The organism is Pantoea sp. BRR-3P, assembly GCF_039621635.1.
GTDB lineage: Bacteria > Pseudomonadota > Gammaproteobacteria > Enterobacterales > Enterobacteriaceae > Pantoea > Pantoea floridensis.
Genome location: NZ_CP155067.1, coordinates 288,357 through 403,699, shown reverse-complemented (window position 1 = coordinate 403,699; position 115,343 = coordinate 288,357). Strand labels below are relative to the sequence as shown.

The following is a 115,343-nucleotide window of genomic DNA, read 5'->3' as shown; positions in this document are numbered from 1 at the left end:
TGATGAGCGGTTTAGCCGACGAAAGACTGGCGGCGGCGATACGGGCTATCCACGCTAATCCGGCACACAGCTGGACGGTGGCCGAACTGGCGAAAGCTGCTGCGCTATCGCGTTCAGCTTTCTTTGTGCGTTTCCGGGAGGCAGTTGGCGTAGCGCCGATGGTTTATTTACTCACGTGGCGCATGGCGCTGGCGAAAAACCTGCTGCGCGGCAAAAGCATGGCGGTGGCCGAAGTGGCGGAGCGCGTCGGTTATCGTTCCGCAAGCGCTTTCAGCGTGGCATTCAATCGTTACGTTGGCCAGCCACCCGCGTGGTTTGCGGCAGCTGAAGAGGATGTTTAGCGACGAAGCTGCAAATTGCCGCTTAAACGGGTAATTTTTTTCTTCGGCCTAATTAAACCCATCGCCACCTATTATTGCCATCCTTTTTTAATCTTTTTATTAACTTTTAGGTCCGATGATAATTATTCTATTTTTAGCTAATTTCCTAAATCTTCTCTCCCACCTCACAAATACTTAACTCAAACTAGACGATTCCCATACATAGCGTAGATACTCATTTCACCCGATTTCAAACGTTAAAAAGCTGAAACAAAATAATTCAATCACTTAAATAAACCTCAAGCGTAACGGCGTAAGGTTATGCGCGTTTTGTCTTTTCTCAATTGAGGAAAACAATGTGTTTAAATTAAATCCGGTGTTACTCAGCCTTGTGGCAGCACAAGGCATGATATTTCCTGCTTTGCCCACCATGGCGGCGGTATTAAAGCCTTATACGCCCGAAATTAATGACAATAAGGTAGGCGCGTACTGCTTATGTAATGGCAGCACGCAAACGCTAAGCGGATTGCCGCAGTTCACGCCGGGAGAAAACGGAACGGGAAGCGTAACGATAGGTGAATTGCGCACCATCGGCCGAATTATTAATGACAATGTGATTGGCGAAGCGCGATTGCAAATCGGGCCGCAGAATTATGCCATCGGCATCCCTAACTATGAGGAAAATACCTATAAAACCTATCAGGTCTTTAATACTGCTGACATTGTGGATTTGCCGTCAGTAGGCCTGGATACCGTAGTGCCAGATTATTTTGATGTAAACGACAAACAATATATCAATGCGCGCGTCGCTTCTGTTAGCAATGGCACGTTAAATATTGATATTGGCCAGCATAACGCAGCGGCCAATTCCACAACCAATCGCTGGTCGATGGCCGCTAAACAAAGCCAGTTATTTACCGCCAGTAATAAAGGGCATTTGAACTGGAATGGCAATAACCGCATTACCTTCACCGCGGGCACCACGCCTTACGGCGGCGATCGGCTGGCTTATGATGTGGGTAACGTGGTGGAATATGCCGGTGTGTTTACCGTCAATACCCTGGATGGCGGCACCAGCACTTTCAACGTCACCAACCTCAGTGAATTACGCAATTATAATGACTGGTTGATCGATCAACTCTCTAACGCCAATCTCAGCACCGACAGTTATAACAGCGAATTTAATAAAGCCTATACGCTGCGCGATGGCCGCGTGGTGTACCGCATGAGTACTAACAATTTTGATGATGAAGTGGCACTACCGATATTTGATCAAGTGGTACTCAGCGCTGACGGACCGAAAGCGTCTGTTAAAATCAATCGCGGTAAAACCCTTGAAGTGGTGAACAGTAATAGCGCAGTGATGCGCGCCAGCAATGGTGCGAAAGCCATTATCAATGGCAAGCTTGCCAGCACCGGCTCCGGTTTGGAGTTACTTAATAACAGTCGTGGCTTCAATAACGGGGTAATTAATAGCGGCTTTCTTAATAACGCCAACGGTAAAGGCGTTGATAGGTCAACCCTCGGCGGCGGCGGGATGGCGATTTTTGCCACCAATGGCAGCCGATTTAGCAATTATGGCGTCATCAATTTTCAACCCGGCGGCGGTAACACGCAGGGAATATGGCTCGGTGATGCCAGCGCTATCAACCATGGCAATATCAATATTGGGGTAACCGATACCGTAGGCAGCGGTTCGGCCATTGGTGTGATTGCCAGCGGTACCGGTGGTTTTACTAACGCTAAAGACGGCACAATCTACATTGGGCGCACCCCGCAAAACAGTAAAAACGATAAAACCCAAGACGTTGCCGTCAATCTCAGCGGCGGCGTCACTGCGGTTGAAGGTTTTCTGGATTCCACCACCATCAACAATGGCCGCATCGTCATTGGCTCGAAAGTGCAGAATGCGGTGGGCATGAAAGTTGAATATGGGCCCAATGCCCTGGCGCGCAACAACGGCATCATTGAGGTAAACGGTAAGGCGCAGTATCAGCCGGCAGAGAATATCGGCATGTTGGTATTGGATTCCGGCAGCGGCGGCAAGGTGGGAAATGCGGGAAGCATCAATCTTAATGGTGATAACAGCACCGCCCTCAAAGTTATTGCGCGTGATGGTAACAGCGCCAGCGCGTACTCCAGCGGCACCATTAACGTCCGCGGTGATGCCGATCGTTTCAGCGGTACCAACAATACCGCTGTTTGGGTGATTGGCGAGCCGGGCAGCAGCGCAACGGCGAATCTCACCGGGAAAATCAATTTGCGCGGTACCGCAGGCATTGGCATCCGCGCCGAAGGTAATGCGACGGTAAACGTCAGCGCCAACGCCGTGCCATCATCGGTGGGAAATGGAGACTTTCTCGGTCAACGGCAAATCAGTTTTTATACCATCGGGCCGAACGCCAAAATAAATTTGCCTGCAAATGGGCATTACGCCACATCAAGCAACGGCGGCACGCTTTTCCGCGTTGAGCAGGGCGCGGATTTTGATGGTCGAGGCATGACGCTTGCAATGAATGCTCCCTTTGCGCTTGGGGTCTATGCGGCTGGCGACGGCAGCGAGATCGCTACTCTCGGTGCCACCTTCAATCTGAACAGTCGCTACGCATCCGGGCTGTGGATTACCGACGGAGCACACGCTACCGTTGATGCGGCAACCCAAGTCCACCTCAGCGGCGAGGATGCTGGTTGGGCTGCAGCGGATGGTTATCGCTATTTGCTGCAAGGCTCATTGGTCAATCCAGATACGCAATTTAATAACAATACCTTGTTGATTAACCACGCAGCGGTTAGCGGTAGCGACAACTTCCAGCGCGGGTTGATTGCGCGTAATCATGCCCAGGTGATCAATACCGGCAACATTAACTTGAGTGGTTTGGCGCCGCAGGCAATCTATGCGACCAACGGCGGAAAGGTGACCAATAGTGGCGAGATTAGCGTCGCCAACAACGGTGTGGCGCTTTATGCCGATGGTTATGAGTTTGTTGGCGATAAGGTGACGACGTCTGACATCAACAACACCGGTACGCTGAATATTTACTCAGGTGCCTACGGTTTTATTGCCTATGACCGACTGTCACGCATCAATCAAAACAGCACCATGAATCTGTTTGGCGATTATACCGTCGGTGGGATTGTCACCGCCGGGGGACAGGCAAATCTTGGCCCACAGAGCCGCGTGGTGTTCCACGCACCGAATCAGGTGGGCTATCAGGTTCAGGATTATGGATCAGGGCTGATCGCGAATGGCAGCAACATCAATGTCAGTACTGAGGGTTCCACCCTGTATGAGGTGACCTTTGAGGGTGCGCTCTATTCCCTGGTTGCGGGTACGGTAACGCTGAGCGGCAAAAATAGCACCGGGATCGATGTGTCCCAGCCGGGATCTTATGTCTCCGGTACCGATAATTACCTGGTCACGGGTAAAGGCGCGACGGTAATGCGCGCCAGCAGCAGCGCTTCCGGCGTGCTGAGCAACACCATTACGTTGAATGGCCGCAACAATATCGCCGGACAAGCGAGCACCAACAATACGGAAATTTACGCAGCGGGTTACATCACCGGCAATGGTCGTAATGCCACCGCATTTGATGTCAGCGACGGGGCGCGCATATTCAATCAGTATCAAGGTGTGGTCGATCTTAAGGGGCCCAACAGTACCGGCGCACGCGTGCATGACGGTGGTAACTTTATCAACCGGGGCAGCATCCACATTGCTTCGGGTACGGGTGTGGATGTCAGCAGCGGCTACGGCCAATACGTGCCGGTTGATAGCGCATTGCGCGTCGATGACGGTATTGCGGCGCTGCGCGTTGGCGACGGCGGCTGGCTGAAAGTCTATGGCGATGGCCAGGGAGCGAGCGCCCTGCAGGCGATGGGTAAAGCGGATGGCTTATTACTCGACACCGGCGCCCAAGGCTTTGAAGCCAACGACATCATCCTGGGATCTTACGGCAGCGGCAGCGTGATCAATAACCGCGCTGAAACTGCCAACATCTCGCTGGATAACGTGATGCTGGATGTGAGCGGCGGCAACGGCGTGCGTTCAGCCACCTCGTTCGATCCGAACGGCCGGGCCTTAATCAACGTCAGCGGCGGCGGTACCGGTTATCGCTTTGAAAATGCCGATGGTTCAACCACGCGCAACGATCTGGTGATCGGGAAGGATTATGCCATTCTCGTTTCCGGCGCAGGCACCGGCATTCGCGCCAATACCAGCGGCAAAGTCATCTCGCAGGGTTCAATCGGTATCCGTGATTTCAACGGCGGCTCGGCGATTGTCACCAGTACCGCAAGTCAGGTCATTAACCAGGGTTCCATTACTTCTCTGAGCCGCGTGTCTCCGCTGATCGATCTGCGCGGCGGCCAAACGGTGTTTATTAACGAAGGCATTATCAACGCACCGTTCCCGGACCAGGTGGTTGTCGCCGGCGGTGCGGGTAATGATGTTATCGCCTTACTTAAAGGCGGTGTGGTGGGGGATGTGAACAGCGGTAGCGGCAGCGATGAACTGATCGTCAGCGGCGGCACGCTCAACGGTAGCCTGACAATGGGCAGCGGCGCGGCGAATCAGGCGACGGTACAAAACGTGAGTTTGGCGGATACTCGCCACATCACCACCGATCATGGCGCGGGCAGCACGCTCACTCTCAGCGAACTGACGGCGCGCGGTGGTTCCTTTGCCAGCGATGACCTGAGCAAAGGGACTAACCTCGGTGCAGGCTGGAGCACGCTTAACTTCTTCGGCAGCCAGTGGACGTTAACAGACAGCATTAAGTTGGCGCACAGCACCATCAATATCGATGCCGGCAGTACGCTGTTCGCCGGGGATAACGTCAACCCACGGCTACAAGGTGCGAGCAACGATTCGCTGGTGGTGAATAACGCCGGTACGCTGGATCTCACCAACGGCGGCAACACGGCGGCGAACATCTTAACCATCGACGGCGAGTTGGCCTCTGCGGGCGGCAGCCTGAAACTCAATTCTACGGCGACGCAAAGCGATGTGTTGCGGGTTAACGGCAACGCAACCGGCACTACCCTGATCGACGATACGCTGGTGGGCGGCCCCCTAATGGATCGCGATCGCGATGGCGCAATTGCCGCCAGTGAAGGCGTCTCGCTGGCGCAGGTTTCTGGCAATGCCAATGCCGAAAGCTTTGTGCTAAAGGACGGTTATGTCGCATCCGGGCCGTGGCAATATGGTTTAGCCAGCTTTACGCCGGATAGCTCAGCAAGCGGTTTGTGGGATTATCGTCTCGCCAACAACTTTGTTTGCGAAGATGGCGCATTGTGTCAGCCGCGCACCGGCAGTAATCAGCGCGCCGTGCGTTTGGCCGTAACGCCACAGGTGCCATCCTATATCTCGGCACCCGTTGGTCTGGCTTATTACTCGCTGGCGGTCACCGACGATCTGCATAAACGTTTGGGTGAATTACGTCAGCAGCAAGGCGATGCCGACGCGCTGGGCGGCGAGATGTTTATCCGCTATCTCGGCTCCAATCTGAAATACCAAAGCAATCGCGGCTTGGCCGATTACGGCTATGACTTTGATCTCGATTACAGCGCGGTACAGTTGGGCGGTAATCTGCTGCGCGCGGAAGGTGCTGAAGACAGTCTGCGCGGCGGCGTGGCCTACACGCGCGGTAACACGCGCATTCGGCCACACGCGGCAGACGGTTACAGTTCCACCAGCTTCGATAGCGACAGCATTTCGCTCTATGGAACCTGGCTGCGTGATAGCGGGTTCTATCTTGATGGCTCGCTGAGCTGGGGCTGGTATCGCGGCGAAACTGACATCGCACGGCAAAAAGAGGTGTCATCACCGAAAGGCAATGGCTGGACGGCCTCGGTGGAATCGGGTTATCCGTTTGCTTTCGCCAACGGCATCCGGCTAGAACCGCAGGCGCAAATTACCTGGCTGCAGATGAAGATGGATAGTTTCACCGACCGCGACCGCACGCGTGTGTCCTATGACGATTATGATCAAACTATCGGTCGGCTCGGCGCGCGGCTTGATCGCACCTGGCAAGATGCTAGTCAGAACGCCTATACGCCCTATATCCGCGCCAATTACTACAAAGGCTGGGGCGGCACTGCAAAAACGAACATTGGATCTGCCGATGCGGATGGCAGCCAAACGTTTGAAAGCGGGAAGTTTGGCCAGATGTGGGATGTTGGCCTGGGCGGCAGCGCAACGCTGAAAAAAGACGTAGCGCTGTATGCCGAAGCGGATTATCGCAAAGAGATCGACGGCAACGGCGCGAAAGGTTGGCGTTATAATGCCGGCGTCAGATGGTCGTTTTAAGCCGGATTGTAAGGTAAACGGATGGCTCCAACGGGCCGTCCGGGTTTATTTCCCGGACGGCGGTTAAACGTGTCGCTGCTGGGTGCGGTGGTCTCTTAGCGTGGCAAAAAGAAATGCCAGTACGAACAGCAGCGCGTAAATCACCACAATGGTTGGACCCGGTGCGCTATCGAGGAAGAATGAGGCATAAACGCCGCTGAAACCGGTCACCATCGCAATGCCTACTGCCAGCAGCATCACCTGCACGAAACGACGCGCCAGCAGCAAAGCAATGGCGCCGGGCGCAATTAACATGGAAATCGATAAAATCACGCCCACGGATTTCAGCGCGGCGACGATGGTTAACGAGATCAAACACAGCAGGCCATAATGCAGCACTTTGCCATTGATACCGCAGGCGCGCGCCTGATTGGCATCGAAAGCATGCAGCAGCAAATCACGCCACTTAATGCCAATCAACACGCTGACAATGATAGCGATAACGGCGGTCTGGATGATATCAGCGAGACTGATGCCTAACATATCCCCGAACAAAATATGGTCGAGATGGACTTCAGGCTGTAGTTTCAGGTACAGCACCAAACCTGCGCCAAACATACCGGAGAAAACAATGCCCATTACCGTATCAGGTTTTATGCGGCTATTTTCGGTGATATAGCCGGTAGCGACGGCACACAGCATGCCGGCGATGAACGCACCGATGGCGTAAGGCAGGCCAATCAGCCAGGCGATCACTACGCCGGGGAATACCGCGTGACTCATGGCATCGCCCAACAGCGACCAACCTTTTAGCACCAAAAAAGCAGACAGCATCGCGCACGGCAATGACAGCAGCAGCGTGGTGATCAGCGCCATATTCATGAATGCAAACTGGAAGGGGCTCAGCAAAAGTTCACTCATCAAAGCCATTCTCCCTCGTCAAACGGGCACGACGGCGCGCGGCGAGCACCCCATGTTTAGGCGCAAACACGAAAGCCACCAAAAACACCAGCGTCTGGGCCACCACAATGACGCCGCCCGTGGCACCGTCGAGAAAATAACTGCTCCACGCGCCGAGAAAGCTGGTGACGCTGCCAATGGTTACGGCGATCAGCAACAGACGCGGAAAGCGATCCGTCAACAGGTAGGCGGTTGCGCCCGGCGTAACCACCAGGCAAATCACCATGAATGCGCCAACCGTTTGCAGCGCGGCAACCGTCGAGGCGGAGAGGAGGGTGAAGAATAAGATTTTCAGCCGCAGCGTATTCAGACCCAGCGAGCGGGCATGGCTTTCATCAAAGAAGGTGACCATCAAATCTTTCCACTTCAACAGCAAAATGGTGAGCGTAATAACGCCAATCGCACCGAGCTGCCAGATATCGGCGGGCGCAACGGCAAGAATATTTCCCAGCACGATGGTCTGAATATTGACTGCCGTGGGATTGAGGGACACCAGAAACAGACCGATACCGAAAAACGAAGAAAAAATCAGGCCAATGATGGCATCTTCTTTCAGCCGCGTGCGCTGATTGAGAAACAGCATGCTGCCTGCCGCCAATCCCCCGGAGAGAAAGGCGCCTAACGCAAAGGGCAATCCCAGCATATAGGCACCGGCCACGCCGGGCACAATTGAGTGCGACAGCGCATCACCAATCAATGACCAGCCTTTCAGCATCAGGAAGCAGGACAGAAAGGCGCAAATCGCGCCGACCAGCGCCGCAATCCACATTGCATTCAGCATGTATTGATAACCAAACGGCTCAATAATCCACGACATGGCTTGCTCCCCGGTCGTGATCCCTGGTCAAAACTCGCTGTAGCAATACCGTATTACGCTGATGCAGTACGCCATCGAACGCCTTTGCCAGGTTTTCGGCGGTGAAGGTCTCCTCCAGTAAGCCGCTGGCGATAACCGTATTTTTGACGAATACGCAGCGGTCGCAGAACTCAGGAATGGCATTGAGATCGTGGGTGGAAACCAGCATGGTGCGCCCTTCATTGCGCAGCTCCCTGAGCAGGGCGATGATGGCCGCTTCCGTTTTTACATCTACGCCGGTGAAGGGTTCATCTAGCAGGATGAGTTGACCACTTTGCGCCAGCGCGCGTGCCAGAAATACGCGTTTTTTCTGCCCGCCCGAGAGTTCGCCAATCTGACGGTGGCGATAGGCGCTCATCCCCACGCGCTCCAGCGCCTGCTCTACGCTCTGTTTATCGGCCGGGCGCGGAATCCGCAGCATGCCCATGTAGCCGTAGCGACCCATCATCACCACATCTTCCACCAGCACCGGAAAGCTCCAGTCAACGTCCTCCGATTGCGGTACATAAGAGACGATATTGTGTTTCAACGCCTTGTTAGCCGGTAAACCTGCCAGCGTAACCGCGCCGGAAGAGAGCGGCACAAACCCCATGATGGCTTTAAACAATGTGGATTTACCGGAACCATTCACACCAATCAGTGCGGTGATGCTGCTTGCCGGCACGCTAAAGCTTGCCTTGCGCAGCGCGGTGTGGCCATTGCGATAGGTAACACCGACATTTTCCACGCTTAAGCCCGCCGCGGCATTCATCTCGACCTTGCTCATTTCTGGCTTCCTTCTGTGATGCCTTTCACCACGGTTTCGGTGGTGACGCGCAGGAGATCAAGATACGTTGGAACCGGGCCCGCGCTGTTGCTCAGCGAATCCACATACAACACGCCGCCATAATGGATTTTGGCTTCACGCGCCACCTGCTGCGCCGGTTTAGCCGAAATGGTGCTTTCACTGAAAATCACCGGAATGTTATGGGTGCGTACCGTATCGATCACTTTGCGCACCTGCTGCGGCGTACCTTGCTGATCGGCGTTGATTGGCCATAAATAGCGTTCTTTCAGGCCGAAGTCTCGCGCAAGATAGGAGAACGCGCCTTCGCTGGTGACCAGCCAACGTTTATCCACCGGCAGCTTTTCGATAGCAGCGCGCATAGGTGCGATGGTTTGCTGGATCTGTGCTTTGTAACGCTCGGCATTGGCCTGATAAATCGCAGCATTGTGCGGATCGTATTTTTGCAAAGCATTACGAATGTTATCGACGTAAATCAGCGCGTTATCCGGCGACATCCAGGCATGCGGATTGGGTTTGCCGTTATAGGGACCTTCGGTGATGCCCATGGGTTCGATACCCGCCGTTACGGTGACTTGCGGCACATCGTTTAAGCGTTGATAAAAGCGGCTAAACCACATTTCAAGATTAAAGCCGTTCACCAGAATCAGATTCGCCCCCTGCGCGCGACGAATGTCACCGGGCGTGGGCTGATATTCATGAATTTCGGCACCGGTTTTGGTAATTGAGGTCACCTCCGCCGCATCGCCCGCTACATTCTTCGCCATATCTGCAATCACCGTAAACGTGGTGACAACTTTCAGTTTCTCTGCTGCCGCGGCGCGACAAGGCAACAGCGCACTAAGCGTGAGCAGCGTGATAACAAGGGGCAAAAAGCGTTGGGTGAACATCGTCGTCTCCAGAGTAATATAGCCAATGCTATAAAATATAGCAGGTGCTATTTATATGAAGCAATTTTGTTCACAATGCCAGTACAAAGACAAAAATTTACCGAAAGGTGAAGTGGGAGGTTGCGGGGATGAATGCTGAATATCGAGTGAAATTGGTACGCATTGATGCGTTAATGCCGACTATATTGCGGTTATATGCGAGTGCGCATGAATGCGCACCTTACAAAAACCCGGCTATATCCACGCAGGGTCGCCATTCATGGCGACCAAGACGCAAAGCTGCGTACCTGGCGCAGCATCACACATCCAACCGATGAATCACATTCACAAACTCATGTACGCCGCTGTTTATTTCTCTCAGGCTGCGTGACAGGACGCTGATTTTATCCTGCTCTGTAACCACAAACTGCTTCACTTCATGCAACTGCTGTTGCATTTGCGCAATCAGACTGGCGTTGTGTTCCACCACTTGGGTGATCTGTTTGGTGGCGCTGGAGGTCGATGCTGCCAGGCGACGCACTTCGCCCGCCACCACGCTGAATCCTCGTCCCGCTTCACCGGCTCGCGCGGATTCAATCGCCGCATTCAAGGCCAGAATATTGGTTTGTGAGGCGATCAGGTTGATGGTCTCAACCACTTCGCTGATGCTTTTAGCCGACGCGTTAAGCTCAGCACCAATCGCGGTGGCCGCGTTGACCTGAACCGCCACCAGGCCGGAGTTGCGGATAGTTTCATCCAGCACCTCATTGGCATTGTCGGTAATTTGCGAGGTCTCTTCAGAGGTGGTGAGCGCAATGTCCGCCACACGCTTGGCGGCCTCAACGCGCGCGGTGATGTCAGAAGCGATTTTAATCACCTTGTACACCTTGCCATCGGCGTCATAGACCGGGTTGTAGCTGGCTTCGAGCCAGATGCGATCGCCGCTGGCGGTTTTGCGCTCGAAGCGGCCGACAAAGTGTTGGCCTTTAGCGATTTTGCGCCAGAAGTCGGGGTTTTCGCGATAGAAATCATCGAAACAGAACAGGCGATGATGTTGGCCTACAATTGCCGCCAGCTCATAGCCCATATGCGTCAGGAAGTTGCTATTGGCACCCAGTATCTGACCTTCCGGAGAGAATTCAATCACCGCCATGGAGAGGTCGAGCGCCGTGATCACGGCTTCTTTATGCTCCAGCTCCTGGTGACGTTCGGTAATATCAGACGCCACCTTGATGACTTTGTACACATGGCCCTTCTCATCGCTAACCGGAAAATAGGTGGCGCTGAGATAGAAACGCTGACGCTGCTTGTTAAAACGCTCGAAAATTCCCGTTACCGATTCTCCGGCCGCCAGCGTTTGCCAGAACGAGAGATAGCGGGATGATTGGCTGTAATGTGCGCTACAGAAGATGCGGTGATGCTTACCCTGAATTTCATCCAGCTGGTAGCCGGTGGTTTCAAGGAAGAGTGGGTTGGCGGTAAGGATTTCGCCATTGGGCGAAAACTCAATCCATGCAACATGCTGTTTGATCGCATTGATATCTTTAAGCACATCGCCGCTCTTTGAAAACGGCAATGTAAGACTCGACTTTTTCACACCAAACATGGGAAGCCTCAGGCGATTGCTGTTGAACGAAATGCGTGCAGCTTCAGTTGGGTCACGACTACGATGCGTAACCTCGACTGCTCCGCAAGATTCCCCTTCGCCGGACACTTCAAAAGGTGTCTCTCTGCGCATCAGCGCCGCATGGGGTCATTAAGTAACCTACCTGATGTTTTAAACGAACCGATTGGCGGTTCACCTTTGGTTATCGGCGCGAAGAACTAAAGGTTTAATTTGAATGCATGTCATAACAGCGCCAGAAATGCCGCCCGCATTTTTGCGGTATCGAACTGGTAATAAATCCGCTTCCTGACTAGATGTTTAACGTCCTTGTTATCACTTTGCTTATCCTGGATGCGACTTTGCTAGCCCACGATGCTGCGGCATGACGCGTGGGCGTTACCTTTTTGGAGTTGATGATGAAAAACCACAAATGGGCACTTTCCGCCGTCGCCATCGCGACGCTCAGCAGCTTGCTGATGCCTGCTTCCGCATTGGCGTGGGATAGTTTGACGGTATTTGGCGATAGCTTAAGCGATGGCGGCAACGTGGGCCGCTTCACCTATGATGGCGCGCAACATCCGCTGTACGATGAGATTCTCGCGGCCCATCTCGGGCAAAATCTGCAGGCTTCTTCACGCGGTGGCAGCAATTATGCCCAGGGTAATGGCGTAACGATTCCCGCCATCAACCCTGATTTGAACACGCAAGATCAGCTGGCGAGCTATCTGCAATCCACCGGCGGGCACGCTGACGGTAACGGCCTCTATATTCATTGGGTTGGCGCTAATGATATTGCTGCGGCCGTCACTAATCCGCTGACCGCGCGTGAAACCATCAGCACCAGCGCCACGGCGGCGGTGGCACAGGTAAAAACGCTGCTTGATGCCGGTGCGGGCGCGGTGATTGTCCCCAACGTGCCGCAGCTGGGATCGACGCCCTATATGGTGGAAGCTGTGCTGAGTGTCCTGGGGTCAGCCGCGACGCCCGCACTGGCGGCGGCATTTCAGTCGCTGGATGACGTGGCAACACCCAATACGGCGGCGCGTCAGCAGGCGGTGCAGGATGCTTTTACCCAGGCGGCAGGGCAGATTTCAACCATCCCGGTGGTGCGTGATGCGCTGGCTAAACAGCTTTATGCGGCCTGGCAGGCGCTGAGTGAGCAGGTTACCGCACTGTCAGATGGCTACAATCAGCAAGAAGAAGCGGGGTTAGCGCAGCTGAATGGCAACATTGTGCGTGTTGATATCGCCAGTTTGTTCAATGAAGTGATTGCTAATCCCACGCAATATGGCTTATCCAATACCATCGGCATGGCGTGCCCGTTAGGCACATCGGCGGCAGAATGTTCCTCGGCCGCACCAGGATTCTCCAGCGCACAGGCGTATCTATTTGCCGATCATCTGCATCCCAGCCCGGCCGTGCATGCGATGATCGCGGATTACATCCAATCAGTTCTTGATGCACCCGCGCAAGTGGCAGCGCTGTCGCAGTCCCCGCTGATGATGGCGCGTGACATGCACAATACGCTGGATGGGCATTTGCAGCAGCAGCGCCAGCAACCGGCCAGCGCCGGGCAATTCACGGTATTCGGCGGTTATGCCGGGCAGCACAGAGATTATCAGGGTGACAGCTGGAACAACGGCGATGCTAACACCACCAATCTGACGCTGGGTATCGGCTATCAGCTTACCGATAACTGGCAAACCGGCGTGCTGTTCTCCAACGCAAACCAGCGTCAGGAACCCTCATCAAACTTTGATTACAAGCTGCGCGGTAATCTAGTGGCCATTTACAGTCAGCTTACGCTGTTCGATCAGGGCTGGATCAACGCTGATTTGCACTATGCCGATCTCGATTTCGACAGCATAGAGCGTGACATTCATATCGGCCCGGCTACGCGCACCGAACAGGGCAACAGCAGCGGTAAATTACTGGGTATGCGAGTACAAACCGGCTGGTCGTTACCTTTGGGCGAACACCTAAATACCGGGCCCGTAGCGAGTTACGCGCTGGATTATGGTCGGGTTGGCGGCTACAGCGAAAACGGTGACAGCAGTATCTCAATGCGTTACTCCGATCAAACCACTCATTCTCAGATTGGCGCAGTGGGATGGCGAATTGATAGCAAACAGTGGCTGATTAATCCCTGGGCGCAGGTCAGTTATAACCACCAATTTGGCGATACTGATTCCACGGTACGGGCCGGATTGAAGTCAACCAGCACATCCTTCGCGCGCAGCATTGAGGCGGGCGATAAAAATTGGCTGGATATGTCCGTTGGTGCCAACGTGCCGCTTGGGCAAACTGTCAATGCGTTTGCGGGGGTTTCTACGGTGGGCGGTAACAGTGACTACCATCAGGTGACGTGGAATGTCGGCGTAAACGCCACGTTTTAATCATGTGGCCAGCAGCGAGGAGCGCTGGCCACCCTGCATCGGTTCAACAGGCTTTTTAATTGATTGCTGAAATAAACAGTCATGTCATTAAGGTATGACGCTTTAAATGTGATGTTCGCCCGCGTTTATCGTACCGATGATAACAACATGGCGCCTGCGATTAATCTGTAAAGCAGCGAGTGAGCCGCTGCGCTTTTTATCAAAAATCATAGCGTTGCTCTCAAGAGATTAATGGGCATATTTTAAAAGACTTTAATTAGCATGGCACTCAGTAACATATTAAATTTCAATTAGTTATACTCCATGGTGCAGTCACTTCTCTTATTATTTCAGGGGTAGACCATGGCGAATACGTCCAGCAATACCAATATCACTCCACAAAATGCCCTCACCGGTGCCGCAAGCGTTATACAGCTACGCGACATTGCAGAATTAAAAGCCACCGAACCTTCAGCGCCTGGCGAAATTGCGTCAGTGCTTGAATATACCCGCGGCACCAAAAATGGCGGCGGTGTATTTATTTACGATGCTACCGACACCAAAAGTATTGACGATGGAGGTTTGATTTTCGTCACGCCAGGCAATAAGCGCTGGAAACGGGTACTTTTTGATTATAACGCGGTAACCGTGCTGGATTTTGGCGCCGTAGCCGATGGCAAAACCGACTGTATTGATGCGGTAAAGCGGATGTTCGCCTGGTCACAGCGCGTGCTGCCTTCGGCGGGTATTCGCTTTACGGCTGGCGTATTTAGCATGTCGACCTTTGATATCTCAGACACTGAAATTAATCGCTTCAAGGTCACCGGCGCGTCGGTTAATTTTGGCTATTTCCCGACGACGACACTGTTGTTTAACTGGAATACTCAACCGCGCGGACTGCATTTCTTTAAAGTTAACGCGCGTTACGTTGAAATCTCTGGATTCGTCGTCAAAGGGATGAGTTCGAACAGCGGTGAAGATGGCGGGTCCGCATTCAATAAAGTGGGGTTCTTTGCCAATACCATTACTGGCGGCCAATTTCTGCGCGTGAGCAGCATGGAGTTCCGCTATCTTGGTGGACGCGCCCTGGATTTAATCGACACGTTAGATTGTAAAATCGATCAGTTCTATTCACGCGGCTGTCAGGACAGCATTGTCTACGCACGCTGGTCCGATCAAGAGCGGGGCGCATGGGATCACTCAACGGCCATTGAGCTATCAAATTTCAATTTGCAGGGCAGCACAATTAAACCCACGCTGGATCTGCCGCGCTGTACGCAATCCTTTATTCGTAACGGCTGGATTGAGCACGCAGAATACGCGGGGGATCTCACCAATGGGCAATGGGTGATAGAAGGTCTGGCGATTGAATCTACGCAGTATCCACTGAAGCTGGGCTATTGTCGCGCCACAATCATTCAAAAAAGTATTCATAATCAAAGTGCTGGTTTTGATTACAGCACCGAGGGAATTGAACCCTGGACGTTAATTTCAGAGGGCGATCGCGGCGTGCTGGAAATTTCCGACTGGGGCGCGGTGATTCAGGGATCGCTTAATTACGATGTGATTACCTCACAGCACCACATGGATAACCGTAAAGATGCCGATCAATGGTTCTATGTCGGTGAATTCAACTTCTCCGGTTCATCAACGCAGATCCACGTGCGCATTGTCGGTACGGCGCAATATCTTTCGCAAAGCGAAACGCAAACCGATTTTAGTAACCGAACCCCAGAAGGCTCCGCCAATATTTATTTGCAGGCGCGTGATAATGCCGATTCCATTGGCAGTTGGCACAGCGAAGGTTCCAGTCCGGTGGTGAAAGTGCATATTTCCGGGCCGGGAACGCGGACTAAGCTGTACGTTAAAATTGCGGCGTATACCGGTTTCTCAATTGCGCTGGTGGAAACTAACGGTAAAGATCGTTATCAGGCTGGTTTGTGCTTTATCTTCCGCAAAACTTATACCGCCTGCAGTGCGGAAGAGAGTAAAACCCTGGATGCCGAGAAGGTGGTGGCATTTGAGCAGCACTGGATTGGAAATAAAAATGTGGGTTTTGGTTACAACGATAATAAAGAACTTCTGCTGCATGGCCCAACCTTCGAAAAAGCCGTACAAGATGCGGACGGCAAATGGCGCACGCGTCGTTTTCTCAAGGTTCGAGTGAATGGTACTGAACGCAGTATAGAGTTGCTGAGTGCCACCGATCCTTATTAACAAATAAAGCCAGCAACATCACGTTGCTGGCGTGATTATTCGTTAGAAATCGTACTGCAAACTTAAACGGTTCTGCCAGAATTTCGCATCATACAGCGGCGAGGTTTGTACACCGGCAAAATCGGTGAGACTCAATCCTTTGAGCACGCCGCTGAAGGCCCAGGTAAAATAAACCAGATATTCAGACTGATTAATACTGTCTGAAGAGGCTGACGGTTTGAGATCCATAAACGAATACTGCGTACCAAGCGACAGGTTTTCATTCAGCACATAATTGAGATTGGTGGAATAGGCATTTCCGCTCCCCAAATCCTGAGTACTGGTGAAGAACGGTTGTGCGAAGTAGGGACCCGAAGCGCTATTGTGCGCATACGGCACCACCAGCGATCCGTTGCCCCAACTGTTAGCGCTGGCAGCAATGTGATCGTAACCCAGCTTCCAGCTCAGCGCAGGCGTGAAAGCGAGCGCCAGCTGAGCACCGTAGGACGTGCTGTTCACTTCACCTGCTAACGCTTTGCCGTCGCTGGTGCCGCGCATGAATTGTAGTCCGACATCCGGCTGGAATAACGTCTGCTGCCACTGGATGTGGCTTTCGCCATACACCAGGCGTGAATAGTCGGCGTACTCTTCATACCATAACTGACCGGTTAGTTTTTTATCGTCCCACTGCGATCCTCGTCCACCGCCAATGGCCCACATACCATTGGTGCGTTCATCAATATCCGTATAGGCGGTGGTGTTCAGGAACTGATCGTCACCCCACGGCTTATAGCGCCAGACTTTGGTGGCATGTAGATAATTGGTGCTGTCACCGTAATTGGCATCGACACCACGAAACAAAATAGGGGTAATACGCCAGTCGTAGTCGCCCACGAACGGAATATTGATACGCTGATCGCCCGCGGTAATTTTAAAGTCATCCTGTTGCCAGCTTAAATAGGCTTCGCCGACATTGGTTTGGTTAGTGCCAATATCACTAATGGTATGTGCTTCATCGGGATGATCGATACCGCGTAAAAATATTGCACTGACGCCCGCGCGAAAACCATATACCGGGGCGGTTTCATATTTCAGGCTACCACCGTAGCTGGTGGTGTCTTGATTAAAGCCTTTAGAAAAATACGCATTGTGCGTGGAGTAATAAAGCGTACGCAGACTGCCACTAACCGTACCGCAGGTGAAAATATCGGTGAAACTCTTTACGCCGCTGGCGTCGTACTGACAATCACTGATATTGCTCTGCGAGGCCGCCATCGCTGCCGGAGCCAGAGGGAAAAACAGCGCAGCCAGTCCGACACTTTTCAGTGTTTTCATTTGCACATCCCTAATTGAGAAAAAAAGAGGATTAATTCACCCCCGGAATAGAGACATCCGGTAAAGTTTCACGGACTTCCCAGCCGCGTAATTTGCCGGGATTTAATAAATTATGCGGATCGCATGCCCGTTTCATTGCCACTACATCGGCGCGCACCGTGCCTTGCTTGCCGTCTTCAATATGAATGACGTGCGGGTTATTTATTTTTATGCCGTTGGCCCGATAAATATCCATAATGTCGTTGAGACGATCTTCATCGCGATAACGCACCAGCGGTAATCCGCTACAGGTAAGCATTCCGTTCATGTCGCGCAGGAATTCAATGTGCGACATCACTTCATCAGAGAGTTGTGCTTCCAGCGCCAGCGCCTGCTGATAATAGTTTTCCGCCGCGTAAGCGGTTTGCAGGTAGGTCAGGGTTTTGTCGATCTTCAGCGCCTGCAGGGTAGTGTGGTTCCAGCAGTATTCAATTAGCGAGTGGCCGCGGTTTTCCCCTGCGGCAAAATGCAGCGCGTTATGGCCTGCGTGCTGTGCCAGCAGCGAAGGCAGCAGCGCATCGCTTTCGCTGCCCACCACGGATATGACGCCGTGCTTACCCACCACATCGGCATTGGTCAGGTCGGTGAAGTAATCCAGCACCGGAGCGGCAAATACCGCAACCTGGCGTTTTACTAATCCCGGCGAGCGTGCCAGCGCATCGGCAAATGCCATCGCTGTTGGGAAATCGGCAAAGGTATCGAGGCGTTCTATCCAGTCATGGCAGGGCGCCAGCGCCAACTCGATCTCTAGCACAATGCCGTTGCTGCCGTAGGCGTGATGCAGCAGCAGCGCGTCTGGCGCCTGTAACGTTATAATGCGCGGCGTCTCTTCCATGGTCATCATCCGCACTGACAACACGTTGCCCGGCGCGGCCAGCGGACCGTAATTGATTGAGCCTACGCCGCCAAAGCCACCGCCAAACAGGCCGCCAAGCGTGGCCAGTTTCCACGTGGAGGGCATGCAGCGCAGTTCCCAGCCGAGCGGACGCGTGTGTGCCTCAAGCTCGCCAAGACGGATCCCCGCCTGCGCGCGCACCGTGCCGTGTCCCATGGCGGTAACGGCGTTGAGGCGTGTCATATCGACCATGACGCCGCCGTTCAGCGGGATGAGTTGACCATAATTGCCGGTGCCGCCGCCGCGCAGATTGAGCGGAACACGCCCTTTGGCGCAGGCTGCGACGATATGCGTGAGTTCGCGTTCATCACGTGGGCGCACCGCCAGTTCAGCAAATTTCTCTTCCAGTTGGGGTTTCAGCACCGGGCTGAACCAGTGGAAATCACGCGACAGGCGCTTGACCTTCGGCGCTTCTTTGATCCAGTCAAGTTCAGGCAACGCCGCGACCAGCGCCGCCAGTGCAGACTGGCGATCGGAATCAGACATGTTTTATTCCTGTGTAAAAAGGTTTTCCGTAGGGTCGCCATTTATGGCGACCCTACGATGTTAACTGGGGCTCATTTCACTCTCATGCCAAGCCGCCAGCACGCGGCGCGTCAGCCACGACATCAGGGCGAACAGCAGGAAGCCGGCCAGTGAAATCAGCAACAGCGCGGCAAACATCAGCGGGATATTCAGCTGATAACCGGCCTGGAGAATCTGGTATGCCAGGCCGGTATCGGTGCCGCCGGTGCCGGCAACGAACTCGGCTACCACCGCACCAATCAGCGACAAGCCGCTGGAGATGCGCAGCGCGCCGAAGAAGTACGGCAGCGCCGAAGGAATGCGTAAACGCAGTAGAATCTGCATCCGCGAGGCGTGATTGAGACGGAAATAGCTCAGCAATCCGGGCGATACGCTACGTAAACCCTGGGTGGTGTTGGAAATGATCGGGAACACCGCCATCAGCGTGGCGCACACCACCAGCGACAGCGTGGTGTCCTTCACCCAAATGATGATCAGCGGGGCGATGGCGACAATTGGCGTCACCTGTAAAAACACGATGTAAGGGAACAGCGCGGTTTCAATAAAGCGGTTCTGCACCAGCAAAAACGCCACAATCGAGCCGATCACAATCGCCAGGGCAAAAGAGATTACGGTGATTTTCAGGGTGTAAAGTAGCGACATAAACAGCGTGGAAAAGTTTTGCACCAGGCTTTCCGCCACCACCAGCGGTGACGGCACCAGAAATGCCGGCACCTTAAAGGTGGTGACCAGAAACTGCCACAGCAGCAGCATGGCGATGGCGACGATGGCCGGGAACAGCCACTGCTGAAATTGACGATGGGCCGCTAACGGTTTCATCATTGACTCTCCTGGCTGGCTGCCAACAGACCGCGCTGCAGCAGTTGGGCATAGTGAGTGAAGGTCTGGCTGACGCGGAATTCATCATCACGCGGCGAGGTGGCGTCAATGCGGATATCATCCACCACGCGCCCGGGACGCGCCGCCATCATGATCACCCGCTGCGACAGGAAAACGGCTTCCTGAATCGAGTGCGTGACAAATATCACCGTCAGCTTCTGCTCCTGCCACAAATCGAGCAGATCGCTATCCAGCTTGTTGCGCGTGATCTCGTCCAGCGCGCCAAATGGCTCATCCATCAACAACACTTTAGGCCGCGTTACCAGCCCCCGTGCAATGGATACGCGCATCTGCATACCGCCCGAAAGCTCGCGCGGCAGCACGTGACCAAACTGGCCGAGACCAACCAGTTCGAGAATCTCGCGTACGCGGGTATCGGCTTCAGCACGTGGTACGCCGGCCAAATCGAGCGGCAGACGCACATTTTTGTGCACGTTGCTCCACGGCATTAGCGTGGCTTCCTGAAACACGAACGACAGTGGCAAATCGCGCTGGTTCTCACGTCGATCGCGGCGAAACAGCATCAGCTTGCCATCCGTCGGTTCAATCAACCCGGCGATCATCTTCAATAGGGTGCTTTTGCCGCAGCCAGACGGACCCAGCAGCGAAACAAATTCGCCCTGACGAATGGTGAGATCGACCGGCAGCAGCGCGCGCGTGCCGTTGGGATAGATTTTCTCTGCCGACAGCACCTCAATCGCCGGTGCCGCCGCCGAACGCGGCACCGCCTGCGCATCCTGGTTGAGCAGCGTTAGATGACTGGCGCTATTCATGGCAGTACCTTAACGTCTTGGATGAATTTCAGCGTGTAGCTGCCGTCAAACGGCACTTTGGCGGGATCGATCAGCTTGGTATCGACCAGCAGTTGCCAGGTTTGTTTGAGACGCGCTTCGGTCATGATGCCGATGCCGCCGGTTTGCGCATCGCCGCCGGTCAGCATCTGGTATTTCTTCATCTGCGCGATGCCGAACGCAATCTGATCATCGCTCATCTGTGGGTTCTCTTTTTTGATCAGCACGTTGCCGGCACTGGGATCGTGCAGATAGTTTTTCCAGCCCTGCATTGATGCTTTGACAAATGCCGCGACCGCGGCCGGACGTTTCTCAATGGTTGATTTCATGCACACGATGCTGTTGCCGTACGGCGGATAACCCCAATCGCTGATGGGATACACATTGGCCTGCGCGTTAGCTTTCTGCACCGCATAAGGTTCCGAGGTGATATAGCCTTGCTGCACCAGCGTTTTATCGGCAAGGAATGGCTGAATGCTGAAGGTGTAAGGCCGTACGCGAGCATTTTTCAGCTTCAGCGCGCTCTGCGCCCAGGGCCAGTACGAGGTGTAGGCTTCGGCGGCCAGCAGGAAGGTTTTACCCTGCAGATCGGCTTGGTTTTTCACATCCGGATGGGTAAGAAAGGCAATCGCCGAGTGTTGGAAGGTGGTCGCCACCGGCATCGCTTCCACGCCTTGCTGCCAGATTTCCAGCGCCTGCATGTTATCGCTGATGATGCAGTCCGCCTGGCCTGCGGCCATCAACTGCATGGTGTGCACCTGCGGGCCGCCCATTTTGATGGTGACGTCGAGACCCGCATCACGATACAGATTCTGCGCCTGCGCCTGATAGAAGCCGCCGTGTTCGGCCTGCGCGTACCAGTTGGTCATAAAGGTGAATTTTTCTGCCGCCATGCCCGGGGCCGAGAGGGCCAGCGCAAGTGCGGCAACAATGCTCAATGTTTTTTTCATCAATAGTCCCTAGCGCGGTTGTAAAAAGGCGGCTGCGTCGTTGTGATCTAATACTTTGCCTTGCCACTGGCCGGTGCCCCACGCCGGTTCGGCGCGTGTCACCCACGTCATCTGATGCACTTCGGTAATGACCTGCGCCCAGCTTTCCGCCAGCGACTCAAGGATCGCCGCACCCTGCTCAGGCGTGGAGGGTAAGGGATCGCCAATCACGCCGCTCGGGCCGAAATCATAGGAAGCCCAGGCCGCCATTGGTTTGTTGGTTGAAAGCGTCGGACAGGGGAATGCCGGCGGATAGTTGGCTACCGCTTTATCCATCTGCACGGTATCCGGTGCCAGCGCCAGCATCAGCGCGGTTTCGGCGTGACCGGCGTGCATCGCCATTTGCCGCTCTTTGTCGTCCATAAAGCTTTCAGCGCAGTTCGGCACTTTGAAGGTGTCTTGCATGATGATGATCATGTCGCCGTGGCGCAGGCGCAGCTCGCGTGCCGCCATCTGTAGCGGCTGCGGCTGGCCACCGTGACCATTAACCATCAGAAATTTGCGGAAACCGGCGCGATAAAGCGATTCGCCAATCTCCAGAATGGTGTGCAGCAGGGTTTCGCCGGTCAGCGTCAGCGTACCGGGAAAATGCAGATGCTCATCTGATTTGCCGTAGGTAATCGGCGGGATGGCGTAAGCCGGAATGTCAGCGGGTAAACGCGCCAATGCATGACCGACCACCCCCGATGAGATCACGCTATCCACCGCGCACGGCAGATGCGGACCATGCTGCTCAATCGCGCCGGTCGGCAACACGATAACGGTATTGGCTTTATCGTCCAGCGTGGCGATGTCAGTCCAGCTCAGATACGGCAAAAAGCGGTTTGCCGGAATATAACCATGCAACATTTGAACTCCTCGTGTTATTGCGGCAACCACGCCGTGGCTTCAACTTCGATTAAAACGTCCGCACTCGGCAGCATTTCACTCACCTGCACCACGGTAGAAACCGGCGGCGCATCGGGGAAAAATTGCTTCCGTACCCGGCTGTAGTGGGGGAAGTGATCGAGATTGCGGAAATATTGCACCAGCTTGAAGACATCGCTCATCTGACCGCCCGCGCTTTCGATGGTGGCGCGAATGCTTTCCAGCACGTACCAGCTCTGCGCCAGAATCGGCCCCTCTTTGATGTCGGTAGAGAATTCACCCGTACGACCCAGCAGGCGCTGCGCTGCTTGTGGAATGTCGTCGTAACCGCGCACGATAGTGGCAGTTTGCGGATTCACCGGAATAATGCCGGAGAGGAAAATAAAGTCGCCCGCGCGTCGCCACGCAGCATATTTCGCCAGCGGTTTTCCCGCTCCTTCATCAAGCGCCATTTGTTGTTTCTCCATAACGCACACCGTTTTTTAGCCGATAGCGCTGGCGTTGACGTAACGGCCAGCTCGCCACATCGGCATCAGGAAATATCACCAAGTCGTTGCCCTGTAGCGCGCGGCGCTGGCAAATCAGCGCCGAGGCTTCATCAAACGCCGCGCCCAGTTGCAGGCTGAGCAAGCCGCTAAACAGCGTATCGAGCGGGTCATAACTACCGAACGGGCAGAACGCATCTTGTACGTTGTCGGCACCGAGCAGCAGCGGAATGCCTAACGCCTGTGCCTCTTTCACCAACGTCAAACCGCGCTGACGTGGAGTGCGGCCCGGCACCGCGTCCTGTAACAGCAGGTTGGTGAGCGGCAGCGCAATCAGCCTGACCTTGTGTTGTGCCAGCACCGCAAGGATCTGCTCTGCGTCATCCTGCTGTGACAGCGCACAGCTGTGGCTACAGGTGATTTGCCCGCTAAACGGATGCTGCTGCAAATAGTGCGCCAGCCAGCGTAATCCCTGCGCTTGCGGGTTAAGTTCTTCATCAATATGCAGATCGACATCCAGCTGCCACCGCTCTGCAGCATCCAGCAGACGCTGAAACGCCTGTGCATCCCAGTTGCTGCTGTGAATAAAGCCGCCCAACAGCGCGCCTGGACCGCTGGTCGCCACCTGTGCGGCAATGTGCTGCGCATCGCTGGCATCGGTGAAGAAGGGCAACGGAGCCAATGCTACGCGTTCGATGCTGCACAGCGGATGGTGCAGATCGCCCATAACTTGCCACGCTAATGGTGCATCAACCGAGAACCAGTCAATGTGCGTGCGCAGCAAACCGACGCCGGCTTCCGCCGCCCAGTGCAGCGCCTGCGTGGCGCGCTGCTGCAAATCTTCGGCGTTCCAGTGCACGCGATCCTGATGCATCGCCGCAATCGCCGCCAGCAGCCCTGGCTGTTGCGCCGGGCTCCGTTCGATGGTGAAGGTTTTATCCAGATGCGCATGCGGCTCGACAAAGGCAGGTAACACCAGCGCACCGTGGAGCGCCAGATAACCCGCAGGTTGTGATGCGTTGGTCGGTTCAAATTGCAGGCCTGAGGCGTGGAAATGCAAGGTCGCCAGCTGCGGTTGGTTGTTTACTAACGGCCAGTTTTCAGGCAATAGCCAGCGCGGCAAACGTGCGCCTGTTGCACCTAAAAAGCGGCTCATAAATCCAGCACCAGCAGAGGAGAATGGGCGCGTGAACAGCACAGCACGATGCAATCATTGGCAGCACGTTCGTGCTGGCTCAGCACATCATCGCGGTGATCGGGTTCGCCCGCTAATACGCCGGTGATGCAGGCGCCGCACATGCCTTGTTCGCAGGAGAGTGCGATCGCAATGCCCGCGTCCTCGAGCACCTCGGCGATGCTTTGATCGGCGCTAACGGCGAAGCGCGCACCGGAAGAGGCAATTTCGATTTCAAAAGCGCTATCAGCAACAAGCCGCGGTGCGTCGCTGGGCCTGAAGCGCTCGCTGTGTAGCTGGTCGAGTTTCCAGCCCTGTTGCTGCGCCAGCTGCTGTAGATGATCCATAAAACCTGCGGGACCGCAGTAGATCAATGCGCTGTTATGCGGCTGTTTGAGATCGTCCGGGATGCGCTGACGCAGGCTGTCGCTTTCGCTGCTGTAGTGAATGACCGCGTGCGGCCCCAACGTTGCCAGACGTTCACAAAAGGCCAGTTCATCGGCGCGTTTCAGATAGAGATGCAACGTGAAATCCGCCTGGCGTGCGGCTAATGCTTCGGCCATAACCAGCAGCGGTGTTAAACCGATACCGGCCGCAAACAGCAGCGTGCGCGGCGCCTGCGGCAGCGGAAAATGGTTGCGCGGAGAGGAGATCTGCAAGCCATCGCCCGCTGCCAGCTGCTGATGCAGCCAGCGCGAACCGCCGGTTGAGCGCGCATCCAAACGCACGCAGATTTGGTAATGATTGGCTGCCGTGGAGCAGAGCGAATACTGGCGTTTACCGCAGCCGGGAATCTCCACATCAATATGCGCGCCGGGCGCAAAAGCCGGCAGCGGCTGGCCGTCTTCACTCGCCAATGTGAGTAATACATTGCCTGCACCGTTGGACTGCTTTGCGATGACGGTGACAGCCAGGGAATCTGTCTGCTTCATAGTTTGTCTGCCTGAACAGGGATGTCATCAGCCGCAAAGCCGCGCAAACCCTTGTTTTTATCATGGCAGCGATTATTATTTTGCCATGTGTAAGCGTCCATCTGTTTAATTCGCATGATGCGTTGCAAAAAAGAGAGCACCCGTTATGTTCGCCTTCTCCCGATTTCTGCTCTATTTCACGGAAGTAGCCCGCCAGGGTTCACTGCGCAAGGCTTCTGAGGTATTGCACGTCTCCGCTTCGTCAATTGATCGACAGATACTCCGCGTGGAAGAACAGCTGGATATGCCGCTGTTTGAACGTCATCCATCAGGATTACGTATGACCGCAGCGGGCGAAATTTTGCTGAATGCCGCGAAAAACTGGCAGCGTGAGTTTGGCCGCGTCTGCACTCAGCTGGACGATCTGCGCGGACTACGCCATGGGCATGTGCATATCGCCACGATTGACGCCATCAACCGCGGCTTCTTTTCCTCGATCTTGCAACGGATCCGAGGAGAATATCCCGGCATCTCGTTTACGTTGACCACCATGAGCAATATCCATATCGCCAATGCGTTAACCTCTGGCGATGCGGATTTCGGCATCATGCTCAATCCACAAAGCTCGCGCGAGCTGCTGGTGAAATCCTTTGCGGATTTACGCCTGGGGATTGTGGTGAGTAGCCAGCATCCGCTGGCGAACCGGGAGTCGATCCGCTTTAGCCACTGCGAATCCTGGCCGTTTATCGTACCTGCAGCCCCGCTGATGCTAGCCGATCCGCTGGAGGCGCTGATAAACAGTTCAGGGATTAAAATTCAGGAAGTGGCGCGCACCAACAACATTCATATGCTGCGTTCGCTGGTACGCGATGACGTGGGAATTAGCCTGATGTGCTGGCTGGATATCGTGGATGAATATCGACGCGGTGAACTGAAGTTTATTCCGCTGATTGATAGCGTGCTGAAGCCATTTACGCTGTCGCTGTGCGTGGCGCCACAGCGGCAACTTTCGATTGCCGCTTCGATGATGCTGCGCGAACTGGAGTCATTTTTTGCGTTGATGCAGAGTGAGGAGTTGCTGGCTTAACCCGCATATCGCGCGGTTTGTGGCCACGTGCGCATCAATGCGCACCCCACGTGTAGGGGAGCCATTTATGGCGACCGGCCCCAGCGGGTGCGCAAATAATTCACCGCATCCTGGGTTTGCGGTTGATTAAGGTAATTCTCGCGGAACAAAATCGTACCGTTAATTTGCGGCACCGACTCATTGAGATCGAGCTGTTTTTTCAGCTCAGGCACACCGCCATTTACCGTCCAGTCTGGCTCGCTTTTCGAGGCCTCGCCGATTTTATACAGCGCCACGCCAATATATAGCCGCGTGTGCGTCGGTTTCACCACGTCCGCCCACCAGTGTGCCAATACGTCATAGCGGGCAGCCTGGCGCGCAAACGGCCAGTAAAGCTGCGGTGCAATGTAATCAAGCAGGCCCATTTGTACCCAGCGGCGCGTGTCGGCATAGGCTTCGTCATACGCTGCAGCACCGCGCGTGTCGGAACCGGCGGCATCATGTGACACATTGCGCCACACGCCCGCCGGGCTGACGCCAAATTCAACATTCGGCTTGAGCTGCTTAATGGTGCGCGATACCTGCTCAATCAGCAGTAACGTATTATTGCGGCGCCAGTCGGCCTTTGAGGCAAACCCCTGACCATATTGACGGAAGGTAGCGTTATCGTTGAGGGTGGAACCCGGCGTTTCGGTATAGAAATAGTCATCGAACTGCACGCCATCGATAGCGTAGTGCGATACCACTTCCGCAACGATGCTGGTGATCCAGTCGCGGGCTTCAGGGATGCCGGGATCGAGCACAAAGCGGTCGCTGGCGGTGCGGATCCAATCGCGATGCAGCACAAATACGCTGGCGGGCTGCAGCGCTAAGGTATTATTCAGCGCGTTAACGGTAGAGGGTTTGACGTTGGTTGAGATGCGATAGGGATTGAACCACGCGTGCACCTTCATGCCCCGTTTATGCGCCTCATCCAGCATGAATTTCAGCGGATCGTAGCCGGGATCCTCGCCAATTTTGCCGGTCAGCATATCTGACCACGGTAGAATGCGCGATCGCCACAGCGCGGTACCATCCGGTTTCACCTGAAAGAAAACGGTATTGATGCCGAGGCTTTTCAGCTTATCCAGTTTGCTGGTTAGCGCTTGCTGCTGCTGGCTGATGCGGATGGCTGGACTGGCATTAACTGAATTCATCGGCGGCCAGTCGAGGCGTGAAACCGTCGTCAGCCACACGCCGCGCACCGGCTCGTTATGCTGCAATGGTTGGCTCGGCATCGGGGGTTTGGGCACCGACGGCAAAGGGGTGACCAGTGATTTCGGCGGCGGCGATGAGCAGCTGGCGAGGAGCAGGGCAACGGTAATGGCCGCTAGCGCGGTGGATTTCCTGACGCGAAGAAAACGATGTGAACAGGCTATGATAAACTCCCTTTCTTACAACTTTCTGTTCGAAGAGCCTCATTCTCTTATCATGCGAACTAAAGTCAATATAATCGCACCATCACAAATACTGGTCGCCATGAATGGCGACCCTACATTCGAACGCTGCATTTACATAGCATCGTCATTGATTGCGACCGCCAAGCATACTTATTGAGGAACCCAAAACCTATGCAATACGAAGACCTTTATCGCCGTATCGGCCAGATCATCTTTAGCTGTGGCCCAGAAGGTGCGCGGGAATTGATCGTCCAGGCCGAATTATTTGCGGACGATGATGGCGGGCAATTCCAGTTCGATTACCTTGATGAAAACGGTGAGCCGGATTGGTTTGAACCGGATGCGCGCGCGATTGGCGATCTCTCCGAGGCGCTGAAGGAATTTCAGCAGTACTTCGTCGATAACAAGATGACCAATGGTTTGCCGGTATGGAGAAAGTGCGTGGTAAACCTTAACGTGCCGGAAGAGGCGATCAGTATCGACGTGCAGTACGATTAAGTTCCGCGGCATCCTTGCCCGGAATCAACCCGTTAGGAACGTAACGCCACCATCTTCTCGCTTTTACGCGCCACACGTTTGCGTTGCACAATGCGGCTGGCGGCGACCACTGCCAGCGTTAACAGGCCAGTGGCGATGATCTCTGGGCGATGCTGTTGATTAAACAACATGGCAATCAACACGCCGACGATGAACACCATGGTCGCCCACGTCAAACCTGGGAATAGCCACATGCGATAGCTGAGCGTTTCGCCGCGCGCTTCGCGCTTTTTGCGCAGTACCAGATGTGAAGCAGCGATCACCAGATACACCAGCAGCGCAATGGCACCCGAGCTGGCCAGCAAAAATTCAAACACCGCGCTTGGTGCCAGATAATTGGCGATGACGGCGAGGAAGGCGGCTGCCGTAGAGAACAGCACGGCAACCCATGGCGTACCGCTGCGGGTGGTGCGTGACACCATGGCCGGTGCATCCTGACGGCGTGACAGCGAGTAGATCATGCGCGATGCGGTATACAGCGCCGAGTTAAGACAGCTACACACCGCGATTAAGACCACAACATCCACGATCTGTTTGGCGTACGGCACGTTCATCATCTGCATTGCCGTCTGGTAAGAACCGGCTTTCATGAGTGACGGCGTATTCCACGGCACCAGCGCGACAACAATAAAAATCGACAGTAAATAGAACAACGCGATACGCCAGATCACTGAATTGGTGGCTTGGGTGATCTGCTTCTTCGGTTCGCGTGATTCCGCAGCGGCAATAGTGACGATTTCTGTCCCCATAAACGAGAACATGGTAGTGAGAATGGCTGCCAGTACCGCGCTAATACCGTTGGGCATAAAGCCTTGCGTATCGTACAGATGTGAGATGCCTTGCGTGCTGCTACCCGGCATCAAACCAAATACCGCCAGGCTTCCTGCACACAAGAACGCGACAATCGCCACCACTTTCAGCAGAGCAAACCAGAATTCGAATTCGCCATAGTTTTTCACGCTAAACAGGTTGCTGATGGTCAGGAACGAGGTGATCGCCAGCGTGTATTCCCATACTGCAACCTGTGGAAACCACGAATGCAGAATGGTGCCCGCCGCGTTGGCCTCCAGCGGAATCACCAGCACCCAAAACCACCAGTAAAGCCAGCCGATAGTGAACCCGGCCCAGCGACCGAGTGACTTGTCGGCATAGGTTGAGAAGGAGCCCGAATCAGGGGACGCCACGGCCATTTCCGCCAGCATACGCATAATCAGCACCACCAGCGCGCCCGCCGCTATATAGGCCAGCAGCACCGCAGGACCGGCTTCGGCAATGGCATGACCTGAACCGACAAACAGTCCGGCACCGATGACGCCACCAATTGACAACATGCGGACGTGACGCGGTTTCAGGCCTTGAGCCAGTACATCGGCATTCTGTGAACTCATCTATATTTCTCCAAAGCGTCTCTCAGGCAGCACGCAGCACTGCCGGGTTACAACAGGTGAGAAGCCCAGCCCGCAGTGCGAGCTGGGAAGAGCGGCGAAAGCCTAAGAATCGTAATGTTGACTCAGCACGCTGCCGAGGATGTCCAGAGCCTGGCTGAACTGCGCATCAGGGATGGTGAGCGGATAGAGGAAACGAATGACATTGCCCTGTGGACCACATGTCAGCAGCAGCAGGCCTTGTGCCATCGCCTGTTGCTGAATGGTCTGTGCCGTTTGTGCCGAGGCAAATTCCACTGCCACCATAGAGCCCAGGCCACGGATATCAATGATGGAAGAACAGCTGCTGCGCGCGCCGTGCAAGAAATCAATCAACTGGGCGCCGAGTTGTTCTGAACGTTCACACAGTTTCTCGTCGGCAATCACGTCAAGTACCGCGTGGGCTGCAGCAATCGCCAGCGGATTACCGGCGTAGGTGCCGCCTAAGCCACCCGGTCCCGGCGCATCCATAATCTCGGCACGGCCGCTGACTGCCGAAAGCGGCATCCCGCCCGCGAGGCTTTTCGCCATGGTGATGAGATCCGGTTTTACGGCGTAGTGATCCATGGCAAACAGCTTGCCAGTGCGAGCAAAGCCGCTTTGCACTTCATCCGCAATCAGCAGGATGCCGTGTTCATCCGCCAATGTGCGCAAGCGGTTGAAGAACGCCGGCGGCGCGACGTGGAATCCGCCTTCACCCTGAATGGGCTCCAGCACGATGGCGGCAACATCCTGCGGCGCGATGTCCTGAGTAAAAATGTCCTGCAGGCTAGCTAACGCATCCTCCACGCTGATGCCGGTTACGCTGTTGGGATAGCGTGCGTGCCATACCGAAGCCGGCATTGGGCCAAAGTCGCGTTTGTATGGCGCCACTTTGCCGGTCATTGCCATGGTCATAAAAGTGCGGCCATGGAAGGCGTTACCAAAGGTGATGATGCCGTGACGACGCGTGGCCGCTCGCGCCACTTTCACCGCGTTTTCGACCGCTTCTGCGCCAGTCGAGAAAAAGGCGGTTTTCGCTTTGCCAGCAATTGGCACCACGCGGTTTAGGCGTTCGGCCAACGCGACATAACTCTCATAGGGCGTGACCTGAAACGCGGTATGGGTAAATTTCTCTAACTGATCGGCAATCGCCTGCACGATGCGGGGATGGCGATGACCGGTATTCAATACCGCAATGCCGCCGGCGAAATCGATCCAGCTATTGCCCTCACCGTCGCGCAGCGTGGCGTTTTCTGCGTGCTCGACATACCACTGACAAAGATTGCCGGTGCCGCGTGGCAGGGCATCATCTTTGCGTTGCTGCAACCGGCTGTTTTTACCTTCCATAACATTTCCTTAGCGATATGCGTCTTTACAAATTATCAACAAACACGCTTATTTATCCCTGCGCTGAGGTATCATGCCAGAGCCACTTTTACAGAAAAGGAGGGAGCCAATTGCGGAGTTTGTACGCAGATCATGTATTGGAGCGCATGCAGTTTATGCAGGAGGGGACGCTGCAGCAGCGTTTGCTGAGCTGTATGCAACTGGCTATCGCCGAGGGCATTTTCCCGCGGGCTACGCGTTTGCCCGCCACGCGTGATTTAGCGCGCGAACTGTCGGTGTCGCGTAATACCGTGCTTAACGTCTATGAAAATCTGATGGCGCAAGGTTATGTCACGGCGCGCACGGGCAGCGGCACCTGGATTGCGGAAAACTTGCCGGAAGGATCGCTGCATACGCCGCGCAACGCTGCCGTAATCGACTCAATGACGGCAAAACCGGCGGCGCTCTCAAAACGCGGGGCTTCGCTGCTGGGTCACGCCAATGCCTCACCTTATCAGTGGGGCGCGTTCGTGCCCGGAGCGCCGGATGTTACGCAGTTCCCGCATAAATTATTCAGCCAGATCCAGGCGCGGTTAAACCGCGAGCCGGATGTCGAACGGCTCATTTACAGCAGCCAGGGCGGCTGCATGCATCTGCGTGAAGCATTGGCGGAATACCTCAGCGTTGCGCGATCGGTGCATGCCAATGCCGATCAAATCATCATTACCGAAGGTATTCATCAGGCGGTGGATTTGGTCTCCCGCGTACTGTGCGATCCTGGCGATCAGGTTTGGATCGAAGAGCCAGGTTACTGGGGCACGCGCAATTTGCTGCGCATCAATGGGCTGAAAATACATGCCGTTGCCGTGGATGAGCAGGGACTAATCCCCGATTTACCGGCGCGTAGCCGTGCCCCAAAAATGATTTTTGTGACACCGTCACATCAATACCCGCTTGGCGTGCACCTGAGCCTTGAGCGCCGTAAGCAGCTGCTGGACCTGGCGCGCAAGCATAAGACCTGGCTGGTGGAGGATGATTACGACAGTGAGTTCCGTTTTTCGGGCCAGCCGTTTCCGTCGCTGCAGGGGTTCGAGCCAGATGCACCCGTGATTTATATGGGCACCTTTAGCAAAACGCTCTATCCCGCGCTGCGGCTCGGCTATCTGGTGGTGCCGAAAGCGTTAGCGCAGCCGCTGCGGGTAGCGGCGGCAGAGCTCTATCGTGGCGGTCATCTGCTGGTACAGCGCGCGCTGGCAGAATTTATTCAGAAAGGCCATTACATGGCGCACATCCGCCGTATGCGTAAGCTTTACAGCCAGCGCCGACGCTTTATGGTCAGCCTGATTGAACGCTATCTCGGCGCGGCCTTTTTACCGCTGGTGAATCACGAAGCAGGTTTACATCTGGTGATGAACTTACCGATGGGATGCGACGATGTCGCCGTCGCCGCGCTGGCACTGCGGCGCGGCGTAAAGGTACGTCCGCTGTCGCAATATTACATGCATCCGCAGGAGCGACGCGGCCTACTGCTGGGTTTTGCCTGTGTCGATGAGCGGCAGTGCCAGGATGCATTTGGTACGTTGAAAGGGTGCCTGGCGGAGATGGGAATTATTTGATGGAGTGGTCGTCATGAATGACGACCCTACAGCGCATATTACCTTCGTAGGGGCGTCATTCATGACGACCCGGTGTGCAAAGCGATGGTTAGGCGATGCTGTCCAAACGACTGACGATTTCAGGCGTGAGTTTCACGTCAGCACTCGCCAGGTTCTGCTTCAGGTGCGCTGGCGATGAGGTACCTGGAATCAGCAGAATGTTCGGTGAACGCTGCAGCAGCCAGGCCAGCGCCACCTGTAACGGCGTGGCGTTCAGCTCGTTCGCTACGTCGGTTAGCCGATCGGACTGCAGCGGAGAAAAGCCACCCAGTGGGAAGAAAGGCACGTACGGAATGCCCTGCGCCGCCAGCTGATCGAGTAGCGCCTCGTCCTGACGATTGGCCAGATTGTAGAGGTTCTGCACGCAGGCAATCGGCGTCATTGCTTGTGCATCGGCCACCTGTTTGGCGGTGACATTGCTTAAGCCGATATGACGAATCAGGCCGCGCTCTTTCAGTTTGATCATCGCCTCAACCTGCGGCTCCAGTGAACCTTCTTTTGGACCATGCACGTCCAACATCGAACGCAGATTCACCACTTCAATCACATCGAGTCCAAGATGACGCAGGTTATCTTCAACCGCCTGTGTCAGCGCCTCCGGGGTGAACGCCGGCAGCCAGCCGCCTTTCTCATCACGACGCGCGCCCACTTTGGTGACGATAACCAGATCGTCCGCGTAGGGATGCAACGCTTTTTTAATCAGCTGGTTGGTAATATGCGGGCCATAAAAATCACTGGTATCAATATGGTTAACACCCGCGCTGATAGCCTCACGCAGTACCTGCAAAGCCCGCGCTTCGTCTTTGGGCGGGCCAAAGACGCCCGGTCCTGCCAACTGCATGGCGCCGTAACCAAGGCGCGCTACCTGGCGATCGCCAAGGGTATAAGTTAATGCTGGATGAGACATGGGAAGCTCCTTTGTCAGTGTGTAGAGTGATTGTAATCGCACCAACGCTGTGCAACTATCCGTGCAAATCGGGACACAGTGTACGAGGTGGCGAACAATGGCAGTAGATATCGCACTGCTGCACGCGGTAGTCGCGGTGGCAAAAGCCGGGGGCTTTCGCGAGGCGGCGCGCATGACGGGGAGTAATCCGTCGCGCCTGAGTGATGCAGTACGGCGGGCAGAAGAGCAGCTTGGCGTGCGCTTGTTTAATCGCACCACGCGCACCGTGGCGTTAACTGAAGCTGGCAGGGCGCTGATGTCGCGCTTACTGCCTGCGATGAACGAAGTGGATGCGGCACTGGATGCGCTAAATACCTTCCGTGATACTCCGGGCGGCACGTTGCGTTTGAATGTCCCGGTCAGCGCCGCGCGCATTGTGCTACCCGCGATTGTGCCGGGCTTTCTCCAGCGCTACCCGGATATCCAGCTGGAAGTGGTGGCGGAGAGCAATGTTCAGGATGTGTTCCGCGACAGCTGTGATGCTGGCGTGCGTTATGACGATCATCTGGAACTGGATATGGTGGCGCTGCCGATTGGCCCTCGCACCCAGCGCTTTGCGTTAGCGGCGGCCCCCGCTTATCTGGCCCAGTTCGGCACGCCGCAGCATCCGCGGGATCTCATGCAGCACCGGTGTTTATACGGACGCTACGCGACCGGCGTGGTAGCCGAATGGGAATTTACGCGCGGTGAAGAAACCGTGCGCCTGCAGCCAAAAGGCCCGCTGATTTGCAGTATCGGCGCGGCCATGGATCTCACGGTTCAGGCCGCAATTGCCGGTTCCGGCGTGGTGTATCTGTTCGAGGATTGGCTGAAACAGGCGCTTGACAGCGGTAGTCTGCAACCGATTTTGCCCGAATGGTGGCAAAGCTTCACCGGCCTGTGGCTGTATTACAACGATCGCCGTTTAATCCCGGCGCCGCTGCAGGCCTTTCTGGATTATGTGCGTGAGCTTAATGCCGCGTGACTGGCTGATAAATTAACGCAACCTAATAAATAAAGCGGATTTTCATCCGCTTATTCACACTAAAACTCGCGCTTAGAGTTGTAGTGTGCCTCTTCAGCAGGCACACCTTTAGCTACCGTATCGCGCAAATCATTCTTCGTTACGTTAAACATTTCAGGCGCATCTTTCATCAATGCCTGTTTATGCGCCTGTAACTGCTGTTGTAACCCAACAAAGGTGCTGCCCATTTGTTCCATCATGGATTTACATGCGCCATTACTCTGCATAGCAACCGCAGCGGAAGAATCCATACCGGATAAACTCATTGATGCGCATGACTGCGTAAAATTTTCCTGAAGAGAACGGTGTACGCTATCGGCGGTTGAATTGCCGCTTTGCGCTGCTGCAAGAATATCTTCTTTATTAATCATGAATAACTCCTTGTCATTACTGGGATTAAGGACATTTAAAATTGCGCAACGCGCGGGACCATAATGGGAAGTTTTGTTGCGCTGAGCGGATAGTAAACGCGAAGCTTCCTGGCATACCGTTCAGCATCATCAACAGCTCTCGCGTATCACTACTCATGTTGCTGACCGTCGCGCGATCATAAAGTCGGAATAGGGCCCAGGGACCTTCGAACATCGCGGTCTGCAAGCTGCCGTCATTGGCTTTGAAAGTGAGGCGAATATAGGTGCCACCTTTTGGCCCTGGCCATTCCACCCGCTCCGGTTGACTTTGACCATGGCTATAACGGATAACCTGTCCATCAATATCCAGTACGGCTTCAGAGATGTTGCTGCTGAGCGTCATTGGCGTGAGGAAAAAGGTTAATGCCATATTTCCGCTGCTGTTAAGCCAGCTTTCACGAATTTTCGCCGCACTTTCAAAAGATCGGACGGTACCTGCAGAAATTAAGCTTGGATCCTTAGCGCGCCAGGGTCGCTGGTTAACATCAACCAGCGATGCGAGGTTTTGGTCGAAAAAGCGCTGTAAGCTGCCATCTTTTGCAAACAGGCGAGAGAAATCGTTAATGCCAATTTCGTTTTTGGCCGTGGTGGAAAACGGATAACGATTGGCGATGATATTTTTACATTCACCGGTGGTCAGTGACGCCGTATTGCTTGAGAGTTTCTGCCGAATCTGCGCCAGGGTCTGGCTTTGGCCGCGTTCAATCAGATCCATCATGACGCTCCTGACCGGATCGGGATAACGCGCGGCATCAATGCGGGCGCGCTTTAAGCCATCATCCGGCGACTGGGCATTACTCTCGCTGCTATTAAGACGAACCGATGCCGCCGCCAGCAGATTATAAAGCTCGTTAAAAGTGCGCTGGAGGCTGTCATTGCCAACATTGCTTTTCGCTAACTCAAGTCCCAGCCGCCGCAGTGGCTGAAAACGATCCTCAACGGCCTGTTCTGGCGTGAGTTTAAAGCGTGAACGATCGCCGGAGATCTCATCGACAATGTCCCGCTTTTGCTTCTGCAAGCTGTAACGCTGTCGGTCAAACCAACTGGTTGCACCGGCATCATCGCGTCCGGTAAGGCTGGTTTCACGGGTAATGAAGCGGATTAAATTGGCTAACGATGAAGAGGGGTCCGCTAACTGGCGCGCAAGTGCTGCCGCATCATCAATGCTTTGCACCGGTCTGGCGCGGATATCTTTAATAAAGTCGGCCCAGTGATTGGCATATTCCAGCAGATAGAGTTTGCGCGTTTCATCCATCAGACGTTGGGTTGCGGTGACCATTTCAAGGTTCGAGGCGCTGTCCTTGTCCGCCATCACCCAGGATTCCTCCTCGAGTACCGCTTTGGACATGTTTTCTACTTCCGGCAACACCACATCGCGATAGCTGGATCGAGTGTAGAAGCCGGGTACCGCAACATCGTTAACCGTGGCGTCGCTTTTACGTCTCAGTGTTAGCATGACGTCACTGCCTGCCGCATTCGCCAGCGTTACATCTGGCATCGCCAGCGCATGTGAACTCTCCCTCAAACGGTTAATCACCCGCATCTGCTGCGGGATTTCCGCCGCTCTCACACGCGCCAGCCGCACCAGATTTACATCAGGTTTTAGCGCCGGCGTTGCCGCTAATGAGAACAACGCCTTCAGATGATAACCAAACAAGGTTTTATTATTGCTGGCGTATCCCGGTGGCGCGAACCGATCCCAGCGCGCCATAAACCAATTATTTAAGGCAACCGGATCGCGATGTGCCGGATCAACCAGCATCATATAAACTTTTAGCGTGCCGTAGACATCATCTTTATGGGTATTGGCGTCCTGCTGGAGCGCATCGATAATATAGGCTTGCACCGCCGGCCAGAATATTTTGAGCAAATGACGATGCCAGGTAGCGGTCGCGGCATCGTTGAGCGCCAGATGTTCGACATAAGGATTCAGGGGCAGGGTATCGACGCTTTCCAGCTGGGCGTTCATATAGCCAAGCTGCTCATAGGCGGCGATCAGATTTTCACCCGGACGCTGCGTCGCCGGGACCTCGCGCACTAAGCGGCGGGTTTCATCGAAGGTGGCATTCACGTAGCCGATATAATCCTTCTCCCATTGGTAATAACGCAACAGCCCCCAACCTGCACCACTCAGAAAAAGTAGCACCAATATAGAGCCGACTAATCGCCGAATCGTTACGGCAGCGGAACGCTGGCCCCCCGAGGTGAGAATATGGCGCTCGGTAATGGCATGGTCGAATCCCGATTGCCACAGTTCCGTGGTGGGATGTGTAGTGGATGATGATCCCCATGATGTTGCGACGTTGAGCGGATCCAGCGCTATCTGGCGAGCGCTGCCCAACCAGATGTGCCGTAGCTGAACTTCGTAGCCTACGGGCGAGGAGGGAAAGATCTGATTGATCAAGCTGAACAGCGGCCTGCTCAGCGTGCCAAGGCTCTCTATGAGTTGCAGAAGCTGGTGTCGCTCGGTTTCTGAATTCACGTCGTGGATCAGTTCCAGTACGTACTGGCTAATGCGCACCAGTAGTGCTGCAAATGCCTGCTCGGCATGTTTTTGGCCCGCCTCAATACTGAATCCAATACCCTGCCTGCGTAAATTGTCGCTCATCATGGCGAGCAAAGAGGCACCTCCGGGCAGTTGATCGAGGTGTGAAAGCATCAGGTAAACCGGAAGATCGCAGCGCGCATCATTGGCGCAGCCGAGCAGGCGAGCACGCAGGGTGTCCGCCAGCGCTTTATGCTCGGATAAGGAAGCCTGGAGCAGCCAGTGCGCATCCAGACAGAGGAAGATGCCATCGATCGGTGGAAACCCGCGCTTGCGTCGCAGCAGGCGAAGTAATGAGGTGCGGGCTTTATCGGCTCTGACGCTGTCTTCACTCTGTGCCCAGCTGCCGGGGGTATCTATCCAGATGGCGTCCCGTGTCAACCACCAGTTGCACTCTTGCGTTGGCCCGGTGCCGGTTGTCGCATGTAATCCATACTGTTCTGCCAACAGGAACGTTTGTTGGCTTTCACTCAGCAGTGAAGTCTTACCGCTGTCCTGTGGCCCCATAACCAAAAACCACGGGCGATCGCGCAGCCAGGGCTGATAAAGCCGATAACACATGCGCCGCCAGTATGTCCGCTGTTCACTTAATCCGACGTAGCGCAGGGTTGATACTGCATCATAGAAGCGGTGATTGCTCACCGCAGAAACGGGCGCCCGGCGGGCAAACGGCGTGAAGAGTTTGCCAGACATCCAGCTGAAGACGCGCGCGATCCACGGCCACACGGCCCAGAACAGCAGCAGGCCGACTAAGATGGCGCGAGGCCACTGGCTTGCAAGGGGAAACCAACGACCAATCGCAATCAGCGGACCAATCCACCAGATCACTGCGCTGACCACAAGAGCAAATATAAGTATAAAAAGATGACGAAACATGAACTGTCCTTAGTTACGGATTCCTGGCTGCCGCGCGAACGTCCTCAACGGCCTGCTGTGTCGCTTCATCCTGGCGCTGGCCAATCTTCCACAAAATATCAACGCGTCGGTTGCGCTTACGTCCTGCTTCCGTGGTGTTTTCCGCCAGCGGATCGGTATCACCTTTGCCCGTAGCATCAATGTTGCGTTGATATTTACTGTTGGTTTGCATGACAGAACGGAGCTTGTTGGCCACCGTATCCGCGCGCTCTTTTGACAGGATCAAGTTGGACTGCGTCGGATTTTTGCGGAACGGTTCGCTATCGGTATGGCCAATCACTTCCAGATCGCCCGGCCATGGCGCGAGAGCCGCTCCCAGGCGCTCGATGTTGCGCTTATTCACGAAGTCGGGCAGCAAGGTTGCTTTTCCGGTTGCGAACGCACCATCTGAAGTAAAAATTAACAGCCAGCCCTGAGGATCTTTTCTCACTTCAAGCCAGCCCTCCTGCAGAATTTCTGGCAGCGGCTGCGGCAAGGTCGACATGATGTTAATCCGCCGCGGTTCTGGTGGCGTCCAGGCAAGGATTGCATTACGTAATGTGCGGGCATCGTCATGCAGTCGCCAGCTGGCGTAAGCGTAAATAGCGCTCAGCGCCAGTACACCGAACATCAGCAGGCGTAGGGGCGTAATCACGCGCTTTTTAGGCACCACGCGGTGGGACTGTGCATCCGCTAGCGTTTGGGTTGGATGGTTTAAGTAGAGCAGTACGTCCAGCTGGTGGCGCAGATCGGCCAACAGCAGCGGACCCCGCTCAATCATGGCGTATTTACCATAAAAGCCCAGCGACAAAATCAGGTCATAGAATTGCAGAACATCCTGATGCGTCTGCGGAGATTGCCAGTACTGATTGAGGTGATCGAAACATTTCTCGCCGCCCCATGCATCCTGGTAATACTCCACCAGCAGCGAGAGCGGCGCGCTGGTGTTATTGCGGTTTAGCGTTTCATCAATCCAGGTGAAGAGGAGGTAAGTAAGATGATTAATGATCTCACTGGTATAGCCTTGCTGGAGTAAAACCTGTTGAAAATATTGGGCTTCACGTACCCACTGCGCGCGTTGAATGTCATCGTGACGTTGTCCGCTTTTTTTATACTGCTCGACCATCAGAATGAGCGGAAAGGCAGCTTTAATCAGCGGATTTGCCCATTCGCTGTAAGTTTGCCCAGGACGCGATAAGACGTTGCGCGCGGCTAGCAGCGTACTCTCCGTTTGAAACGGCGAGGTGATATCGGCGTTGGCGCTCTCCTTGGAGGGTTCTGCAGCAAGCGCGTGAGTTGGCGTATGGGCATGCGCATTGCCGCTGCTTTCGGTTTTTTTCAGACCCGCCATCGTGGCACCCACCAGCGAAGTGGTAGCCAGCAGGGAAGCCTGGTGCGACAGATTTAGCGCGTTGTTCTGCTGACGCGTGTCATCGTTTTCACGCTGCAGGTTAAGCGCCTCACGTATTTTGCGTTCGAAGTCGTTCATGCGATCCTCCCTTGTCGCAGCCCCCAGACGTCAAATCTCAACCCCGGGAAGTCGCCGACAATACTGACGGCCATCGCCGAGGCGTTGTACATCTCACGACAAAGCGAGTCATTGTTATCAACTTCGAAGTAAACGCTGTTGGGATACCAGGGGATGTGACGCGGGGCGGAAACCATAGGCAGCAAACGAGCGCCCGGTAGCTGCAGATCGATGAGATGACTGATTCTTTCCACTGCGCCCATTTTAGTCTGCGCCGGAAACGCCAGTCGCAGCTGGTCGGCTGGTAGATCGCAGCTGATGGCAAATACAATTTTCTCCAGCCTGAGCTGCGCGTCAGTAGGGCAAATCCAGATGCCATCTTCGCGTTGTTTGAACAGCAGCGCGACCGCAGGAGCTTCGATAACCAACGAGAGCGCGCGGCGGATGGCGGTAAACAGCGGGAAAAACCCCATGTGCGGCTCATCATGCTGATATTGCAAATCCTGCCGTTCCCATAATCGTTCCCCATCTGGAATGATGCTGAGTTGACCAAGCAGAGTAAGTAGCTGCTGATAAAGTTGCTCAGGATGGACCGGATATTGTTGGCTAAGATGCGCTAAATGCAGATGCGCGTGGCTGAGCGTTTGCAGCAGCAGCAGCTCAAGCAGCTCGGAAAGTCCACCGACGGCCGAGTGAACATCATTTCGGAACACACTCTCCAGCCGTAAGCGAATCAAGCTCATCAATTCGTTAAGGGCATCTTTGAGCCAGCCACAGGCGCGATAGTCCAACAAAGGCGGTAGCATCGTGCTGTCGATAACCAGCGCACCGTTGGCACTACGTTCACGGATTGTCAGCAACGGCAGCGCAGTTTCGGCGCCGGTAACGCTATTTTTGAGCTGCAGGCGACAGTTAAGACGTGCAATTTGCAGCGTGACCATGTCCGGATTCCCGGGTGAGGAAATACCCGCATAGCGATTTTTGATTTGTGCATCTTCCAATGCCAGTCGGCTGCCCTGGCGTGCGTTTGCCACGCTGGCAAGTTCGGTATCCGGAAGATCGAGGGTGAGCGTGAGGCAAACTTGCTGGCCCTCCATCGCCTCCTCTAATGCTAAGGGCAGCGGCAGTGGGCCATCGCCAGGCAAGCTGAAGGGCGTTCCATCGGGAAAAATACCTTTCGCCTGAGTGAGGGCGATCTTGCCTTGATCCAATAAAGCACGATTGATTTCAATCTGGCTGAAGCCCCAATTCCAGCGCTGAACGGCTCTGAGACGACCATCAATATGGTGTTCAAAAAAACGCTCCTGCTGCTGAAAATGCTGTGGTTCCATCAGCATGCCTTCAATCCATGCGGTACGACTGGTAGGAAACATGAGGTTAATCCTTGTTGTAAATTTTGGACGCAAGTGTCTGATCGTTAATTGAAACAATAATTTTTTCGGCATCAGCATTAGCCACGCGAATTTCAATCAGGCTCTGTGACGAGCCGTATTGTTGAAACTCAGCACCAATCACCAACCAAAACGGTGTAGTCACCGTGTCAGGCAAATGCAGGCTGCGCTGCATGCCCGGCGCGATAATGTCGTTAAACAAAGGCGCGTTAGCGTCCGATTGCAGCTGGCAAGTCGCGCCACTAAATACGCCATCGGGTATGAAACCAGGCTGCGCGCGTTGCCAGACGCACACTCTGGTCGGTTGTGCGATGCCGCCTGGCGACAGGTTGCTGTTCAACGCAGCCGTAAGAGAAAGCGCGGGTGGTTGCGGCACGGCGTGATCCGATGCGGAATCTGCGGCAAACAGGCTACAACCTGAGAGCAGCAGCGCTCCGATGACGAGACATCCTGGTAAATGCATCCCTGCTCCTGAGGCGTTAAACGTTGATGAAATACTTCATCTGGCTCGGCACGGTCTGTGTCGTCACCATGTTGTTATTGTTGGTCATGCTCATATCGCCTAATCGCGTCGCGGGCATGCCTTGAATAAAGTATTTCGACGATCCCTGTATCGGTAGCATTTGCGCCGAATGGGTTCCGGAAACCACACCTACCTCGTTGCCTGCGTCGATGGTAGTCGTGCGGATCGTCGCCATGTTTTGCTCATTACTGCCGCAGCAAAAGTAGTTAGGCACATTTGGAATGCCCATCATGTTTGGCGCGGTATTTGGGCCGGGAGAAGGGATCATGGGATCGGCTCCGACAAAACTCATTCCACCCAGATTATTATTTGCTGCTGTCATATCTCACCCTACATGCACCTGTCCGCCATCGATTTTCAACACCGTTCTGCCATTCAACGATGTCAGCTCGCCGTCAATGCGATAGCTGGTTTTGGCGGTGTGGCTGATATGGCCAGCTTCGATCGACTCGATCTCGCTGACCAGACGTTCGGAGGATTTACAGCGAACCTGCACTTTTTCCGCAATCTGATTCAGCCGCTCGGCGATCCAGTTACCCGTACGGCTGATGAGCGACAGCGCCGGCGCTTCCAGCGTCATTGTCTGTTGAGCACGCAGCGTTAACGTTGAGGCATCGATATGCAGGGAATCGTGAGCGGTCTGGATCGCCAATGCGCGCCCCGGATCAGCGCACAACAACAGATCCAGTACCCAATACGCATTCCCATCAGCAATGACGCGAACCCGATCGCCTGCTGCTGGCTGTACCAGGCAGCTCACCGCAATATGCAGGCTAACGGTGGGCTCTTCAGCAACGTATAAGTGCCCATCAGGCATGGCAGCCAGTGTGACTAGCCGGGTTTCGCCCTGCGGCAGAACACAACTGACCGGGGTGAGTTGCAAGAGATTAGACATATTTGCTGGTTCCTTTGATGGCTAGTGAGGTGTGCAGGTGATCGGGTCCGGGACGACATGTTTGATGCCAATCGGCGATGGCCTTCAGCGCAGGCTCGTTCTCCACGCTCGCAGCGGGCGTTGCACCAAACCGGCGAGCATCAGTGAGCAGGGTATTGTCGGGTAAACCGCTGAGGTGGGCCGCGCGCAAATCGCTGTAGGAGAAATCGCTACGTTCACCCACGCAGTGATGAAATTCAGACTGCTGCAACCAGCAGTGAGACCAGCGGCTGGCGTCCAGGGAGCAGGCGCTAAGCTGTAGTTTTTCACCCTGAATCGCCTCGGCGTAAAAACCCGCCAGGCAACACTGGCTGAACTGGGATTCCACAAGTACCGTGTGACGAAAATGGGAGGCAGCGAAATTGCATGCATCAAATTGGTTACGGTGAAAACTTCCGCCTTCTAATGTCAGCTCATTTAGTTGGCACTGCAGCCACTGGCACTGATACCACGTCTGGCCGGGGCCATGTCGATGGCCCAGCACAACATGTTTGAACCGGCATTCGCTGGCTACTTGTCGCTGTATTTCAATATCTTGCCAGCAACCATTTTGAAATTCACACTGGCATATATTCCAGTCATGCGCGCTGCCATGCAGTAGTTGCAACTGCGTGATGGGAATCTGAATGAGATTCCAGTGCTCGCTTAGGCAGGTGTTGAGGATAATTGACTGCCACTGTCCACCCTGGAATGTCATTGCCTTACTGTGATGATAATGAAACTCGCATTGTCGCCATACCGACTGCTGGCTGGTGCAGCGTTGGCAACGGCCTGCATGCCAATGGCAATCCACCAGTTCACATTGAGCAAAATGACAATCGTTGAGTTCACAGCCCGCAAAATTCACCGACTGAAACCGGCAGCGTTCAAATTTCAATCCTGACCAGTTCGCCTGCTGCAACGTGATTGAGCCGAAATGGCAATTGATAAACTCGCAGTCCTGTAGGTTTTGCAGCGCGGCACTTTCGGTAAATGCCGTGTCTCGGAAGACCTTTCGTGGCATGGGTATCGCGGCGGTGAGTGCGGCAGCGGGATGAATTTTGCTCATCATGCCACCTCTCTTTGACAAGTATCGCGGCGCGGCAACCAGCAGACATCCTGCAACAAGCACGCTGCAAATGCGGTCTGAGCATCACGTTCAACGCGCGCAAGATTAGCACCGCTCAGATTACAGTGATGAAAGGTTGTGCCATTGAGTGTTGCGCCGTACAGGCACGCTTGCTGCAGGCTGCTCATCTGCCACTGGCTCTCATTTAACTGCGCCTGTTGCAGCTGAACGCCGGTTAAATCGCAGCGCACAAACACGGTGCCATTCAACTGGCTGCGTTCGAAGGAGCTCTCCTCAATGGCGCAGGCCGTGAACTGGGTGAAACGTAAATTTGATTGAGCCAGACCCACCTTTTTCCATTGGCACCCATCGAGGATTGCCGATGAAAAATCACAGCGCTGACCAAAGGTGACACTGTTGAAGGTGGAATGTGAAAAATGACTGCCGACGAAAGAGGACGCCAGCGCAGAGCTTTTTTCCATCACCAGGCGGGTGGCTTGCAACTGCTCAAGCGTAGAGTTAACGAACATCGCCTGCTGAATGATCACGTCTTCAAAGCAGCTGTGCATCAGTGCTGATTGATGTATTGTCACGGCGCTCAGCGCGTCCTGAGAAAAATGCGCATCACACAGGCGGCAATCGTCAAAGGTCAACGCCTCCCACTTACCTTTATGTGAATGCCAATGGTCCAGCTGACAGGCTTTGAACCGCAGGTTGTGGCCCGAAATGTTCGTCAGCTGCAGGTTTTTCTGCCGGCAATCATAAAAGTGGCACTGCGAGAAGCGACTGTCGTGAATAGTCAGGTTTTGCCAGCGACAGGACTCAAACGTGCAGTTTTCAAACTGCATGTGCTGCCACGTCCCTGCGGAAAACCGGCAGTTGACGAACTGACAGTGACTGAAAGTTCGCCCCGTAAGATTGCCAATCACTGGCTGGCTTAGGCGCTTACCCGTCACGATATCTGCAGCGTCAAGATCGACTATCGGTTCCGGCGGGAACAGCGTGGCGAGTTTCTTCACGTCGAAAATCGCCGGCTCAGGCGCCGTGGTTTTTTCGCTGTCGATTAGCGCCCGCAGCTGAACATAGTGCTGCTGGGTTACAGCAGGATCACAAGGAAAGGCATGGACGTGCTTTTCATCATCGGGAACGAAGGCGTCTAAGGCACCCTTTTCTGGCATGAGATCAGGGTCATACATAAATTCGAAAGGTGATGCGCTGGCGGCACAACGACGTTCCATCACCTGTAAAAAATGGGCATCGGGACGTAAAGCCGCACGATCCTCAAGGCCGACCAGCAGCGCAGTAATGCTGTTATCCAGCATATGGGGCACCGCAACCGAACCGGTGAAGACCAAAAGGATGACGTTTTGATCGGGCAGTAACCATATCGTTTTCAACGGCATTTCTACTGCAGCCGGTTGCGACTTGTCACGCTGTATCCACGCGCGCGCCTCGACATTTGGCAGGGTAAAGCTCAGGTGGCTATCGTCGTCACTGAAGCCATGAAGTACACCAGTAGCCTGCGCTGGCCAGGCTGGCGTGGCGAGTTGCTGCGCAGCGGACGCGAGCTGGTAGTAGCGCGTGTCAAAGGAGGCTGGCATGCCGGGGAAAATATTTTCGCGGTAATCCTCATCCTGCATGGCGGTGTGAATCGCCTTGATCCAGCGATTTCTCAGCGGGAAATCGGCGGGTATCGGACCCGGTGCGACCATTAAATCTTCATCATGATCTGCCATGAACAACGTGGGCTGACGGCTTCCCCAGGGATTCGCAGACGTATTTGCGGCCACGGAGTGATTTAATGGCATTTTATTGAAGGCAACGAACTCACCGTTATCGTCCCTTGCCGCTTTCAGGTGCCAGCGTCGGGTTATCTGATTAAGCGTTACTGCAGCCTCAGCCGTTTGCACCGGGTGAGGGCGATGAACGTGCCCCGCCAGCAGAAATTCGGCAAAAGGTTTGGGTGTTGCATCATCCAGATAAGGGAACTGATGTGGCGCCTGCTGCCAGGCCTGCCAGATTTGGGATTCAGTCGTGAACTGTGGCTTGCGCTGTAGCCAACATCCGGCCACCACACTGAAACCCAAATAACTCTGGCGACCAAGTTGATAGCCACTTTTAATCACCGCGAGTTGTTGAGGTTTGATAATGCGCATCTGGCTTCCTTAGTTTTTGCTCTGCATGCCGGCGGTTTTAAGGTCAACACCCACTTGCGAATAGGCTGCGCTGGTATTGCTGATTGATAATCCGGTTGTGCTGTTACTGGATCCGACCATTGAGGTGGAGACACCCGTTGTCGACGTCGACACGCCGGTGGTTGAGGTGGCAACCCCGGTGAAGCTGGTATCGACGCCCGTAAAACCGGTACTGACGCCAGTGAAACTGGTACCGATCCCGGTAAAGCTGGTACTGACGCCGGTCATGCTGGTGCTCACCCCCGTCATGCTGGTGCTTATTCCTGTCATGCCGGTGCTGATACCCACCATGCTGGTGGAGATACCGGTTCGTGAGGTCGAGATTCCGGTAGTTGAATGACTGATCCCGGTGACGGAACTGCTCTTCGCGGTAAAGGTCGTGCTGGTTCCTTTGGTCGCGGTTTCATCTTCTGTAGAGGTGACGCTGGTTTTAGTACTGGTGAAGCTGGTATCTGTTTCCATTACCTGGGTTTTAGTGGTGCTGAAGTAGTTATCGCGGTTAACGATGTGATCCTGGTAATCTTCAATTTTGGTGCGATTGATGCGTTCATAAGCATCATTTCCCACATCACGGATGTCATTTCGTCCCGAAGATGTCTGCATATCCCGCTCGGCGTGCAGCATCAGGCGTTCATTGCCGCGTTTATCGTCAAAGGTGATCTGGCTGGCATGCTGAGGCTGACCCTGTTTAAGCGAGCGCGACACCAGCCCGGTGTAGTTAATCTGTTCTGGCAAGCGATACGGCGGCGGGTTGTCGCCGTTATAAACGATGCCGCTAACCAGCGGGCGATCGAGATCGCCATCGATATAACTCACCAGCACTTCCTGCCCAACACGCGGCATGGCAATCACACCCCAGCCTTTGCCCGCCCAGGCCTGCACCACACGGATCCAGCATGAGCTATCTTCTTCGCTGGTTTTATAGCGATCCCAATGAAAGTGAACGCGAATACGCCCATAACTGTCGGTATGCACTTCGCTCTCTGGCGCGCCGACTACGGTGGCACTTTGGATACCGGGAAGCTGCGGTTTGGGCGTAATGCGGGCCGGACGCCAGGTCACATCATCGTTAATAGCGGTAAAACGACAGGTAACGTTACGTCCCTGCGCGCTGCTATCTGGACCATCCTGGATATAGCGGTAGGCGCAGCTGATGAGTTTGAATCTGCGGTTGCGGTTTTGATCGGGATGCAAGCTGAGACTAAAAGCATGACCGACTTTCAAGCCGGTAGCATTGCTTTCGCCACTGAGCATTTGCCCTTGAGCGCTGAACTGCTGCAAACGCAGGCGCGCGATAGTTTCTCCGCGCGTTCGGTCGCTGTAGCCGCTGGCATAGTCGTACCACTCAAGCGGCATATCAGGCAGGCTTTCGCTACTGTTTGTCGCGTGGGTTTGCAGGTTATTACGCGGGTTAAGATAATCATAATCGCGCAATACCACGTCGCTTGAGTGCACCTGGCGCGCCCGCTGAAGACGTTGTATCCCTTCGCGGATGGCACGTTGCTCTTCACCATCTGGGCTATAAAGCAGTTGATCGTAGGTGAGCGACAGCGGCTGGAAGGTCTGATTATCGGTAATCACCAGCGTGTGCTGCTCATCTTCCTGCGCGAAAAACCAGATGATGCCTTCATCTTCCATTAACCGGCTGATGAAATTGAAATCGCTTTCGGCGAATTGAACGCAGTATTCGCGACCTGGGTAGCTTTCACTGAGATCGAGGCGGTAACGAGCTACGCCGTAGCGCGCAAATACCTCCTCAATGATGGTCGGCACATTTTTGTTCTGAAAGATTTTACAGTTGCGGTTCTGCTGTAAAAACCACAGCCAACAGCTCAGCGTCAGACGATAGACCGATTTCGTTCCCTGTTGCCCGGCATCTTCCCCACCAACGATATAGAGATGGAAGGGGCGAGGAAGATCCTGTTTTTGCTCAATTAATACCGTGAGCTGTTTACCTAACAGCTCGCTATAGTCCAGATCGGGCTCTGCAGAGGCGATCTCCAGTTGGAAAAGCGGAGTGCGTGATAGCTCTTCCTGCGTCTGAAAACTTAAGGGAAAAGCGCGATGTGCAGGCAATTCCTCACTGACTAATTGAATTAAAGGCATGTTTAGTTCCCTATGAGTGAATGTCATTCAACGCTGAGAAAAGCGCACCATCCTCAATCTGACGCAGCGCCTTCTTTCTGCCGCTAACGCGATCGATTCCATCTGTCAGGTTGGGGATTGCCAGACGCGTTGCGAGACCACGCCGTGACGCGGCTTAAGCCAACTGTTACTTCCCAATCTTGTGGGAAATGCCTGGGCCAGCTCAGGAGTGGAAAGTAGCAATAAATCAATAGTTAACTGCATCTGATGGCGAACAAAGGTCTGACAGACCGATGCCAGCAGTTGCAATTTCTTCTCTCCGCGCTGCCAGGATTGATAATCCGGAAATCCGAGCGGGCCGATCTCGATGTGCAGGCTATGTTGTGCGTCAAAAATGCGGCTGCCCAGCCGCGTGGCACCAAGATGTCCCATCTTGTGCTGCGCACGCTTTTCCTGCGGTTTTATCCACTCTCCCTTCGTGGTATCCAGGCGGCAGGGAATGGAAAAAAAATGACTCAGCATCCGCTGTAAATCGCGTAAAGAAGCGCGGCCCGCCAGCCAGGCAGCAGGCCAGACCTGCCGCAGTTGCGTTTGCAGCAGCGGATAACCGCGCACGGGAGGAATCCCGGCTATCTGACCAAGGCGAGCCAGGAAACGGTTGTCCTCACCCGGGCGATCGTGACTCACCATCGGTTGCAATTGGCTCCAGCTGCGATACCAGAAAATGGCCTGGCGTTGGCTGAGCAGTGAGAGAAAGTCACCAAACGCATCGCTGGAATGATTCAGCTTTTCGGCGCGGGTATGTTCAGTCACGCTGAGAGGCATCGGGCCGTAGGGCGCCAGCAGGCCAAAATGGCGTAACGTAATGGTGATACGCTCACCGGCTGGCAGTACATGCGCCACTTCGCGCGAGGCAAATGCCAGGTCTGCCTTTTGCAAAATTCTGAGCTGCCGATCGCTATTGTCGTTTAGCGTACCGAGCCGGGAAGCAGCGGTATTGCGGCGCTCAATCTCACGTAGCAGCGCAAAGTAATCCATGCTGCTCAAATACGTTAAATCAGCCACCCGATGCCCCCTGTTCCATAAAGCGTTCGCCATCCAACGTGAGAGTGAAGCTGAGCCGCTGATTGAGCTCGCAATAATCTGTCAAGGCATGAAAAACCATGTAGGCAAACATAAAGGCGCCCTGGTCGGCGTGATCCTGAGGTGCGATGTCGAGGGAAAGTCGGGTGCCGCGCGTCCAGCTCAGCGGACCCGCTCCCTGCCAGCGTTCGAAATGATGGGTAATGGTCGCCCGGCGAATGCTGGAAAGCTGTTTTGTCTGCGCGGCATTTTGCTCATTCACAAACAGGCTCAGCCATTCACGAAGCAAGTCGGCGCAGTTTTCAACTTCACTCTCGGCATAATGCAAAGGGTTTACATTGAGCATCTGTAGCGCATGCCAACTTTTAATTTTTGCCGGCGGAGCCTGCGGCGCGCTGGGATGCCGGGTGAGAATGACGCCTTTAATCGGCATTGACCGCTCAAGTTCAACGTGGGGACGTTGAAGATGTTCAGGCCGCAAATGTCGCTCGCAGACCAAAGCTTCAACGGCGAAAGCCTTTATCTCCTGGGGCTCAAGCTGAGCAGGGCCGGTTGAAAAGGACAAAAAGAGTTGCTCAAGCGGCAGGCGATGGTGACTGGCTTGCGTGGTACGTGGATCGCTACGACGCCGTAATGACCAACGTGCCGGTGCGTCAGTGACGGTTTCGTAATGCGCATCGCCGGTCAGTGCAGAAAAGGGGCGTTTTTCGCCATCCTGCAAAATAGCTTTCACCTCCGTCAGGCTGTGAATACAAAAATGACGGGCGTTTAATCGATCGACGATCAGCGGGTATTCCGTGTGCTGCTGATTAATCAGCACCGGGCTGCATACTCGGGGAAAAAGGTTTATGGCCGGTGTGGCAAACAGATAAAAGTGACGGGCATGAATACTCTCTGCCAGTGCAAAGCTGGATTTGTTAAACAGGAAAAAGAGATCAAACGTATGGCTGTGCGTCCCGCGTGCTAAAAAGTCATGCAGACCGGTTACCAAAAGCGTAGAGAAACGTCCCGGCGCGGCAAAATATTCACGTAACAGACGACAGCCCGGTAATTCGCCAATCGCCTGCGGTAATAGCGACTCCTCCGGCGTTAATCCGGCAAGAGAGATAGCGTCAGAATCGAGAATAGTGTATATCGGCCCCTCCGGCTGGTGGGCGTGCAGTACTATACGCAGCGTGTTGGTCAGTAATAACGTTAGAAGTTGGTTGAGCAGAACAATTTCACAGCTCATCGTTAGACGAAGCGGCGAAAAACTCAGCTCGCACAGCGGGGTAATCCCGCGCGTGCTTATAGTGAGGTGCAAATAGCTCTGCGAATCCTGAAATTGCTGGCGTACGTTTTCCGGCAGTTCAAGTGGTGGATGCACCTTGAGTTCAGCTCGCTCGATTTCAACCGGTTGAACATGTACGTCATTGCCGGTAACGAAAACAGCAGGGCGCTCTTTGAGTGAAGGATCATTCAGCATGACTCTGCTGCCCTTCGGTAAACAGGTTCTGGCGCTCCACTGCGGGTGTGTGAGATCGGGTTGTAGCGCCACCGTCATCATCGATGGCACCGGCGTTTGCCAGTTCGGTGCTAAATGAGTCAGCATATTTAACGCGAATTCTGCCTGCTCGTTATTGAGGCGCTCATGAACCCGACTCGCAAGAAAAGCGGTGCCTTCCAGTAATCGTTCTACGAAGGGATCCTGTACGCCATTACGATGTATACCCAATTGGCTGGCAACTTGCGGATGTTGTTTTGCAAAAGCATCACCCGCTTCACGGAGATAGCGTAATTCTTCGTTATAGAGCGTGAGAAAATCGGGTGTCATGGCAATATCTCTATTAAATTATGCTGACTGCGCCACAGGAATAATCCAGCGCGATGCGTAAACTAATGGGCGCCTGAAGTTCGGGAATAACGCTCCAGCCGTTAATATCAAATAACAGTGTTAAAACTAATGCCTGCCTTTTTTCTACCACCGGCGTCACTTTAATAGAGCGCGGGTCGATGCGCGGTTCAAACAGCACAATAATTGAATGAATGTGATGCGCAATGGTTAATGCATCAGCATTGACCGGTAACTGTCGGCTTAACGAGGGTAAGCCAAAGTTTAAAACTGAATTTTTACACCATGGATAGTTATCTAAATGTAATTGTCCACTGCGTGCCGCATCATTTAGCAATAACTCTACATCGCGAACTAATGCGCCTCGCCAGAAAGAACGGCTCGTTTTACTACTTAACTTATCAAATAAAAAGGGTTGTGAAACTTTCATATGATGCTCGTTAAGGAAATAGCTACCCATAGCTACTGAGTAGCCATTATATTATTAAGCGATATGATTACACTCTGGCGTTTCTTTTCAGATCGTAGCCTGTTTTAATTGCCGCACCCATTGAGCCATCATTATTTTGCTCTCTATATTCAACTTCAATACGGGCAAAGTTCAATTTAATGACATCCGTAGGCAGCACCGTTTCAGAGGCTTCGATCCCCATATTATTCAGCGGCATATTACCCACCGTTTGGAAACGAGACACTAAGCAGTTGCTGAAGGTAATGGTCAGGAAGTCTTTTTGACCTTGTCCTGATTTGCGGCACACCAGCGTAGCCTGGGTAATATGCTCACCCATTGCACACATTAAAAATAATTTCGGCGAGGCTTTATTGGTGCGCATACGAAATTCGAAATCTTTCATTTCGACTTTGCCCGATCCGCCACCGCTACCTGCTGAGAAATGCCCCGCATTTTCCTCTGCCCACTGCCACGCATCTAACTGAATCCATCCCGGATAATTCTGGTCAGGGGATTCTCCATCTACTCCATCGATTTTTAAGAAATAGTCAACTAATGCCGCCATATTTCATACTCCTTGAGTGAGGATGCGACTACTGTCGCAGGGTGTTTTAAACGCCATATTTACAAAGGTTAATTACAGTGCAAAATAGTGGCGCTGTTTATTCTCCACCTTTTTTTGCGGATGGAAGTTTAGAAACTAAGCGAAGCGAAACTGTCATTCCCTCTAGCTGATAGTGAGGGCGTAAATAAAAATGGGCGCGGTAATAACCGGGATCATCAGCCACCTCTTCAACATTCACTTCGGCGGCAGCTAACGGACGTCGTGCTTTGGTAGCCTCCGTTGATACCGAAGGATCGCCGTCGACATAGTTCATTAGCCAGTCATTTAACCAAACCTGCATATCATTACGAGAGCGGAATGAACCAATTTTGTCGCGTACAATGCATTTTAAATAATGCGCGAAACGACAGGTGGCAAAAATATAAGGCAAGCGTGCGGATAGACGAGCATTAGCCGTAGCATCAGGATCTTCATAGAGCTTGGGGGTGTGCAGCGTGCACGACCCAATAAAGGCGGCGAAGTCAGAATGCTTGCGATAAACCAGCGGTAAAAAACCTGCATCTGACAACTCTTGCTCTCGTCTGTCAGATATAGCGACCTCGGTTGGGCAGGTTATTTCATAACCGCCTTCCTCAGAAGGAAATGCATAGGCTGGCAATTCTTCAACCGAACCACCGGACTCAATGCCGCGAATACGTGAGCACCAGCCATATTCATGGAATGCGCGGTTAATATTAACACCCATGGCATAAGCTGAGTTCGCCCAGACAAAATCATTATCATTGAGCGGATTGACCTCTTCTTCAAAGGCAAACTCATCGACCGGCGCAGTTTTGGCGCCATAGGGGAGACGAGCCATAAAGCGCGGCATCGTCATTACCAGATAGCGAGCATCATTACTTTCCCGCAGTCTGCGCCAGGACGCATATTCGGGCGTACTAAAGATCTTGCCGATATCACGTGGATTGCCAAGCTCAGACCAGCTCTTCATCTGCAGTAGAGCAGGTGAGGCGGAGGCAATAAACGGGCAGTGGGCAGCAGCGGATATCCGGGATATTTCAGTCAACAGCATGACGCTCGTTGGACTGTGATCGAACTGGTAATCGCCAATCAGACAGCCAAAAGGTTCACCGCCAAACTGGCCATATTCAGTTTCATATATTTGTTTGAATATGGGGCTTTGATCCCACGCACTTCCACGGAAACGCCGCAGGCTATTCATTAATTCGCTTTGTGTAATGTTCAGGACGCGGATTTTTAACGTTTCATTGACGTTAGTATTATCAACCAGATAACTCAGGCCGCGCCAGGAAGCTTCCAGGTCCTGAAATTTCTTGTTGTGAATAACAGCATTGAGTTGAGAAGATAATTTCTCATCTATTTCCGTAATCAACGATTGGATAGTAAATAATACATCCTGATTCACTTTCACCTGGCTACTATTGATTTGACTTGCCAGTGTGCCAATCGCCTGGCGAACCGCGCTCGACGCTTCCTGCGTCATGGGACGAAACCCTTTTTTGAGCAACCGACCTAATTCGTCATTTTCGCCCAGCATGGGTTGATTAGCATATTCCGTCGTGTGGGCATTCGTGTGTTGTTGCGTCAGTGGCATGCTCAAACCTCCTTATTCTCTGATGCGCTATCTTCATTGAAAGACTGCACGGCTTGTTTTGCATCATTGACCAGTCGCTGCAGAAAATCAGGTTGTTCAAGTAGATTTTTGACCACTTCTTCAGCGCTACTTTTTCCATCCATATAGGTGATGAGCTGTGTCAAATGTTCACGTGCTTCCAGCAGTGCGGCCATTTGTGGAATGCGTCGGGCGATTTGCGCTGGGGAAAAGTCATCCATTGATTCAAATTCCAGATCCACATCAAGGAGTTCGTCACCGTCAGTCAGCGTATTTTTGACGTAGTATTGCAGGTGAGGGCGGATTGCCCGCATCCGGTCATTAAAGTTATCCTGATCAAAGGTTAAAAATTTACGTTCTTCCACGGGAAGCAACGCTTTTTTTCGATCGCCAGAAAGATCGGACATCACGCCTGTCACAAAAGGTAATTCAATTTTCTTATGTGAACCATATAGCTCAACGTCATATTCAATCTGTACGCGCGGAGCATTATTCTTCCCAATAAACTTTTGCGAGCTTGAATCTTTGGCCATGAGATTCTCCTGAGTAAGAGGTTAAGACTTTCCTGCAAATTGCTGTAACGTACTAAGCGCATCGGGTAGCATTTCTTCGACAATCGCCATGAAATCCATGCCAATCATTTTCTTTGAACGTCGAATAAAAACGGGCGCGGGATGACTAGGTTCATACTGTTCAAAATAGGTCAGGATATGATCGAGCATAATAATTACCTCGCGCCTATTTTGCGGGATATCTGGTATCTGTTGTTCTGATGCTGGTAAGTAAGGCTCTACATGTGTATTAAGCTCTTCATCACTGTTAGAGGCTGGATTAGCCGACAATCCAGACAAGTTTTTCTGCGCAGAGAGTAAATAGCTGCTCAGATTTGTGGCATTAAACTGATAGCCATCAGACGAAAAATTGACGTTTTCACTGATGTAATTCAGCATTCGCTGACAATCAATCAACTGACTATGCAGTGCTGGAATATGTTGTTCCCTGTACCACCGGTCGGCCGTCTCAACAGCAGAAATAATTTCCGGGTAGGGTAAGGAAGATCGATCCTCATTTGACTCTCGAACCTGGCAACGTTCGAGGCTCAAGGTCATTCCAGGTGTCAGCTGAGCATTTTTAAATAACGTAAAACATTGATTTCCCGCGAGCCAAATTAGCCCGGTTGCGGCATCTCTTCTAACCTCACTATCGGCAGGCAATTGTTCTAACGCTTGTTCTAAAATCTGTAGCGTTATCCACAACGCAGAAATTCCCTGCAGCATTAATTTTGCACGAAGTTGCCAGAGCAGAACCCGCCAGTTAAATCCCTTTTCAAGTAATTTCTCGCACTGATCATTGATAAGAGACCATGAAATAATATCTGACGAAATCTCCTCTAATGGATCGTTATTGGAATCCAGCCGTGATATAGCGAAATCTATTTCACTGTAGAGCGGGTCAAACTCAAGATCAGAATAGAGAAAAAAGTTAGAGCTCATACGGTTGTTACCTATTAAGCGAAAACATTAAATGAACCTCTATTCGAACAATTTAAATCCAAGGCAAATAAAATAGCTAAATGATTGTGAATATTAATAAGCTCCAAACGATAGTTTTAGCCTATTGAAATTATGATTGATGATCGAGCAAACCTATTAGTTGATTTTACCAATCAAGAAATTTCTTACGGTTAAGGTTATTATCTGGGATTTTATTTCATGGAGAGAAAATATAGCGGGCCATCATTTCTTTTAACGTTAATTAAATTAGCAGTAAAAAATACCTTTACCAGACATTTCCGGGAAGTTTGATTTTCATTGTTACTTCTTATTATTCAATGAGTTATTTAGAGTCCGTTTTTTATTTTACTCGTGTTAATGAAATGTTGTTTTTTTGAATGATAAAAGTGAATGAATAATCTATTATTTGAAGGCGATTTTATTACTTTAATCTATTATTTTTTGCTGCCGGCAAGCATTAGATAATTCTCTGTATATGTGCTTTAATTTGAGCGGGGAAATGATCAAAATAACTTATCAATTCTCTAGCGAATTGATGCTTTATTGGACGCTGAGTCAACTGCTTACTCTGATAATAAAGAAGGTTTACTATTTTTAAGCGGTATTATTAGTCTGTCAGTAATGTATCGGTATGGGAAAAGCGAGAGGTTTTCAGGCAGGAATTTTTACTTTAATGCCGATGTGCTGTAGCCAATCTGCTTACATTGCGTCGCGGCGCAATTTATCACGCAATAAAGTGTGCCGCTATGATGCCTGCGTTTGTGGTCAGTTTCATCTCTCAACTGACAAGCATCAGTGAGCGATGCAGCCAATAAAAAAGCCGATAACCGTTGCCAGTTATCGGCTTTATCACATCGCGCAAGATTAGGCGTTCAGCAACTGATTCGCGGTTTTCTCAACCAAGGCCAGCAGGACTTTGACATCTTCCAGCGTTACGGTTGGGTTCAGCAGCGTCAACTTCAGGCAGGTTACGCCTTGATTCTCGGTCACGCCGACGTTAGCGCGGCCTGAATCCAGCAGCGCATCGCCGATTCGTTGATTGAACAGCGCAATCTGTGAGACGTCCGACAGCTGCTCTGGACGGTAGCGGAACAGTACGCTGGCCAGCTGTGGCTGCATTACCAGTTCCAGACGCGGTTCAGAGGCGACAAACTTCGCCACTTCCTGCGCCAGAGTCACGCCGTGATCGATGATCGCCGCATACTGTTTCTGACCCAGCGCTTCGAGGCCCATCCACAGTTTCAACGCATCAAAGCGACGCGTTGTTTGCAGAGACTTGGAGACCAGGTTTGGCACGCCTGCCTCTTCATCAAACTCAGAGTTCAGGTAAGCCGCCTGATAGCGCATCAGCTCGTAATGACGCTCATCTTTCAGCAGGAATGCACCACAGCTAATGGTCTGGAAATACTGTTTGTGGAAGTCCAGCGTAACGGAATCCACAAGTTCCAGCCCATCAAGGTAGTCGCGATACTTCTCGGACAGCAGCAGCGCGCCGCCCCAGGCTGCATCAACGTGCACCCAGATATTGTGCTCTGCCGCGATGCCGGCAATTTCACGCAATGGATCGATAGCGCCCGCATCGGTAGTACCGGCGGTTGCGACGATAGCCAGGATCTGCTCACCGTTGGCCTCGGCCTGTGCCAGTTTGGCTTTCAGGTCTGACACATCCATACGAGCGAATTGGTCAGACTTCACCTGCACCACAGACTGATAGCCGTGACCGAGCAGCGCTATGTTTTTCTGCACTGAGAAGTGCGCATTTTCAGAGCACAGCACTTTGATCTTCCGCAGATCGCCGGTGATACCGTGCTGCTGCACTGAGTGACCCTGGCGCTGATAGAACGCATCGCGCGCCAGCATCAGACCCATCAGGTTACTTTGGGTGCCGCCGCTGGTGAAAACACCCGCGTCGCCAGCCGAATAACCCACTTGCGCACGCAACCATTCGATCAGTTTGATCTCAATGATGGTGGCAGAAGGGCTCTGGTCCCACGAATCCATACTCTGGTTGGTGGCATTAATCAGCACTTCTGCTGCCTGGCTCACCACCAGACTAGGGCAGTGCAGGTGTGCCACACATTGTGGGTGATGTACTGAAAGACTGTCTTTCAGGAAATATTCAATCGCACGTTCAATCGCGGCCTGGTTACCCAGGCCGTTTGGATTGAAGTCGAGCGTGATACGCTCGCGCAGTTCGGCAACGGTTTTGCCTTGATACATCTCAGGCTGTTGCAGCCACTGCACAACCGCGGCGCTGCTTTGCGCAATCGCCTGCTGGTACGCCTCAATGCTCTGTGCAGAGGCGGCCAGAATCGGGTTTACTTCAGACATTTACGCTTCCAATCAAACAGGATTGACGCCAGCACCAATCAGCGCTTGCTCAAATTTATCCAGGAAAATCGCCAACTCATCGTTGGTGATCAGCAGTGAAGGCAGCAGACGCAACACTGCGCCATGACGGCCACCGCGCTCCAGAATCAGACCTGCTTCGAAGCACTTCTTCTGTAGCAGAGCAGAGAGCTCGCCGTCAGCTGGGAAGCTACCCATATGATCGGCTGCTTCGTTCGGTTTAACGATCTCGATACCAATCATCATGCCGAGGCCACGCACGTGACCAATAACCGGGAAGCGTTTCTGCATCGCGATTAGCTGCGCTTTCAGCCACTCACCCTGCGCCGCAACTTTATCGGCGATATTCTGCTCTTGCAGAATTTTCAGCGTGGTCAAACCGGTTGCCATCGCCAGCTGGTTGCCGCGGAAAGTGCCGGTGTGATGGCCAGGTGACCAAACGTCAAACTGCTTTTTGATGCCTAATACTGCCAGTGGCAGACCACCACCAACCGCTTTAGACATGACGATGATGTCTGGTTCAATGCCCGCATGTTCGAAGGCGAAGAATTTACCGGTACGGGCAAATCCAGCCTGAACTTCATCAAGGATCAGCAGGATGCCGTGTTCCTGGGTGACTTTGCGGATGCGCTGCAGCCACTCAGCCGGCGCCGGGTTAACACCGCCTTCACCCTGAACGGCTTCGAGGATCACCGCGGCAGGCTTGCGTACGCCGCTTTCCACGTCATTGATCAGGTTATCAAAGTAGTAGGTCAGCGCTTTTACGCCAGCTTCACCACCGATGCCCAGCGGGCAGCGATATTGATGCGGATAAGGCATGAACTGGACTTCTGGCATCATGCCGTCAACCGCTTCTTTCGGTGACAGGTTACCGGTGACGGACAAGGCACCGTGCGTCATACCGTGGTAGCCGCCAGAGAAGCTGATGACACCGCTACGGCCAGTGGCTTTTTTCGCCAGTTTCAGCGCGGCTTCAACGGCGTCGGCGCCAGAAGGACCGGTGAACTGCAGGCAGTATTCTTTGCCCTGGCCTGGCAGCAGCGACAGCAAGGATTCAGAGAACTGATCTTTAAGAGGCGTAGTCAGATCTAGAGTATGTAACGGCAAGCCGCTGGTAATGACATTTTGTATGCTCTGCAGAACATCAGGATGGTTGTGACCCAGTGCCAGCGTCCCTGCGCCAGCCAGACAGTCAAGATATTGTTTATTCTCAACATCTGTGATCCACACGCCATGGGCTTTAGCGATCGCTAAAGGCAATTTGCGCGGGTAACTCCTGACGTTTGATTCAAACTCGGCCTGACGGGCCAGGAATGCGTCGTTGTTTCCGTTGAATGAGTTGGCACCAAAACTATCAATACGGACTTTATCCGTCATCATATCTCTCCTTCAACCGGGGCTCGCATTGGCTTGCCGATTGACTAATTGAATAAAAAAGTAACAACCGTGAAAAAAACGCGGCCAATATAGAGCCTTTTGACCTACATCACAATGATTAATTTTGTTTAGAATTGTTTACTCTTTCCATATATGAATCAGGGCGTTGGCCAATAATTGGCCGCCTGTTTTGCTACCACAAAATGAACTGGTTAAAAAATAATCGAATGAATAAAGAGACTTATCGCTGAGAGAGCAATCCACGGGCCAAAAGCAATGACGTGATTCACCTCTCGCTGCCAGGCCATTCTGGAAATCAAAACACATAAAATAGCGCCACTAGAAGCGAACAAAAGCACAGAGGGTAAAAGAGGCCAGCCCAGCCACGCGCCCATCGCGGCGAGCAATTTGGCATCTCCCATGCCCAGGGCTTCAAACCCTCTTAGCCTTTGATGAATTTTAGCCAATAGCCATAAAGAGAGGTATCCCGCCACAGCACCTATAACGGCTTCGTTTAACGGTCCCGCTAGCCAGCCCATTGTTTTAAATAGCAGTCCAGCCCATAGCAACGGCAGAGTAATAACATCTGGCAACAGAAAATGCTCGATGTCGATCCACGCCAGCACCAGTAACGACCAGATAAACAAGAGTGCTGGCACTAAATGTTTATCGAAGGGTAAATAGCAGGTAAGCGACAGCGCAGAGAGTGAGGTGAGTATTTCCACCAGTGGATAACGCATGCTCACCACGCACCCACAGTAACGGCATTGACCTCGCAACCACAGCCAGCTCAGTACCGGGATATTATCGCGCCAGCGCAGAGGCGTTTTGCACTGTGGGCAGTGTGAGGCGGGATAAAACAGGGTGGCCGCTACTTCATCCTGCTGCAATTGTAACGGCAGGCGAGAGATCACCACGTTGAGAAAACTGCCGATGGCCAAAGCCATTAAACCGCCTATCAACCAATACGCCACTTCCATTGTCATTCCTCTTATGCCGTCCAGGCTTGTTGATGGCGAGAGACATTACGCCGAAGCGTGCATAGCGGCGAGCGGAAAGACGAGATTACAGGGAGTTACAGCAAAATTGCCGATCGGGATCCAGAATTCGGTAAAAAACAGGGCAAGGTCAACGTGTCACGATTGCTGTTTAAACAGTTGAATCGCCTCCTGTACGTTACTGGTGGCAAGTGACATAACACAGTCATTATTGAGGTACACATCATATTGACCGGCATTGTAGCGAAAAACGTACAGATCGCCGCGATAGCGCAGTCCTTTGGTTTTAACGCCAATATGATGGCGGCGCAACGCAGCCTGAGAAAGTCTGTCTGTCGCTGTTCTCATTGCACTCTCCTTCAAAAGATTAGTCGGCATATCCTGACATAGTGTGAGGTCACAACCTTAACATAACCTTAAGAAGAGTATAGTTTATAAGTTAACTTATTGTTTAAAAGCGTTTTATTAGTATCGACTCATGTACATGCCGTGCGTTCTGCTCCCCGTCACACAGATGCAACCTGGCTATTGCTTAAATAAGGCCACATTCCCTCCTTCTTCTACCAATCTTCAACATCTCAGAAAAAAGCCACTAAGTTAACGACCCATTTAATGTTCCGTTAAGTATTCATCCGTATTTTGTTACACAGGGCGATAAAGCAACAAAATTTATGTTTTTCCGACTGAATCGATTATTAACAATTCGTGCTACGCAATTTGCGTGGTTTAACCTACGTTTAAACAGCAGGTTACTTAATGTTAGTGATGGAAACACTTAGCCGCATATTGCAGCTGGCCCTAATACAGGTAGTTCAAGGCGTTAAACGTTAAGGTGAGTTTATGAATTTCCTCCCATTTTCGCGTCCATCATTGGGCGACGAAGAGTTAGCAGCCGTTAAAGCAGTGTTTGAATCCGGCTGGATCACTACCGGGCCACAAAACGCAGCTCTTGAAGCGGCTTTTTGCCAGCTAACGGGTAATAAGCATGCAATTGCGGTTAGCTCTGCTACTGCAGGAATGCATGTCACGTTGCTGGCACTGAATATTCAGCCGGGCGACGAAGTGATTACGCCATCCCTTACCTGGGTCTCTACCATCAATATCATTACCTTGCTGGGCGCCACGCCGGTCATGATTGATATTGATCGCGATACCCTGATGGTTACGCCTGAACAAATCGAAGCAGCAATTACGCCTCGAACGCGCGCCATCATTCCCGTTCATTACGCCGGTGCGCCAGCCGATCTTGCTGCCATACGCGCCATTGGCGAGCGTCATGGCATTCCGGTAATAGAGGATGCCGCCCATGCGGCAGGGTGTTATTACCAGGGACAGCATGTTGGCAACCAGGGCACGGCGATTTTCTCATTCCATGCCATCAAAAATATGACCTGTGCCGAAGGCGGCCTGATTGTCACGGATGATGATGAGCTGGCCGATCGTATGCGCAGCCTGAAATTCCACGGTTTAGGCGTTGATGCTTACGATCGCCATACGCACGGGCGCAAGCCGCAGGCGGAAGTGATCATGCCGGGCTTTAAATACAATCTGCCTGATATCAGTGCCGCCATTGCGCTGGTCCAGTTGAAGAAACTTCCTGCCATCAATGAACGCCGCGCCGCCATTGCGCAACGCTATCTCGTCGGGTTAGCCGATACGCCTTTTATGCCGTTAGTTCAACCGCACTGGGCGCATCAGCATGCCTGGCATCTTTTCATTATTCGTGTTGATGAAGCCACCTGTGGCCTAAGCCGCGATGCATTAATGGAAGCCTTGAAAGCACAGGATATTGGCACTGGCCTGCATTTCCGCGCTGCGCATACCCATAAATATTATCGCGAGCGCTATCCGCATCTTTCCCTGCCCAATACGGAATGGAATAGCGATCGCATCTGCTCAATACCGTTGTTCCCTGATATGCGCGATGAGGACGTTGATCGCGTGATAAGTGCTTTGCGACAGATCGCTGGAGTTTGACATGCTGGAAGAAAAAACCATTCGTAAAGTCTCCGTGGTAATCCCGGTGTACAACGAAGAGGAGAGCCTGCCCGAACTGGTGCGTCGAACCGATGCTGCCTGTGCAAGTGTTGGGCTCGATTATGAGATTTTGCTGGTGGATGACGGCAGCAGCGATCGCTCAGGCGAGATGATCTCTGACGCTGCCACTGTGCCGGGCAGCCATGTGGTGGGCGTACTACTCAATCGTAACTATGGCCAGCACTCGGCGATCATGGCGGGATTTAGCCATGTGAGTGGCGATTTGATTATTACGCTGGATGCCGATTTGCAAAATCCGCCAGAAGAAATCCCCAATCTGGTCAACGCGGCGCTGCAAGGCTATGACGTGGTAGGAACTGTGCGACAGAACCGTCAGGATAGCTGGTTCCGTCGCCGCGCCTCGCGCACCATCAATCAGTTGATTCAGCGCGTAACCGGCAAAGCGATGGGCGATTATGGCTGTATGCTGCGCGCTTATCGCCGTCATATCGTCGATGCGATGCTGAACTGCCATGAGCGCAGCACGTTTATTCCCATTCTGGCGAACACCTTTGCCCGCCGTACCATTGAATTACCCGTAGCTCACGCCGAGCGCGAGTTTGGTGACTCAAAGTACAGTTTTATGCGGCTGATTAACCTGATGTACGACCTCGTCACCTGTTTAACCACCACGCCATTGCGTCTGCTGAGTATCGTAGGGAGTTTGATCGCGCTTCTCGGTTTTGCCTTCTCTCTGGTGCTGATTGTGCTGCGTTTGTTCCTTGGCGCAGCCTGGGCGGGTGACGGCGTATTCCTGCTGTTCGCGGTGCTGTTTATTTTTGTTGGCGCCCAGTTTATCGGTATGGGCTTACTCGGCGAATACATCGGGCGTATTTATAACGATGTTCGTGCCCGTCCGCGCTACTTCATACAACGTGTTATTAATTCACAGAAAGATGCCTCTTCTGTACAGGAAATTGAGCAATGAAAACAATCGTCTTCGCCTACGCCGAAATGGGCTGTGCTGGTATTTCTGCCTTACTGAACGCTGGTTTTGAGATCGACGCTATTTTCACCCATGCGGACACCTCGCCTGAGAGCCACGCTTTCCCTTCGGTGGCACGATTGGCCGCTGAACATGGCATTGCCGTGTATGCACCGGAAGATGCCGATCATCCACTGTGGGTTGACCGCATCAAATCGATGGAGCCCGACTTCATCTTTTCGTTTTACTATCGCAAGTTATTAAGCGACAACATCCTCAATTGCGCACGCGTGGGGGCTTTTAACCTGCACGGTTCGCTGCTGCCGAAATATCGCGGTCGTGCGCCTCTTAACTGGGTGCTGGTCAACGGTGAAACAGAAACGGGCGTCACGCTACACCGCATGGTGAAACGCGCCGATGCGGGTGACATTGTGGCGCAGCAGCGCGTGGCCATTGACGAGCAGGACAACGCTTTAACGCTACATCGAAAACTGGTGGCCTGCGCTACCCAGCTACTGGAGCAGGCGCTGCCTGGGTTGCTGCGAGGTGACATTGTCACAACACCGCAGGATCATAGCCAGGCGACGATGGTAGGACGCCGTACACCGGAAAATGGCCGCATCAAGTGGGAGCAATCTGCGAAATCGATCAACAACCTGGTGCGGGCGGTAACCGATCCGTGGCCGGGCGCGTTTGCCTTTGCCGGTACGGTTAAATTCGTGGTGTGGAAAGGGCGCGTTCATTGCGCTGAGCATCAGGCAAAGCCGGGCACCGTCTTATCCGTTGAGCCGTTTATGATCGCCTGTGGAGAAGGCGCGCTGGAAGTGGTTACAGGGCAAGTCGATAACGGCGTCTATATGAACGGCAGCCAGCTGGCGCAGAGCCTTGGCATGGTGAAAGGGGCATTGCTTTATTCTCAGCCGGTGGCGGCGTTGAAGCGCCGTACGCGCGTGCTGATCCTCGGCGTGAATGGGTTTATCGGGAACCATTTGACCGAGCGCCTGTTGCAGGACGATAACTTCGAAGTCTATGGCCTGGATATTGGTTCTGATGCCATTAGCCGCTTCCTCGATCAGCCTCGCTTCCATTTTGTGGAAGGCGACATCAGCATTCACTCGGAATGGATTGAGTATCACATCAAGAAATGTGATGTGGTGCTGCCGCTCGTGGCGATCGCCACGCCGATTGAGTACACCCGCAATCCGCTGCGCGTGTTCGAACTGGATTTCGAAGAGAACCTGAAAATTATCCGCGACTGCGTTAAATACAAAAAGCGTATTATCTTCCCCTCGACGTCTGAAGTGTACGGCATGTGTACCGACCAGCATTTCGATGAGGATCATTCCAATCTGGTTGTTGGCCCCATCAACAAGCAGCGTTGGATCTACTCGGTCTCCAAACAGCTGCTTGACCGCGTAATCTGGGCATACGGTGAGAAAGAGGGCCTGCGCTTTACGCTGTTCCGTCCGTTTAACTGGATGGGGCCGCGCCTCGATAACCTCAACGCCGCGCGTATCGGCAGTTCACGCGCCATCACGCAGTTGATCCTTAATCTGGTGGAAGGTTCCCCGATCAAGCTGATTGACGGCGGCGCGCAGAAGCGCTGCTTCACCGATATTCGCGACGGTATTGAAGCGCTATTCCGCATTATCGAGAACAAGCAGAACAACTGTGATGGTCAAATCGTCAATATCGGCAACCCCGAAAACGAAGCCAGCATTAAAGAACTGGCTGAGCGCCTGCTGGCCAGTTTTGAGCGCCATCCGCTGCGTAGCAATTTCCCACCGTTTGCGGGCTTCCGCGAAGTGGAAAGCAGCAGCTATTACGGCAAAGGTTATCAGGACGTTGAACATCGTAAGCCATCGATTAAAAACGCCCGTCGCTTGCTGGATTGGACGCCAACAGTTGAGATGGAAACTACCATCGATAACACGCTGGACTTCTTCCTGCGCACCGTTGAGCTGCAGGATAAGCCATGAAGAAAATAGGTTTGCGCGTCGATGTCGATACCTGGCGTGGCACCAAACTGGGTGTCCCGGCGTTGCTGGAGCAATTCAGTTTGCATCAAATGCAGGCGAGTTTCTTCTTTAGCGTAGGGCCCGACAACATGGGGCGCCACTTGTGGCGCCTGATGAAGCCGCGCTTCTTGTGGAAAATGCTGCGTTCCCGCGCAGCATCACTATACGGTTGGGATATTTTACTGGCCGGCACCGCCTGGCCAGGACGTGAAATTGGTCGTGGCCTTGAGGAGATCATCAGTGCCACCGCCGATCACCATGAAGTCGGTTTACATGCCTGGGACCACTTTGCATGGCAAACCTGGGCGGGGGTCTGGCCGCAGGAAAAGCTGGTTGAGCAGATAGCAAAAGGTAAAAGTGCGCTGGAAGCGATTATTGGTGACAACGTCACCTGCTCTGCCGTGGCAGGCTGGCGCGCAGATGGCCGTGTGGTGGCTGCCAAACAGGAATTTGGCTTTCGCTATAACAGCGATTGTCGCGGCTCCGGGCCATTCCTGCCGCTTTTAAGTAATGGCAGCGTAGGCACCGTACAAATTCCAGTCACCTTGCCAACCTGGGATGAAGTGGTGGGACAAGCGGTCAGCGCTGCCGACTTTAATGACTACATTCTGGAAAAAATGCTCGCTGCAACCGGTTCGCCGGTTTACACCATTCATGCCGAAGTGGAAGGAATCGTTGGGTTAAAGGCGTTCGCCGATCTGTTGAAGCGCGCTGAACAACACAACATTCAATTCTGCCCGTTGAGTGCCTTATTGCCAGACGATCTCAGCACGCTGCCGCAGGGTAACGTGGTGCGCGGACATATTGCCGGGCGCGAAGGCTGGTTAGGCTGCCAACGTTAATTCTTACAGGACTCACGGATGCGAACAGGCACCAAAACCGCGCTGCTCATAGCACTCTTTGCGCTTTATTATCTGATCCCCATTGAATTCCGCGCCTTATGGCAGCCGGACGAAGCCCGTTACGCTGAAATCAGCCGCGAAATGCTGTTCAGCGGTAATTGGGTAGTACCGCACTTCTTTGATTTGCGCTATTTCGAGAAGCCAATTGCCGGGTATTGGGTGAATAACATCGGCCAGTTACTGTTTGGCCATACCAACTTTGGCGTGCGCGCTGGCGCGATTATCAGTACCACATTCAGTGCGTTACTTATCTACTGGCTGGCTAAAAAAATGTTCGCCAGTCAAAAAGTTGCGTTAAGCAGCAGCGTCATCTTCCTCACCTCGCTGTTGGTCTATGGCATTGGTACTTACGCCGTGCTCGATCCCATCTTAATGCTGTGGCTGGTTGCGGCGATGTGCAGCTTTTGGCTGGCGGCGCAGGCAACTTCTACGCAACAGCGCGCGTGTGGGTATGTGCTGCTCGGGGCCGCGTGCGCTATGGGTTTTATGACCAAAGGTTTCCTTGCTCTGGCGGTCCCGGTATTGGCGATTTTGCCTTGGGCTATCTGGCAGCGGCGTTTCACCGAGTTGCTGCGCTGGGGACCATTGACCATGCTGGTTGCTGCACTACTCAGTTTGCCATGGGCGCTGGCCATTAATCGGCAGGAAGGGGACTTTTGGCACTACTTCTTCTGGGTTGAACATATTCAGCGTTTTGCCGAGGCAGATGCCCAGCACAAAGCACCTTTCTGGTATTACATACCGGTGCTGCTAGGCGGATGTTTACCGTGGCTGGCACTACTGCCGGGATCGCTGGCGGGTGCATGGCGTCAGCGCGGTCAAAACGCTGGTGCGGTTTATTTATTGAGTTGGGTATTGCTACCGCTGCTGTTTTTCAGTATCGCCAAGGGCAAACTACCGACCTATATATTGCCTTGCTTCGCCCCGCTGGCGCTGCTGATGGCGCATTATGCCCACAGCGGTTCTACCTCTGTCGTTAAGGCGTTTAAAGTGAATGGCTGGATCAACTTACTGTTCGGTGCCGTGACGACGCTGGTTGTTCTCATTGTACTGGCTCCGTGGGGCGTAGCGCACCGTCCGCTGTACGCCAGCGATGAACTGCAGCGCGTACTGTGTGCAGCACTGGCTTTTGCGGGCTGGGGCATATTGGGTTGGATGAGTCGCAAACCAGAAAACGGCCGCTGGCAGTTAGCCGCCCTTTGCCCATTGGTGCTGGCGCTGCTGGTCGGTTTTGCCATCCCCCAAAAGGTACGCGATTCCAAGCAGCCGCAGAGTTTTATTAGCGCAGTGCACGACCAGCTGGCGGATAGTCGTTATCTGTTAGCCAACAATCCCGGCGTGGCGTCAGCGGTTGCCTGGGCGTTGCAGCGTAGCGATATCAACTTCTACGATGCCAAAGGGGAGTTGCAATACGGCCTGAGCTATCCGGATGCACAATCTCACTTTATTGATGCGGACGGATTTGCTGACTGGCTGCGCGTGCATCGTCGCCAGGGAAAAGTTTCGCTGGTGCTGATGTTGAACTCAGGTGACAACACGCCGGATAAAAACTTGCCAGAACCCGATGATGTCTATCGTCAGGGCCGTTTAGTCTATTACGGCTATGATGCCACACCATGAATCTTGTGCTGATCTTACTGGTAAGTGTGCTGAGCTGCGCCGCCCAACTGTGTCAAAAGCAGGCGGCGTATCTTGGCAGCCGTCAGGGTAAAAAGCGGCTGATATTATGGATTGCGCTGAGCGTGCTGTTGCTCGGCGTGGCGATGTTGCTGTGGCTGATGGTATTGCGCACGGTGCCTGTCGGCATTGCTTATCCGATGATGAGTCTTAACTTTGTGCTGGTCGCATTAGCCGCGCGGCTGATCTGGCGCGAAACCTTCACCTTGCAACAGTGGATCGGCACGCTGGTGATAATGGCGGGCGTGGCGCTGATGGGCAGTCATCTATGAAAGGACTAATGCTGGCCTTGTGCAGCGTACTGCTGGTGTCGCTGGCGCAGTTGGTGCTGCGCACGGCGATGCTGGATTTTCCGCCGCTGCGCGAGTTGATCAATTTACAGCACCTCAAGCCACTGCTGCTGTTAGCCATCGGACTAGGCGCATATGCGCTCTCAATGGTGTGCTGGATGCTGGCGCTGCGCCATTTGCCGCTCAATCGGCTCTATCCACTGCTGAGTTTGAGCTATGTGCTGGTTTGGCTGGCAGCGATTTCATTGCCGATTATGGGGGAGTCGTTCCGCTGGAGCAGCTTTGCTGGCGTGGTGTTAATTGTCATTGGCTTGCTCATGGTTTCGCTGCCGAGACGGAAATGATTCTCTGATATCACATGACCACGCGACAGAGCGGCATTCTGCCGCTCTGCTCAACAAATTAATGTTGCTGCCATTGATGATATTCGCCGTTGCGACGGCGCGGTGCAGTTTCAGGCAGCCTTATGAGACCGATAACGGAAATCACCCCTAATACCGCAACATACAGCGCCAGGCCGTACCAGTGACCGCCGGTCATTTGCAGGATTTTTACGGCGACCAAACCGAGCACGCCGCTGCCAATCAGCGAGCCCACCTGCCAAATCACCGCAATACCGCTGCAGCGAATGTGAGTGGGAAACAGCTCCGGAAACCACGATGCCTGCGGCGCGTAACACATGCTGTGACCCAGTGTCAGGGCGACAATCATCGCAATTTGCGTCAGCCAATAGCTGTTTTGCTGCAGGGCAAGGAAGAACGGCACGATGGCAATGACAATCAGTAACGTACCCATCATATATACCGGCTTGCGGCCAATTTTGTCTGACAACGCGCCCATGAGTGGAATGGCAAACACCTCGAGAATCACCGCCACGATCATGCTATTCATCAGAATGCCAGAATCGAGATTGTTAGCTTTGCCCCACGCCAGAATAATCACCGTGAACAGGGCAAAGGCACAGGCTTCAATCAGTTTGGCGGCGACACCGTTAATGACCAGGCGTGGATTCCCGCGCATCACCTCGTTTAACGGGCGTGATTCTGCTGCTTTGGTTTCGCGAATAGCGGCGAACACCGGCGACTCATCAATGCGCAGGCGGATAAACAGCCCAACAATCACCAGCAATGCGCTGAGTAAAAACGGAACGCGCCAGCCCCAATCCATCATTTGAACCGGTGACAGCGTGGCATTAAGAACGGCAAACAACGCCAGCGGCAGCAGGAAACCCACCGGCGCGCCAATTTGTACCCAGCTGGCGAAGAAACCACGACGTGCGGGTTGAGCATATTCTGCGGTCATCAATACCGCACCCGCTTGCTCGCCGCCCACGCCAAAGCCTTGCAACAAGCGAATCAAAATCAACAGCACGGGAGCCCAGATGCCGATTTTTTCGTAAGTCGGCAGCAATCCGATGCAAAACGTGCCAAGGCCAACAATCAGGATGGTGGCCACCAGGGCTTTTTTACGTCCAACTTTATCGCCAATGTGTCCGAAAACGATGCCGCCGATTGGACGAGCGAGAAAGCCCACCGCATAGGTGGCAAAAGCGGCGAGGGTGCTGATGAGCGGATCGTGGCTGGGAAAGAACAGATGGCCAAAGAACAAGACGGCAGCGGTGCCATAAGCAAAGAAGTCGTAATACTCTGCCGCGGTGCCAATGGCGGATGCGCTTGCCACTCGTTTGATGAGTGAAGCATGATCTTTCTCGATCGCTGGCGTTTGGGTAAGGGTGGAAGAGGCCATAGCAAAAGTCCCTGAGGGTTAATGTTCTACTACCATACAAGGATGTTTAAAAGGTTGTTGCGAAAATGATCACATATTGAAGGGGGTAAACAGTACGGCGCAGGTTAATCAATCAGGCTTTTACTGCGCGACAACCCGCTGCCGTGACGGCGCAACCTGTGGTAATGCATCTTTGCATTGTCACCCCAGCCATCTACCGTCGCACTTTCTGTTGCTTGTAACTCTCTTCTTAGCGTTATCCCGTGTATCATCGCCGCCTTTAAGCGGTTTTGTAGGGAATAAATGATGACGGAGATGACATTGTCCCGCCGCCAGCCTTCCGTGTGGTGGGGCGCGATGATTATTTGCGGCACCGTAGTGGGTGCAGGGATGTTTACGCTGCCGGTGGTGATGGCGGGCGCGTGGTTTGGTTGGGCGATGATCATGCTACTGGTCAGTTGGGGCGGCATGCTGCTTTCAGGCTTACTTTTTATGCGCGTCAGCCTCAGCTATCCGCCAGGCGCGGGCTATGACACCTTAACGAAAGATCTGCTGGGGCGTGGTTGGGCGACATTGAATGGGCTCAGTATCTTATTTGTGCTCGGCATTCTTACCTACGCCTATATCTCGGCCAGCGGCCCGGTGTATCAGCACTCTCTTAATCAGGCGGGTGTGCCAATTTCCACCGCAGAAGCAAAAGTGCTGTTAACAATCGGCGTGGCGGCAGTGGTGTGGCTCGGCACAACCGGCGTGAGTCGGCTGATGACCTTTTGCGTGCTGGCCAAGATTCTGCTTTTGATCCTGTTATTTGGGGGACTGCTCACGCAGGTCAATGTACCGTCGCTGCTTCAGGCGCCAGGCGCAGGGGAGCGTTACTGGCCCTACGCACTCGGGGTGTTGCCTTTTTGTCTGGCCTCGTTTGGCTATCATGGCAATATCACCGGGCTGGTGAGCTATTATGCGGGGAACAAAAAGCACATCACACAAGCGTTGGTTCTGGGCACGCTATTGTCACTGGCGTTGTATGTATTTTGGCTTACCAGCACCATGGGCAACCTGCCGCGCAGCGCGTTCCCTGAAATTGTGCAACAGGGCGGCGATATTGCGGCGCTGATGGCCGCGCTGCGTGCGCAACTGCACGTCAATGCGCTGTCATTAATGATGTCGATATTTTCGCATTTCGCGGTGATTGCCTCATTTCTTGGCGTCACGGCCGGCTTGTTTGATTTCATTGCCGATCGTCTGGGCTTAGGACATTCACCGACTGCGCGTTTTAAAACCGCTTGTCTGACGTTTCTGCCGCCGTTAATGGCCTCGATTTGCTGGCCGAGTGGATTTGTGGCAGCGATTGGCTTTGCCGGTTTATTTGCCACCCTGTGGGCGGTGATCGTTCCGGCGATGCTGGCCTGGCGATCGCAGCAGCGCTGTTCGATCGCGGTCGTTTTACTCTTTGCATTTGGTCTACTGAATATTCTGGCATGGATGCTGAGCTGGTTTAAGCTGCTGCCAGAGTTTGTAGCGGAGTAACGGTCGCTGTTAGGGATATCCAGGTGCGTTTGGATGCGCACCTGGATATGATTTTCAGCCCTTATTCGCGACCAGCGTCCCTTTCAACCCATGGGGTTCGGAGCGCAAATACTGCGGGGGAGCCTTCGCTTGTGCGCCTAGTGCTGCAGCGGCATGCCACGGCCAGCGTGGGTCATAGAGTACCGCGCGGGCGAGTGCGATCAGGTCGGCATCGTCTTTCTGTAATGCATTTTCAGCCTGCTGCGGGTCGGTAATCAAGCCCACGCCAATCACCGGAATCTTCACCTGCTTACGGATATCATGCGCGAACGGCAGCTGATAGCCGGGCCCCACTGTAATCTGCTGCTGCGGTGAAAGTCCCCCACTGGAGATATGCACATAATCGCTACCCGCAGTTTCCAGTTGCTGGCTAAAGGTGATGGATTGCTCAACATCCCAGCCGCCCTCAACCCAATCTGTAGCTGAAAGGCGAACCCCAACTGCAACTGAATCGGGCAATGCGCTGCGTACCGCGTGGAAAACTTCAAGCGGGAAACGCAGACGATTTTCCAGTGAACCGCCGTACTCATCCTGACGCTGGTTGCTCAATGGCGACAGGAACTGATGCAGCAAATAGCCGTGGGCGGCATGAAGCTCAATCAATTGGATGCCAAGACGCGCGGCGCGCTGCGCGCTGTCGACGAAAGCGGATTTTAGTCGCTCCAAATCCTGTTTTTCCAGTGCCACCGGTACGCGATCTTCAGGGTTAAAAGCGTGTGCAGAGGGGGCTACCGTTTGCCAGCCACCGTCATTCAGTGCCAGCTGGTTACCACCCAGCCACGGTGCTGCGCATGAGGCTTTGCGCCCGGCGTGACCGAGCTGAATGCCGATAGGGATATCAGAATAGTGGCGAATATCCTCCAGCACGCTAGCCAGCGCGGCTTCGGTTGCATCATCCCACAACCCCAGATCGCCCGGCGAAATCCGCCCTGCGGCTTCAACCGCCGTTGCTTCGATAATCAGCAAACCCGCTCCCGAAAGTGCGAGCTGGCCAAGATGGATGCGATGCCAGGCGCTGGCTTTGCCATCCTGTGCGGAGTATTGACACATCGGGGCGATCACGATGCGGTTGTCGAGCGTTAACTTACCCAGTTGCGTTGCGCTAAAAAGTAAACTCATTGAAACCTCATTAACAGTGGCCAGATGCCTTAAAGCTTAGGGCTAAAAGCGCATTTTGCAGAGTGGTATGAGTTTGAATGTTGTAGCAAAAAGTAAGTTAAGCGGAATGTGCCGCTGTTAACCGAACAGCATCGTTCGCGCGGTGATAAGCCTAAAACTCGCCACTGTGCCCCATCAAAACGCGGCTGAACGCCAACCGCGTGTTTTATCATTGCCGGTGCGCACCGCCAGTGACTGCGCCGCTCGTTGTGAACGCGCCATCACTTCCCGCTGGTTAAGCTGGGTAAATTCTCCCGCCCGCAACAGATAAGCACCATCCACAAATACATCACTGACTTCGTGGCCCAAAGCGGAGTAGACCAAAGATGAGACAGGATGGTGGATCGGCGTCATCGCAGGATGCGAGGTATCCACAATCACGACATCCGCTCGTTTACCCACCTCCAGCGAGCCGACCAGATGATCAAGACCAATGGCGCGCGCGCCGTCGATGGTCGCCATCTCCAGCACTTTTTCAGCGGTCATTATTGTGGGATCGCGATGCACGCCTTTTGGCAGCAGCGCTGCCATTTTCATGGCCTGGAACAGATTGTGGTTATTGCTGCTAGCGGGGCCGTCGGAGCCTAACCCTACGGTTAATCCGGCGGCAAGCATTTCGGGAATCGGCGCCACACCCGAGGCAAGGTAGAGATTGCTGCAGGGATTGTGTGAGACGCGTGTGTCGTGATGCTTCAGCGTACGGATATCACGGGAGTTGCACTGCACGCAGTGTACCGCCAGCACATCCGGGCCGAGGAAACCGATATCGCTAAGGAACTCCGTATCGGTCGCCTGAAAGCGCAGCCAAGCCTGCTCGATTTCAAAATCGGTTTCTGCGACGTGGGTCGTGATCAGTACGCCGGTTTCATTCGCCAGCGCCCGTGTGCCACGCAGTACTTTTTCATCCAGCGCCCAAATCATGCTTGGCGCGAGACCAACTTTTACCCGTCCATCCGCCTTGTGATAGCGCTGAATCACATTACGTGCATCGGCTAGCGCCTGCTCCGGCGTTTCAATCAGTTCAGCGGGAATGCCGTGCTCAATGCCGCTGGTGAGGAAACCGCGGCAGACATGGCCGCGAATGCCGCTGACTTCAAAAGCGTCAATCACTTTAGCCGTCAATCCTGGACGCGGATGGGCGTACATAAAATCAACCAGCGAGGTGACGCCAGAACGCAGCGATTCCACGCAGCCGTGCAGCGCAGCGGCGTAGACGTCTTCCTCCGTCAGCGCCACGGCGCTTGGACCGGTCATGCAGGTGAACCACTTCTTCAGCACCATGTCGTCACCGAGACCTTTTAGCAGCGTCTGAAACAGATGCGTATGCGTATTCACCATTCCCGGCATGATAATACGCTCGCGGCAGTTGATGATTTCCGCTTCCGGATAGCGCTGCTGCAAGGCATCACGCGTGCCGATGGCGGCGATAAGGTTGTCTTCAATCAGTAAACTGGCCTGTTCCAGAATCTCGCGCTGCGGATTCATGGTGATGATCCAGCCGTCAGCCAGCAAGTAACTCATATGTTGCTCTCCAGCTGCTGTTGTAACTCTGCGGCATTCACCACAAAACCAAAGCACTGCTGTACGTTATACAGCGTGGCATCGCGACAATAGTCGGGCGAGGTCGTCGCGCTACAATCTTCCAGCAGCAGGCAGTCATAACCGCGGAAGTTGGCCTCTTGCAAAGTGCAGAGCACGCATTGATCGACATTGACGCCGGCAAACAACAGGGTGGTGACGTTGAGATTGCGCAGGATGCTATCAAGCTCGCTGTCATGAAACCCGGACATTCGGTATTTGTTGACGCGAATATCCGTATCGTTCGGCATCAGTTCATCCACTACCTCGGCCGCCCAGCTACCCGCCTGCAATACCGGCGCACCAGAAACCGGTAACGGATCGCCTAAACCCACACCGGTGCCATACGGATTATAAACGTGCAGCAAAGCCGGACTGAGATTGAGTTTGTCAGCGCGATTGCCCCAGTTGAGCCAAATAACGGGCACCTCGGCGGCACGCAATGCTGGCAATAACGCTTGTAGCGGCGCAATCGGTGCGCGCGCGGGCGTGACATCCACACCAATGTGTCCGAGCCAGCCGTCGGGATGGCAAAAATCGTTCTGCATATCCACTACGATGATTGCAGTACTCTGTAAATCAAAGATCACCGATCGGTCGCGCGTGCCGAGCTTTACTGCGCGCACGGGTTGCTCCGGGCGTCGCATATCAATGACCTGCGCGGAGACACGCCACTGATTTTGGCGACTGCTGCCTAAAACGTTTTCTCCCATATCAGGCTCCTGTTAAGATGCGCAAATCTTCCTCATCCAGCGTGACAGGGTCACCGCTGCGAATCAGTTCGGAGAATCCCTCATTGGGCGTCATGACCGTCAGCGTATAGAGCTTGCACCTGCCGGTGTTGCGGATCGCATGATCATTACCCGGGTGCAACAGCAGGGAATCGCCTTTCTTAATCACTAACTCCTCATCGTTGCAGCGAGCGACGCCTTCACCATGCAGCACATAGAAAAACTCATGCGCGGTGGCGTGTTCATTGGGCGGCGTAGCACCGCCCACGTTGAAGATTTCCACCACAAAGATGTTCTCGATGCCATCGAGCGGTTTGTCGAACAAAATGGCGAAATAGTTACTGCTATCGGGACTAATACGGAACGCCTTCACATCCGCAAGAGGGTTGAAACGAAACGATTTCATCAGTTATTCCTTTCGATAAGGCTGCGTTAGCGCGCCGGGTTGCAATGTGCGTCCTACTACGCCGGACATTGCCAGGATGGTGAGGAGATAAGGCAGGGCCAGCAGCACCTGCGGAGGCAGCGTGTTTTCAAACAGCTGTAGCGACAGCTGTAATGCATCGGCTGCGCCAAAAATAAAGGCAGCCACCACCGCCTTGAGCGGACTCCAGCGGCCAAAGATAACGATGGCCAGTGCGATAAAACCTTGCCCGCTGACGATGTTGTCGCGGAACAAGCCAATCTGGGCGGTCACCAGATAGCTGCCGGCTAAACCCGCTCCTAAGCAGGAGAACATTACTCCCCATGTGCGGATCTTTACTACGTTAAGCCCGGCTGCATGGGCAGCGCGCGGGTTTTCACCCACCGCGCGCAAAGAGAGGCCGAAGCGGGTATGGAACAGGCCAAAATGCGCCAGTGCCGCCAGTAGTAAAGTAAAATAGAGCGGCAGTGGCTGCTGGAACAGAATCGGACCGATGAAGGGTAATGACGAGAGCAGCGGCACATGCCAGGGTTCCAGCATGGGAATGGTTGGCGATGATTCGTTGCCCATCACCAGCGCATAAATCCAGGTGGCGAGGCCAGCGGCAAGAATATTGAAAACGATGCCGACCACAATTTGGCTGGCATGGGCACGCAGATAGAGCGCCGCCAGCACGCAGCCGACCAGTAATCCTCCTACGCCACCGGCGATGAAGCCGAGTGCCGTTGAGCTGCTTGCTACCGCTACCATGTAGCTGGAGAGCGCACCCAGCAGAATGGTGCCTTCGATGCCAATATTTAACACGCCAGAACGTTCGCCATAGATTTCGCCCAGTGCGGCTAACAACACGGGACCGGCAAGCCGCACCGCTGCAGCCAGCCAGCTGACAAAGAACGCGGTATCGAGATTAGCCCACAAACTCATGATTGCTCCTCCACCATTGGGCTGCGAGTTTTACGCAGGATGGGCAGGTTGATACGGTAATAGCGCAGCAAATCACCCGCCAGAATGAGTAACACCACTAAACTTTGCAGAATCAGCACAACTGACGTCGGCAAACCGGTTTGACGCTGCATCGCGCTGCCGCCGACTTCTAAACCGCCATAGAGAATTGCGGTAGGGATCACCAGCAGAGGATTGAGGCGTGCCAGCAAGGCGACGACCACGCCAATAAACCCGACGCCGCCAGAGAGGCCTTCCATCAGCCGATGCTGCACGCCAAGTACCGCGCACAATCCTGCCAGCGCCGCCAATCCGCCACCGAGCAGCACTGCGCCCATTTGCCGACGATTGACATCAACGCCGCTGTAGCGTGCGGCGCGTGCATTTAGCCCGGCGATTTTGATTTCGAAGCCGGCGGGTGTGGCGCGCATTAGCCAGAAGACAAAGACGGTCGCAACCAGCGCAATGGCGATGCCCCAGTGTGCGCGCATGCCAGTCATGACAAACGGCAACCAGCTCTCCACCGGTAAGCGTGGCGTTTGTGGCAGGTCGCCGGGCGCGCGCATTGGACCAGAAACCAAATATTGCACTATGAACAGCGCCACGTAGTTGGCCATCAGGGAAATCAGTACATCATTGCCGCCAAACCTGACGCGTAACGCGCCAACCCAGCCGGCCCAAATTGCCCCGGCGAGGAAAGCGGCGATCAGCACCAGTGGCCAATAAAGCAGCGCTGGAACGGCCCACGGAAAACCCTGAGGCGTCCCGGAGAGCGCAATCCAGCTGGCCGCCGCGGCACCCAGCAGAAAGCAACCTTCAAAGCCGATGTAGCCCAATCCAGCACGCCACACCACGATGGTTGCCAACGCAATCAACATTAACGGTGTGGATTGCACGATGCTAAGGCCTACGCTACTCAATGAGCCAAACGCGGCGTCAAACAGGAAGCCATACGCTGACAATGGATTACCGCCGAAAGGGATAAACAGCAGCCCAGCAATCACAAACGCCGTTACGATCCCGCAGCAGCTGGTTAACATCAGTGCGCTGGTGGATTCAGCGGGAGCCAGACGGCGCTCAAGCAGCTTCTTCATGGTTGCCTCCCCCTTTTTTGAGATGTGCGCCCGCCATCAGCTCGCCGAGGCGTTCTGGAGAAGCCTCGACGGCGTTCATTTCCCCGGCGATCTGGCCGCTGTACATCACTGCGATGCGATCGGAAAGATTCATAATTTCTTCCAGCTCGGCGGAGATCATCAGAATGGCGCAGCCGCGATCGCGCGCGTCCATTAATCCTTGCCATACGCTCTCAATCGCACCCACATCCAGCCCGCGCGTCGGTTGTTCCACAATCAGCAGACAGGGATTGCTGGCGACTTCACGGCCCAGAATCAGCTTTTGCAAATTACCGCCGGAGAGTTTCCCGGCTTCAAAATCGGCATCTGGCGTACGCACTGCAAAGCGCGCGATGATATCCCGTGCGTGCTGGCGAATTCGTTGGCGATCCAACAGCCATCCTCGCGCGCGGGTAAAACTGCGCTGGCGACCAAGCAGGGCATTATCGTTGATCGAAAGATCGGTAACTGATCCAACGCCGCGCCGATCCGCCGGAATAAAACCGATACCTTTACTGCGGCGTGTGGCAGGGGAATCATCGCTGATATCTTCACCGTTGAGCAGAATGCGGCCGGCTTCGAGCTCGCGTAGATTGAGCAGCGTTTCTGCCAGCTCGGATTGCCCATTGCCTTCCACGCCGGCAATGCCGAGGATTTCACCCGCGGCCACGCTCAGCGAAACGCGCCAGATTTTCTGCTGTCCGCTGGCGTCGCGCACCGCGATGTTATCAACCTGCAGCACGGTTTTACCCGGCTGGCACGGCGTTTTTTCCATACGCAGCACCACATCGCGGCCCACCATACGGCGTGCCAGGTCGCGTTCAGAGGTGTCTTTAATATCGACTGAATCCACCATTTTTCCGCCGCGCATCACTGAAACGTGATGGGCAATGGCCATGATTTCGTACAGTTTGTGTGTGACGATCACCACCGAACGGCCTTCAGCACACAGCGATTTCAGCGTGGCAAACAAACCTGCTTTCTCTTGCGGCGTGAGCACCGCAGTCGGTTCATCCAGAATCAGCACCTGCGCATCGCGATAAAGCAGCTTGAGGATCTCCACGCGCTGCTGCACGCCAATGGGCAGATGTTGTACTTTTGCCCAGGGATCAATCGCCAGACCGTGTTTATCTGATAGCGCCTGCAAACGCGCTGCCGCAGCATGCAAATTGAGTACGCCGCTGACGCTCTCTTTCAGCCCCAGTATCACGTTCTCTACCACGCTCATAGGCTGTACCAGCATAAATTCCTGGTGCACCATGCCGATGCCGCAGGCGATAGCATCGCTGGGATCGCGAAAGCGCTGCGCTTTGCCATCCACCTCAATGCTGCCTTCATCGGCCTGATACAAACCGTAAAGGATCTGCATCAGCGTGCTTTTGCCTGCGCCGTTCTCGCCCAGCAGCGCGTGAATTTCTCCGGCTTTAATGCTGAGTGACACATCGTCATTTGCCACCACGCGTGCGAAGCGTTTGGTGATGTTGTTAAGCGCGACGCGTATGTTTGCCGTTACTGTCATGAGTCGATTCCGCTTATCAAACCACTGGCTTCAGTGTGCCGTTGTCCAGCTGTTGCCAGATCTGCTGGAATTTATCCCAGGCGCTGGTGCTTACCAGTTTGGCGTTATAACGCTCGCTGCCGTTAACTATTGACCAGGCTTTGCCCACCGTAGGCTGCCATTCCTGGCCACCTTTAAAGGTTTTATTGGCCACCGATTCACCCACTTGTTCCACCATCCAATCGAGATTCTGGCGGAAACTGCAGGCAACGTAATCCGGCGCGACACTACGCTGATCCACATAACAACCAAGGACTTTGACTTTCGCCGCCGCCGCGCCTTGTATGGCTCCAAGTCCCGTGACGTCTGCCGCATGCCAGATCACATCCGCACCGTTGCCGATCATGGTGGTTGCGGCCTCGCGACCTTTCGCGGCGTTATCATAATCGCCGGTTACCACGCCCAAGCCTTTCATACCCGGGCGGGTTTTCTCTGCCGCCTGGATGAAGGCTCGCATCATCGCCTGCTGTGTGGGGTTATCGCCGCCGCCGACAAATCCTACTGCTTTACCGTTATCAGAGATCAGCGCGGCTAGCGCACCTGCAGCATAAGCACCTTGCACATAGGCGAGATCGATGTACTCCACGTTACCCGGCGCTTTTTCATCGGGCTTAAAGGTGGAAGCGAAGAAATAGGTATCCGGATATTCGGGGGCGATTTCAGCGAAGGCTGAGCCGTATTCAAAACTGTGCCCAATGATCAAGGTGTAACCATCATCGGCGTAGCCGCGGATGGTTTGATCCATCTGCGCCTGGGTGATGCTTTCGCTATGGGCGACGGTAAAACCGGCTTTTTGCAGGCTTTGCAAGCCAACATACGCCAGCGAACTCCAGCCGCCATCGGCAACCGAACCGGGCAGCAGCAGGGCGATTTTTATATTGTTATTCGCTGCCATGGCTTTGCGCGACAACATGGGTGCCAGCGCGGGTAACAACAGCGCGCCAGCCACTAACTTCGCAAATTTTCTGCGGGATACGTCTGCCATCATGTGTTCTCCTGGTGTGGTTTTGATGTATTAATCACCGGAAGAGCATTATCTTAAAAGCATCATTTTTAGCACTTACCGATGCCTAAAAGGCAACGCAGGATGGAATATGCTTCAGCACCGTTTGTTTGTTTATATCGACCAGATCGCGCGCAGCGGTTCAATCCGCAAAGCTGCCGAGCGTCTGCATATCTCCGCATCGGCCATAAACCGCCAATTGATTGCGCTGGAAGAGGAGTTGGGTACGCCTTTGTTTCAACGTTTACCCCGTAAAATGATCCTCACGGCCGCCGGTGAAGCGCTGATTCACCATGTACGGCAGAGTTTCAAAGAGATTGAAATTGCGCAGATGAAAATCGAAGAGCTGAAAGGACTGCGGCGTGGCGAAGTCACCGTGGCAATGATGAGTGGATTGGCGGCAAACCTGATTCCGCGCGTGGCGGCCGAGTTCCGACGCGCCAATCCGCGGGTAAAATTGCTGCTACAACAGCTCACCACCGGTGAAAATATCACTAACGCGGTGGCAAGCGGTGAGGCGGATTTGGGTATTGGCTTTGATTTTGAACTGCAGCCGGTCCACCGCAATATTGCTAGCGTACCGGTGCGGTTAGGTGCGGTAGTAGGATCGGGACATCCGCTGGCGGAGAAATCGAGTTTACGCCTGAGTGATTGCCTGCCTTATCCGGTGGTGATTGCCGATAAATCGATGGTCATTCGCCCTTATCTGAATGAAGTGTTTGCACGCGCCTCGATCACTTTACAAGCGGTCATCGAAACTAACTCGATCGAAGTGATGCGCCAGTCGGCGATGATGGATCAAACGCTGACGTTTCTCACGCCAATCGATATTGAATCTGACCAGCGCAGCGGCCGCTTGATCTATATTCCGGTACGAGAACTGGCGCAGCATACGCAAACGCTGATGCTGATCGGTCACGATCGCGGCACCAGCGCGATTGGCAGCGTATTTGCTGAAACCATCAAAGGCATGATGTCAGGACTTGTGTAGCCTGTAAGGTGCGCATTAATGCGCACCTGATCGCCATGAATGGCAACCCTACAGGTTCAGCGGCTGGTATGCGGTTCGCTCAGTGAGAAAACTAAGATCGAAACTCTGCACCTCGCGCGCCAGTTTCAGCAGCGCATGCGCGGCGCGATCGGTGGCGATCTTTCCGCGTTCGGCATCGGCGGCCGCTGCGTTGCCGGTGGTGCCGGAAAGATGCAGGTCCTGTGCCATCCAGCCAAAACCAATACCGCCTTCGGGCGTCAAAATACCGCCGCGGGCTTCGAGCGCCACCGACGTGGACACAAAATTATCTGCGTGCTGCATCTGCACCAATTGTGGATGGAGATGCAGCATCATGCTGGTCTCGGAGTCTCCGCCGTGAATGCCGTGATTGAGTTCATGTGCGCTATACAAGTCGGAAGCATCAAAGGTGTGAAACCAGCTGGCACCGACGGCAAACATGCCCAGTTCAATGCGTAACTGACGGCAGACGATCTCCATCAGCTGTGGCTGGCCGCCGTGCGAGTTCCAGAAAATCAGTTTACGAATGCCAGCACGCCACGCGCTTTTTGCCACTTCAAACCACACCTTACCTAACACCTCGTAGGGCAATGAAAGCGTGCCGGGGTAAGCGAGATGTTCGTCGGATTTACCGATCGGCAGCGCGGGCATGACCAGCAGCGGCAAGTTATCAGGCAGTAATTCGACCGCGCGCTGAACAATGCCGGCATTTATTGCCGCATCAACGCGTACCGGCAAATGAGGCCCATGTTGTTCCACCGCACCGATTGGCAGTATGGCAACGATGTTTGCCATATCAAGTTCACTAAATTCTCGCGTAGAAAGATCCCACCACCAGGGTGAAGAGGGCATTTGCATAGTTACCTCCATTTTTTTCCCAACTTAGCGGGTTTACGCTGCAATGGAAGCAACAAAATTCGTACTGAGCGTTGCGTTTTAGGCATTCGAATTCAATGTAAGGTAGCCATTTATGGCGTATTGCTCGTCAGCTAAGCGTGAATCGGTCACCATAAATGGTGACCTAACGCGGATATAACCGGGTTTTCATAGGGGGCGCATTCATGCGCACCTGCATAAAGAGGGATTGCCTAATTGAACGGCATTAGGCCATTTATGACCACCTATTAATCCAAAATGCACGTGCTGGGCTTAACCTTACTGCTCGATGCTGCTGAGCAACGCGTTTTGAATGATCTTCTGAGCTTTAAGCGGATTTTGTTCACGCTGCGCTTCCTGCAGCGCGGTGATATCCAGTTTATCTAATGCCCGGTAAATATGTTTCAGGAAGCGAATGGATAGGTTGGCTGCTTCGACATGATCTTCACGGAAGGGAAATTGATCGAGCTGCCATACGCCATCCCAATTGTTAATCTTCAGTACGTAGAAAAATTCAAAAATCTCCGTCATATGTACGGTGCCAACTACCAAATCATCATCCCAGCCGCGCAGGTTGTCATTGACGTCCATCCCAAATAAACGCCCGCGATCGATGATCAATTGAGCCGAATCCGCCGGAGATTCACCGGCAAACAGCGCGTGACCAAAATCCAGCAGCACGCCGACGTTAGGCAAACCAATGTCTTCAATACCCAGCAGGGTGCGTGCGGCAGAATCCCAGGTCATCTTCACGCGCGGCTCGCGTGGTTTGTATTCAATAGCGAATTTTACGTCGGGATTGGCACTGGCCAATTCCCGCATGCCATCAACCGCCATCTTCCACAGATTCTTATGATCTACCTGGAACGGATAATCCCAACCGTCCTGACCTGGCCAAATTTTGACATAGTTGGCTCCGAGCTCTCGCACCACTGTGGCGGCTTCATGCATTAAATCGAAAGCCTGTTTACGGATAGCATCATCAGGGTTAGTGAAAGCACCGCGGGAGAAGCGACGTAAATAAATTTCCGGCGTGATGCCAATGGCTCGTAAGCCAGCATCTTCAAGGGCTTGTTTGACTTGAGCCACCGTAACGCCTTCAGTGAAAGGATAGGGGACATCAACGTAGGACAGGTCTTCGACGCTGGCGGCGAGTTTTATTTGGTCGAGAGTGCTGAGCGCCGGTCCATAACCATCAACCGCGTAACGATCGATATAGTTAGCGAAGTGCCACAATCCGGCACCAAATTTCGGATACGTGTAACTACTCATAGAACCTTCTCCTTAAATTATTGCGTGTTGGGTTATGCATGCAAATCGCTTTGAATATATATTCAGTAATGGTTATATATTCCATTCTGCGCCTGGGCGTGCCTCGTTAACCAGCAGCTCATGGCGAAAATGCAACCTCAGTCACACAAAATCCAGAAAAGTGAAGATTGGGGGGATTCGCTACCACGTTGAGTGTTAATTGAACCGCACCAATTCGCGGTTCAATTAACAGGAGGGAATGATTAAATCTTTTCTAATTGGTAACCCATGCGATTTAGGCGATTAAATAACTCTTTATTGTTGGCACAGTTGAGTTTACGAATGATGCTCTGACGATGGTGGCTAATCGTTTTGCAACTCAGCCTAAGCGAATAGGCAATATCTGTCAGATTACTGGTTTGTCCCAGCAGTCGCAAAAGCCCAAATTCACGTGGTGAGAGCGTCTGCTTGGTACGTCGCGTACTCTGTGTCGTCGCGTGGCCCACTACCGCATCGCAAATGTCATCGAGCGAGCTGGTTTTAGCAAGGAATATCACTCCTGGCAGCACGCTCATAACGTAACTGACCACCGCTTTCTCATTGAGATCGGTAAGAACAATAATGCGCGTTGCAGGAGAAGACACTTTTACCTTACGTAACAGCTCAGTAAAAAACTGCACATCGCGGCCGTAAGCGGTTAATTCGCTGATCAGTACATTGCAGCCAGCAATATTTTTGAGGGCTGAATTGAGGCTGTCGATGTCAATTTTTTTAATTTGAACAGGTTTCTCTGAAAAATAGTGATTTAAACCTTCCGCAATCCATTGGTTATTGTCTACTAGTGTTAATGACAACATTTCTACCTCCCCATCCCAATTATGTTGTTATTAAATCGCGGCAGGGCGCTGATAAGTATCAGACCGAGGAGTGGCGACTTGTACGAAATTTCCTAAATAACATTGACACGGAAAGCGGGAGATTCTTATGGTCTGGTTACAATGATGAAATATTTGGAAGAAACGATGGAATTAGTTACAACACACTTAGTATTGGAACCTTTTGAACACGCACATTTTGACGGCCTGCGCTCGATGGAAAGCGATCCAGAGATAATGCGCTATATCAGCAATGGCATCGTGAAATCCCCTGAAGAGACGCGAGCCAATATTGAACGCGTTATGTTGCGCTGGCAGCAATACGGCTTTTCCTGGTGGGCGATGCGGGAAAAGGAGTCGCATGAAGTGGTGGGGGCGGCATGTCTACAACATTTAGCCAATCAAGATGGCGCACCTCTGGAAATCGGCTGGCGTTTGCACGCAAATCATCACGGTAAAGGTTACGCCACAGAAGCAGGCCGGGCGATTATTCAGTTTGCTGCTGAAAAGATAGGTGCAAAATATCTGGTCGCGGTTGCCGATCCCAAAAACACCGCCTCGCAGAAAGTGATGCAACGACTAGGCATGAAATACAAAGCTATTGAGGAACATTACGATGTGCCATGTGTGGTGTATGAGCTACAAATAGCAGAGTGATGCTGAACTTAACAAATTTGACCACTTACCCATTTGCCAACGTATGACTCCGCCGGCAGCAGCTCATCAGCGTAGCGTTGAATGTGGTGCGTGAGCAGGGTAGTGATGCGTTGACGTTGGGGCGCGAAATTCCGGACTACTCAAAATCAGCGTGTCGCTTAAACATGCTTTGGCTGGTCTCACCTAGCTGGTCCATAAGCTCAAGCACGATCGCATCATAGACGATGAAGCAGAGTTGCTCAAAAGCCGCCCCCATTGGCTGAGAGAAGTGTATTAGTTGACGATCGTTTTCCGTTTTCATCTTCCCCGGTAATACCAGCACGCTGCTTGCCAATTGGCCAATCGTCGAATCGGGTTTCATGGTGATAAGCGCAACCTCAACTCCATTTTCAACGGCTTGATGCGCCAGACTTTTCAGACTCGAGGTTTCACCACTGCCTGAACCAATAATTAATAAATCACCTGGTTTAGAATGTGGGGATGAAATTTCGCCTACCACGCTAACCGAGAAGCCTAAATGCACTAAGCGATTAGCGAACGCCCGTATAGCAATGCCACTTCGCCCGGCCCCCTGTAGGAAAATGTGCTTTGCATTACGGATCTGAGAGATGAGTTTCATCGCCTGCGCGTTGTCGAGTTGCAACGCATTTTGTTCCAAATCTTTCAGAATAGCGATGGTGTGTGCCTGAAAACTCATGAGCCATGATCCCCTTTTGCTATCGTGCGTGCGCCATCCATAACGAGGACCGCAGCCTTACTAGCGACTGTTTTTTTACTCGTTGGCATAGCGAATTCCATCTTTAAACAGATACATCGTCAATTCATGTGAATTGACATCTCTGCAAATTCACTCAAAAGAGTAACCTTTTTTCTACTCACTTGGCATATCAAGACAGGGGTTATCTTTTGGATTTGTGACATTTTTCCGTATGGTCCAGATGGGGCTGACGGCCAAAGATTTGGCACCGGCAATTGGTCGGCAGAATCGCGTATATGAAGTGCTTAACCGCAAACGCGAGCTTACGCTTCCAATGATTCGCAATCTGCACAAACAGTTCAATATTCCGCTTGAAAGCCTTGTTGGCTGAAAGTACGGGAAATAATAAAAAACCGGCTATCACAGCCGGTTTTTTTTATGGCTGCAATCTGATGAGCGCTGCGCACAATGAAGATTGAAAAAAACATCACGGTGGCGCGGTGCTTACGGCAAGCATCAGAACGTACTGCAAACGGCGCATCCGGTCACGGGTGTTTCTTTATCCGTTGCTCTACGCGAAAGTTTGCGGGCCAATGTACTGCAAACGCAACAGAATTCACGTAGCGACGCCATCACCAACGCGGCAAAACCGGCAGGGAAGATGCGAAGTGAAATTTATTTATAGCTGTGGCTGCTTGTAGTTGAAATCAAAACGGACAGAAGCGAATTCAACTGCATCAGACAGGATAATTGCGTATTACCACGCTTGGATCCTTTTATGCCCGAGTCATTTAACATAATCATGATTATGCGCACTTAATACCTCGGCGTTGCTACGTGAACGTTATCTTAGTTTCGCGCCATGTTCACCACAGAAATATCGCAGCAGCGTCACCGCGTTATCAGCGGTGTGCCTGCTCGAAAATGTCTTCTTTTTCAAGCACCTTTTTCGGGCTGCCATATCTAACCGCATTAAGCATAGCAATGCCTATTTCCTCGGTTGTCAGGATGGCGCGGGGGAAAATCAACTTCAGGACAGGAAGAATCGGCGTCATCAGTTGATAAAAAATACGATAGCTCGCCGTTTTGGAACGAACGCCCTTCATGGGCCGGATTATGGCTGGGCGATACATCAGCGCTGAATGGAATCCGATCGCAAGCAGTGCGTTCTCGGTTTTTCCTTTAACCCGCGCCCACATAATTTTGCCATTTTCACTGCTGTCTGTACCGGCACCGGAAACATAGACAAACGTCATGCGAGGGTTTGATTGTGCCAGTTTAGCGGCGATGTTCAAGGTTAAATCAAAGGTCAGCTTGCTGTATTGTTCCTCGGTCATACCTGCGGCACTGACGCCAAGACAAAAAAAACAGGCATCATAATCACGGCTATTCATCTCTACAGACAGATCTGCGGTGATGAGCTGTCGCAGTTTGGGGTGATTTTGAGAGATTGCTGCGCGCACCACGACGGTTACGGACTCCACGTCTTCTGCCCGCAAGCATTCAAGCAATACGCCCTGGCCAACCATGCCCGATGCCCCGTAAATCAATATGTTCACCTATTTGCTCCTGATTAGCCGGGCTGACCCGGCTCATTAACTAACACTCTTCACCGACGCTTTTTTCGGCAAATTAAGCAATGGTTTTGTATTCCAGATACGCCCCGATGCCATACATGCCATTTTCCCGGCCAAGACCAGACTGCCTGGTACCGCCAAACGGAGCAAAAGGCGTATGTACAAATGTATTAATTGATACCATCCCCGTATCCAGTTGATCGGCAATGTGCTTCGCACGCTGGCGGTTTTCACTGCTGACATATCCCGCAAGGCCATAAGGTGAATCATTAGCAATCGCTATAGCTTCGTCGTCGGTTTTGTAGGGAATAACGCAGAGAACCGGTCCGAAAATCTCTTCCCTTGCGATCGTCATCTGATTCGTGACATCGACAAAAATAGTGGGTTTCACAAAGTTTCCCGCCTCTAACCCATCAGGATGTCCTGCTCCGCCGGCAATCACTTTCGCACCCTCATCGATCCCTTTCTGAATATAGTCCTGAACGCGCTGGTATTGCTTTTGTGAGATCATCGGCCCAATGGCAGTATCGTTCTCATGCGGCATACCCACTTTAATCTGATCAATAGCCTGCTTCAGGGCCGTGGTGATCTCATTGTGACGGCTTGCAGGAACCAAAATGCGCGTTCCGGCAATGCACGCTTGTCCGCTGTTGAGAAAACCTGTCGCAAGAATAAAAGGCACCGCCTTATTTAAATCGGCATCGTCCAGTACGATATGGGCCGATTTGCCACCAAGTTCCAGCGTCACGCGTTTCATGGTCTGCGCGCTGAGGGCTGCAATACTTTTCCCCACTGCGGTTGAACCGGTAAACGAAATCTTGGCGATGTCTGGGTTTTGCGACAGCTCAACGCCTACAACATCCCCTCGCCCGTTGACCATATTAATCAATCCGGCGGGCAAACCTGCGGCATGAACACACTCCATAATCACCTGGGTTTGAATGGCACTCATTTCACTGGGCTTGGTGACCACCGTGCATCCAGCAGCTAATGCCGTCGCCGTTTTGTTGCAGAAATAAATAATGTTCGCGTTCCAGGGTGTGATGTGTGCGGCAACACCGATGGGATTACGTGAAACTTCCGCTTCACCCACCTTTTCGGTGAAAGCCATGTTTAGCAGGCTCTCTTTTGCGCTGAGAATCGCGTCAGCAGAAGCTTTTACCAGGAACTGCGCCATCTGAATTGGGCCGCCATACTCGGTCACAAAAGCTTCCACATGATCATCCTGCCTTGCCATGATCGCATCATGAAATCGCTGCAGGTAGGCGGCGCGTTCTTCCTTCGTTGATTGCGAATAGCTCTGAAATGCCTGTTTTGCCGCCGCAATGGCCAGCCGCGTATCTTCTTCATTTCCCAGTACTACGCTGCCAATCACTTCATTTGTCGATGGACTTAAGAGTTCAAATTTCTCCTGGCCAATGGAATCGGTGAACGTACCGTTAATGTAATGTTGAGTGATGTGTTTCATCGTATTTCTCCTATGCGCAGATAATGATTAACTAGTCAGTCATTTATAGATTAAGCTAAAGGCTAAATGCCTGTCGCTCTTGCGAACATATTGAACCCTGCTTCGGTTAATGCTTTTTTATCGTTTGGCGATTGCAACACAAAATCGATGGTTGATTCCGCCAGAGAAGCCATGACCGACGTGATAAATTCCACATTGTCACAAATGCCGGTGGTACCCAGTTCTGCCAGCATGATGTTAATAGCCTCAAACATAACGGCAGACTGCGCCCTCACTTCAGCAGTTACCACCCGCGACACCGATAGTTGCTGCAGTGTTGCGCGCTGTTCAGGATGGGCACATGCCCATTCGATATAAGCCATCCAGACATGATATGCCCTCTCTCTGATAGCAGACTGGAGAGGAAAACCGCGCATCAGCGCCTCAGCAACATCCGTTTTAATCGCCAGATAAAGTTGATTGAGCAACGTCACTTTGTCCGGAAAATAGGTGAAAAGTGAGCCAGACGAAATCCCTGCTTCACGGGCAATCAGAGCCGTTGTGGCACCCAACCCTTCCTCAGGGATAATTCGTAATGCCGCCATTAAAATGGCTCTACGTTTTTCTTCGTCAAGTGGCCTTGCCATACAAATACCTTAAATGAGTGATTAGTCAATCATAATGAACTTTTGAAACAATGCAAGTGAATGCTTTTCCTTACACTTTTTAATAGTGCATTTATTTACGATGGCTATGCTCTATTCGGGCTTAATGTGCCTATTAACATAATGAGGAAAAATCCAGTGCGTAAACTCTCACTAATTGTACTTACCGCAGGTATCTTGATGTCCGTAACGTCTCAGGTTGAGGCGAAAGGATGTTTGAAAGGTGCCGCTGTGGGCGGCGTGGCTGGTCATATGGCGCATCATGGCGTTGCAGGTGCTGCAGCCGGCTGTGCAGTGGGTCATCACATGGCCAATAAAAAGCAGAAAGAGGCTGACAGCAAAAAGCAGCAATCTCAGTAAGTTAGTTGGGCCGCCAGCTTCAGCGCGTCGGGCTGCAGCTGGCGGTTTTAAGCCGTCACACTTTCCCCAGCCAATATAACGTTGCTACAGGCAGCATAAATATCAGCAAAAACAGAGGCAATTCTTCACCAAAGCTATATCCGGCCTGAGTCATTCCAGCGATAAGATTGGTTAACGAGACAGCGAACCACATCAAAGTAAATAGTGCTGGAAACAGCATTGCAACTGCCGGATAGATTGCGGAAAACAAGCGAACCAGCAAATAACACGCCCCCGCCAGCAGATAGCCACAGAGTAAAAATAGCAGCGTTCGCATCGCGTAGCCTCCAGCCCGCTTTTACCACCGCTAACGTATGCTCGGCCTTAACAGCGCATCTAACCCAATACGCTGCAAAAACTGTTTGCGAATACGATCGGCCACCGCATTCACCACTTCCGCACCGTCATCAGAGGGATCAACATGTACGCGGAACGGACGTTTACCCGCAGGCGCGTTGACGATACCGACCATTGCCGCCGCAACATCGGCAACATCCGCATCCGCCGGTTCACATTCTGCAAGGCCCTTTAATGCTTGTTCACTTAGTCCTGCGGTGGGACCGGTGAGGTTATATTCACGCTCGCGATCGCTATCAGCCGGTTTACCTGAATGGAGAAAGTGATTAGTCCCTTTGGTGAAGGCTCCAGGCACAATAATCGACGACTCAATTCCCCACAGCGCTAATTCTGCCGCATAGCTAACAGCCACGGCATCCATCGCCGCTTTCGCCGCAAAATAGGGGGCGAGATAAGGTGGCGTTCCGCCACGGGTACTGCTGCTGCCAACCCACAGCAGCAGGCCATTTCTTTGCGTACGCATGTGCGGAAGTGCAGCCCGGTTTACCCGCTGGGTACCAAGGACATTGATGTCATAAAGCTGTGAGAATTGTTCCGGCAAGAAGGCTTCCGCTGGCCCGTATGCCATATGTCCAGCATTGTGGACCACGACATCTAATCGTCCCTGCTCGGCAATAATTCTGGCGATCGCTGCATCGGCTGAATCCTGTGACTGCACATCCAATTCAATCGCCTGCATATTTACACCCTGTGTCTTCGCGTACTGCAGTGTGCTCTCAACTTGCGCTGCGTTACGCCCTTTGGTGTCGCGCATACTGGCGTAGACAATGTGCCCGGCATGGGCGAATGCACGACAGGATAAGGCGCCAAAACCGCTCGACGCGCCGGTAACCAGAATGACTTGTTGCATAATATGCTCCTGCTTGCAGATCCGCCGATTAGGCGAAACCGCCGTTAACACGAATCACTTGCGAATTAATCCAGCTCCCGTCAGCGCTCGCCAGCATGGCAACCGCACTGGCGATCTCTCCAGGCGTACCGATACGTTCCAGCGGCGCCAGTTTAGCGATAGCGGCGATTTGCTCTTCGCTCTTACCGTTAAAGAACAGATCGGTGCCGGTCGGCCCAGGCGCGACGGCATTGACGGTGATGTTGCGACCACGCAATTCGTTGGCCAGTACATGAACCAGGCCTTCCACCCCCGCTTTGGACGCGATATAAGGACCGTAAGCCGGGAACGATTTTGCGATCACGCTTGTCGACAAGGCGATGATGTGACCACCCTCGCTCACGGATTCGGCGGCGTTCGCCAACACCAGAAAAGCGCCGCGCAAATTGGTGTTGATGGTTTTATCGAAGTCGGCAAGACCGGCTGGCGTGATCTTCACCATCGGCATAATTCCCGCGCTGTGTACCACAACGTCCAGACTACCGGTAAAGGTTTTGGCTTCACTGAACAGGCGGCTAACATCCGCTTCGTTTGCTACATCGCCTTGAATCGCGATGGCTTTGCCGCCTTTAGCGATGATGCCCTGCACGGTTTCCTGTGCAGCGCTGGCGTTGCCGGCATAGTTCACGATCACAGAAAATCCATCCTGTGCCAGACGCTCAACAATCGCCCGACCAATACCGCGAGAGGCGCCCGTTACCAGAGCTGTTTTCGTTACAGAACTCATGTGTTTCTCCCAATGTGAAGGTAATGACTCACGCATCCGCGTGCTGTGAAATCCATACTAATGCTTTATAAATAGAGATAAAGCTGGCTAAATTGATATGATAATTCCGTTTTCGTTAATAATTAGCGCGTGAGAAAAGATAATGGATAAGTTTGAAACGCTGCTGCTGTTTACGCGTATTGTCGAGTTAGAAAGTTTCAGTCAGGCGGCAGATCAGCTAGGCGTGCCGCGCGCCACGGCCAGCAATGCGATCAAACAGTTAGAAAAAAATCTTGAGTGCCGGCTGCTCGAAAGAACCACCCGTCATGTGCGGACTTCATTGGACGGTAAAGCTTTCTATGAGCGGTGCGTGCATATCCTTTCCGAACTTGATGACGCTGAGTCATCGTTGCGACATACGGTTGCGCGGCCGCGTGGCATTTTGCGGCTCGATCTCCATGGCGCGCATGCAACGCGCATTGTGCTGCCGAATATCGATCAATTTCACCGTAGCTATCCGGATATTGAATTGGTGATCAGTAGCGGCGATAGGCTGGTTGATTTAGTGCGTGAAGGCGTTGACTGCGCAGTCAGAGCGGGAAAACTGCATGATTCCTCCCTGATGGCGCGTCATTTGGCCACGATGCCTCAAGTGATTTGCGCCAGTCCCGATTACCTCGGACGCTTTGGTATGCCGCAGCATCCCGAAGAATTAATGGCGCATCAGTGCGTTAATTTTTTCTCAACCACGGGCGGCGTGAATTATTCCATTGAGCTAATTATCAATGGTAAAAAACAGGCGTTCTCACCCAAAGGTTGGGTGACGGTAAACGATGCGGAAAACTATGTTATCTGTGCATTACGAGGGGCGGGATTGGTGCAATTACCGCGTTATCACGTTGCGGAGGCGCTAGCGGACGGAAGATTGGTCGAGGTGCTCAACGCATGGCAAAGCCCTGGCATGGAGGTTTCCGCACTTTATCCGCAGCATCGCCAGCTGTCGCCCAGAGTGCGCGTCTTTATCGATTGGTTACTGAGCTTGTACAGTGCGACCTTCGCGGCGGAAAAATAAGGTAGTAAAAGTCGATAACGCGACGAAGGCCTTATCAACTGATTAATCCGGTCAGCTTGCAAAAGTAAAACGATCGGTTTACTTTTTAAGGATGAATAAACAACAAGACATTATTGATGCCGCTGAGCGGCTGTTCTATCTCAATGGCTTTCATGCCACCAGTACCGATCGCATCTGCAGCGAGGCCAATGTGTCTACACGCACGATGTATCGCTATTTTCCTTCTCGCGAAGCCTTGACGGCTGCGGTACTGACAGCGCGTCAGGAACGTTTTTTCGCCGCGCTATATGCCGCAGAACATCCACACGCAATAAGCCAGATATTCGATGCCATGAGCGCATGGATGCTTGAATACGGTAACAACGGCTGCTTATTCCTCAAAGCATGGGGAGAGTATGCCGGGGAGGATATCGCACTGGCTGAACAGGCGATGGCATATCGTCATAGCATGCGCGCTTACATTGCGCGCTGCGTTCACAAGCTTCACGGCGAGGAGAAGGTGGCGCTAGCTGATGCCATATGGCTACTGTTTGAAGGTGCGCTTACCTCCGCGTTGATCCTCGGCGCGGTGAATGCAAGTGAGGCGGCTAAAGCTGCCGCACTCCAGCTGCTGCATCTCAGTGAGCAGCCATGAAAGGGACTGCGCTGGTCCTGACCGGCTTTTCGCTTATCGCCATCACTTATGGCATGGCGCGCTTCGCCTGGGGTCTGATGATGCCAGACGTGATGCACACTATTCCTTTGACACCGCGTATATCTGGCGTACTTTCAGCCAGTAGTTTTGCGGCCTACTGCGTCGCGGTGATGCTTGCGCCGATGCTAACTTCACGCGCCGGGCCGCGGTTTTCCGCGATGGTTGCAGCCCTGTGTGCGGCAACGGGATTGCTGCTGCTGGCCAGCGCCGCATCGCCATGGCTTCTCGGTGCAGGGCTGTTTATTGCCGGCCTAAGCGCTGGCCTTGCTTCTCCGGCGCTGGCAGACGCGGTGAGCCAACGCATAGAATCCCGGCAACAGCCGCAGATGAATACCGCGATCAATGCCGGGACCAGCATGGGGATCATGCTGTCCGTGCCCATTTTGTTTTGGCTACCGGGAGGCTGGCGAGCAGCCTGCGCCCTGTTTGCTTTGCTGGCGCTCATTTGCATCCTGCCAGTATGGCGTCAGCTGCCCGGAAAAAGTGACGCTGCGCGCCACTCATCGTGGCTCAGCACAATGCGCCAGCGCTCGCTTCAGCGGCTGATCGTCATTGCGTTGATTAGCGGCATCGCCAGCGCCGCCTGGTGGAGTTTTGGCCCCGATTTGTTGCATCACATTGATGTGAATGCCAGCGTCGTGAGTCTGTTATGGCTGGTTGGCGGCGCGGCAGGCATTCTTGGCGCATTAACGGGGCCGATGGCAAAATGGATTGGCATGAATGCTGTTTATCGGCTGTCGCTGTGCGGTATGTCGTTACTTTTGCTGCTTCTGGCACTCAGCCATCACTATGCGTGGTGGCTATTTCCTGCCGTGGCATTGGGAGGAGCTGCTTATGTGACGCTTTCCGGCGTGCTGCTGGTATGGGGTGCCGAAGCAACAGCGCATTCGCCCGCCAGCGGCGTTGGCATACTGTTTTTTATGTTAGCGGCTGGACAAGTGATCGGTTCGCTCCTTTTTGGTCAGGTCTATGCCAGTGCAGGCGCAGCGAGTGCGTTATTACTCTTCGCCGCGCTACCCCTGGCGATGCTTTTTCTTACACCAGCGAAAACCGATTAACGTCACTCATCACGGAAGGGATCTTTTTTGTGGTCTTCACTGTCGTCGCGCGTTCTTGGAATCTCACCGTGCTCATTAGGCGCATCTTTAGCCGGGTGCTTTTCATCTTTAACATCACGTTTTTTTTCCGGGTGGTCTGTCATCTCGATCTCCTTAGTATGATTAGAGTTTAAGTGTAGATGATCAATCGCCGGCTCTTGTGGCTTGCCACAAGAAACGGGGCGAAAATTAGCCCCTGACACTTATTCCAGCGCCGTTAAAATTTGCATGGCGGCCTTTACCCGCTCGGTATTCGGATAATTTTTATTGGCCAGCATAACAATACCCACCTGCTTTTGCGGGATAAAGGCAACATAAGCACCGAAACCGCCGGTGGCGCCTGTCTTATGTACCCACGATGCCGCTACACGCGGGTGTATCGACGCATCCACCACCGGTTGTGGCCCCAGCGCAACGGTATTATCAGCCCCCTTCTCGGCCATGGCAGCCTGATCAGGCCAATCAAGCATTTCCCAGCCAAGTCCCTGATATAAATTATCAGTGCGATAAAACCGTGTCTGAGCGAGATCAAGGGCTTGTTGTAATGTCTTATCATCCACCTGTTTTGGTGCCATGTTGGCCTGCATCCAGCGCGACATATCTTTAATGGATGACTTCACCCCATAGGCTTCTGCATCCAGCATTCCCGGCGCTACGCGTACGGGTTTGCCCTGCCGATAGCCCCAGGCGTAAGAATCTTTCTGCGCATCCGGCACCGTAATAAAGGTATGACTGAGCTTAAGTGGCGTAAACACGCGCTGCTGCATCGCCTGCTCGAAAGAGAGGCCGCTCGGCTTCACGGCTAAATAACCAAAGAGGCCGATGCTGCTGTTGGCATATTGCCTTGTCTTGCCGGGTGACCATTGAGGTTGCCATTGGTGATAAAAGTCCACCAGTTCAGGCTCATTGGTCACGCTGTCCGGGACCTGTAAGGGCAGACCACCCGCGGTATAAGTCGCCAGTTGCAGCAACGTAATGTGGCGCCACTGAGGCTGATTAAGTGCCGACCAATATTGGCGCGCAGGATCGTTAAGTGAGATCTCGCCTTTGCTGACGCCTACGCCGGCCAACACCCCGGTGAAAGTTTTACTCACCGAGCCTAATTCAAACAGCGTGTCCTGGGTTATCGGGCGATGACGTTGTTCATCTGCCATACCCCAGGTGAAAAAGTGAGGATGGCCTTTCACAATCACCGCTACGGCCATACCGGGGATGCCTTGCTGCTGCATCAATGGCTTTATGGTTTCACTCACGGTTTTTTCTACATCGGGCGTGGCGGCCACGCCTGTGGAGCATAACGATGCCAGGAGCGTTGCTATCCACGCTTGAGAAATCAATTTCATTGTATTTAATCTTCCGGGTTGGTGTTCCGCGAGCAGTTTGCCCAATTTGACAAGCCGCAACAAACGGTTAATTTTAGCGTTAGACAATAGAAAATCTTACAGGTTAATGCATGACGCGCCCCTATATACCGCTCAATGCTCTAAGGGCATTTGAAGCGGCAGCTCGCCATTTAAGTTTTACTAATGCAGCGATTGAACTGAACGTCACCCACGCGGCGGTGAGTCAACAGGTGAAATCGCTGGAGCAGCAGCTCGGGTGCCAATTATTTGTGCGGATTTCGCGTGGATTGATGTTGACCACTGAAGGTGAAAGTCTGCTGCCGGTGCTGAATGATTCGTTTGATCGTATTGCCGATACGCTGGATCGCTTTTCTGCGGGAACAATGCGTGAAAAATTAAAAGTGGGGGTGGTGGGTAGCTTTGCCACCGGCTTACTCATCCCGCGTTTGAGCGATTTCAACCGCCACCATCCACATATTGAGCTGCAGCTCTCCACCCACAATAACCGTGTCGATCCCGCCGCCGAGGGGCACGATTATACGATTCGTTTTGGTAGCGGAGCCTGGCACGGAACCGAGGCGCAGTTTATTTGCGATGCGCCTCTGTCACCGCTTTGCAGTCCTACCATTGCCCAACAGCTGCAGCAACCCGCTGACGTGCATAAATTTACCCTGCTACGCTCGTTTCGCCGCGATGAGTGGAGCCATTGGTTGCAAAGCATAAACGAACATCCCCCCTCGCCTTCACATCCGGTGATGATCTTCGATTCTTCACTGACGATGGTTGAAGCCGCGCTGCTGGAAGTCGGCATTGCGTTAGCCCCGAGCAAGATTTTCCATCACCTGCTACAGACGGATAAGCTCGTCCGTCCGTTTACCGCTGAGATAGATCTGGGTGGCTACTGGCTTACACGCTTGCAATCGCGCGCAGAGAGCGCCGCGATGACGGCGTTTTCTGCGTGGCTGGGTAAAGAGTTTGGCATGGCGAGCTAAACAATGACTTAGCTTTCGATCCTGTTAGCTTTTGCCAGCGTTCGGGCTAGAATTGAAGAATAAAGGGGTTTACCGCCAAAGAACTGCGCGGCTAGCGTGGCCCCCAGGCAGGTGATGATCATGGGCAGAATCAGCTGATAATTGTTGGTCATTTCCAACACCAGCACAATGCCCGTCAGGGGAGCGCGCACCGACGCGGCGAAAAGCGCGCCCATACCAGCAACGGCAAAAGTAGCCGGCTCCAGCTGTAATCCTGGGAACCACTGCATGCACAATTGGCCGTAGCAGGTACCTAAAAGTGTGCCCAGAGTGAGCATTGGTGCAAAAATCCCCCCGGGCGCACCGGAAGAGAAACAGCAAATGGTTATCAGCGTGCGCAGCGCGAAGAGGAAGAAGAGTGCCTGTGCGCTGACATTACCACTGGTAAAGTCCGGGATCAGCGAGATCCCGCCCTGCACGGCCTGTGGTAGCACCATTCCTATCACGCCACAGGTGCCGGCCAGTAAACTCCCCCCTATCACCCATGGCGTTACGCGTCCTTTATGCCAGCGCTGAAACTGATCCTGTGCAGCAAAAATCAGGCGATTAAACGCAACGCCGCATCCCCCAAATAACATACCCAGAATCAGATAGAGCCAAAGTGTATTAGTAGGCGCATCCCGTAACTGACCAATATTAATGATTGGCTCATTACCGTTGCATAGGCGGAAAACAATGCTGGAAACGATAACACCTACAAACACCGCTTTGATAGAAATGAGGCTATAGCGAAACTGGGGCCGCATCTCTTCAAGAATAAACAGGATACCCGCCAATGGTGCGTTGAAAGCCGCTGATAAACCGGCTGCAGCCCCTGTTGCCAGCAGCGTATGGCGAGACTCAGCGGCACGCACGCGGAAAAGATCAACGCACATCCCACCAATATTTCCCCCCAGCTGAACGGTGGGCCCTTCCCGTCCTAGCACCATGCCGGAACCCAGCGCCCCCATTCCGCCAATGAATTTCACTGGCAACACACGCCACCAGCGCACCGGACGTAACTCCTCCAGCGCACCTTCAATTTCCGGGATGCCCGAGCCGCCAGCTTCCGGCGCATATCGGCACACCAGAAAGTAACCCATGCCGCCCAGGACAGCGGCCAGAAAAAAAGCGCTCAGACCGGTCAACCACGGGCTGCCATTTACGCTATCGATCACGTTGAGGCGGGTGTGAATAACAAAATTTACGGCGCGGTCAAACGCCACGCCGATCAGTCCCGTTAGCACGCCCACCAGCGCCGCCAGCGCTAATAGCAAGGCTGGCGTTTTATCACGACGTAATAGTTTCTGTATCAATATGAAACGTCCGGCACGTAAAAACGTGCGGGGCTCTGCCGATCGTTCATTAGCCAACATGCGTACCCTTTGTTTCCGCACCACGATGCAAACTGTAGTATGAGAAGATGGAGATAAGCATACTGAGAATGACGGTCAAGTTAATGCAATAATTCGCAAGTGAATTTTTCAAAACGTCCGGGCAATAACAGCGATTACTGGAGCGTAGCCGTCGCTACGGTGCCGTCTGAATTGAACGTCATTAGCACATGCCAGGCTGAATGATCGGTAATCTTAAAAAAGTCGCCATCATTCTCACGTGTGAATCCATATTCCACCAGTGCCGCAAAAGCGCTCGTTTTAGGCTGTGCCAGAACGCGTGCCTGCAGAAAGGAGGCGATATCACCGCGCTGGCGTTCCATCATGCTGTTGCGGGACTCGGCTGCTGGTCGATTAGCGTCATTCTGTGCTTTGGTTTTGTGGATATCGCACCACGTCGCTTCAGTTTGCATATCGCATCCCGAGCGTGTCAGAGCAGCCCGATGAGCGGCGTTGATGGCATGTGCAGGGCTGATAGCTACCATTATCAGGGCCAGCAAAGCACAACGAAAAGAACCTCTATTCATCCCTTTTTCCTCGATCACACTTAAGCCAGAGCGGCGCTTACATTTCTTTACGAAGCGCAGAGTAGAGTGCGGATAGCCATCATGCTTTGATCTGCATCAGGTTCCAGATAGCAGTGGCAACAGCGTAATGCATCACTTACTATGCAAACACTATGGAAATCAATCTACTGGGTTTTATTCCTGCGCTTCTTCCCGTGGCATGCTCACCTGGAGCAAGTTTCACGCTGGCCATGAACAGCGCGCTGGCGGGCGGACGTCGTGGACTGATCCGTACGCTGGCGGGCACTGCTCTAGGCATTTATACGCATGCCCTGCTCATTGGCTTGGGCCTCACCGCTATCCTGGTTTCATCCCCCAGTGTGTTTGGCATGTTGAAAGTTGCGGGAACCGTTTATCTGCTTTGGTTAGGGACGCAGCTGATACTGAGCGGATGGAAAGCGCAACGCATTGATTTTACGCGTGAAAACGCGACCGTAACGTTAAAAGAGGCCTGGCTGGCTAACGTGCTAAACCCTAAAGCGGTGATCTTTTATCTGACGGTGGTATCGCAGTTTGCTGGAAGCAGCGGTGAAGTGAGTCATTATCTGGTGCTGGCGTCGGTCCATATTGCGGTGATGAGTTTATGGCTGATTGCGTTGAGTAATGTGCTGATTTTTTCAGCCCGCAAGGCGGACCCTGTGGTGCTGAAAAAATACGTTAATATTGGCGGGGGGTTACTGCTTGTTGTTTTCTCGCTTGGCAACCTGTTCCACTAACGGTTAATCTTGCTCTTCAGCAATCAGGGTGAGTTTTTCGTCAGTCGCCTTCTCTTCTTCCAGCGTTTCGCCCAACAACTTCGCCGCATCCTGATAATCAAGTTTAAGCGCTAAGGCACGTAGCGTACCGTAGGTGGCAATCTCGTAGTGCTCAACTTTTTGAGCCGCCCCAATCAATCCGGCATCTCTTACCGGTCCTGCTTCCACTTCATCAATGATTTCCTGCGCCTCTTCAGCCAATCCTTCCAGCGCATGGCATTTCATTCGTTTAATCCGAACCCCTTCAGTGAGTTCAACCAGCTGGTCAATGCGATCAATTTGTCCGCGCGTTTCTTCAAGGTGAAGTTCAAATGCAGCAACTAAATTTGGATCCGTAGCCGCACGAATCATTTTGGGTAGCGCTTTGGTAATCTGCTTTTCAGCACTATAAATATCAGATAAATCATGTACGAAGAGATCATGTAGCGTTTTAATAGTCATAATATTACCTTGTTGTAGGGTATTGATAAAAAAAGCGGGGAAGCTGCGGCCATTTATTAGGCTGTAACCTAATCCTGACTTAATCATGGCGGACATCGCGTATTACACAAGCGCAGCGTTAAATAAATCATTCATTTTATTTCACGCAATGCCAGGCTTAAGAGAGGCCAACGTGGAGCAAGTATCATGAAAAAAACATCCCCCCCTGAAATGCGCTGTCAGATCATTCATCAGCGCACATTATCCGAATTAGGGTTAATTTCTCTGTATGAAGTCAGCGTTAACAACGGAAAGTATGCCGTTATACGCTTAGACAATGATCAGACATTTCAAGCAGGTGACATTTTTAAACGCATCAATAATCTTTGGTTTTGTAATGAGAAATTAATACATCCGATGTCTTTTCAGTATGTAGACCAGGCTGAAGCTCAGCGTTCATTTTTGGAATATGAAAGGTAAATTATTTTACAGCTTTAGACAGGCAAATGATAAACGGTAGGTGGCTCTTCTTGTACAGGTGAGCAGAATCAGTTTAGTGATTAACAAAAAAAGACGCGGCAGCAGGCTCACTTCTCCATAACAAATAATGACTTACAGTGTGGGCACAGCATTGCCTGGCTGTGGGATTGTTTATGTGAAGATTGTGGGCAAAACTTTTTGCACACCGGACATTGCGCACTAACCTCCCGGCGGCCCAAATTTTCCAGAAATCGATTTAACCAGCTCATGATTTATTTCCTTTTTCCGATAACTCATTCTAACACACCTTATTTTTTTCACCGCAACTAACATTTGACAAGCCGATAAAACCGGTCCAAGTCTATCATTACGTTGTTTATAATTTTTAAATAAGCTATTGCCGTATAAACCAACCGCAAACGCCATTTAGCGCTATACTCTTTAAAGGTAAATTAATTTCCCTCGCCCTCCCTATACCATCAATTTTCCTATTGATAGTGCTGGCTTTTTTAATCCATCGGATTTTTGTGATGCCATTATGAAAAATAAAATTCCCACCGGGTCGATCTTAAACAGTAGCGTGCTGCCAGAAATGACAGGCAGCAACGTTGAGTTTTTACATGAAAGTGGTATTTACCAGGCGAACCGGCCAGATGTTTTTTCTGAGCAACAAATGGACATTTACGGCGAGCGTTTAGCAAAAACGCACCATCTTTCCAGCGCGAAAAGAAGCTATAAATTATTACAACGATTAAAAGAAAATGAGCAGGCGCTGATTAAAAGCGCGGAAATATTGAGTGCCGGTGATGAACGCAACCTGACACCTGCCGGTGAGTGGCTGCTGGATAATTTTTATATTATCGAAGAACAAATTCGTATGGTGCGGCATCTGCTGCCCGCAAAATTTGGTCAGGGTTTGCCCGTATTAACCGAACCGGCTCACTATTTGCGTATCCAGGCGATTGCTGACGAGATGATCAGTCATAGCGATGGTCGGCTCGAATCCAGCGTATTATCGACCTTTATACATGCCTATCAAAGAGTTACGCCACTGTTAATGGGCGAGCTTTGGGCGCTTCCTGCCATGCTGCGCTTTGCATTAATCGATAATCTCGCCCGCATTGCCGTGGGAGTAGCCAACATCCATCAGGAAAGAGGCCAGGCGGAGGAATGGATTAATGAAATCATTCACCACTCTGCAAAAGATGCCAGCAAGGTCATTCAGGTTATCGCCCGAATGGCAGATAAGAACGATCAACTGTCCGGTGCCTTTGTCGCTGAACTGGCACGCAAGCTCAACGGACAAAATCATTCGCTGGCGCTCACCTGGGTGGAACAGCATCTGCTGAATACCGGACGTAACACGGCGGATGTCATTGAACAATTTAACCGTCATCTGTCGCTCAGCCAGCTCTCGGTGAGCAATAGCATCTCAGGATTACGCCAGCTGGGAGAAATTAACTGGCAGGATTTGGTAGAGTCGTTGAGTTTGGTTGAACAAGTGCTGGCGCAGGATCCCAGCGGCATCTACCCACAGATGCATTTTGACAGTCGCGATCAATATCGCCATGTGATTGAAGAGCTCGCCCGGCAAAGTCAATTTGATGAGTTAAGCGTCGCTAATCAGGTGCTGGCGCTAAGTCGTCAGACTGGATTACCTATTCGGCAGCAGCACATTGGTTATTTTTTGCTAGACAAGGGGCGGACAACACTGGAGCAGCAGCTGCAGCCGCGCAGCTCGTTGCTGAGCCAGGCGCGGCATCATCTTAGCCAGACGCCGCTCCTCTCCTGGTTAGGTAGCCTCACCTTGCTCACCACCGCGTTTACTGCCGAGACGCTGCTGATTACCCGCCATGCGAACATGTCTTCGCTAGTCTGGTTACTGCTGCTGCCCGCCGTGATAGTGATCAGCAGCCAGCTCGCCATGCAGTTACTCAGCGAAGTCACCACCCGCACCCGTCATCCTGTTCCCCTACCGCGGCTCAATTTTGAAGCCGCCGTTCCTGATAAAAATCGGACGTTAGTGGTCATTCCCTGCCTGATTAGCAGTCAAAAAGGGATCGATACGCTACTTCGGTCACTGGAAACCAGCTATCTCGGGAATGCGTTAGCCAATATCACGTTTGCACTGCTGGCTGATTTTACCGACAGCAAGGCTGAACATCAGGCGAATGACGATGAAATTATCGGCTATGCGGTACTGAAAATTGAAGCGCTCAATCGACGCTATAGCAGCAAGACGCAAAATGATGTGCTCTTTTCTCTGCTGCATCGCAACCGTGTGCACAATCCCTCTCAGGGCGTTTGGATGGGGTACGAGCGCAAGCGCGGCAAGCTCCATGCGCTGAACCGTTGGTTACAGGGTGAAGAGGAGATGTTCAACGTCACCGTGGGTGCCACGCATGCGCAAATGCGCCAGGTCAAATACGTTATTACCCTCGACAGTGACACCATCCTGCCGCGGGAAACCGCACATAAGTTAATCGGCATTATGGCGCATCCGCTTAATGCACCCGTGTTTGACGATCGCCTTAACCGCGTTGTTGAAGGCTACGCCATTCTCCAGCCGCGTCTGGCTGAAGAGATCCCGCCGTTTGGGCAAGGCATTTACGCACGGCTCTCCAGCAGCGTGCCGGGCAACGATGCCTATTCCTCTATGTCATCTGATATCTATCAGGATTTGTTTGGCGAAGGCTCGTTCGTCGGCAAAGGAATTTACGATGTCGCTGCGTTCACGCGCGCTACGCGTAACACCGCTTAGCCACGATCTGCTTGAAGGCTGTTATGCCCGGTCCGGCGTGGTCAGCAACGTGGTGCTCTATGAGCACTATCCCGATAACTATCTGAGTGATGTTGCTCGCCGTTTTCGCTGGGTTCGCGGTGACTGGCAGCTGCTGAACTGGCTCCGGCTACGCGTACGCCTGGCAGATGGTAGTCATCAGGCCAATCCGTTGAGCGCGCTGTCGCGCTGGAAGCTGTTCGACAATTTGCGGCGCAGCGTAGTGGCACCGGCCTTGTTAATGCTGATATTCCTGACGTTTACCTACGTCGCGAATCCAATTTTTTGGTTGGGCTGTATTGTTCTCTACCTTCTGCTGCCAGGGCTACTCGCGCTGGGGATTGAGGGCATGAGAAAAAGTAAGAAGCGCGCCTGGCAACATCATCTGTATATCTTATCGGCAGATGCGCTGACCCGCCTGAGTCGAGCCGCACTGCTGCTGGCTGCCTTGCCGCATGAAAGTTACTGGTCACTGAAGGCGATCGTTGTCACCCTGTGGCGCTTGAACGTTACCGGGCAGTTTCTGCATGAGTGGAAGAGTGTTGCAGCCGGTCATGCTGGGCAAGCCCCCGGGTTAGGTCATTTCTATCGCGCCATGTGGATCAATCCCATGGCGGGCGTTGCACTGTCACTTTTAACAGGTTTGATCAATCCGATGTTGCTGCCAATGGCGATGCCTATCGCGTTGCTGTGGGCGGCTGCGCCCGGCTTATTGTGGCACCTGAGTAAACCGGCAGCTCCCCGTCAGAAACGACTCTCCTTCGAACAGCAACAATTTTTACGTCAGACCGCGCGACATACCTGGGCCTGGTTTGATGATTTCGTCACGGCTGAACACCATCATCTGCCGCCTGACAACTTTCAGGAAGTGTTGCAACCCACGGTTGCGCATCGTACCTCTCCCACTAACATTGGCCTGTCGCTGCTGGCCAATTTAACCGCGTGGGATTTTGGTTACGTGACGCAAAAACAGGTGATTAACCGCACGCTCGCCACGCTGGATAGCCTCGACCGCATGGAGCATTTTCGCGGACACCTCTACAACTGGTATGACACTTACACGCTGCAGCCTTTGCATCCGCGCTACATTTCCACTGTCGACAGCGGCAATCTCGCCGCGCATCTGATCACGCTGCAGTCAGGCCTCGCGCAATGGAAACATCAGCCGCTGCTGGCGCTGCCTGTGATTATGGCCGGTCTGCAAGACACCTTTCTGCTGGCTGAAAAGCAAATGGGGGCCGAGCGAAATCATCATTGGGAAGCGTTAACGGCAGAATTTGCTGGATTACAGCAGGCGCAGCCCGCAGCGATAGCAGAACGCACCTCAGCGCTGATTGGCCTGAGCGAGAGGGTACTGGCGGAGATAGTCTTTCCTCAGCAGCAGGTTAAATGGTTTGAACTGTTCATCCGGCAGCTTATCGAGTTTCAGGAAGAGTGGACGCTGTTTTTCAGCTGGCTGACACCGCAGCATACGCTTCCGAAAGAGCTGCCTTCGTTGCTGTGGCTGGTGGAATTACATGTTCACTATCCCGATCTTCCCCTAAACCAATCCGAACCGGTGATCTGGGCCGCTCGCGAACGTATGGCAACCCTGTTGGAGCTGGAAGGTCGGCTGGAAAACCATGCCAAAATGGATTTTCGTTTCCTCTACCTTCCCGCCACCTCGTTGCTTAGCGTCGGCTATAACCTCGATAGCGGACTAATGGATAAAGGCGCTTACGATCTCTTCCCATCCGAGGTGCGACTGACGCACTACTTCGCCATCTCCGCAAACCAACTGCCAGTAAAAAGCTGGTTTGTTCTGGGGCGATTATTTACGCAGCTCGCCAATAAACCCGCCGTGATGTCATGGAGCGGCTCGATGTTTGAGTATCTGATGCCACATCTGGTGATGCCGGTGTATCCCGATACCTTGCTGGAAAAAATGGCCTTAGCAGCGGTAAGGCAGCAGATAGCGTCAGGCGAAGCTGCGCACATTCCCTGGGGCGTTTCAGAGTCGGCCTATGCCGCCTTTGATGACAGTCAAAACTATCAATATAAAGCGTTTGGCACCCCCGAGCTCGGCCTGAAGCGCGGCCTCGGTGATGACCACGTGGTCGCTCCCTACGCCACGCTATTAGCGCTGATGGTTCTGCCGCATCCTGCGACTGAGAACCTGATGAAGCTGAAAAAAATGGGCGCCTGCGGCAAGTATGGCTTCTATGAGGCGCTTGATTTCACCGCCCATCGGCTGGCGCGCGGTCAGCAATTTGTTGCCGTTAAAACCTATATGGCCCATCACCAGGCAATGGGTTTTCTGGCGATCTCGCACCTGCTGTTTGATGCGCCGATGGTGACGCGTTTTATGTCTACCGCCCGCTTCCAGTCGTCCTACTTACTGTTGCAGGAGCGCGTGCCAGACGATATCGAGCTGTATACGCCACGCCGGCAGTTTGCTGAGGTAGTGGATAAAGCGCCCCGCTCGGATCTGGCCAGATTACGCGAATTCAGCGGATCAGCGGGGCATGTGCCGCAGCTGCAGCTGCTATCTAATGCCAATTACCATGTTTTAGTCACGCAATCCGGCGCGGGCTACAGTTTATGGAAAGGATTGTCGCTAACACGCTGGCGTGCGGATGGCACGTGTAACCAGCATGGTATTTTCTGTTATATCCGCGATCGTCAGACAGGCGAGGTCATCAGTCCTACGTTTCAGCCGACCTGCAACGAAGAGCCGCAATATATTGCGCGCTTCAGTGATGCTGCGGCAGAATTTGAAGCCCGCAATGAGACGCTGAGCACCCATACGCATATTGTGGTCTCACCGGAAGACGACGTGGAAATTCGGCGGGTCATCCTTACCAACCACTCGCGGCAACCGCGTGATATTGATATCACCAGTTATGCGGAAGTGGTGCTGGCTCCGGCCGCCAGTGATATGGCGCATCCCGCGTTCAGTAACCTGTTTGTGCAGACCGAAATCGTGGCCGAGCTGGAAGCCATTTTGACCCATCGTCGTCCGCGCGAAGAGAAGACCGAACCGGTCTGGATGTTCCACGCCCTGCTGATTCACGGCGCGAGCGAGCGCGCCACCAGTTTTGAAACGGATCGCGCGCAGTTTATCGGACGCGGCAACAGCGCTGCCAATCCTCAGGCATTAGCACCCGACGGCGTTCTCTCGGGCAGCGCTGGCGCGGTGCTGGATCCTTTGCTCTCGATTCGGCAAAAAATACAGCTCAAGCCGGGGAAATCCATCACGCTGGATCTGATCTACGGCGTGACATCGCAGCGCGCCGCCTGCTTGGCGTTGCTGGAGAAGTATCGCAATAACGTCTATGCCAATCGGGTCTTTGAAATGGCCTCGTCCCATAGTCAGGTGGCGCTACGCCAGCTCAATATCACTGCGGAAGATGCCAGTTTGTACAATCAACTCGCCAGTGCGGTGATCTTTGCCAGCCCGGAAATGCGCGGCGACAGCAAATACCTGCAGCAGAATCGTTTGGGACAGGCATCGTTGTGGCGTCATTCGCTGTCGGGCGATCTTCCCATCGTGCTGGTGCGCATTGAAAACGGTACGCAACTCAGCCTGGTGAGTAATTTGATCAAGGCGCATCAATACTGGCGGCAAAAAGGCCTGGTAACTGATTTGGTGATCATCAACGGCGAACACGGTGGTTACCAGCAACTCCTGCAAAATCAATTACTAACAATGATGGCATCCGCTGAAACGCAACAGCTTGTTGACAAGCCCGGCGGCGTCTTCATCCGCCAAAGCGAGCATCTGGCGAGCGAGGACATCACGCTCTTAATCAGCGTGGCCGCCGTGGTGCTTGAGGGGCGAAACGGCAGTTTAGCCGACCAGCTTACGGTGCTGCTTAAACCGCAGCCTACCCCAGCATCCGCTCACTTCTTGCCACACAAACATTCCGCACCGGCCGCCGTTCTGCCGCCGTCATCGGCAGCGTTGCAGATGTTCAATGGCACCGGTGGCTACACCGCAGAGGGTAACGAATACCACATTCATTTACCGGAAAACCACCAGACGCCGGCCCCCTGGTGTAACGTACTGGCCAATAAACAGTTTGGCAGCGTCGTCTCGGAAAGTGGGCAAGCGTACACATGGTATGAAAATGCCCATGAATATCGGTTAACCCCGTGGCAAAACGACCCGGTAAGCGATACCTCCGGAGAAGCCTTTTATCTGCGCGATGAAGAGAACGGTGATGTGTGGTCGCCGCTGCCGCTGCCGATGCGCGGTAAAGGCGCCTATGTGACGCAGCATGGCATGGGTTACAGCCGTTTTGTGCATCAGGAACGGGGGATAAGCAGTAGCGTAACCACCTTTGTGGCAAGAGAAGAGGCCGCGAAGATTACGCTCGTCACGCTGAGTAATCTCTCAGGCAGAACGCGGTATATGTCGATCACCGGTTATGTCGAATGGGTGCTGGGCGAGTTGATGAGTCAATCTGCCCCGCATGTCCAGACCTCATCGGCCATGGTGGAAGCCGGCAGCGCCATTCTGGCGATCAATCGCTATAACAGCGCAGGGTCGGCCCGAACCACCTTTTTTGCCGCATCAGGCAACCAGATTACCTTCAGCGGCAATCGACTTGAATGCCTTGGCCGCAACGGATCGATGCGCAAACCGGCGATGATGCAAGCGCGTGGATTATCGGGCAATACCGGAGCAGGTTATGATCCTTGTGCCACCTTGCAAACGCTGACAACCCTGATCGATGGCGATACGCGTACCTTCGTCTTTGTGTTGGGCGCAGCGGAAGATACCGACGCGGCGCTGACGCTTATGCAGCGCTTCCTGCCTCTTGAAGCAGCGGAGGCTGAACTTGAGCAGGTAAAAAACCAGTGGCAAGACGTGTTGAACAAAATCGAGGTGCAAACGCCCGATCGTGCTGTGAATTTACTGGCAAATCGCTGGTTGCTCTATCAAACCCTGGCCAGTCGCTTGCTGGCACGCAGCGGTTACTACCAGTCGGGTGGAGCATTCGGTTTTCGCGATCAGCTGCAGGATACGCTTGCCCTCACCCATGCTGCGCCGCAGTTGCTGCGTGAGCAGCTACAGCTCTGCGCATCTCGTCAGTTTCTTGAGGGGGATGCCCAACACTGGTGGCATCCGCCGACAGGACGTGGCGTCAGAACGCGCTGCTCAGATGATTATCTATGGCTACCTTATGCGCTGTGCCATTACGTAACGGCGACAGACGATCTTACCTTGTTAGAGCAGCAGGTACCGTATCTGGAAGCAGCGCTGCTGCTGCCGGAACAGGAATCGGTATATAGCCTTCCCGGCGTGAGTCAGATACACGAAAACCTATGGGAGCACGCCTTACGCGCAATCAAACATGCCCTGACTTTCGGCGAGCATGGCCTGCCGCTCATCGGATCCGGTGACTGGAATGATGGCATGAGCGCGGTGGGCATTGCCGGGCGGGGAGAGAGTGTCTGGCTGGGCTTTTTCCTCTATAGCGTGCTTACCCGTTTTGCAGCCCTCTCGCACCGACTAGGGAAAACCGATGCTGCTACGCTGTGCCTGTCTCAGGCCGATAGCCTGAAAACAGCGCTTAATAACGTTGCCTGGGATGGCGAGTGGTTCCTGCGCGGTTATTTTGACAGCGGCGAAACGCTGGGGTCGCATCTCAATAGCGAATGTCGCATTGATGCCATCGCCCAAAGTTGGTCGGTGCTTTCCGGCGCTGGCGATCCGGACAAATGTGAATCAGCGATGCAGGCGCTGCACCAGCAGTTAGTCGATAACGATAACGGGCTGATTAAGCTGTTAACGCCGCCGTTTAACGGTGAAGGGCCGAATCCCGGCTATATCCGCGGTTATTTGCCGGGCACGCGTGAAAATGGCGGGCAATATACGCATGCGGCACTTTGGGCGATTATGGCCTTTGCCGAAATGGGCCACGTTGACCGCGCCTGGTCACTGCTGGCGCTGGTTAATCCTATCAATCACAGTCTCACGCCGGCTGACGTTGAAACCTACAAAGTTGAGCCCTATGTGATGGCGGCGGATGTCTACAGCGCAGAGAACCACGAAGGGCGCGGCGGCTGGACCTGGTATACCGGCTCGGCTGGCTGGGCCTATCAGCTAATAATTGAGAGCCTGCTGGGCATCATCCGACACGGCAAGCAGTTGCAATTACGTCCGCGACTGCCAACCGCGTGGCCAGGCGCGAAGGTCACCTATCGCGAAGGCGAGGCAACGTATGAGATTGATATTGTGCGTGCCGAGGGTGCCCATCAAATGTGGCTGGATGGCGAGCTCTGCGCGGGAGATGAAATCACCTTGTGCGACGACGCGCGACATCACCAGGTGATAATCCATCTGACCCCGTCGCTTCGGTGCCAGGGCGTATCGTCTATAGATAGTTAATTTCGGCATTTGCCACATTATTCTCTTTTCCATAGGGTGAAGGCTTAACCAGGAGAGAGAATAGATGACGGCATCAACATTATCCGTTGCCATTGTGACGGGCGGCAACAGCGGCATTGGATTGGAAACGGTAAAATTACTGGCGACCGATCACCAGGTTTACGCGATTGGGCGCAACCCGCAAACGCTTCAGGCACTGGAAAAGGTGGCAAATGTAATACCGGTAGCATTGGATATCACGGATTACGCCGCCGTAGCCGCGTTTACGGCTTCTCTCGCGCGTATCGATGTGCTGGTACATTCTGCGGCGATCTCGGTGCTCAGCACCACTTACTCGGCCACGCCAGAACTGTGGCAGCAGCATTTGAGTATCAACGTCATTGCACCCGCTGAACTGACGCGCTTAGCGTTGCCTGCTCTGCGCGCATCTCAGGGTAAGGTGGTGTTTATTAACTCCGGCTCGGGCACGCTGGCACTGGCAGGCCATGTTGTTTATTCCGCCTCGAAATTTGCGCTCACGGCACTGGCGCATGCGCTGCGGACGGAAGAGAGCGAGCATGGCGTGCGCGTGGCGACGATCGCGCCAGGCCCCACCGATACGCCGATGAATCAAGCCTCGCGCCAACGTGCCGGTAACCATGCCCCCATCAATCCACGGGAATATCTTGAGGCCTCTTCTGTTGCGCGTGCCGTCAGATTTATTGTTGATAGTCCGGAAGACACGCAGATCGCCGACATCGTAATACGCCCGCGCTGGGATAAGGCCAGGCGTTAACAGCAATTGAGTGAACATTGCCTGAATGTGTGGCTTAACGCATTCCCAGCGCCGGGGGTGTGAAGGTAAAGTGGCATCTTTGATAACTAAGGATTAGTTAGCTGATGAACACAAAACTGAGAGCGGCACTGGTGTGGGGTGTAGTTTGTTTTTTATTACTGTACCGGACGTTGCTTACCGAGATCGTCTTATCGTGGCAAGTACTGCAACAATACGATGTTCCGATCTGGCAGCTGGTCGTGACCTATAGCGCCAATATCGTCCCGGCATGCATTCCTCTCGCCTGTTTTGTCTGGCTAACGCGTAAAGCCCATTTCACCTGGGGTTTTGCGCTGACGTTGCCCTTTATTGCCTGGCTGATTGGCAGCTGTTTCGTGGTGACAATATTGTGGATGATCACCGCCAACATCACCAGCGCCCCACCTTATTCTGCTGGACCAGCGCAGATGATCACACAACAGATCGTGAAGTTGTACTGGACGTCTCGCACTTTGACCGCCGCGCTGATCATCCTGGTTTGTAGCTATGCTTTCTGGCGTGAATGCAGACTGCTGAAAACCGCTGGCTGAATATTTTTTCAAATAATCAGCAATATTCCTGCCGCTCATTCGTCTACCTCATCACAAGCCGTTATCTAATAATGTAATGAGGAAAGAGCAATGAGAGATTTTGATATGCACAGACGCGATCACGGCCACCATTTTGGTGGTCACCGCATGGCAAAACCACTGGTCATCGGTGCCGTTATTGTTGCCGCACTCGGATTGCTGGTGATGTCGCTTTGGAATGCGTTACTGCCGGGCATCGTCGGCGTGAAAAGCATCGGTTTCTGGCAGGCGTTGGGGCTGTTAGCGCTTTGCCGCATTCTGTTTGGGGGGTTGGGTTTCCGCCCAGGGATGTTTGGTATGGCACGCCGCCGTATGCATGAACGCTGGATGCAAATGACACCGGAACAGCGCGAAGAGTTTATGCAGCATCGCCGTAATCGTTTTGGTCATCGCGGCCACCGCGATCGCTGCGACTGGCACGGTGGTCGTCGTGACGAAAGAAACGATTCTCGCCCGCAGCCCGATAGCAACGCGTCCAAACCCAGCGATTCCGAGTAATCGTGATGCCGCAGGATTCACTGCTAATGTCAGCAATCAACGCCTGTCGCACAAAGCTGAAGGCGTTTATTCGCGGTCGAACGGCGGTGCGTGAAGATGCTGATGATATCTTGCAGGAAGTCACCTATAAGCTGATGCAGGTAGAGCAGCCGGTGGAGAACGTTGCCGCCTGGCTGTTTCGCGCGGCGCGCAATGAAATGACCGACCGCGCGCGTAAAAAGACCGAACAGCCTTTTTCGAACGTCTTCGGCGGTGACGAAGAGGGTGAATTTCCTGAGGATGAGCTGGCGGAAACCTTATTTGGGGTGCCGCAAACGCCAGAAGATGAATATTTAAAAGCGTTACTGTGGGAAGAGCTGGAAGAAGCGCTCGCTGAGCTTCCAGCGTTACAGCGCGAGGTATTCGAGAAAACCGAACTCCTCGGATATAGCTACCATGAGCTGGCAGCAGAAAGCGGCAGCAGCGTGCAGGCTTTATTGTCGCGCAAGCATAAAGCGGTACTGTTTTTGCGCACCCGCTTACGCAGCCTGTACGATGAATTAACCCTCGATTGATAAAAAGCATCCCAGCCTCATGCGCTGGGATGCTGCTTTTTACCACCAGGAGGCTTCTTCCTGCGGCTGCAAAAATTGCACGCCCTGCCCGATTTGCGGCATACAGAGTTTGATTTGATGTTCTTTTGCCAGCGCGACTATTTGATTCAGCGGATCGTTCCAGTGATGAAATGCCAGATCGAAGGTGGCATTGTGAATCGGAAACAGCCATTTCGCGTTCAGATCTTTAAAGGCTTTTATGGTGTCTTGCGGCAGCATGTGAATATCGGCCCAGCGACGGTCATAAGCCCCATTTTCCAGAAATGCCATATCGAATGGGCCAAACTTATGGCCGATCTGTTTGAATCCGTCGAAATAGCCGGAATCACCACCAAAGAACAAACGGAATTCATCGCTTATGATGCTCCACGAGCACCATAAGCGTTTATTACCGTCAAATAAACCTCGCCCGGAAAAGTGCTGCGAAGGCGTTGCGACAAATTGAATGCCGCCAATATCTGTGGATTCCCACCAATCGAGCTGCGTAATTTTCTCCGGCGCAACGCCCCAGGATGTAATCAAGTCGCCAACACCGAGCGGAGTCAGGAAATATCGCACCCGATCTTTGAGCTGCATGATGCTGTGATAATCGAGATGATCATAATGATCGTGCGAGAGAATAATCCCTTCGATGGGCGGCAACGCGTCGAGTGAAATAGGTGCGGGCTGAAAGCGTTTGGGACCTAATCGGCGAAACGGTGACGCACGCAGGGTAAATACCGGATCGGTCAGCCAAAATTTGCCCTGTATTTTAAACAATAATGAAGAGTGTCCAAGCCGATATACACGCTTATCCGGTGCGAGAAGCAGCTGCTGCGCGCTAAGAGGGATAAGCGGTAATGCATGCTCGGGAACCGTATTTTTAGGTTTGTTAAACGTAAAGTCCCAGATAAGTTTGGCGTATTCGGCCAATCCCAGCTGCTGGCGTGGAATGCCATTATTAAATCTCTTGCCATCAAATTGTGCGGATTGTGGATAGCTTTTTATCGTGCAGCGGGCAATGCTCGAACTATTCATCATTGATCTTTTACCTCACCAGGCGGGTGGTTCAGAATAGCGATTTTCATTAGTACGCACATCACATATCGGGCGGTCTGCATGCCGGGGATGACATCAACCCTTCGGCAGAGTAAAGTGCCGCTTTTGCTTGATTTTACGAGGGAAAATGGAACGTTTATTTGTTTATGGCACGTTACAGCCAGGCCACTCTAATGCCCATATTCTGGAAAATATCGGCGGCGAATGGCTGGCGGGATCGGTTGCAGGCATCTACTACGCGCGTGGCTGGGGCGCTGCAGCGGATTTTCCCGGCATTGTTTTGCAGCACGACGGGCCACGCGTGCAGGGTTATGTGTTTATGTCCGATCGGCTGGCGTCACATTGGCCGATGCTTGATGAATTTGAAGATGGCTACGATCGCGTTGAAGTCGACGTGATCACCCTTGATGGACAGCCGCTCTCGGCCTGGATTTACCAGCTTCAGCCGCAGTAATAAGCGTGTTTCATTTATGGTCAGGAGTTGAGCATGATTAAAGTCTGCACTGCATGCGGCACGTCTTACGACGAGCAACGTGAAGAAATCAAACGCTGCGCAATATGTGACGATGAGCGGCAATACGTGCCGGCAACCGGGCAAAAATGGATGCCGCTGGAACGCCTGCTCCTCACTCACAGCAATAAATGGCAGCAGCACACCGCCACACTCTTTAGCTTGCAGACGGTGCCAGGCTTTGCCATCAATCAACGCGCCTTTCTGCTGCGAACATCTCAGGGAAATATTCTTTGGGATTGCATCGCTAATCTGGATAACGCCACGAAAGCCATTATCAGCGCGCTTGGCGGTATTCACGCCATCGCTATTTCACACCCGCATTACTACAGCACCATGCAGGATTGGGCTACCGCCTTTAACGCGCCGATTTACCTCCATGCCAGCGATCGTGAATGGATTATGCGCTCCAGTCCCCATATTCAGCTTTGGCACGGTGACGAACTGGAAATTTTACCTGCAGTGAAGCTGATTCGTCTTGGCGGCCATTTTGCCGGGGGTTGTGTGTTGCATCATTCGCACAATGACGGCTTACTTTTAAGCGGCGATATATTGCAAGTCACGCCTGGCGCTAATGCCGTGTCATTTATGTGGAGCTACCCAAATATGCTGCCACTCTCTGCCTCGACGGTGAGCGACATTATGCTTCGGCTTTCACCGTTAAAATTTGAGCAACTTTACGGCGCATTTGAGCATCGTGAAATTTTGACCAATGCGCAGAAAAAAGTTCTGCATTCGGGCGAGAAATACATCGCCTGTTTGCAAAAGTAGCGGCCCCTGAACGAATTCCAGGCAAACGGCTCGCCAATGGATGTACAGACGTCTAGATATCCATTATAGTCCGTTTCCTACGTTAAGAGGGGACCTGCGCAATGAAGAAAATAATACTCACAACTCTGCTGGCTGCTTCCGTTGCACTGTTGAGTGGCTGTAATAAAAACGATGAAAACCACATCAAAGTGGCCATAAATACCGGGCCAGACCAGGCGTTATGGGACACAGTGAAGCAAGTTGCGCACGACAAATATCAGCTGGATGTTGATGTTGTCGCCTTCAATGACTATGTACAGCCAAACGAAGCGCTGTTTAACAAAGATGTTGACGCCAATGCGTTCCAGAGCCTGCCCTATCTGGAGATGCAATCAAAAGAGCGCGGTTACCACTTCGCCGTAGTAACCAACACCTTTGTATTCCCGATTGCGGGTTATTCACGCAAGATAAAATCGCTTAATGAGTTACCCATCGGTGCCACTGTAACCATCTCTAATGAAGCGACCACGCTGGGCCGCAGTCTGCTGCTGTTACAGGCGCAAGGCCTAATTAAAGTCAAACCAGAAGCGGGCCTGCTGCCCACCACGCTGGATATCACTGACAATCCTAAAAAGCTGAAAATTGTGGAAGTTGATACGCCGCAGCTAGCGCGCACCCTGGATGACCCACAGGTTTATATTTCCATCATCAATAATAACTTTGCTGCCCTGGTTAATCTCTCTGCTTCGCGTGATGGGATGTTTATGGAAGGCAAAGCCTCACCATACGTCAATGCCATCGTGGCGCGTGAAGACAATAAAGACAGCGCCAACGTGCAGAAGTTGAAACAGGCCTTCCAGTCGCAGGAAGTGCTGGATAAAGCGAACGAAATCTATAAAGGCGATATTATTAAAGGCTGGTAATACCCGGCAAAATAAAGCCGCGCAACGCATTTTTTGCGCGGCTATCTCAACATCAAGCCCCTCTTTCTCTTCACATTTGCTTTCCTCTCTCACTGTTAAAACGATTAATCAACTACGCTCAGATCATAAACCAGGCAGCAATATAAAAATGCCGTAAAAATATCGGCGATTGGCGTAAAAATGGTGTTCATAAATTCGCCTTACTCTGTTCGCCCGCGTAGCAAACGGGTATGTTCGCCATCATGAGTCTCAAACCTGATACCTACAGGAAATCTATGAGTCAGAACGAAAAACAGTCCCTACCGGCAGGGATGCTAGCCGCAGCAGGCATTGTGTTTGGCGATATCGGTACCAGCCCACTTTATACCCTCAAAGAGTGCCTCTCCATTCTGTCCGACGGCGGCATATCAACCACGGCGGTGATGGGCTTTCTTTCGCTGATTTTCTGGGCGCTGACGCTCATCGTCACACTGAAATATGTTTGTTTTGTCATGCGAGCCGATCACGATGGCGAAGGCGGCGTTCTGACGTTGATGTCGCTGGCGCGCCAGCACGTTGGAGAAAAAGCGGGTCACATCATTGTGCTGGCGGGCTTAATTGGCGGCGCGTTCTTTTATGGCGATGGCGTTATTACGCCGGCAATTTCGGTGCTATCGGCGATTGAAGGGATTGAAGTGGTTTCCCCAGAGTTGGATAAATATGTGGTACCGCTGGCGGTAGTGATTCTTACCCTACTGTTTATCATTCAACGGCACGGAACGGAGAAGGTCAGTAAAGTATTCGGGCCGGTGATGTT

At 53.1% G+C, this 115,343-nt stretch carries 100 protein-coding genes and 1 pseudogene (2 of these 101 cut by a window edge); 36 read left to right on the top strand and 65 right to left on the bottom strand.

The features are described from left to right. Together AAGR08_RS21430 and AAGR08_RS21425 are read left to right on the top strand one after the other, a co-directional pair. On the top strand, positions 1 to 341 hold the 3' portion of the coding sequence (locus AAGR08_RS21430) for an AraC family transcriptional regulator (RefSeq protein WP_345830022.1). It extends 565 nt beyond the left edge of the window; the window shows 341 of its 906 coding nt (coding positions 566-906); its start codon lies beyond the left edge, outside the window; its stop codon occupies positions 339 to 341. 337 nt (positions 342 to 678) lie between these two features. After that, entirely contained in the window at positions 679 to 6,627 is a 5,949-nt protein-coding gene (locus tag AAGR08_RS21425; RefSeq protein WP_345830020.1) for an autotransporter outer membrane beta-barrel domain-containing protein, read from the top strand. Between the two features lie 63 nt (positions 6,628 to 6,690). Here AAGR08_RS21425 and AAGR08_RS21420 read toward each other — a convergent pair whose 3' ends face one another. The 5 genes from AAGR08_RS21420 to AAGR08_RS21400 all read right to left on the bottom strand — a co-directional run bounded on the left by AAGR08_RS21420 (position 6,691) and on the right by AAGR08_RS21400 (position 11,681). Beyond that, complete coding sequence (locus AAGR08_RS21420) at positions 6,691 to 7,527, bottom strand: metal ABC transporter permease (protein ID WP_097098328.1); 837 nt, start codon at positions 7,525 to 7,527, stop codon at positions 6,691 to 6,693. Next, positions 7,520 to 8,383: an iron/manganese ABC transporter permease subunit SitC gene (gene sitC, locus AAGR08_RS21415; protein WP_345830016.1), complete on the bottom strand. Its 864-nt coding sequence runs from the start codon at positions 8,381 to 8,383 to the stop codon at positions 7,520 to 7,522. Before sitC ends, AAGR08_RS21420 begins: the two co-directional genes overlap by 8 nt. Continuing rightward, positions 8,367 to 9,188 carry a manganese/iron ABC transporter ATP-binding protein gene (locus AAGR08_RS21410; RefSeq protein ID WP_345830015.1) on the bottom strand — a complete coding sequence of 274 codons (822 nt, stop codon included), beginning with the start codon at positions 9,186 to 9,188 and terminating at the stop codon, positions 8,367 to 8,369. The genes sitC and AAGR08_RS21410 overlap by 17 nt, the downstream gene beginning before the upstream one ends. Beyond that, positions 9,185 to 10,096 carry a metal ABC transporter substrate-binding protein gene (locus tag AAGR08_RS21405; protein WP_345830014.1) on the bottom strand — a complete coding sequence of 304 codons (912 nt, stop codon included), beginning with the start codon at positions 10,094 to 10,096 and terminating at the stop codon, positions 9,185 to 9,187. Before AAGR08_RS21405 ends, AAGR08_RS21410 begins: the two co-directional genes overlap by 4 nt. A 298-nt stretch (positions 10,097 to 10,394) precedes the next feature. Further along, a complete protein-coding gene (locus AAGR08_RS21400; protein WP_345830013.1) occupies positions 10,395 to 11,681 on the bottom strand; it encodes a PAS domain-containing methyl-accepting chemotaxis protein in 1,287 nt (428 codons plus the stop codon). Between the two features lie 416 nt (positions 11,682 to 12,097). Here AAGR08_RS21400 and AAGR08_RS21395 point away from each other — a divergent pair, with 416 nt between their 5' ends. Together AAGR08_RS21395 and AAGR08_RS21390 are read left to right on the top strand one after the other, a co-directional pair. Then, the gene (locus AAGR08_RS21395) at positions 12,098 to 14,077 is read left to right on the top strand and encodes an autotransporter domain-containing protein (RefSeq protein ID WP_345830012.1); all 1,980 of its coding nucleotides are present in this window, start codon (positions 12,098 to 12,100) and stop codon (positions 14,075 to 14,077) included. 342 nt (positions 14,078 to 14,419) lie between these two features. Further along, positions 14,420 to 16,273, top strand: coding sequence for a hypothetical protein (locus AAGR08_RS21390; protein ID WP_345830010.1), 1,854 nt, complete (start codon positions 14,420 to 14,422; stop codon positions 16,271 to 16,273). 42 nt (positions 16,274 to 16,315) lie between these two features. Here AAGR08_RS21390 and AAGR08_RS21385 read toward each other — a convergent pair whose 3' ends face one another. The 9 genes from AAGR08_RS21385 to AAGR08_RS21345 are packed head-to-tail and all read right to left on the bottom strand — an operon-like array spanning position 16,316 to position 25,163. Further along, on the bottom strand, positions 16,316 to 17,587 hold the full coding sequence (locus AAGR08_RS21385) for a TonB-dependent receptor (protein ID WP_345830009.1): 1,272 nt from the start codon (positions 17,585 to 17,587) through the stop codon (positions 16,316 to 16,318). Positions 17,588 to 17,618: 31 nt separating this feature from the next. Further along, positions 17,619 to 19,007, bottom strand: a complete 1,389-nt coding sequence (locus AAGR08_RS21380; RefSeq protein WP_345830008.1) for an FAD-binding oxidoreductase — start codon at positions 19,005 to 19,007, stop codon at positions 17,619 to 17,621. A gap of 60 nt (positions 19,008 to 19,067) precedes the next feature. Then, positions 19,068 to 19,868, bottom strand: coding sequence for an ABC transporter permease (locus AAGR08_RS21375; protein ID WP_345830007.1), 801 nt, complete (start codon positions 19,866 to 19,868; stop codon positions 19,068 to 19,070). Next, on the bottom strand, positions 19,865 to 20,698 hold the full coding sequence (locus AAGR08_RS21370; protein WP_345830006.1) for an ABC transporter ATP-binding protein: 834 nt from the start codon (positions 20,696 to 20,698) through the stop codon (positions 19,865 to 19,867). Before AAGR08_RS21370 ends, AAGR08_RS21375 begins: the two co-directional genes overlap by 4 nt. Further along, positions 20,695 to 21,666, bottom strand: a complete 972-nt coding sequence (locus tag AAGR08_RS21365) for an ABC transporter substrate-binding protein (protein ID WP_097097825.1) — start codon at positions 21,664 to 21,666, stop codon at positions 20,695 to 20,697. Before AAGR08_RS21365 ends, AAGR08_RS21370 begins: the two co-directional genes overlap by 4 nt. 9 nt (positions 21,667 to 21,675) lie before the next feature. Continuing rightward, positions 21,676 to 22,554: a creatininase family protein gene (locus AAGR08_RS21360; protein ID WP_345830004.1), complete on the bottom strand. Its 879-nt coding sequence runs from the start codon at positions 22,552 to 22,554 to the stop codon at positions 21,676 to 21,678. Between the two features lie 14 nt (positions 22,555 to 22,568). Then, positions 22,569 to 23,024 (bottom strand): RidA family protein, encoded by a 456-nt coding sequence (locus AAGR08_RS21355; protein WP_097097827.1) that lies wholly within the window; start codon positions 23,022 to 23,024, stop codon positions 22,569 to 22,571. Further along, positions 23,014 to 24,213 (bottom strand): amidohydrolase family protein, encoded by a 1,200-nt coding sequence (locus AAGR08_RS21350; RefSeq protein ID WP_345830002.1) that lies wholly within the window; start codon positions 24,211 to 24,213, stop codon positions 23,014 to 23,016. Before AAGR08_RS21350 ends, AAGR08_RS21355 begins: the two co-directional genes overlap by 11 nt. Next, positions 24,210 to 25,163 (bottom strand): PDR/VanB family oxidoreductase, encoded by a 954-nt coding sequence (locus tag AAGR08_RS21345; RefSeq protein WP_345830000.1) that lies wholly within the window; start codon positions 25,161 to 25,163, stop codon positions 24,210 to 24,212. Before AAGR08_RS21345 ends, AAGR08_RS21350 begins: the two co-directional genes overlap by 4 nt. Positions 25,164 to 25,308: 145 nt before the next feature. On the opposite strand from AAGR08_RS21345, the gene AAGR08_RS21340 reads away from it, so the two are divergent. Next, complete coding sequence (locus AAGR08_RS21340; protein ID WP_097097830.1) at positions 25,309 to 26,229, top strand: LysR substrate-binding domain-containing protein; 921 nt, start codon at positions 25,309 to 25,311, stop codon at positions 26,227 to 26,229. A 65-nt stretch (positions 26,230 to 26,294) separates the two neighbouring features. Here the strand turns inward: AAGR08_RS21340 and AAGR08_RS21335 are convergent, their stop codons facing one another. Beyond that, complete coding sequence (locus tag AAGR08_RS21335) at positions 26,295 to 27,572, bottom strand: glycoside hydrolase family 10 protein (protein ID WP_345830813.1); 1,278 nt, start codon at positions 27,570 to 27,572, stop codon at positions 26,295 to 26,297. Between the two features lie 246 nt (positions 27,573 to 27,818). On the opposite strand from AAGR08_RS21335, the gene AAGR08_RS21330 reads away from it, so the two are divergent. Continuing rightward, a complete protein-coding gene (locus AAGR08_RS21330; RefSeq protein WP_097097832.1) occupies positions 27,819 to 28,145 on the top strand; it encodes a hypothetical protein in 327 nt (108 codons plus the stop codon). Positions 28,146 to 28,177: 32 nt separating this feature from the next. Here the strand turns inward: AAGR08_RS21330 and gabP are convergent, their stop codons facing one another. Next, a complete protein-coding gene (gabP, locus tag AAGR08_RS21325; RefSeq protein WP_097097833.1) occupies positions 28,178 to 29,572 on the bottom strand; it encodes a GABA permease in 1,395 nt (464 codons plus the stop codon). Between the two features lie 102 nt (positions 29,573 to 29,674). After that, positions 29,675 to 30,937 (bottom strand): 4-aminobutyrate--2-oxoglutarate transaminase, encoded by a 1,263-nt coding sequence (gene gabT / locus AAGR08_RS21320; protein ID WP_345829996.1) that lies wholly within the window; start codon positions 30,935 to 30,937, stop codon positions 29,675 to 29,677. Between the two features lie 110 nt (positions 30,938 to 31,047). Between gabT and AAGR08_RS21315 the strand changes: the two genes are divergently transcribed. Next, entirely contained in the window at positions 31,048 to 32,532 is a 1,485-nt protein-coding gene (locus AAGR08_RS21315) for a PLP-dependent aminotransferase family protein (RefSeq protein WP_176519231.1), read from the top strand. A gap of 88 nt (positions 32,533 to 32,620) precedes the next feature. Here the strand turns inward: AAGR08_RS21315 and AAGR08_RS21310 are convergent, their stop codons facing one another. Next, entirely contained in the window at positions 32,621 to 33,478 is an 858-nt protein-coding gene (locus AAGR08_RS21310) for an aldo/keto reductase family oxidoreductase (RefSeq protein ID WP_345829993.1), read from the bottom strand. Between the two features lie 97 nt (positions 33,479 to 33,575). Here AAGR08_RS21310 and AAGR08_RS21305 point away from each other — a divergent pair, with 97 nt between their 5' ends. Further along, the gene (locus tag AAGR08_RS21305; protein ID WP_345829991.1) at positions 33,576 to 34,481 is read left to right on the top strand and encodes a LysR family transcriptional regulator; all 906 of its coding nucleotides are present in this window, start codon (positions 33,576 to 33,578) and stop codon (positions 34,479 to 34,481) included. Between the two features lie 59 nt (positions 34,482 to 34,540). Here AAGR08_RS21305 and AAGR08_RS21300 read toward each other — a convergent pair whose 3' ends face one another. The 21 genes from AAGR08_RS21300 to AAGR08_RS21200 form a co-directional block, all read right to left on the bottom strand. After that, complete coding sequence (locus tag AAGR08_RS21300; protein WP_097097837.1) at positions 34,541 to 34,891, bottom strand: DUF6277 family protein; 351 nt, start codon at positions 34,889 to 34,891, stop codon at positions 34,541 to 34,543. Between the two features lie 25 nt (positions 34,892 to 34,916). Further along, positions 34,917 to 38,351 (bottom strand): type VI secretion system membrane subunit TssM, encoded by a 3,435-nt coding sequence (gene tssM / locus AAGR08_RS21295; protein ID WP_345829987.1) that lies wholly within the window; start codon positions 38,349 to 38,351, stop codon positions 34,917 to 34,919. 13 nt (positions 38,352 to 38,364) lie between these two features. Then, a complete protein-coding gene (icmH, locus tag AAGR08_RS21290; RefSeq protein ID WP_097097839.1) occupies positions 38,365 to 39,858 on the bottom strand; it encodes a type IVB secretion system protein IcmH/DotU in 1,494 nt (497 codons plus the stop codon). After that, entirely contained in the window at positions 39,855 to 41,210 is a 1,356-nt protein-coding gene (gene tssK, locus AAGR08_RS21285) for a type VI secretion system baseplate subunit TssK (protein ID WP_097097840.1), read from the bottom strand. The genes icmH and tssK overlap by 4 nt, the downstream gene beginning before the upstream one ends. Before the next feature lie 4 nt (positions 41,211 to 41,214). Then, entirely contained in the window at positions 41,215 to 41,691 is a 477-nt protein-coding gene (locus AAGR08_RS21280) for a hypothetical protein (RefSeq protein ID WP_097097841.1), read from the bottom strand. Positions 41,692 to 41,707: 16 nt separating this feature from the next. After that, a complete protein-coding gene (locus AAGR08_RS21275; protein ID WP_097097842.1) occupies positions 41,708 to 42,073 on the bottom strand; it encodes a PAAR-like domain-containing protein in 366 nt (121 codons plus the stop codon). Between the two features lie 3 nt (positions 42,074 to 42,076). Next, positions 42,077 to 42,646, bottom strand: coding sequence for a DUF3540 domain-containing protein (locus tag AAGR08_RS21270; protein ID WP_097097843.1), 570 nt, complete (start codon positions 42,644 to 42,646; stop codon positions 42,077 to 42,079). Beyond that, positions 42,639 to 43,736, bottom strand: coding sequence for a pentapeptide repeat-containing protein (locus AAGR08_RS21265; protein WP_345830802.1), 1,098 nt, complete (start codon positions 43,734 to 43,736; stop codon positions 42,639 to 42,641). Before AAGR08_RS21265 ends, AAGR08_RS21270 begins: the two co-directional genes overlap by 8 nt. Continuing rightward, the gene (locus AAGR08_RS21260; RefSeq protein WP_345830801.1) at positions 43,733 to 45,889 is read right to left on the bottom strand and encodes a pentapeptide repeat-containing protein; all 2,157 of its coding nucleotides are present in this window, start codon (positions 45,887 to 45,889) and stop codon (positions 43,733 to 43,735) included. Before AAGR08_RS21260 ends, AAGR08_RS21265 begins: the two co-directional genes overlap by 4 nt. A 9-nt stretch (positions 45,890 to 45,898) precedes the next feature. Then, entirely contained in the window at positions 45,899 to 48,034 is a 2,136-nt protein-coding gene (gene vgrG / locus AAGR08_RS21255) for a type VI secretion system tip protein VgrG (RefSeq protein WP_345830799.1), read from the bottom strand. Between the two features lie 105 nt (positions 48,035 to 48,139). Further along, positions 48,140 to 49,078 (bottom strand): type VI secretion system baseplate subunit TssG, encoded by a 939-nt coding sequence (tssG, locus tag AAGR08_RS21250; RefSeq protein WP_345830797.1) that lies wholly within the window; start codon positions 49,076 to 49,078, stop codon positions 48,140 to 48,142. Beyond that, on the bottom strand, positions 49,071 to 50,909 hold the full coding sequence (tssF, locus tag AAGR08_RS21245) for a type VI secretion system baseplate subunit TssF (protein ID WP_345830795.1): 1,839 nt from the start codon (positions 50,907 to 50,909) through the stop codon (positions 49,071 to 49,073). The genes tssG and tssF overlap by 8 nt, the downstream gene beginning before the upstream one ends. A 13-nt stretch (positions 50,910 to 50,922) precedes the next feature. Continuing rightward, the gene (locus AAGR08_RS21240) at positions 50,923 to 51,357 is read right to left on the bottom strand and encodes a GPW/gp25 family protein (RefSeq protein ID WP_345830794.1); all 435 of its coding nucleotides are present in this window, start codon (positions 51,355 to 51,357) and stop codon (positions 50,923 to 50,925) included. A 67-nt stretch (positions 51,358 to 51,424) separates the two neighbouring features. Next, positions 51,425 to 51,943, bottom strand: coding sequence for a type VI secretion system tube protein Hcp (locus AAGR08_RS21235; RefSeq protein ID WP_097097850.1), 519 nt, complete (start codon positions 51,941 to 51,943; stop codon positions 51,425 to 51,427). Positions 51,944 to 52,040: 97 nt separating this feature from the next. After that, a complete protein-coding gene (gene tssC, locus AAGR08_RS21230) occupies positions 52,041 to 53,501 on the bottom strand; it encodes a type VI secretion system contractile sheath large subunit (RefSeq protein ID WP_097098333.1) in 1,461 nt (486 codons plus the stop codon). A 59-nt stretch (positions 53,502 to 53,560) separates the two neighbouring features. After that, a complete protein-coding gene (tssB, locus tag AAGR08_RS21225; protein ID WP_097097851.1) occupies positions 53,561 to 54,109 on the bottom strand; it encodes a type VI secretion system contractile sheath small subunit in 549 nt (182 codons plus the stop codon). Between the two features lie 21 nt (positions 54,110 to 54,130). Continuing rightward, positions 54,131 to 55,069, bottom strand: coding sequence for a type VI secretion system ImpA family N-terminal domain-containing protein (locus tag AAGR08_RS21220; protein ID WP_345830791.1), 939 nt, complete (start codon positions 55,067 to 55,069; stop codon positions 54,131 to 54,133). Between the two features lie 885 nt (positions 55,070 to 55,954). Next, positions 55,955 to 57,421: an aspartate aminotransferase family protein gene (locus AAGR08_RS21215; RefSeq protein ID WP_345830789.1), complete on the bottom strand. Its 1,467-nt coding sequence runs from the start codon at positions 57,419 to 57,421 to the stop codon at positions 55,955 to 55,957. A 12-nt stretch (positions 57,422 to 57,433) separates the two neighbouring features. Beyond that, positions 57,434 to 58,819 carry a diaminobutyrate--2-oxoglutarate transaminase gene (locus AAGR08_RS21210; protein WP_097097854.1) on the bottom strand — a complete coding sequence of 462 codons (1,386 nt, stop codon included), beginning with the start codon at positions 58,817 to 58,819 and terminating at the stop codon, positions 57,434 to 57,436. A gap of 209 nt (positions 58,820 to 59,028) precedes the next feature. After that, positions 59,029 to 59,802 carry a prepilin peptidase gene (locus AAGR08_RS21205; RefSeq protein WP_176519234.1) on the bottom strand — a complete coding sequence of 258 codons (774 nt, stop codon included), beginning with the start codon at positions 59,800 to 59,802 and terminating at the stop codon, positions 59,029 to 59,031. A 150-nt stretch (positions 59,803 to 59,952) separates the two neighbouring features. Beyond that, positions 59,953 to 60,162 carry a hypothetical protein gene (locus AAGR08_RS21200; protein ID WP_097097856.1) on the bottom strand — a complete coding sequence of 70 codons (210 nt, stop codon included), beginning with the start codon at positions 60,160 to 60,162 and terminating at the stop codon, positions 59,953 to 59,955. 492 nt (positions 60,163 to 60,654) lie between these two features. On the opposite strand from AAGR08_RS21200, the gene arnB reads away from it, so the two are divergent. From arnB to arnF, 7 genes are read left to right on the top strand one after another with little or no spacing between them, the layout of a single operon-like run. Then, complete coding sequence (gene arnB, locus AAGR08_RS21195; RefSeq protein WP_345830784.1) at positions 60,655 to 61,791, top strand: UDP-4-amino-4-deoxy-L-arabinose aminotransferase; 1,137 nt, start codon at positions 60,655 to 60,657, stop codon at positions 61,789 to 61,791. A gap of 1 nt (position 61,792) precedes the next feature. Beyond that, positions 61,793 to 62,779, top strand: coding sequence for an undecaprenyl-phosphate 4-deoxy-4-formamido-L-arabinose transferase (gene arnC, locus AAGR08_RS21190; protein ID WP_345830782.1), 987 nt, complete (start codon positions 61,793 to 61,795; stop codon positions 62,777 to 62,779). Then, on the top strand, positions 62,776 to 64,755 hold the full coding sequence (gene arnA / locus AAGR08_RS21185) for a bifunctional UDP-4-amino-4-deoxy-L-arabinose formyltransferase/UDP-glucuronic acid oxidase ArnA (RefSeq protein ID WP_345830780.1): 1,980 nt from the start codon (positions 62,776 to 62,778) through the stop codon (positions 64,753 to 64,755). Before arnC ends, arnA begins: the two co-directional genes overlap by 4 nt. Continuing rightward, a complete protein-coding gene (arnD, locus tag AAGR08_RS21180) occupies positions 64,752 to 65,636 on the top strand; it encodes a 4-deoxy-4-formamido-L-arabinose-phosphoundecaprenol deformylase (protein WP_345830778.1) in 885 nt (294 codons plus the stop codon). The genes arnA and arnD overlap by 4 nt, the downstream gene beginning before the upstream one ends. 18 nt (positions 65,637 to 65,654) lie before the next feature. Continuing rightward, entirely contained in the window at positions 65,655 to 67,316 is a 1,662-nt protein-coding gene (gene arnT, locus AAGR08_RS21175) for a lipid IV(A) 4-amino-4-deoxy-L-arabinosyltransferase (RefSeq protein ID WP_345830776.1), read from the top strand. Beyond that, positions 67,313 to 67,645 carry a 4-amino-4-deoxy-L-arabinose-phosphoundecaprenol flippase subunit ArnE gene (gene arnE / locus AAGR08_RS21170; protein ID WP_345830774.1) on the top strand — a complete coding sequence of 111 codons (333 nt, stop codon included), beginning with the start codon at positions 67,313 to 67,315 and terminating at the stop codon, positions 67,643 to 67,645. Before arnT ends, arnE begins: the two co-directional genes overlap by 4 nt. Further along, positions 67,642 to 68,007 (top strand): 4-amino-4-deoxy-L-arabinose-phosphoundecaprenol flippase subunit ArnF, encoded by a 366-nt coding sequence (gene arnF, locus AAGR08_RS21165; protein WP_097097863.1) that lies wholly within the window; start codon positions 67,642 to 67,644, stop codon positions 68,005 to 68,007. Before arnE ends, arnF begins: the two co-directional genes overlap by 4 nt. Positions 68,008 to 68,065: 58 nt before the next feature. On the opposite strand, the gene AAGR08_RS21160 is transcribed toward arnF, so the two are convergent. Further along, on the bottom strand, positions 68,066 to 69,409 hold the full coding sequence (locus tag AAGR08_RS21160) for an MFS transporter (RefSeq protein WP_345830772.1): 1,344 nt from the start codon (positions 69,407 to 69,409) through the stop codon (positions 68,066 to 68,068). Between the two features lie 285 nt (positions 69,410 to 69,694). Here AAGR08_RS21160 and AAGR08_RS21155 point away from each other — a divergent pair, with 285 nt between their 5' ends. Further along, positions 69,695 to 70,915, top strand: coding sequence for an aromatic amino acid transporter (locus tag AAGR08_RS21155; protein WP_345830770.1), 1,221 nt, complete (start codon positions 69,695 to 69,697; stop codon positions 70,913 to 70,915). A 54-nt stretch (positions 70,916 to 70,969) separates the two neighbouring features. Here AAGR08_RS21155 and AAGR08_RS21150 read toward each other — a convergent pair whose 3' ends face one another. From AAGR08_RS21150 to AAGR08_RS21115, 8 genes are all read right to left on the bottom strand, one after another. Continuing rightward, positions 70,970 to 72,073, bottom strand: a complete 1,104-nt coding sequence (locus AAGR08_RS21150) for an NADH:flavin oxidoreductase/NADH oxidase (protein WP_345830768.1) — start codon at positions 72,071 to 72,073, stop codon at positions 70,970 to 70,972. Positions 72,074 to 72,247: 174 nt separating this feature from the next. Then, positions 72,248 to 73,633: an amidohydrolase gene (locus AAGR08_RS21145; protein WP_345830766.1), complete on the bottom strand. Its 1,386-nt coding sequence runs from the start codon at positions 73,631 to 73,633 to the stop codon at positions 72,248 to 72,250. Further along, positions 73,630 to 74,403, bottom strand: coding sequence for a cysteine hydrolase family protein (locus AAGR08_RS21140; protein ID WP_097097868.1), 774 nt, complete (start codon positions 74,401 to 74,403; stop codon positions 73,630 to 73,632). Before AAGR08_RS21140 ends, AAGR08_RS21145 begins: the two co-directional genes overlap by 4 nt. A 1-nt stretch (position 74,404) precedes the next feature. After that, on the bottom strand, positions 74,405 to 74,827 hold the full coding sequence (locus AAGR08_RS21135) for a cupin domain-containing protein (protein WP_345830764.1): 423 nt from the start codon (positions 74,825 to 74,827) through the stop codon (positions 74,405 to 74,407). Between the two features lie 3 nt (positions 74,828 to 74,830). Beyond that, on the bottom strand, positions 74,831 to 75,769 hold the full coding sequence (locus AAGR08_RS21130; RefSeq protein ID WP_345830762.1) for an ABC transporter permease: 939 nt from the start codon (positions 75,767 to 75,769) through the stop codon (positions 74,831 to 74,833). Continuing rightward, entirely contained in the window at positions 75,766 to 76,881 is a 1,116-nt protein-coding gene (locus AAGR08_RS21125) for an ABC transporter permease (protein WP_345830760.1), read from the bottom strand. Before AAGR08_RS21125 ends, AAGR08_RS21130 begins: the two co-directional genes overlap by 4 nt. Beyond that, complete coding sequence (locus tag AAGR08_RS21120; RefSeq protein WP_345830758.1) at positions 76,865 to 78,418, bottom strand: ABC transporter ATP-binding protein; 1,554 nt, start codon at positions 78,416 to 78,418, stop codon at positions 76,865 to 76,867. The genes AAGR08_RS21125 and AAGR08_RS21120 overlap by 17 nt, the downstream gene beginning before the upstream one ends. A gap of 16 nt (positions 78,419 to 78,434) precedes the next feature. After that, positions 78,435 to 79,445 (bottom strand): BMP family protein, encoded by a 1,011-nt coding sequence (locus tag AAGR08_RS21115; protein WP_345830756.1) that lies wholly within the window; start codon positions 79,443 to 79,445, stop codon positions 78,435 to 78,437. A gap of 106 nt (positions 79,446 to 79,551) precedes the next feature. On the opposite strand from AAGR08_RS21115, the gene AAGR08_RS21110 reads away from it, so the two are divergent. Next, positions 79,552 to 80,451: a LysR family transcriptional regulator gene (locus AAGR08_RS21110; protein ID WP_097097874.1), complete on the top strand. Its 900-nt coding sequence runs from the start codon at positions 79,552 to 79,554 to the stop codon at positions 80,449 to 80,451. 48 nt (positions 80,452 to 80,499) lie between these two features. Here AAGR08_RS21110 and AAGR08_RS21105 read toward each other — a convergent pair whose 3' ends face one another. From AAGR08_RS21105 to AAGR08_RS21095, 3 genes are all read right to left on the bottom strand, one after another. Next, positions 80,500 to 81,327 (bottom strand): creatininase family protein, encoded by an 828-nt coding sequence (locus AAGR08_RS21105; protein ID WP_345830753.1) that lies wholly within the window; start codon positions 81,325 to 81,327, stop codon positions 80,500 to 80,502. A 297-nt stretch (positions 81,328 to 81,624) separates the two neighbouring features. Then, complete coding sequence (locus tag AAGR08_RS21100; RefSeq protein WP_345830751.1) at positions 81,625 to 82,617, bottom strand: sugar phosphate isomerase/epimerase family protein; 993 nt, start codon at positions 82,615 to 82,617, stop codon at positions 81,625 to 81,627. 242 nt (positions 82,618 to 82,859) lie between these two features. After that, the gene (locus AAGR08_RS21095; RefSeq protein ID WP_345830749.1) at positions 82,860 to 83,453 is read right to left on the bottom strand and encodes a LuxR C-terminal-related transcriptional regulator; all 594 of its coding nucleotides are present in this window, start codon (positions 83,451 to 83,453) and stop codon (positions 82,860 to 82,862) included. Between the two features lie 141 nt (positions 83,454 to 83,594). Between AAGR08_RS21095 and AAGR08_RS21090 the strand changes: the two genes are divergently transcribed. After that, on the top strand, positions 83,595 to 84,128 hold the full coding sequence (locus AAGR08_RS21090) for a GNAT family N-acetyltransferase (RefSeq protein WP_345830747.1): 534 nt from the start codon (positions 83,595 to 83,597) through the stop codon (positions 84,126 to 84,128). A gap of 136 nt (positions 84,129 to 84,264) precedes the next feature. On the opposite strand, the gene hxlB is transcribed toward AAGR08_RS21090, so the two are convergent. Beyond that, positions 84,265 to 84,825 carry a 6-phospho-3-hexuloisomerase gene (gene hxlB / locus AAGR08_RS21085; RefSeq protein WP_345830745.1) on the bottom strand — a complete coding sequence of 187 codons (561 nt, stop codon included), beginning with the start codon at positions 84,823 to 84,825 and terminating at the stop codon, positions 84,265 to 84,267. Positions 84,826 to 85,051: 226 nt separating this feature from the next. Here hxlB and AAGR08_RS21080 point away from each other — a divergent pair. Beyond that, positions 85,052 to 85,216: pseudogene (locus tag AAGR08_RS21080) on the top strand (helix-turn-helix domain-containing protein); the annotation flags it as partial. 511 nt (positions 85,217 to 85,727) lie between these two features. Here the strand turns inward: AAGR08_RS21080 and AAGR08_RS21075 are convergent. From AAGR08_RS21075 to AAGR08_RS21065, 3 genes are all read right to left on the bottom strand, one after another. Then, positions 85,728 to 86,384, bottom strand: a complete 657-nt coding sequence (locus tag AAGR08_RS21075; RefSeq protein ID WP_345830743.1) for an epimerase — start codon at positions 86,382 to 86,384, stop codon at positions 85,728 to 85,730. A 73-nt stretch (positions 86,385 to 86,457) separates the two neighbouring features. Continuing rightward, the gene (locus tag AAGR08_RS21070) at positions 86,458 to 87,870 is read right to left on the bottom strand and encodes an aldehyde dehydrogenase family protein (protein WP_345830741.1); all 1,413 of its coding nucleotides are present in this window, start codon (positions 87,868 to 87,870) and stop codon (positions 86,458 to 86,460) included. A 62-nt stretch (positions 87,871 to 87,932) separates the two neighbouring features. Then, positions 87,933 to 88,496 (bottom strand): TetR/AcrR family transcriptional regulator, encoded by a 564-nt coding sequence (locus tag AAGR08_RS21065; protein ID WP_097097882.1) that lies wholly within the window; start codon positions 88,494 to 88,496, stop codon positions 87,933 to 87,935. A gap of 156 nt (positions 88,497 to 88,652) precedes the next feature. Here AAGR08_RS21065 and AAGR08_RS21060 point away from each other — a divergent pair, with 156 nt between their 5' ends. Continuing rightward, complete coding sequence (locus AAGR08_RS21060; protein WP_097098335.1) at positions 88,653 to 88,874, top strand: hypothetical protein; 222 nt, start codon at positions 88,653 to 88,655, stop codon at positions 88,872 to 88,874. A gap of 55 nt (positions 88,875 to 88,929) precedes the next feature. Here AAGR08_RS21060 and AAGR08_RS21055 read toward each other — a convergent pair whose 3' ends face one another. The 3 genes from AAGR08_RS21055 to AAGR08_RS21045 are packed head-to-tail and all read right to left on the bottom strand — an operon-like array spanning position 88,930 to position 90,886. Next, positions 88,930 to 89,190: a hypothetical protein gene (locus AAGR08_RS21055; RefSeq protein ID WP_097097883.1), complete on the bottom strand. Its 261-nt coding sequence runs from the start codon at positions 89,188 to 89,190 to the stop codon at positions 88,930 to 88,932. 30 nt (positions 89,191 to 89,220) lie between these two features. Continuing rightward, entirely contained in the window at positions 89,221 to 90,120 is a 900-nt protein-coding gene (locus AAGR08_RS21050) for an SDR family NAD(P)-dependent oxidoreductase (protein WP_097097884.1), read from the bottom strand. Positions 90,121 to 90,148: 28 nt separating this feature from the next. Then, entirely contained in the window at positions 90,149 to 90,886 is a 738-nt protein-coding gene (locus AAGR08_RS21045) for an SDR family oxidoreductase (RefSeq protein WP_345830737.1), read from the bottom strand. A gap of 142 nt (positions 90,887 to 91,028) precedes the next feature. Between AAGR08_RS21045 and AAGR08_RS21040 the strand changes: the two genes are divergently transcribed. The 3 genes from AAGR08_RS21040 (at position 91,029) to AAGR08_RS21030 (ending at position 93,689) form a co-directional block, all read left to right on the top strand. After that, the gene (locus AAGR08_RS21040) at positions 91,029 to 91,937 is read left to right on the top strand and encodes a LysR family transcriptional regulator (RefSeq protein ID WP_097097886.1); all 909 of its coding nucleotides are present in this window, start codon (positions 91,029 to 91,031) and stop codon (positions 91,935 to 91,937) included. A gap of 91 nt (positions 91,938 to 92,028) precedes the next feature. Then, positions 92,029 to 92,571 (top strand): TetR/AcrR family transcriptional regulator, encoded by a 543-nt coding sequence (locus AAGR08_RS21035; protein ID WP_345830735.1) that lies wholly within the window; start codon positions 92,029 to 92,031, stop codon positions 92,569 to 92,571. Further along, entirely contained in the window at positions 92,568 to 93,689 is a 1,122-nt protein-coding gene (locus AAGR08_RS21030; protein WP_345830733.1) for an MFS transporter, read from the top strand. Before AAGR08_RS21035 ends, AAGR08_RS21030 begins: the two co-directional genes overlap by 4 nt. A 2-nt stretch (positions 93,690 to 93,691) precedes the next feature. On the opposite strand, the gene AAGR08_RS21025 is transcribed toward AAGR08_RS21030, so the two are convergent. Further along, entirely contained in the window at positions 93,692 to 93,832 is a 141-nt protein-coding gene (locus AAGR08_RS21025) for a hypothetical protein (protein ID WP_176519236.1), read from the bottom strand. A gap of 99 nt (positions 93,833 to 93,931) precedes the next feature. Next, positions 93,932 to 95,071, bottom strand: coding sequence for a class C beta-lactamase (ampC, locus tag AAGR08_RS21020; protein WP_345830732.1), 1,140 nt, complete (start codon positions 95,069 to 95,071; stop codon positions 93,932 to 93,934). A 110-nt stretch (positions 95,072 to 95,181) separates the two neighbouring features. Here ampC and ampR point away from each other — a divergent pair, with 110 nt between their 5' ends. Then, positions 95,182 to 96,063, top strand: coding sequence for a LysR family transcriptional regulator AmpR (ampR, locus tag AAGR08_RS21015; RefSeq protein ID WP_345830730.1), 882 nt, complete (start codon positions 95,182 to 95,184; stop codon positions 96,061 to 96,063). Between the two features lie 8 nt (positions 96,064 to 96,071). Here the strand turns inward: ampR and clcA are convergent, their stop codons facing one another. Continuing rightward, positions 96,072 to 97,457 carry a H(+)/Cl(-) exchange transporter ClcA gene (gene clcA / locus AAGR08_RS21010; RefSeq protein WP_345830729.1) on the bottom strand — a complete coding sequence of 462 codons (1,386 nt, stop codon included), beginning with the start codon at positions 97,455 to 97,457 and terminating at the stop codon, positions 96,072 to 96,074. Positions 97,458 to 97,591: 134 nt separating this feature from the next. Further along, positions 97,592 to 97,888 carry a hypothetical protein gene (locus AAGR08_RS21005; protein ID WP_097097895.1) on the bottom strand — a complete coding sequence of 99 codons (297 nt, stop codon included), beginning with the start codon at positions 97,886 to 97,888 and terminating at the stop codon, positions 97,592 to 97,594. A 266-nt stretch (positions 97,889 to 98,154) separates the two neighbouring features. Here AAGR08_RS21005 and AAGR08_RS21000 point away from each other — a divergent pair, with 266 nt between their 5' ends. Continuing rightward, positions 98,155 to 98,757 (top strand): LysE family translocator, encoded by a 603-nt coding sequence (locus tag AAGR08_RS21000; RefSeq protein ID WP_345830726.1) that lies wholly within the window; start codon positions 98,155 to 98,157, stop codon positions 98,755 to 98,757. A gap of 3 nt (positions 98,758 to 98,760) precedes the next feature. Here the strand turns inward: AAGR08_RS21000 and AAGR08_RS20995 are convergent, their stop codons facing one another. Then, positions 98,761 to 99,237: a ferritin-like domain-containing protein gene (locus tag AAGR08_RS20995; protein ID WP_345830724.1), complete on the bottom strand. Its 477-nt coding sequence runs from the start codon at positions 99,235 to 99,237 to the stop codon at positions 98,761 to 98,763. Positions 99,238 to 99,423: 186 nt separating this feature from the next. On the opposite strand from AAGR08_RS20995, the gene AAGR08_RS20990 reads away from it, so the two are divergent. Further along, positions 99,424 to 99,696, top strand: coding sequence for a hypothetical protein (locus AAGR08_RS20990; RefSeq protein WP_345830723.1), 273 nt, complete (start codon positions 99,424 to 99,426; stop codon positions 99,694 to 99,696). 107 nt (positions 99,697 to 99,803) lie between these two features. Here AAGR08_RS20990 and AAGR08_RS20985 read toward each other — a convergent pair whose 3' ends face one another. Further along, positions 99,804 to 99,965 carry a YnfU family zinc-binding protein gene (locus AAGR08_RS20985; RefSeq protein WP_345830721.1) on the bottom strand — a complete coding sequence of 54 codons (162 nt, stop codon included), beginning with the start codon at positions 99,963 to 99,965 and terminating at the stop codon, positions 99,804 to 99,806. 269 nt (positions 99,966 to 100,234) lie between these two features. On the opposite strand from AAGR08_RS20985, the gene AAGR08_RS20980 reads away from it, so the two are divergent. The 6 genes from AAGR08_RS20980 to AAGR08_RS20955 all read left to right on the top strand — a co-directional run bounded on the left by AAGR08_RS20980 (position 100,235) and on the right by AAGR08_RS20955 (position 111,286). Beyond that, positions 100,235 to 102,457, top strand: coding sequence for a hypothetical protein (locus AAGR08_RS20980; RefSeq protein ID WP_345830719.1), 2,223 nt, complete (start codon positions 100,235 to 100,237; stop codon positions 102,455 to 102,457). Next, entirely contained in the window at positions 102,417 to 108,851 is a 6,435-nt protein-coding gene (locus AAGR08_RS20975) for a glucoamylase family protein (protein WP_345830717.1), read from the top strand. Before AAGR08_RS20980 ends, AAGR08_RS20975 begins: the two co-directional genes overlap by 41 nt. 64 nt (positions 108,852 to 108,915) lie before the next feature. Then, on the top strand, positions 108,916 to 109,626 hold the full coding sequence (locus AAGR08_RS20970; RefSeq protein WP_345830716.1) for an SDR family oxidoreductase: 711 nt from the start codon (positions 108,916 to 108,918) through the stop codon (positions 109,624 to 109,626). A 104-nt stretch (positions 109,627 to 109,730) separates the two neighbouring features. Continuing rightward, on the top strand, positions 109,731 to 110,195 hold the full coding sequence (locus tag AAGR08_RS20965) for a hypothetical protein (RefSeq protein ID WP_097097901.1): 465 nt from the start codon (positions 109,731 to 109,733) through the stop codon (positions 110,193 to 110,195). Positions 110,196 to 110,285: 90 nt separating this feature from the next. Then, complete coding sequence (locus AAGR08_RS20960) at positions 110,286 to 110,732, top strand: hypothetical protein (RefSeq protein ID WP_345830714.1); 447 nt, start codon at positions 110,286 to 110,288, stop codon at positions 110,730 to 110,732. Between the two features lie 5 nt (positions 110,733 to 110,737). Further along, positions 110,738 to 111,286, top strand: coding sequence for an RNA polymerase sigma factor (locus AAGR08_RS20955; RefSeq protein WP_345830811.1), 549 nt, complete (start codon positions 110,738 to 110,740; stop codon positions 111,284 to 111,286). A 39-nt stretch (positions 111,287 to 111,325) separates the two neighbouring features. Here AAGR08_RS20955 and AAGR08_RS20950 read toward each other — a convergent pair whose 3' ends face one another. Beyond that, a complete protein-coding gene (locus tag AAGR08_RS20950; RefSeq protein WP_345830712.1) occupies positions 111,326 to 112,345 on the bottom strand; it encodes an MBL fold metallo-hydrolase in 1,020 nt (339 codons plus the stop codon). Positions 112,346 to 112,490: 145 nt separating this feature from the next. Between AAGR08_RS20950 and AAGR08_RS20945 the strand changes: the two genes are divergently transcribed. The 4 genes from AAGR08_RS20945 to kup form a co-directional block, all read left to right on the top strand. Further along, positions 112,491 to 112,817 (top strand): gamma-glutamylcyclotransferase family protein, encoded by a 327-nt coding sequence (locus tag AAGR08_RS20945; protein WP_097097905.1) that lies wholly within the window; start codon positions 112,491 to 112,493, stop codon positions 112,815 to 112,817. 33 nt (positions 112,818 to 112,850) lie between these two features. Beyond that, positions 112,851 to 113,645 (top strand): MBL fold metallo-hydrolase, encoded by a 795-nt coding sequence (locus AAGR08_RS20940; RefSeq protein ID WP_345830710.1) that lies wholly within the window; start codon positions 112,851 to 112,853, stop codon positions 113,643 to 113,645. A 101-nt stretch (positions 113,646 to 113,746) separates the two neighbouring features. Next, positions 113,747 to 114,547: a MetQ/NlpA family lipoprotein gene (locus AAGR08_RS20935; RefSeq protein ID WP_345830708.1), complete on the top strand. Its 801-nt coding sequence runs from the start codon at positions 113,747 to 113,749 to the stop codon at positions 114,545 to 114,547. Positions 114,548 to 114,822: 275 nt separating this feature from the next. Continuing rightward, a protein-coding gene (gene kup, locus AAGR08_RS20930; protein WP_345830705.1) for a low affinity potassium transporter Kup crosses the window boundary here: on the top strand, positions 114,823 to 115,343 show its 5' portion. 1,348 nt of this gene lie beyond the right edge of the window; the window shows 521 of its 1,869 coding nt (coding positions 1-521); it begins with the start codon at positions 114,823 to 114,825; its stop codon lies off the right edge, out of view.

Coding starts and splice junctions, on each gene's coding strand:
- AAGR08_RS21420 (WP_097098328.1), bottom strand. CDS start 7,527: ATGAGTGAACTTTTGCTGAGCCCCTTCCAGTTTGCATTCATGAATATG.
- sitC (WP_345830016.1), bottom strand. CDS start 8,383: ATGTCGTGGATTATTGAGCCGTTTGGTTATCAATACATGCTGAATGCA.
- AAGR08_RS21410 (WP_345830015.1), bottom strand. CDS start 9,188: ATGAGCAAGGTCGAGATGAATGCCGCGGCGGGCTTAAGCGTGGAAAAT.
- AAGR08_RS21405 (WP_345830014.1), bottom strand. CDS start 10,096: ATGTTCACCCAACGCTTTTTGCCCCTTGTTATCACGCTGCTCACGCTT.
- AAGR08_RS21400 (WP_345830013.1), bottom strand. CDS start 11,681: ATGTTTGGTGTGAAAAAGTCGAGTCTTACATTGCCGTTTTCAAAGAGC.
- AAGR08_RS21395 (WP_345830012.1), top strand. CDS start 12,098: ATGAAAAACCACAAATGGGCACTTTCCGCCGTCGCCATCGCGACGCTC.
- AAGR08_RS21390 (WP_345830010.1), top strand. CDS start 14,420: ATGGCGAATACGTCCAGCAATACCAATATCACTCCACAAAATGCCCTC.
- AAGR08_RS21385 (WP_345830009.1), bottom strand. CDS start 17,587: ATGAAAACACTGAAAAGTGTCGGACTGGCTGCGCTGTTTTTCCCTCTG.
- AAGR08_RS21380 (WP_345830008.1), bottom strand. CDS start 19,007: ATGTCTGATTCCGATCGCCAGTCTGCACTGGCGGCGCTGGTCGCGGCG.
- AAGR08_RS21375 (WP_345830007.1), bottom strand. CDS start 19,868: ATGATGAAACCGTTAGCGGCCCATCGTCAATTTCAGCAGTGGCTGTTC.
- AAGR08_RS21370 (WP_345830006.1), bottom strand. CDS start 20,698: ATGAATAGCGCCAGTCATCTAACGCTGCTCAACCAGGATGCGCAGGCG.
- AAGR08_RS21365 (WP_097097825.1), bottom strand. CDS start 21,666: ATGAAAAAAACATTGAGCATTGTTGCCGCACTTGCGCTGGCCCTCTCG.
- AAGR08_RS21360 (WP_345830004.1), bottom strand. CDS start 22,554: ATGTTGCATGGTTATATTCCGGCAAACCGCTTTTTGCCGTATCTGAGC.
- AAGR08_RS21355 (WP_097097827.1), bottom strand. CDS start 23,024: ATGGCGCTTGATGAAGGAGCGGGAAAACCGCTGGCGAAATATGCTGCG.
- AAGR08_RS21350 (WP_345830002.1), bottom strand. CDS start 24,213: ATGAGCCGCTTTTTAGGTGCAACAGGCGCACGTTTGCCGCGCTGGCTA.
- AAGR08_RS21345 (WP_345830000.1), bottom strand. CDS start 25,163: ATGAAGCAGACAGATTCCCTGGCTGTCACCGTCATCGCAAAGCAGTCC.
- AAGR08_RS21340 (WP_097097830.1), top strand. CDS start 25,309: ATGTTCGCCTTCTCCCGATTTCTGCTCTATTTCACGGAAGTAGCCCGC.
- AAGR08_RS21330 (WP_097097832.1), top strand. CDS start 27,819: ATGCAATACGAAGACCTTTATCGCCGTATCGGCCAGATCATCTTTAGC.
- gabP (WP_097097833.1), bottom strand. CDS start 29,572: ATGAGTTCACAGAATGCCGATGTACTGGCTCAAGGCCTGAAACCGCGT.
- gabT (WP_345829996.1), bottom strand. CDS start 30,937: ATGGAAGGTAAAAACAGCCGGTTGCAGCAACGCAAAGATGATGCCCTG.
- AAGR08_RS21310 (WP_345829993.1), bottom strand. CDS start 33,478: ATGTCTCATCCAGCATTAACTTATACCCTTGGCGATCGCCAGGTAGCG.
- AAGR08_RS21305 (WP_345829991.1), top strand. CDS start 33,576: ATGGCAGTAGATATCGCACTGCTGCACGCGGTAGTCGCGGTGGCAAAA.
- AAGR08_RS21300 (WP_097097837.1), bottom strand. CDS start 34,891: ATGATTAATAAAGAAGATATTCTTGCAGCAGCGCAAAGCGGCAATTCA.
- tssM (WP_345829987.1), bottom strand. CDS start 38,351: ATGTTTCGTCATCTTTTTATACTTATATTTGCTCTTGTGGTCAGCGCA.
- icmH (WP_097097839.1), bottom strand. CDS start 39,858: ATGAACGACTTCGAACGCAAAATACGTGAGGCGCTTAACCTGCAGCGT.
- tssK (WP_097097840.1), bottom strand. CDS start 41,210: ATGTTTCCTACCAGTCGTACCGCATGGATTGAAGGCATGCTGATGGAA.
- AAGR08_RS21280 (WP_097097841.1), bottom strand. CDS start 41,691: ATGCATTTACCAGGATGTCTCGTCATCGGAGCGCTGCTGCTCTCAGGT.
- AAGR08_RS21275 (WP_097097842.1), bottom strand. CDS start 42,073: ATGACAGCAGCAAATAATAATCTGGGTGGAATGAGTTTTGTCGGAGCC.
- AAGR08_RS21270 (WP_097097843.1), bottom strand. CDS start 42,646: ATGTCTAATCTCTTGCAACTCACCCCGGTCAGTTGTGTTCTGCCGCAG.
- AAGR08_RS21265 (WP_345830802.1), bottom strand. CDS start 43,736: ATGATGAGCAAAATTCATCCCGCTGCCGCACTCACCGCCGCGATACCC.
- AAGR08_RS21260 (WP_345830801.1), bottom strand. CDS start 45,889: ATGCGCATTATCAAACCTCAACAACTCGCGGTGATTAAAAGTGGCTAT.
- vgrG (WP_345830799.1), bottom strand. CDS start 48,034: ATGCCTTTAATTCAATTAGTCAGTGAGGAATTGCCTGCACATCGCGCT.
- tssF (WP_345830795.1), bottom strand. CDS start 50,909: ATGACACCCGATTTTCTCACGCTCTATAACGAAGAATTACGCTATCTC.
- AAGR08_RS21240 (WP_345830794.1), bottom strand. CDS start 51,357: ATGAAAGTTTCACAACCCTTTTTATTTGATAAGTTAAGTAGTAAAACG.
- AAGR08_RS21235 (WP_097097850.1), bottom strand. CDS start 51,943: ATGGCGGCATTAGTTGACTATTTCTTAAAAATCGATGGAGTAGATGGA.
- tssC (WP_097098333.1), bottom strand. CDS start 53,501: ATGCTGGGCGAAAATGACGAATTAGGTCGGTTGCTCAAAAAAGGGTTT.
- tssB (WP_097097851.1), bottom strand. CDS start 54,109: ATGGCCAAAGATTCAAGCTCGCAAAAGTTTATTGGGAAGAATAATGCT.
- AAGR08_RS21220 (WP_345830791.1), bottom strand. CDS start 55,069: ATGAGCTCTAACTTTTTTCTCTATTCTGATCTTGAGTTTGACCCGCTC.
- AAGR08_RS21215 (WP_345830789.1), bottom strand. CDS start 57,421: ATGTCTGAAGTAAACCCGATTCTGGCCGCCTCTGCACAGAGCATTGAG.
- AAGR08_RS21210 (WP_097097854.1), bottom strand. CDS start 58,819: ATGATGACGGATAAAGTCCGTATTGATAGTTTTGGTGCCAACTCATTC.
- AAGR08_RS21205 (WP_176519234.1), bottom strand. CDS start 59,802: ATGACAATGGAAGTGGCGTATTGGTTGATAGGCGGTTTAATGGCTTTG.
- AAGR08_RS21200 (WP_097097856.1), bottom strand. CDS start 60,162: ATGAGAACAGCGACAGACAGACTTTCTCAGGCTGCGTTGCGCCGCCAT.
- arnB (WP_345830784.1), top strand. CDS start 60,655: ATGAATTTCCTCCCATTTTCGCGTCCATCATTGGGCGACGAAGAGTTA.
- arnC (WP_345830782.1), top strand. CDS start 61,793: ATGCTGGAAGAAAAAACCATTCGTAAAGTCTCCGTGGTAATCCCGGTG.
- arnA (WP_345830780.1), top strand. CDS start 62,776: ATGAAAACAATCGTCTTCGCCTACGCCGAAATGGGCTGTGCTGGTATT.
- arnD (WP_345830778.1), top strand. CDS start 64,752: ATGAAGAAAATAGGTTTGCGCGTCGATGTCGATACCTGGCGTGGCACC.
- arnT (WP_345830776.1), top strand. CDS start 65,655: ATGCGAACAGGCACCAAAACCGCGCTGCTCATAGCACTCTTTGCGCTT.
- arnE (WP_345830774.1), top strand. CDS start 67,313: ATGAATCTTGTGCTGATCTTACTGGTAAGTGTGCTGAGCTGCGCCGCC.
- arnF (WP_097097863.1), top strand. CDS start 67,642: ATGAAAGGACTAATGCTGGCCTTGTGCAGCGTACTGCTGGTGTCGCTG.
- AAGR08_RS21160 (WP_345830772.1), bottom strand. CDS start 69,409: ATGGCCTCTTCCACCCTTACCCAAACGCCAGCGATCGAGAAAGATCAT.
- AAGR08_RS21155 (WP_345830770.1), top strand. CDS start 69,695: ATGACGGAGATGACATTGTCCCGCCGCCAGCCTTCCGTGTGGTGGGGC.
- AAGR08_RS21150 (WP_345830768.1), bottom strand. CDS start 72,073: ATGAGTTTACTTTTTAGCGCAACGCAACTGGGTAAGTTAACGCTCGAC.
- AAGR08_RS21145 (WP_345830766.1), bottom strand. CDS start 73,633: ATGAGTTACTTGCTGGCTGACGGCTGGATCATCACCATGAATCCGCAG.
- AAGR08_RS21140 (WP_097097868.1), bottom strand. CDS start 74,403: ATGGGAGAAAACGTTTTAGGCAGCAGTCGCCAAAATCAGTGGCGTGTC.
- AAGR08_RS21135 (WP_345830764.1), bottom strand. CDS start 74,827: ATGAAATCGTTTCGTTTCAACCCTCTTGCGGATGTGAAGGCGTTCCGT.
- AAGR08_RS21130 (WP_345830762.1), bottom strand. CDS start 75,769: ATGAGTTTGTGGGCTAATCTCGATACCGCGTTCTTTGTCAGCTGGCTG.
- AAGR08_RS21125 (WP_345830760.1), bottom strand. CDS start 76,881: ATGAAGAAGCTGCTTGAGCGCCGTCTGGCTCCCGCTGAATCCACCAGC.
- AAGR08_RS21120 (WP_345830758.1), bottom strand. CDS start 78,418: ATGACAGTAACGGCAAACATACGCGTCGCGCTTAACAACATCACCAAA.
- AAGR08_RS21115 (WP_345830756.1), bottom strand. CDS start 79,445: ATGATGGCAGACGTATCCCGCAGAAAATTTGCGAAGTTAGTGGCTGGC.
- AAGR08_RS21110 (WP_097097874.1), top strand. CDS start 79,552: ATGCTTCAGCACCGTTTGTTTGTTTATATCGACCAGATCGCGCGCAGC.
- AAGR08_RS21105 (WP_345830753.1), bottom strand. CDS start 81,327: ATGCAAATGCCCTCTTCACCCTGGTGGTGGGATCTTTCTACGCGAGAA.
- AAGR08_RS21100 (WP_345830751.1), bottom strand. CDS start 82,617: ATGAGTAGTTACACGTATCCGAAATTTGGTGCCGGATTGTGGCACTTC.
- AAGR08_RS21095 (WP_345830749.1), bottom strand. CDS start 83,453: ATGTTGTCATTAACACTAGTAGACAATAACCAATGGATTGCGGAAGGT.
- AAGR08_RS21090 (WP_345830747.1), top strand. CDS start 83,595: ATGATGAAATATTTGGAAGAAACGATGGAATTAGTTACAACACACTTA.
- hxlB (WP_345830745.1), bottom strand. CDS start 84,825: ATGAGTTTTCAGGCACACACCATCGCTATTCTGAAAGATTTGGAACAA.
- AAGR08_RS21070 (WP_345830741.1), bottom strand. CDS start 87,870: ATGAAACACATCACTCAACATTACATTAACGGTACGTTCACCGATTCC.
- AAGR08_RS21065 (WP_097097882.1), bottom strand. CDS start 88,496: ATGGCAAGGCCACTTGACGAAGAAAAACGTAGAGCCATTTTAATGGCG.
- AAGR08_RS21055 (WP_097097883.1), bottom strand. CDS start 89,190: ATGCGAACGCTGCTATTTTTACTCTGTGGCTATCTGCTGGCGGGGGCG.
- AAGR08_RS21050 (WP_097097884.1), bottom strand. CDS start 90,120: ATGCAACAAGTCATTCTGGTTACCGGCGCGTCGAGCGGTTTTGGCGCC.
- AAGR08_RS21045 (WP_345830737.1), bottom strand. CDS start 90,886: ATGAGTTCTGTAACGAAAACAGCTCTGGTAACGGGCGCCTCTCGCGGT.
- AAGR08_RS21040 (WP_097097886.1), top strand. CDS start 91,029: ATGGATAAGTTTGAAACGCTGCTGCTGTTTACGCGTATTGTCGAGTTA.
- AAGR08_RS21035 (WP_345830735.1), top strand. CDS start 92,029: ATGAATAAACAACAAGACATTATTGATGCCGCTGAGCGGCTGTTCTAT.
- AAGR08_RS21030 (WP_345830733.1), top strand. CDS start 92,568: ATGAAAGGGACTGCGCTGGTCCTGACCGGCTTTTCGCTTATCGCCATC.
- AAGR08_RS21025 (WP_176519236.1), bottom strand. CDS start 93,832: ATGACAGACCACCCGGAAAAAAAACGTGATGTTAAAGATGAAAAGCAC.
- ampC (WP_345830732.1), bottom strand. CDS start 95,071: ATGAAATTGATTTCTCAAGCGTGGATAGCAACGCTCCTGGCATCGTTA.
- ampR (WP_345830730.1), top strand. CDS start 95,182: ATGACGCGCCCCTATATACCGCTCAATGCTCTAAGGGCATTTGAAGCG.
- clcA (WP_345830729.1), bottom strand. CDS start 97,457: ATGTTGGCTAATGAACGATCGGCAGAGCCCCGCACGTTTTTACGTGCC.
- AAGR08_RS21005 (WP_097097895.1), bottom strand. CDS start 97,888: ATGCAAACTGAAGCGACGTGGTGCGATATCCACAAAACCAAAGCACAG.
- AAGR08_RS21000 (WP_345830726.1), top strand. CDS start 98,155: ATGGAAATCAATCTACTGGGTTTTATTCCTGCGCTTCTTCCCGTGGCA.
- AAGR08_RS20995 (WP_345830724.1), bottom strand. CDS start 99,237: ATGACTATTAAAACGCTACATGATCTCTTCGTACATGATTTATCTGAT.
- AAGR08_RS20990 (WP_345830723.1), top strand. CDS start 99,424: ATGAAAAAAACATCCCCCCCTGAAATGCGCTGTCAGATCATTCATCAG.
- AAGR08_RS20985 (WP_345830721.1), bottom strand. CDS start 99,965: ATGAGCTGGTTAAATCGATTTCTGGAAAATTTGGGCCGCCGGGAGGTT.
- AAGR08_RS20980 (WP_345830719.1), top strand. CDS start 100,235: ATGAAAAATAAAATTCCCACCGGGTCGATCTTAAACAGTAGCGTGCTG.
- AAGR08_RS20975 (WP_345830717.1), top strand. CDS start 102,417: ATGTCGCTGCGTTCACGCGCGCTACGCGTAACACCGCTTAGCCACGAT.
- AAGR08_RS20970 (WP_345830716.1), top strand. CDS start 108,916: ATGACGGCATCAACATTATCCGTTGCCATTGTGACGGGCGGCAACAGC.
- AAGR08_RS20965 (WP_097097901.1), top strand. CDS start 109,731: ATGAACACAAAACTGAGAGCGGCACTGGTGTGGGGTGTAGTTTGTTTT.
- AAGR08_RS20960 (WP_345830714.1), top strand. CDS start 110,286: ATGAGAGATTTTGATATGCACAGACGCGATCACGGCCACCATTTTGGT.
- AAGR08_RS20955 (WP_345830811.1), top strand. CDS start 110,738: ATGCCGCAGGATTCACTGCTAATGTCAGCAATCAACGCCTGTCGCACA.
- AAGR08_RS20950 (WP_345830712.1), bottom strand. CDS start 112,345: ATGATGAATAGTTCGAGCATTGCCCGCTGCACGATAAAAAGCTATCCA.
- AAGR08_RS20945 (WP_097097905.1), top strand. CDS start 112,491: ATGGAACGTTTATTTGTTTATGGCACGTTACAGCCAGGCCACTCTAAT.
- AAGR08_RS20940 (WP_345830710.1), top strand. CDS start 112,851: ATGATTAAAGTCTGCACTGCATGCGGCACGTCTTACGACGAGCAACGT.
- AAGR08_RS20935 (WP_345830708.1), top strand. CDS start 113,747: ATGAAGAAAATAATACTCACAACTCTGCTGGCTGCTTCCGTTGCACTG.